Raw genomic sequence first — 113,823 nt, 5'->3', positions numbered from 1 at the left:
ATGCAGTGGTGGATGCGGCCCGGGCCGAGCCGGGCCTGGGCGATGGCGAAGCCGCCGCCCTCCTCGCCGATCAGGTTCGCCGCCGGGACCCGCACCCCGTCGAACACCACCTCGGCGTGGCCGCCGTGGTAGTGGTCCTCGTAGCCGTACACCCGCATCGCCCGGCGCACCTCGACGCCCGGGGTGTCGCGCGGGACGAGGATCATCGACTGCTGGCGGCGGGGGTCCGGCCCGTCCGGGTCGGTCTTGCCCATGACGATGAAGACGGCGCAGTCCGGGTGCAGGGCCCCGGAGATGTACCACTTGCGCCCGTCGATCACGTAGGAGTCGCCGTTCCGGCGGATCCGGGTCTCGATGTTGGTCGCGTCCGAGGAGGCCACCTCGGGCTCGGTCATCGCGAACGCGGACCGGATGTCGCCCGCGAGCAGCGGCTCCAGCCACTGCTTCCGCTGCGCCTCGTCGGCGAACTGGGCCAGCAGCTCCATGTTCCCGGTGTCCGGGGCCGCGCAGTTGAGGGCGGTCGGGGCGAGCTGCGGGCTGCGGCCGGTGATCTCGGCGAGCGGCGCGTACTGGAGGTTGGTCAGCCCCGCCCCGTACTCCTCGTCGGGAAGGAAGAGGTTCCACAGGCCCTGCCGCTTGGCCTCGGCCTTCAGCTCCGCCACCACCGGAGGCTCGTCCCAGGGGGAGGCGAGCCCGGCCCGCTGCTCGTGCGCGACGGTCTCGGCGGGGTACACATGCTCGTCCATGAAGGCGAGCAGCCGGGAGCGCAGCTCCTCGGTGCGGGCGTCGTAGGAGAAGTCCATGGCGGTTCAGCCCTCCTGAAGGGTGGTCAGGCCGTGCTCGATGAAGACGGGGACGAGGTCGCCGATGCGGTCGAAGCCGGCGCCGACGGTCTGCCCGAGGGTGTAGCGGTAGTGGATGCCCTCCAGGATCACGGCGAGCTTGAACCAGGCGAAGGCCGTGTACCAGGAGAGGGCGGCGACGTCCCGGCCGGAGCGGTCGGCGTACCGCTCGACCAGCTCGGCGGCGGCGGGGTGGCCGGCGGCGGTCGCGGTGGTCGAGATCGGCGAGCCGGGCAGGTCCAGCGGGGTGCTGTACATGACGAGGAGGCCCAGATCGGTCAGCGGGTCGCCGAGGGTGGACATCTCCCAGTCGAGGACGGCGGTGATCCGGTCGTCGGCCCCGACGAGGGCGTTGTCGAGCCGGTAGTCGCCGTGCACCACGGTCGGGGCGGGAGAGTCGGGCAGCGCGCGGCCGAGGGCGGCGTGCAGCTCCTCGATGCCGGGCAGCTCGCGTCCCCGGGAGGCGGCGAGCTGCTTGCCCCAGCGGCGCAGCTGCCGGTCGAGGAAGCCCTCCGGCCGGCCGAAGTCGCCGAGGCCGACGGCCTCCGGCTCCACCGCGTGCAGGTCGACGAGGGTGTCGACCAGGCCGAGGACGGCGGAGCGGGTGCGCTCCGGGCCCAGCGGGGCGAGCTGGGAGGCCGAGCGGTACGGGGTGCCCTCGACGAACTCCATCACGTAGAAGGGCGCGCCGAGCACCTCCTCGTCCTCGCAGAGCAGCACCGTGCCGGGCACCGGCACCGAGGTCCCGCCGAGGGCGCTGATGACCCGGTGCTCCCGCCTCATGTCGTGCGCGGTGGCCAGCACGTGCCCGAGCGGCGGGCGGCGCACCACCCAGCGGCTGGTGCCGTCGGTGACGGCGTACGTGAGGTTGGAGCGGCCGCCCTCGATCAGCCGGGCTTCGAGGGGTCCGGCGACCAGCCCCGGCCGCTCGCGGTCCAGGTGGCGGCGCAGGCGCTCGGGGTCGAGGCCGGGCGGTGGGGCGGTGTGGCTCATCGGGCGTACCTCCGGTAGGTCGGTCGGCGTTCATGATGACCGACCAGTCGGTATGTCGTCCAGAGGGCTCCCGGAAACAGCGAGGGGACCCGGGTTCCACCCCGGGTCCCCTCGCCGTTCGCCCCCGCCGCCGCCCGGGACCCGCGCGGACACCGGCCCACCGGGCCGCCCCCACACGCGCGAAGGCCCGGGTCCCGACGCACACGCGCGTACGCCGGGTCGCGATCGCACGCGTACGCCGGGTTCGCGACCGCACGCGCGCGTACGCCCGGGGGTCGGGTCGTCCTGCCGCCCCGTGCCGTCCCCCGGGCGGCCCGCTTCGCGCGGTTCAGGCGTGGCAGGCCACCGGCACCCCGCCGTTCATCGCCGCCATGTCGCCGAAGACCGCCACCGGGTCGAGCGGGTGACCCTCCGGGAGCCCGTCCAGCTCCGCGTACGCCCGGTGGAGATTGGCCACGAGCCGCTCGCTCTCCCGCCACGCGGCGAACGCGCCGAGGTCCGCCCGGCGGGCCGTCTCCAACGGGGGGTCCCCCTTCGCGTGCCCCTCGGCGGCCAGCTCCGTCACCCATCGCAGATACCGCTCGGTGGCGTCGAACGCTCCCGGGTCCGTCACCGGCCCGTGCCCGGGGACCACCCGCTCGGCGTCCAGCGACCGCAGCACGTCGAGCGCGCGCAGCGACCCGGCCAGCGAGCCCATCGGCAGGAACGGCGTCCCGCCCTCGAAGACCAGGTCCCCGGTGAAGACCACGCCCCGCTCCGGCAGGTGCACGATCGAGTCGCCGGTGGTGTGCGCGGGTCCCGGGTGCACCAACCGCACCTCCATCCCGCCCGCGTACACCGTCATCCGGTCGCGGTACGTGAGGTCGGGCGGAGTGATCTCGACCCGGCCGAAGTCGGTCTGCGGCCACAGCAGGTGCAGCTGGCGCCCGGCGCCCAGCTGCTCGGAGCGGCAGTTCTCGTGCCCGACGATCCGAGCCTCGGGACGGAAGACCCCGTTGCCGTACGTGTGGTCGCCGTGGTGATGGGTGTTCACGACCGTGCGCGGCAGCGGCAGCCCGGCGGCGAGCACCGCCTCGCGCAGCAGCAGGGCACGCCGCTCGGTGGCGGTGGTGTCGACGAGCAGGGACTCGCCCGCGTCGCCGAGGAAGCCGGCGTTGTTCAGGCACCAGCCGCCGTCGGGCTGGACATAGGCGTGGACGTGCGGCGCGAGCGTGACCACGTAGGGGTCGGTGGCAGGCACAGGGCTCCCCGGGAAGAAGATCGACGAGACAGGGGAAGCCTGCCACCGGCGGCCCCGTCGGCGAGCCGGTTCCGGAGACCGGGGGCACGCCCGTCGCCCGGCGACGGGGACACGCCCGTCGCCCGGCCTGCCCCGCCCGGCTTGCGCGGCCCCTCGCTCCCGTCGAGGGTCGGATCCATGAAGGCGATCAGCTACCGCCGGTACGGCGGCCCCGAGGTCCTGGAGTACGGCGAGCTGCCCGACCCGAAGGTGGGGCCCGACGAGGTCCTGGTCGAGGTCAGGGCGGCGGCGGTCAACCCCGTCGACTGGAAGGCGCAGGCCGGGTACCTCGACGGCATGATCGACGCCGTCTTCCCGGTCGTCCCCGGCTGGGACGTCTCCGGCGTCGTCGTGCGGCCCGGCGTCTCCGTCACCGAGTGGGCGGCGGGCGACGAGGTCATGGGGTACGTCCGCGAGGACGTCCTCTCCCACGGCACCTTCGCCGAGTACGTCGCCGCACCCGTCCGCACCCTGGGCCGCAAGCCCCGGACCTACTCCTTCGAGGAGGCCGCCGGACTGCCGCTGGCCGGCCTCACCGCCTATCAGGCCCTGCACACCGCGCTCTCGGTACGGGCGGGGGAGACGGTGCTGGTGCTGGCGGCGGCCGGCGGGGTCGGCTCCATGGCCGTGCAGATCGCCCGGCACCTGGGCTGCCGCGTCCTCGGCGCCGCCCGTGAGTCCGGCCGGGAGCGGGTGGCCGCCCTCGGTGCCGAACCGGTCCTCCTCGACGAGGGGACCTTCACCCGCCAGGTCAGGGAACTCGCCCCCGGCGGCGTGGACGCGCTCCTCGACACCCTCGGCGGCCCCTTCCTCCAGCACGCGGCCGCCCTGCTGGCTCCCGGCGGCAGGCTCGCCTCCATCGCCGACGGTGAGGCCCTCGCCCTCGGCGGGCGCTACTACTGGGTCCGCCCGGACGCCGCCGACCTGAACGCCCTCGCCGACCTCGCCGACGAAGGCGTCCTCGACGTCCGCGTCGCGAAGACCTTCCCTCTGGAACGCGCGGCCGACGCGCAACGCGCCAACGCGGCGGGCGGCCTCCAGGGAAAGGTCGTGGTCACGGTCCCTTAGCGGGGACGACGGCGCGCTCGGACCCAGGATCCAATATCCGAAATCCGACAGCCAGGATCCAAGATTCAGGATCCTGGATCCAAGATCCGGGATCTTGGCTGCCGGATCCAACATCCAACATCACCAGATCAGCGCCGCCCCGCACACCGCCAGCGCCACCGTGCACCCCGCCGCCAGCAGCGCACCCCGCACCGACAGGACTTGCGGCCTGGCGGTGTCCAGGGTGCGGATCCGGCGGTGTGCGACGGCGAGGAAGCCGATCCACAGGAGTGCGGCGAGGGCGAGGCCGGTCAGGCCGGCGGCCGTGGCGTCGTCGACGAGGGCCAGTTTGATGCCGAGCACGGCCACGACCGTCCAGGAGAGCGTCGTGCGTCGCCAGGCGAGCCGGGTCCGCTCGGGCTGGAGCCCGGGATCGCGGGCCTCGTCCCGGGGCCCGGGACCGGCGGCCACTAGCCGGCCCGGCCGAAGACGACGAGCACCACCATCGCGACCGCGACGACCGCCACGGCGAGGCTCAGGATGGCGGGGAAGCGGGAGACCGGCAGGTCCTCGCCCCGGCGCATGGCGCGTTCGCAGCGGATCCAGTGGTTCACGGCGCGCAGTGCGCACAGCACGCCGGCGGCGAGCAGCGCGAGCGCGAGTCCGACCCGGACCGCCCAGCGGAGGTCCGGCAGGAACTGGTCGACGGCGAAGCCGCCGCCGATGAGCGCGAGCGCGGTGCGGATCCAGGCGAGGAAGGTCCGCTCGTTGGCGAGGGAGAAGCGGTAGTCGGGGGTCTCGCCCTCGTCCCGGATCCGCCGGGGCGCGAACCACAGCCGCAGACTCTGCATGGATTTCCTCACCTCGGCACTCTAATCGGCGCCCCGACGGCCCCCGCCTACCAACTCCGGTCCGCCACCAGCCGCTCGTACGCGGCGAGCCCGTCCGGCACCCATTCCCACGCTCCGGCCGCACCCGGCAGCCGCTCGCGCAGCTCCTCCTCGGTCAGGAAGGCGTGCCAGGCCACCTCCTCGGCCTGCGGCCGCACCGGCAGGTCGCAGCGGACCTCGTACACGGCCGACCACCACTTCCCGGCCACGCCCCCGGAGTTGTACAGGAACTTGTGCAGGAAGTCGGGGCGGGGCAGTCCGGAGACGCCCAGCTCCTCCTCGGCCTCACGGAGCGCCGCGTCGTCGTAGGACTCCCCGGCGCCGACGACTCCGCCGACGAACAGGTCGTACATCGACGGGAAGACCAGCTTCGTCGGCGTCCTGCGGTGGACGAAGACCCGCCCCTGGGCGTCCCGCACCCGGATGAAGGTGCAGCGGTGGATCAGGCCGCGCGCGTACACCTCGCCGCGCGGAGCCTGCCCGATCACCCGGTCCTGCTCGTCGACGACGTCCAGTACTTCATCGGAAGCGCTCATGCGCCCATGAAACCAGCCGGACCGCAGGACCCGGAGCGCAGAACCCTGACCACAAGGCCCTGACCGCAAGACCTGGACGGCAAGACCCGGACGGCGGGGACCGGCGGCGGGAACGCGCGGCGGGACCCGACCGCGGGGGCCTCACTGCCCCATGACGTACTTGACCGTCGGGCCGGTGGTCCAGCCGCCGTCCACGGCGAGCTCGGCGCCGGTCACGTACGAGGCGGCGTCCGAGAGCAGGAAGACGACCGCGCCGGCGATCTCGTCGGCCTCGCCGACCCGGCCCATCGGGGTGTTCGGGTACATGCCCTCGCCGCGCTGGATGCCGACCGAGGCGGTCATCGGGGTGTAGGTCATGCCCGGGTGGACGGAGTTGACGCGGATCCGCGAGGTGCCGAGCTCCACCGCGCCGATCTTGGTGAGGCCGCGCACGCCCCACTTGGAGGCGCCGTAACCGGCGGTCAGCGCGAGGCCCATGAGGCCGGCCGCCGAGGAGATGTTGACGATGGAGCCGCCGCCCGCCTCCCGCATCGCCGGTACGGCGGCCTTCATGCCGATGAAGACGCCGGTGAGGTTGATGTCGAGGACCTTGCGGAAGTGCTCGACGCTCTCGGTCTCCAGGAGGGCGCCGGTGGAGATGCCGGCGTTGTTCACCAGGCCGTGCAGACCGCCGAACTCGGCGACGGCGTACGCGACGGCGGCCGCCCACTCCTCCTCCGAGGTGACGTCGTGGTGGAGGAAGCGGGCGCGCTCGCCGAGGCTCGCGGCGGTCGCCGCCCCGTCCTCGTCGAGGACGTCGGTGACGACCACGTTCGCCCCGGCGGCGACGGCCTGGCGGGCCGCCTCGGCGCCCAGGCCGCGCGCGCCGCCGGTGATCAGGACGGTCTTGCCGGTGAGGTCGTTCATGGGGGTTCCTTCCGGGGTGGTGCGGGGCATCGGGGTGGTGCCGCTCATCGGGGTGGTGCGGGGCATCGGGGTGGTGCCGCTCATCGGGGTGGTGCGCGGCATCGGGGTGGTGCCGCTCATCGGGTCCTCCGGGGCTGTGCGGCCCGGAGCAGCGCGGTGGTGGTCTCGACGAGGTCGGCCAGGAAGAGCGGTCGGTCCGTGAGCGGCTCCGCCCCGTCGAGGTGCTGCCGGGCCCGGTCGGCGAGCGCCGCGCCGACGACCGTGAGGGCCAGGTCGAGCCGCTCCAGGAGCAGTGGCTCGGGCAGCCCGTCGTCGGCCAGCCGCCCGGCGATCCGCTCGATCAGCGCCCAGTAGGCGGTGCCGGCGAGGGTGGGGTGCGGGGTGCGGGCGCGGACCCCGCTCTCGTGGCTGAGCTGTGCGGAGACCCGCAGGCAGCGGCGGCCCCGCTCGGTGTCCAGCTCGCTCGCCTCGGCCGTCACGAGGGCGGTGATCAGCTCACGTACGCCCGCGTCATCGGCGACCGGCGGCAGGGCGACGAGCACCCGCTCGGTACGGGCCAGCCGGCCGGCCATGACCGCGTCCAGGAGTCCGGCGCGCGAGCCGAAGTGGTACTGGACCGCGGAGGGGTTGGCCTGCCCGGCGAGCCGGGTGATGTCCCGCAGTTGCGCGCCGTCGACGCCCTGGGCGGCGAAGAGTTCCTCCGCCGCGCGGATCAGCTTCTCCCGGGTCTCGGGTCCTGACGTCCTTGCCATGCGTCCATATTAATGCTCGACATTAAAAAACGGGAGGGGGTCTTCCGGTCCTGGACGGTTGACTCGATACATCCGTGTATCCAAGATGCGGTCCATGTCCTACGACGCCGATGTGATCGTGATCGGGGCCGGCCTCGCCGGTCTCGTCGCCACCGCCGAACTGGTCGACGCCGGCCGGTCCGTGATCCTCCTCGACCAGGAGCCCGAACAGTCCCTCGGGGGCCAGGCCCACTGGTCCTTCGGCGGGCTCTTCCTGGTCGACTCGCCCGAACAGCGCCGGCTGCGCATCAAGGACAGCCACGCGCTCGCCCTCCAGGACTGGACCGGCACCGCCGGTTTCGACCGCCCCGAGGACGCGTGGGCCCGCCGCTGGGCGGAGGCGTACGTCGACTTCGCGGCCGGTGAGAAGCGTTCCTGGCTGCACGCGCGCGGGGTGCGGTTCTTCCCGGTCGTCGGCTGGGCCGAGCGCGGCGGCTACGACGCCACCGGGCACGGGAACTCCGTCCCCCGCTTCCACATCACCTGGGGTACGGGCCCGGGCCTCGTCGCCCCCTTCGAGGCGAAGGTCCGAGAAGGCGTCGCCCGGGGCCTCGTCACCTTCCGCTTCCGCCACCGGGTCACCGCCCTGGGCCGTACCGGCGGCGCCCTCGACACGGTCTCCGGCGAGGTCCTGGAGCCCTCCGACGCCGAGCGCGGCACCGCCAGCAGCAGGACCGCGACCGGCTCCTTCGAGCTGCGGGCCCAGGCGGTGATCGTCACCAGCGGCGGCATCGGCGGCAACCACGACCTGGTCCGCTCCCAGTGGCCCGCCCGTCTCGGCACCCCGCCCGCCAAGCTGCTCTCCGGCGTCCCCGCCCACGTCGACGGCCTGATGCTCGGCATCGCGGAGAAGGCGGGCGCCCACCACGTCAACCGCGACCGGATGTGGCACTACACCGAGGGCATCGAGAACTGGGACCCCATCTGGGCCCGCCACGGCATCCGCATCCTGCCCGGCCCCTCCTCCCTCTGGTTCGACGCCACCGGCAAGCGGCTCCCGGTGCCGCTCTTCCCCGGCTTCGACACGCTCGGCACCCTCGAACACATCATCAGGGCCGGCCACGACCACACCTGGTTCGTGCTCGACAAGCGGATCATCGGCAAGGAGTTCGCCCTCTCCGGCTCCGAGCAGAATCCCGACCTCACCGGCAAGTCCGTTCGTGACGTCCTCGGCCGCGCCCGCGCCGACGTCCCGGGCCCCGTCCAGGCGTTCATGGACAAGGGGGCCGACTTCGTCGTCGAGGACGACCTCGGAGCCCTGGTCCGCGGCATGAACCGGATCACCGGCCAGGACCTCGTCGACGAGACCGTGCTCCGCCGCGAGATCACCGCCCGCGACCGGGAGATCGCCAACCCCTTCACCAAGGACCTCCAGATCACCGCGATCCGCGGCGCCCGCAGCTACCTCGGCGACCGTCTGATCCGCACCGCCGCCCCGCACCGCATCCTCGACCCCAAGGCCGGTCCGCTGATCGCCGTCCGCCTCAACATCCTCACCCGGAAGTCCCTCGGAGGCCTCCAGACCGACCTCTCGTCCCGGGTGCTCACCGACACCGGCGAGCCCCTTCCCGGGCTGTACGCGGCCGGCGAGGCCGCCGGCTTCGGCGGCGGCGGCGTCCACGGCTACCGCTCGCTCGAAGGCACCTTCCTCGGCGGCTGCGTCTTTTCCGGCCGCGCGGCCGGCCGGGCCGCGGCCGAGGCCACGGCATGAGAAGGGCCCGGGCCCCGCAGCGCGCACGCGCTCCGGGGCCCGGGCCCTTCGCAGGCCGTCGCTACATCAGCAGCGACAGCAGGAGCACGAACACCAGGGCCACCACCGAGATGATGGTCTCCATCACCGACCAGGTCTTGATCGTCTGGCCGACGCTCATGCCGAAGTACTCCTTCACCAGCCAGAAACCGGCGTCGTTGACGTGGCTGAAGAAGAGCGAACCGGCACCGATCGCCAGCACCAGGAGCGCCGTCTCGCCGGTCGACATGCCCGCGGCCAGCGGGGCCACCAGACCGGCCGCCGAGATCGTCGCGACCGTGGCGGAGCCCGTCGCGAGCCGGATGGCGACCGCGATCAGCCAGGCGAGGAGCAGGGCGGGGATCGACCAGTCCCGGGAGAAGTCGAGGATCATCTGGCCGACGCCGATGTCGATCAGCGTCTGCTTGAAGCCGCCGCCCGCGCCGACGATCAGCAGCACGCCCGCGATCGGGGCGAGGGACTTCTCGACCGTGGAGGAGAGCCGCTCCTTGGTGAAGCCGGCCGCGCGGCCCAGCGTGAACAGGGCCACTATGACGGCGGCGAGCAGCGCGATCAGCGGCGAGCCGATGACGTCGGTGACCTTCTGCACCGCGTTCTCGGGGTCGTCGACCACGATGTCGACGAGCGCCTTCACCAGCATCAGGACGACCGGCAGCATGACGGTGGCGACCGTGACGCCGAAACCGGGACGCTTCTCCAGGTCCTCGGAGGGGCGGGTCGGGATCATGTGCTCGGGCGCCTGGATGTCGACCCAGCGGGCCGCGTACCGGGAGAAGACCGGACCCGCGATGATCACGGTCGGGATCGCGACGACGAGGCCGAGGGCGAGGGTGACGCCGAGGTTGGCGCCGACGGCGTCGATCGCGACGAGCGGGCCGGGGTGCGGCGGGATGAGCCCGTGCATCACGGAGAGGCCGGCGAGGGCCGGGATGCCGATCCGCATCAGGGAGTAGTTGCCCCGCTTGGCGACCATCAGGACCACCGGGATCAGCAGCACGATGCCGACCTCGAAGAAGAGCGGCAGACCGATCACCGAGGCGATCAGCACCATCGCCCACGGCATCGAGCGCCTGCTCGCCTTCGCGAGGATCGTGTCGACGATCTGGTCGGCGCCGCCGGAGTCGGCGAGCAGCTTGCCGAGGATCGCGCCGAGCGCGATGAGAACGCCGACGCCCGCCACGGTGTTGCCGAGCCCGGTGCTGAACGCCTTGATCGTGTCCGCGAGCGGTGCCCCGGCGAACGCGCCGAGCGCGAGCGAGCCGATCGTCAGCGCCAGGAACGCGTGCAGCTTGAACTTGGTGATGAGCAGGACGATGACGGCGATGCCGGCGAGCACGGCGATGCCCAGCTGTGCGTTGCCCGCCGAGGTGATCGGTTCGGCGGCGTCCGCTGCCAGCATCTCGACGCTGAGACTGGTCACGGTGGGTCCCTTGGGGGTTGAGGGGGAGGGCGGGAAGGGGCGGAGCGGAGGGGGAAAGAGGAGGGGAGGGGATCAGAAGAGCGGAACGGGCCGGCTGAAGGCGCGCAGCGCCGCCACCGCCCGGGCGGCGATCTCCTCCGGGGTGCCGGAGACGTCGACCGCGACGCCCGCCTCGTCCTCCTCCAGCGGCTGGAGGGTGGCGAACTGCGAGTCGAGCAGCGCGGTGGGCATGAAGTGCCCCTTGCGGGCCGCCATCCGGCCCTCGATCAGCTCCCGGTCGCCGGTCAGGTGGAGGAAGACGACTCCCGGGGCGGCAGCGCGCAGCCGGTCCCGGTAGATCCGCTTCAGCGCGGAGCTGCTCACCACCCCGCCGCGTCCGGCCCGGCCGTGCGCCCAGGCGCCGATGGCGTCGAGCCACGGCTCCCGGTCGGAGTCGTCCAGCGGCACGCCGGCGGACATCTTGGCCACGTTCGCCGCCGGGTGGAAGTCGTCGCCCTCCGCGTACGGAAGGCCGAGGGCCTCCGCGACCAGGGGGCCGATCGTGGTCTTGCCGGTCCCGGCGACGCCCATGACGACGACGACCGGGGGAGCGGCGGGGTGGGGGGTGGAGCGCATGGGGGTGCCTCGCTGTCTTCTTCGACATCGATCCGTCGAGCGTCATGAAACCCATTGAGTACGACGTATTCAAGAGTCTGTGACATAAAAGTCATACTTTTAATTCCTCGCCGTGCCGCGCGCCCGCCCCGCTCCCCTCCGCCACCCCGCTGCGGTGTGATCACCGGTCCGGCCCCGCATAGGCTGAGCACCATGACGACATCGGCCCGGGGGCTCCACTCGCACGTGCTCGCCACCCTGGGCCTGGCCATCACCGCGGGGGAGTACCCGCCGGGCATGGTGCTGCGCACCGACGAGCTCGCCCAGGGCTTCGACGTCTCCCGCACCGTCGTCCGCGAGGTCGTCCGCGTCCTGGAGTCCATGCACCTGGTGGAGTCCCGGCGCCGGGTCGGCGTCACGGTGCTCCCCACCGCGAGCTGGAACGTGTACGACCCCCAGGTCATCCGCTGGCGCCTCGCCGGCGCCGACCGCCCCCGCCAGCTCCGCTCGCTCACCGTGCTGCGCTCCGCCGTCGAGCCCGTCGCGGCCGGCCTCGCCGCCCTGAACGCCACACCGGCCCAGTGCCGCGAGCTCACCGAGCAGGCGCTCGGCATGGTCGCCACCTCGCGCGGCCGGCAGCTGGAGGCGTACCTCGTCCACGACATCGCCTTCCACCGGGTCGTCCTCAACGCCTCGGGCAACGAGATGTTCGCCCGGCTCGGTGACGTCGTGGCCGAGGTCCTCACCGGCCGGACCCACCACCACGTGATGTTCGAGGACCCCGATCCGGCCGCCGTCACCCTCCACGTCCAGGTCGCCGAGGCCGTACGGGAGCGGGACGCGTCCCGGGCGGAGGCGCTGACCCGCGAGATCGCCGTCGGCGCGCTCAAGGAGCTGGACGTCCTCGCCCCGTGACGCCGCCGCCCGCGCCGCCATGGCCGCGCGGCGGCCGTACCCCCGCCGGCCGCACCGCGACGGCCGCTCGGGCAGCAGTACCCCCGCCGTCCGCACCGAGGTGGCCCTTCGGCAGCCGCGCCCCCGCCCTCCGCACCACGGCAGCCGTTCGGCAGCCGTGCCCCCGGCACCCCGCCCGCCCCGCGGCGGTCGTACGCCGTACAGCGCTGCGTAAGCTCTGAACTAGCTCAAATCCGGGCGTTCAGTGAATTCGCTCACAGTCAGTGAGCGGGCCTTGCCGTGAGGATGTCGGCTGGCCGTGCCGGGGCGACCCCCACGAAGGGACCCCGGGGGCACGGCCGGGACCGCACAGCCCCCACTCCCTCACGAAGGCGAACGACTCCATGAGTGACCGCGTCACCGCGGCCGAGCCGCTGTCCGCCGCTCCGGCGGACATGCCCGCCTCCCCCCACGTCGACGCCGGCGACGCCGGATACCGCAAGGACCTCAAGTCCCGGCACATCAACATGATCGCCATCGGCGGCGCGATCGGCACGGGACTCTTCCTCGGCGCCGGCGGCCGGATGGCCAGCGCCGGCCCCTCGCTCTTCATCGCCTACGCGGTCTGCGGCGTCTTCGCCTTCTTCGTGGTCCGGGCCCTCGGCGAGCTCGTGCTCTACCGCCCGTCCTCCGGCGCGTTCGTCTCCTACGCCCGCGAGTTCATGGGCGAGAAGGGCGCCTACACGGCCGGCTGGCTCTACTTCCTCAACTGGTCGACCACCGCCGTCGCCGACATCACCGCCGCGGCCACCTACGCCCACTTCTGGTCGATGTTCAGCGACGTCCCGCAGTGGATCCTCGCCCTGATCGCCCTCGCGATCGTGCTGGCCGCCAACCTCATCTCGGTGAAGTACTTCGGCGAGATGGAGTTCTGGTTCGCCATCGTCAAGGTCGCCGCCCTCGTGGTCTTCATGCTGGTCGGCATCTTCCTCGTCGCGACCTCCCACGACGTCGGCGGCTCCACCCCGGGCCTGGCCAACATCACCGACAACGGCGGCATCTTCCCCAACGGCGTGATGCCGATGCTCCTGCTCATCCAGGGCGTCGTCTTCGCCTACGCCTCCGTCGAGCTCTGCGGCGTCGCCGCCGGCGAGACCGAGAACCCCGAGAAGATCATGCCGAGGGCGATCAACTCGATCATGTGGCGCGTCGGCCTCTTCTACGTCGGCTCCGTCGTCCTGCTCGCGCTGATCCTCCCGTACACCGCCTACTCCGGCGACCAGAGCCCCTTCGTCACCGTCTTCGACAAGCTGGGCATCCCCGGCGCCGCCGGCGTGATGAACCTCGTCGTCCTCACCGCCGCCCTCTCCAGCCTCAACTCCGGCCTGTACTCCACCGGCCGCATCCTGCGCTCCATGTCGCTGGCCGGCTCCGCGCCGAAGTTCACCGGCGTCATGAACAAGGGCGGCGTGCCCTACGGCGGCATCCTGCTCACCGCCGGCTTCGGCGTCGCCGGCGTCCTGCTCAACTTCGTGATGCCCGAGGACGCCTTCGAGCTGGTGCTGAACTTCGCCTCCATCGGCATCATCGGCACCTGGGCCATGATCATGGTCTGCTCGCTGCTCTTCGTCCGCCGCGCCGGGCAGGGCCGCCTCGTCCGCCCCGCCTACCGGCTGCCCTGGGCCCCCTACACGCAGATCGTGACCCTGGTCTTCCTCGCCTCCGTCGTCGTCCTGATGTGGATGGACGGCGGCATCGCCCGCACCACCGTGAACTGCCTGCCGCTGATCGCCGCGGCGCTCGTCGGCGGCTGGTTCCTGGTCCGCCGCCGCGTCCGCGACACCGCCGCAGGGCGAGACTGACCCGCCCCGCCCCCGCACTCCCCCCACGGGAGCGGCGGACCCCCGCAGGCACAGCCTGCGGGGGTCTCGCCTTTTATCAGGAGATAGTGGTACGCAGGAGGCTTACAAGATCCAGTCGGAGGAAGGGAAGTTCGCGATGCCGCAGCACGTCCAGGGGGTCATCGCCCCCGGCAGGAACGAACCGGTCCGTGTCGAGACCATCGTGATCCCTGATCCCGGCCCCGGCGAGGCCGTCGTCAGGATCCAGGCGTGCGGGGTCTGCCACACCGACCTGCACTACAAGCAGGGCGGGATCAACGACGACTTCCCCTTCCTCCTCGGCCACGAGGCGGCGGGAACCGTCGAGTCGGTCGGCGAGGGCGTCACCGACGTCGCCCCCGGCGACTACGTGATCCTCAACTGGCGGGCCGTCTGCGGCCAGTGCCGCGCCTGCCGCCGCGGCCGCCCCTGGTACTGCTTCGACACCCACAACGCCACGCAGAGGATGACCCTCCTCGACGGCACGGAGCTCTCCCCGGCCCTCGGCATCGGCGCCTTCGCCGAGAAGACGCTCGTCGCCTCTGGCCAGTGCACCAAGGTCGACCCCGCCGTCGCCCCCGAGATCGCAGGCCTCCTCGGCTGCGGCGTGATGGCCGGCATCGGCGCCGCGATCAACACCGGGAACGTCTCCCGCGGCGACACCGTCGCCGTCATCGGCTGCGGCGGCGTCGGCGACGCGGCGATCGCCGGCGCCCGCCTCGCCGGCGCCGCGAAGATCATCGCCGTCGACATCGACGAGCGAAAACTGGCCAAGGCGAAGGAGATGGGAGCCACCGACACCGTCGACTCCCGCGCCACCGACCCGGTCGAGGCGATCCGCGAGCTCACCGGCGGCTTCGGCGCCGACGTCGTCATCGAGGCCGTCGGCCGCCCGGAGACGTACCAGCAGGCCTTCTACGCCCGCGACCTCGCCGGCACCGTCGTCCTCGTCGGCGTCCCCACCCCGGAGATGCGGCTCGAACTGCCGCTCCTCGACGTCTTCGGCCGGGGCGGCTCCCTCAAGTCCTCCTGGTACGGGGACTGCCTGCCGTCCCGCGACTTCCCGATGCTCATCGACCTGCACCGGCAGGGCCGCATCGACCTCGGCGCCTTCGTCACCGAGACCATCGCCCTCGACGAGGTCGAGAAGGCCTTCGCCCGCATGCACGAGGGCGACGTCCTGCGCTCGGTGGTGGTGTTCCGATGACCGCCCGCATCGACCACCTGGTCACCTCCGGCACCTTCAGCCTCGACGGCGGCACCTGGGACGTCGACAACAACGTCTGGATCGTCGGCGACGACACCGAGGCGATCGTCATCGACGCCGCCCACGACGCCGACGCCATCCTCGAAGCCCTCGACGGCCGCACCCTCCGCGCCATCGTCTGCACCCACGCCCACGACGACCACGTCGGCGCCGCCCCCGCGCTCGCCGCCGCCACCGGCGCCCGCGTCCTGCTCCACCCCGCCGACCAGCCGCTGTGGAAGCTCACCCACCCCGACCACAGCCCCGACGGCGAACTCGCCGACGGCCAGGTCCTCACCATCGCCGGCACCGACCTCAAGGTGCTCCACACCCCCGGCCACGCCCCCGGGGCGGTCTGCCTGTACGCCCCCGACCTGGGCACCGTCTTCACCGGTGACACCCTCTTCCAGGGCGGCCCCGGCGCCACCGGCCGGTCCTTCTCGGACTTCCCCACGATCGTCGAATCGATCCGCGGGCAGCTCCTGACCCTCCCGCCGGACACGGTCGTCCGCACCGGCCACGGCGACTCCACCACCATCGCCGAGGAGATCCCGCACCTGGAGGAGGCGATCAGACGGGGCCACTGAGCGAGAGGCGGCTCTCGAACCGCCTCTCCTCGCCCGTGAACGGGTCGGTGAACTCCAGCGTCCGCGCCAGCAGCCGCAGCGGCCGCCGGTAGTCCTCCGGCCCGTCCTCACGCACCACCGGGTAGAGCGGATCGTCCAGGATCGGCAGCCCCAGCGCGTTCATGTGCACCCGCAGCTGATGCGTCTTCCCGGTCTCCGGCGACAGCCGGTACCGCCCGAACGCGCCCAGCCGCTCCACCAGCTCGATCCGGCTCACCGCGTTCGGCTCGCCCGGGACCTCCCGCGCGGCCGGCACCCCGTGCTCCTTCTCGATCCGGCTCCGCACCGTCACCGGCAGCTCCACCGCGGGGTCGTACGGCGCCACCGCCTCGTACTCCTTGCGCACCCGCCGCTCCTTGAACAGCAGCTGGTACGCCCCCCGGTCCTCGGCCCGCACCACGCACAGCACCAGCCCCGCCGTCAGCCGGTCGAGCCGGTGCGCCGGCTGGAGCGCCGGCAGCCCGAGCCCGGCCCGCAGCCGCACCACCGCCGTCTCCGTCACGTGCCGCCCGCGCGGCGTCGTCGCCAGGAAGTGCGGCTTGTCCACGACCAGGATCCGCTCGTCGCGGTACACCACCCCGATCTCGAACGGCACCCGCTCCTCGGCCGCCGGATCCCGGTGGAACCACAGCCACCGCCCCGGCTCGTACGGCTCCGAGGCCGCCGCCGCCCGCCCGTCGGCCCCGACGAACCGCCCCGCGTCCAGCATCGCGCCGACCCGCTCCGCGCCCACCGCGGCCCCGTACCGCCCGAGCAGGTACGCCCCCACGGTCGGCCAGAGCCCCGCCGGGTCCTGCGGCAGCCGCAGCCGCACCGGATCGATCCCGTCCCGCTGTGCCAGCGGCGCGGCCGGCACCCGCTTCCTCCGCACCGCTCCGCCTCGCCGTCGTACCGGGATCCGCCTACGCGAAAGTCCCGGCCGAGAGAACTCGACCGGGACTGCTTCTGGTGTCCGAGGGGGGACTTGAACCCCCACGCCCGATAAAGGGCACTAGCACCTCAAGCTAGCGCGTCTGCCATTCCGCCACCCGGACAGGGTGTGTGTCTCGCGGCCCTGGGCCGTTCCGACGAGGAAAACCATAGCAAACATTCGGGGTGGCCGATCACCACCCCCTCACCCGTCCCACCGGCCCCACCCGCCCCGCCGGGGCCCGGCCCGTCTCGGCATGTGACGGGGGTGTGTCGGACGGTGGACGCCCTTGCGCCGCCGGGGCGGGGGCGCGGGAGGATGGGGGCGACCACCAGCAAGCATGTGGGGCACGTCGTGGGAGGAAGCAGCGTGAGCGAGTCGAACACCGGCCGGACCGTCTCGGGTGAGGACGAGGTCGTCGACCTCTGCCGGGACCTCATCCGCATCGACACCAGCAACTACGGCGACCACTCCGGCCCCGGTGAGCGGGCGGCCGCCGAGTACGTCGCCGAGAAGCTCGCCGAGGTGGGCCTCGACCCGAAGATCATCGAGTCGCACAGGGGCCGCGCCTCCACCGTCGCCCGCATCGAGGGCGAGGACCCGTCCAAGCCCGCGCTGCTCATCCACGGGCACACCGACGTCGTCCCGGCCAACGCCGAGGACTGGACCCACCACCCCTTCTCGGGAGAGATCGCCGACGGCTGCGTCTGGGGCCGCGGCGCCGTCGACATGAAGGACATGGACGCGATGACCCTCGCGGTCGTCCGCGACCGGCTGCGCAGCGGCCGCAAGCCCCCGCGCGACATCGTCCTCGCCTTCCTCGCCGACGAGGAGGCCGGCGGCACCTACGGCGCCCGCCACCTGGTCGACAACCACCGCGACCTCTTCGACGGCGTCACGGAGGCGATCGGCGAGGTCGGCGGCTTCTCCTTCACCGTCAACGAGAACCTGCGGCTCTACCTGGTCGAGACCGCCCAGAAGGGCATGCACTGGATGCGGCTCACCGTCGAGGGCACGGCGGGCCACGGCTCGATGACCAACTCCGACAACGCCATCACGGAGCTGTGCGAGGCCGTCGGCCGGCTCGGCCGCCACCAGTGGCCGGTCCGCGTCACCAAGACCGTCCGCAGCTTCCTCGACGAACTGTCCGACGCCCTCGGCACCCCGCTCGACCCCGAGGACATGGACGCCACCCTGGCCAAGCTCGGCGGCATCGCCAAGATGGTCGGCGCCACCCTGCGCAACTCCGCCGCCCCGACCATGCTCGGCGCCGGCTACAAGGTGAACGTGATCCCCGGCCAGGCCACCGCCCACGTCGACGGCCGCTTCCTCCCCGGCCACGAGGAGGAGTTCCTGGCCGACCTCGACCGGATCCTCGGCCCCCGGGTGAAGCGCGAGGACGTCCACGGCGACAAGGCACTGGAGACCAGCTTCGACGGCGACCTCGTGGACGCCATGCAGGTCGCCCTGCGCGCCGAGGACCCGATCGCCCGCGCCGTTCCGTACATGCTCTCCGGCGGCACCGACGCCAAGTCCTTCGACGACCTCGGCATCCGCTGCTTCGGCTTCGCCCCGCTCCAGCTGCCGCCGGAGCTGGACTTCGCCGGCATGTTCCACGGCGTGGACGAGCGCGTCCCGGTCGACGGTCTGAAGTTCGGCGTGCGCGTCCTGGACCGCTTCATCGACGCCTGCTGACCGGCCGGCCGGACGCGCCGCCGGAAATTCGGCCGCGCGTTTGGTCCTGACCGGAAAGAGTGAATGACCCCGGAGGCTCGTAGCCCCCTCCATTCCCCCTCGTTACAGGTGTTGCGGTCCGCGGCTGGGGCCGCACTTGTCAACTAGGAGGAATAATGATCAAGAAGGTCGTCGCTGCTGCGGCTGCCACCGGCGGTCTCGTTCTCGCGGGCGCGGGCATGGCCGTCGCCGACGCGGGTGCCCAGGGTGCGGCCATCGGTTCCCCCGGTGTCCTCTCGGGCAACGTCGTGCAGGTCCCGGTTCACGTTCCCGTGAACGTCTGCGGCAACACGGTCTCCGTGATCGGCCTGCTGAACCCCGCCTTCGGCAACACCTGCGTCAACGCCTGACGTTGTGCCCCGCCCCTTGAGGGCGTGAGCCGTCCGGCCCCGGAGTGCGTGCCATGCACTCCGGGGCCGGTGGCGATTCCGCCCCGGGCACGGGCCCGGTGGCCCTCATCCCACGCCGATCAGGCGAATTGCCGAGAAGGCAGGTAAGCAAGCTATGCGACAGGTCACGCGCAAGAGCATCATCACCGTCGCGGCGGCCGGCGGCGTCTTCGCGCTCGGCGGCGGCATCGCGCAGGCGGATTCCGCGGCGAGCGGCACGTCCGCGAACTCACCGGGCGTCGCGTCCGGAAACACCGTGCAGGTCCCGGTCCACGCGCCGGTCAACGTCTGCGGCAACACCGTGAACGTCGTCGGGGTGCTCAACCCCGCGATGGGCAACTCCTGCGCGAACATCCCGGCGCAGGCCGGCCCGGGCTCGTCCGGCCACGCGCGGGCGAGCGACTCACCGGGCGTCGCCTCCGGCAACACCGTGGTGGTGCCGGTGGAGGTGCCCGTGAACGCGTGCGGCAACAGCGTCACCGGCATCGGCCTCCTCAACCCCGCCGCGGGCAACGACTGCGCGAACGGCGCGCACCCGGACGACGGCTACGGCGAGGAGGAGCCCGGCGGTTACGGCGAGGAGCCCGAGACACCCGGCACCCCCGGGACTCCGGGTACGCCCGGCACCCCCGGCACTCCTGGGACGCCCGGTACTCCGGGTACGCCTGGGACCCCCGGTACTCCGGGTACCCCGGGCACCCCCGGGACCCCGGGCACGCCCGGTACTCCTGGTACGCCGGGCACTCCTGGCACGCCCGGCACCCCCGGTACGCCGGGCACTCCCGGCACCCCCGGTGTGCCGCCCGGCTCGGACGGGGGCACGAACCACCCCGGCCCGCAGCTCTCGCCGCCGCCGGCCTCGCCCGACCACCTCGCCGAGACCGGGTCCTCCGCGCCGCTCGGCGTGATCGTTCCGGCCGCGGCGGGCATGCTCCTCGCGGGCTCGCTGGTCTACCGCCGCTCCCGCCGCGGCGCCTGACCGCACCGCACGCCGGACGGCCGGAACGCGAAGGGGCCCCGCACCGTGCGGGGCCCCTTCCGCGTCCTTCACCAGGTCGCGCGGATCTGACGGATGATCCGCCGCTTCAGCCGCACTCTGCGGCTGCCGTCCCGCCGCAGGGTGAGCCGGTCCAACTCCCAGTGCCCGTACTCGGCTCGGTCGGTCAGAAGCCGCGCGGTCTCCTTGCGGGAGAGGCCGCGCGGCACGTACACGTCGACAAATTCGTATTCCGGCATCGCATCTATTGTGCGGGCACCGGCCCGGTACGGATAGCGTCTGTCCCATGTCTGATGCTGCGCAGCCCACCGCTGCCGAGGTACGTGCCGCCGCAGAGGCGGTCAAGACCGCACTGGACCGCCACCTCGCGGCGGTCGAACGCCGCACGGGGGACGACGACACGGACGTGTACGAGGCGTTCAACGCCCTCGCCGCGGCCGCCGAGACCTATGACGAACTCCTCTACGACCGCTACGACGAGGTGACCCCCTTCGAGATCCCCGGGGCCGACGACGGCCTGCCCCCCTATGCCGGACCTGACGAACCGCACGCCCTCAGCGTGCTCATCCGCCGCGACTACGCCGTCGCCGAGCCGCGCCGGCTCGTGGCCCAGGCCCGGCGCGTGGCCGACCTCGACCACGACGAGGACGGCCCCCGCGGCACCGCCGCCGCGCTCGGGGTCCTCTTCGGGGAGTACGAACCCGACGAGATCGCCTCCCGCCACAAGGAGTTCGGCCTGGAGGAGGGCGACTCCACGCTCTGGGTCACCGCAGCGGGAGAACTCCCGGAGGCGGGGGAGTGGCTCGCCGCCCCCTTCGAGCAGGCCGACCCGGAGCGGATCGTCTGTCGCTTCGACATCAGCGCCGTCTTCGACGACGAGTACGACGACGAAGGTCCCCAGGAGGCCGACGGGCGCGAGGGACGCGCAGCGGCCGAGGCGGCCGGAGCGGGGAAGGGCCGGGGCGCCGAAGGCTGAGACGCGCCGGGCAGGACGCCGGAGGGCCGGGACATCCGCCATGGATGCACCGGCCCTCCGGCGGTTCCGCCCCGTGCTCCCTCACTCCTCGCCGGGGGTGGCGAGCAGACCGGCCAGGAGCGGTCGCAGCCGGGTCGTCCGCGCCGGGGCGAGGACCTCGGCCACCGCCCGGGGCAGCGCCTGGTCCACGCCGTGCACCACCGACAGATGGCGCTCCGCCCGGCCGAAGGCCGTGTAGACCCACGGCCGGCTCAGCCCCGGCGCCGCGTCGCCCGGCAGCACCGCGACCACCGCGGGCCACCGGCCGCCGGCCGCCTGGTGCGCGGTCAGCGCCCAGCCGTGCCGCAGCGCCGACTCCACCCGCTCCTTCGGCACGACGACCTCGCCGTCGGCCGTGCGCAGCCGCAGCCCCTCGGCGTCCGCCCCGAGGACGGTGCCCGCCACCGTGCGGCCGGGCACCGGCGCGTACGCCACCACGTCGCCCGGGTCGTAGCCGCCGAAGCGGCCGGGGCCCGGGTTCAGCCGCTGCTTGAGGGCCGTGTTGAGCGCTCGGGTCCCGGCCGAGCCGCCGTGGCCGACCGTGATCACCCGGGTCTGCTCGGGGGTCAGGCCGAAGGCGCGCGGCACCGAGTCGGCGACGAGCTGAACGGTGCGGTGGACGGCCTCACCGGCGTCCCGCACCGGGACGATCACGACCTCCTTGCCGGGGGCGTCGACCTGGTTCAGCTCGCCGATGCCGACGCCCGAGACCAATTCGCCCAGCGGACCCGGGTCGGGGCGGCGGGAAGCCACCCGGGGGCAGACGCGGGCCGCGAGCGCGTCCGCGAAGACCGCGCCGGGACCGGTCGCCCCGAGGACGTCGGGATCGCCGCTGAGGACGAGCCGGCAGCCGTCCGGCAGGGACTCGACGAGCATCGCGCCCGTCTCCACGTCCAGCTGCGGGGCGTCGAGCACCACCAGCAGGTCGAGGGCGAGCGCGCCCTCCTCGTCCCGGCCGGGGCCGGTCGTGCCGGAGAGCAGCGCGGCGAGCGGCACGACCGTCCCGGCGGTCCGCTCCTCCTCGCTCGGCCGCTCCGGGGCGTGCACGGTGACCAGGACGCGCAGACCGCGCTCCCGCGCGGCGGCGGCCAGCGCCAGGGGCTCCTCGCGGGCGGCCTCGCCGCCGGTGTGCAGCACCAGGCCGTGGCCGCCCGTGGCCCGCTCCAGCTCGCCGCCGTCCCACTTTGCGGGGGTGACGGTGCGGACGAGTCGGGCCAGTCCGTCCGCGAGGCTCTCCTCGGCGAGCGCGTACCGGTCGAGACCGAGCAGCGGGGGCTCCACGGGTCCGTCGGCCGCGGCGTCGTCCTCCCCGGCCCCGTCCTCCGCGGTCCCGTCCGACTCCTCCATCCCCTCGTCCTCGGGAGTCTCCTCCTCCTGGAAGACCAGGACGGCGCCCTCGGAGACCGCGGTCTCCACGGCCTTCTCCGGGTCGGGGACCTCGTGCCGGGCCAGTCCGGCGCGCACCTCGTCCAGGGTGAGCGCGGTGTGGCCCTGGAGGGCGGCCCGGTCGAGCAGCCACACGGTCAGGGCGACGGCCCGGCGCGGGTCGTCAGGACCGCAGGCCCCGCCGAGCAGCGCCCGCGCGAAGCCGTCGGCCTGTTCCGGCCGCACCCCGGCGACGGACAGCAGCCGCCACGGGTCCTCCGTCAGTGCCTCGCCCGCCCGCTCGCCGAGCGCGGCGGCGACCGGGCCGGCCAGCGACTCGGGCGCGCCGCCGCGGGCCAGCACCTCGCCGACCCCCGCCAGCGCACCGGCGGTCGGCGCGGGAGGGGCCGCAGGGGCGGGCGGCCGGACGGTGGTCTCGGGGGGCCGGGGCGCGCGGGGAGGCTCCGGCGACGGCTCGAAGAAGGCGCCGCCGGACGCGGAGCCGCCCTCCACTGCCCGCACGGCGGCGAGCAGGTCCGCGGCGGTACCGCTCAGCTTGGTGCCGCTCGCCACGGGGCCGGCCTTCTCCGCCTTCCGTGCCTCGATCCTGGCCCGCAGCTCCCGCTGGGCCGCCAGCTCCGCCTGCGCCTCGCTCAGCTCAGGCGTCCCGCCCTCGGCAGTCCCGGCGGCCTCGGCGGTCCCGGCGCCCTCAGAGCTCTCGGAGCCCTCGGCGTCCTCAGCGGTCCCGACGGCCTCAGGGCTCTCGGCGTCCTCGGCGGTCCCGGGCGTGTCGGCGGCTCCGGTGTCCTCGGTGGGGTCGGGCGCGGCGGACGGCGCCACGTCCTCGTGGGCCAGGTCCTCGGACGCCTCGGGCGCGGTCTCCCCGGAAGGCTCGGTCACAAGGTGCTCCAGTCGTGATCCGGATAGCGGTGCACGGGCGCGGACACATCGTCCAAAGCCCGGCAGATCTCGTCAGGAAGACTAAGGCCCTCCACCGACAGCGCGGCCGTGAGCTGCCGCGCGGTGCGCGCGCCGATGATCGGGGCGGTGACGCCGGGCCGGTCCCTGACCCAGGCGAGCGCGACGTGCAGCGGGCTCGTGGCGAGGCCGTCGGCCGCGGTGCTGACCGCCTCCACGATCCGGCTCGCGGCCTCGTCCAGGTACGGCTCCACGAACGGCGCCAGCGCCTCCGACGCGCCCCGGGAGTCGGACGGGGTGCCGCTCCGGTACTTGCCGGTGAGCACCCCGCGCCCGAGCGGGGAGGAGGGCAGCAGGCCTATGCCGAGGTCGATCGCGGCGGGCAGCACCTCGCGCTCGACGCCCCGCTGGAGCAGCGAGTACTCCAGCTGGGCCCCGGCGAGCCGGGTGCGGTCGCCGGTCAGCTGCCAGGTGCCCGCCTTGGCGAGTTGCCAGCCGCAGAAGTTGGCCACGCCCGCGTAGCGCGCGCGGCCGCTGCGCACCGCGATGTCGAGGGCCTGGAGCGACTCCTCCAGCGGCGTGTACGGGTCGTAGGCGTGCAGCTGCCAGAGGTCCACGTGGTCCGTGCCGAGCCGGGCCAGGGAGGCGTCGAGGGAGGCGAGGAGGTGGCCGCGCGAGCCGTCGGTGCGCCGGTCCGGGTCCGGGACGCTGCCGGCCTTGGTGGACAGGACCAGGTCGCGGCGCGGGACCAGCCGCTCCATGAGCCGCCCGAGCAGGTACTCCGCCTCGCCGCCGCCGTACACGTCCGCGGTGTCCACGAGGGTGCCGCCCGCGTCCCAGAACGCCTTCAACTGCTCGGCGGCGTCGTGCTCGTCGGTGTCCCGCCCCCAGGTGAGCGTGCCGAGCCCGACGCGCGAGACGCGCAGGCCGGTACGTCCGAGATGCCTCTGCTCCATGGGCGGGACATTACTGGCCAGGGCACCACGCGGAGAGACCCTGTGGACAGAACCTGTGGACGACGGCGTGGCGTCCGGCTCCTGACGGATGCGGGGAGGGCGCGCTAGAGTCCGGACAGAGAGACGTTACTCATGGGTAAGGGGTGTGTGGACATGCGGCTCGGCATCAACCTCGGCTACTGGGGCGCCGGCATGGACGGCGACAATCTGGCCGTGGCCCAGGAGGCCGACCGCCTCGGCTACGACGTGTGCTGGGCGGCGGAGGCGTACGGCTCGGACGCGCCGACGGTGCTCTCCTGGGTCGCCGCCAGGACCGAGCGGATCGACGTCGGCTCGGCGATCATGCAGATCCCGGCCCGCCAGCCGGCCATGACGGCGATGACCGCCGCCACCCTGGACTCGCTGTCCGGCGGCCGGTTCCGGCTCGGCCTCGGCGTCTCCGGCCCGCAGGTCTCCGAGGGCTGGTACGGCGTGAAGTTCGACAAGCCGCTCGCCCGCACCCGCGAGTACGTGGAGATCGTCCGCAAGGCGATGTCCCGCGAGCGCCTGACGCACGAGGGCGAGCACTGGACGCTGCCGCTGCCCGGCGGCCCCGGCAAGCCGATCAAGCTGACCGTCCACCCGCAGCGCGAGCACATCCCCCTCTACATCGCCGCGATCGGTCCGAAGAACCTGGAGCAGACCGGCGAGATCGCCGACGGCGCCCTGCTGATCTTCCCCTCCGCCGAGCACCTGGAGGAGACCGCCCTGCGCCCGCTGCGGGCGGGACGCGAGAAGGCGGGTCTGACGATGGACGGCTTCGACGTCTGTCCGACGCTGCCGCTCGCCCTCGGCGAGGACGTCGACGCGCTCGCCGACGTCTTCCGCCCGTACACCGCCCTCTACGTGGGCGGCATGGGCAGCCGCAAGCAGAACTTCTACAACCAGCTCGCCCAGCGCATGGGGTACGAGAAGGAGGCCGCCGAGATCCAGGACAAGTACCTGGCCGGCGACAAGACGGCCGCCGCGGCCGCCGTGCCCCGCTCCCTCATCGACCAGACCGCGCTGCTCGGCACCGTCGACCGGATCGCGGACCGCATGACCGCCTACGCGGAGGCCGGCGTCACCACGCTCACCCTCGCCCCCGCCGGCTTCACCCTCGACGAGCGCCTCACCGCCCTGCGCGCCGGCGTCGAAGCCCTGGAGCGGGCGAACCTGTCCTAGAGAAGCGGAGCACGGGGGAGCGGAGGAACGTTCCGCGGCCGTGGTGGGGGCTCGGGGGTCTTCCCCGCCACGGCCGTCATGCCGTTCAACGCGCCACCGCGCCCCCGGTTACGGCCCCGGCTCTCACTCTTTCGGCCGACACCTCGGAGCCCTCCTGTTGCCCGCCGTCCCGGACCGCATTTGACTCGGTCTCCCGGACCCGCGGAGCGCCCGGTCGTCCGCACGGAGGTGGCAGCGATGCTCACGGCCAAGAGCCTTTTCCAGGAAATCATCGACGACGACGAGGCCTTCCGGCTCTTCTGCTCGATCGCCGCCAGCGGCGAGTCGCAGGGCGGCTGGGAGAACGCCCGGATCGCCGCCCTCGTCGCGCCCGGCATGCGGGACCTCACCCCGAAGATCACCCGGCACGGCGCCGACGAGGACAAGCACGGACGGATCTTCAACGCCCTGCTGCGCAAGCGCGGCCTCGAACCCGTCCCCGTCCCGCCGGACACCGACTACACGATGCTCCTGGAGGGGCGCGGCATCGGTCTCGCCCACGACAAGCTCCGCCGCGACGAGCCGCTGACCGAGCGGGACGTCGTCGTCTACCTCGCCCACAGCCGGGTCACCGAGGAACGCGCCGCCGCCCAGATGCAGCTCCTCGTGAAGTACTTCGGCGACCACCCGGAGCTCGGCAAGGCCATCCGCATGATCTGCAACGACGAGGACAACCACCTCGCCTACTGCCACGAGGAACTGCTCCGGCTCGCCCGCGCCGGCCACGGGCGGCTCATCCAGCGCACCCTGCGCGAGTCCGCCCTCGCCGAGATCCAGGTCTACCGCGACGTCAGCCTCGCCGTCATGCGCCACATGGGCCGCATCCTGGACTGGCCGAAGGCCAAGGGCGCGGTCCTCGCCGCCGGCATCCACGGCGTGTACGCCTACGAGCGGGCCGCCGGCTGGCACAAGATGATCAGCCTGCGGATGCCCGAGCGGCTCGACGCCCTCGGCGGCCCCGCCGTCCCCGCCCCGGCCTTCTGACGGCACCACCGGCGGCGCGGCGGGCTCACAGCCAGCCGCGCCGCTTGAACAGGCGGTACAGACCCAGCTCGATCCCGGCCATCACCAGGATCACCACCGGGTACGACCACCCCCAGTGCAGCTCCGGCATGTGGTCGAAGTTCATGCCGTAGATCCCCGCCACCATCGTCGGCACCGCCGCCATCGCGGCCCAGGCCGAGATCTTCCGCATGTCGTCGTTCTGCCGCACCCCCATCTGCGCGAGGTGCGCCGACAGGACGTCGGACAGCAGCCGGTCCAATCCCTCCACCTGCTCGTTGGCCCGCAGCAGGTGGTCGTTGACGTCCCGGAAGAAGGGCTGCGACTCCTCGTTGACGAACGGCACCGCGCCCGACGTCAGCCGGGCCATCGGCGCCGCCAGCGGCCCCGACGCCCGCCGGAACTCCAGCACCTGCCGCTTCGCCGTGTAGATCCGCTCCGCCGTGTTCGTCGTCCCCGAGCCGCCGGGGGCGAAGACGTCGGCCTCCAGCTCCTCCAGGTCCACCTGGAGCTCGCCCGCCACGTCCAGGTAGTGGTCCACCACCGCGTCGCTCACCGCGTAGAGCACCGCCGTCGGCCCGTGCCGCAGCACCTCCGGATGGGTCTCCAGACGCTTGCGGACGGCCGCCAGGGGCGCCCCCTCGCCGTGCCGGACCGTCACCACGAAGGAGTCGCCGAGGAAGAGCATCAGCTCCCCGGACGAGACCCGGTCGCTCTCCGGCTCGTAGAGCACCGGCTTCAGCACCACGAAGAGGGAGTCGTCGTAGACCTCCAGCTTGGGCCGCTGGTGCGCCTTCAGGGCGTCCTCGACCGCCAGCGGATGCAGCGCGAACTCCGAGGACACGTGGTCGAACTCGGACTCCGTGGGCTCGTGCAGACCCACCCAGAGGAAGGACTGCCCGGAGGCCCGGGCCTCGGCCAGGGACCGCGAGAGGTCGCCGCCGCACTCCGTCCGGCGGCCGTCGCGGTACAGGGCAGAGTCGACGATCACGCGCCGTATTCTCCCTCCACTCGTCCGGTTCCGCACGCCCGCCTACCCGCCGCGGGCCGCCCCACACGCGCGCGTGCGCCGTGTCCTCGGAGGACCCGGCCATGATCCGCATGTCGGCCGCCCCGCACGCGCGCGTGCGCCGTAGTCCGCCCGGTGCGGCAGCAGCTTCCGCTTCCGCCCTGCCCGCACACGCGCGCGTGTGCGGGCGCCGTAGGCTGGCCGGCATGGCCACGCTGATCCTCGTCCGGCACGGACGCTCCACCGCCAACACCTCCGGGCTGCTCGCCGGGCGCACGCCGGGCGTGGCGCTCGACGAGCGCGGCGCCTCCCAGGCCGCCGCCCTTCCCGGCCGCCTCGCCGGCGTCCCGCTCGCCGCCGCCGTCTCCAGCCCCCTCCAGCGCTGTCGCGAGACCCTCCAGCCGCTCCTGGACGCCCGCCCCGACCTCCCGCTCCACGTCGAGGAGCGGATCAACGAGTGCGACTACGGCGACTGGTCGGGCCGCAAGCTCGCGGAGCTCAACGACGAACCGCTGATGGAGGTCGTCCAGGCGCACGCCTCCGCCGCCGCCTTCCCCGGCGGTGAGTCCATGCGCGCGATGCAGGCCAGGGCCGTCGAGGCGGTGCGCGACTGGAACGCGCGGATCGAGTCCGAGCACGGCGAGGACGCCGTCTACGCCATGTGCTCCCACGGCGACATCATCAAGTCCCTCGTCGCCGACGCGCTCGGCCTCCACCTCGACCTCTTCCAGCGCATCCACGTCGACCCCTGCTCGCTCACCGTGATCCGCTACACCCGCCTGCGCCCCTTCCTGGTCCGCCTCGGCGACACCGGGGACCTCGCGGCCCTGGCTCCCCGCGAGACTCCCGACACCGGTGGGACGGCCGAGGTCGGGGGTGGTGCGGGCGCACCGTGATCCCCCCGCGCAGTAGGGTGGACCCGCCGTTGCAGCACGACAGTCGACAGTCAAGGGAGCCGGAAGCGTGTCCCGTCAGGTGTTCCTCTACGACCCGCCGGAGCGTTTCGTGGCCGGCACGGTCGGGCTGCCTGGCCGCCGGACGTTCTTCCTCCAGGCGTCCGCGTCCGGCCGGATCACCAGCGTCGCCCTGGAGAAGGCCCAGGTCGCCGCGCTCGCCGAGCGCATGGACGAACTCCTCGACGAGGTGCTGCGCCGCACCGGCGGCAACGCCCCGGTGCCCGCCGTCGCCCCCGCCGACGCCGCCGACACCGCCCCCCTCGACACCCCCGTCGAGGAGGAGTTCCGGGTCGGCACCATGGCCCTGGCCTGGGACGGCGAGGAACAGCGCATGATCGTCGAGGCCCAGGCCCTCGTCGAACTGGACGCGGACTCCGAGGAGGACCTCGCGGCGGCCGAGGAGCGGCTGCTCCAGGACGAGGAGAACGGCCCGCCCATGCTCCGGGTCCGCCTCAGCGGTTCCCAGGCCCGCGCGTTCGCCAAGCGGGCCCTGGACGTCGTCAACGCGGGCCGCCCGCCGTGCCCGCTGTGCAGCCTCCCGCTGGACCCGGAGGGCCACGTCTGCCCCCGCCAGAACGGATACCGCCGCGGAGCATGAGCAGCAGCCCCGAGTTCCCGCAGGACACCGAGCTGCTCGCCCGCGGTGAGCTGACCGTGAAGGGGCAGGTCCGCGAGGCGTCCAACGCGGTGCTCTACTGCACGGTCGCGTACGAGGGCCGGGAAGCCGCCTGCGTCTACAAGCCGGTCGCCGGGGAGCGGCCCCTGTGGGACTTCCCCGATGGCACCCTCGCCGAGCGCGAGGTCGCCGCGTACGAGCTCTCCGAGGCCACCGGCTGGGGCCTGGTGCCGCCCACGGTGCTGCGGGACGGCCCGTACGGCGAGGGCATGGTCCAGCTGTGGGTCGAGGCCGACCCCGAGGCCCGGCTCCTCGCCCTCACCGAGGACGAGGAGGCCGGCGAGGGCTGGAAGGCGATCGGCCCCGCCGAGGTGGGGGAGGGCCGCACCGCGCTCCTCGTCCACGCCGACACGCCCGGCCTGCGCCGGCTCGCGGTCCTCGACGCGGTGATGAACAACGGCGACCGCAAGGGCGGCCACCTGCTGCCCGCCCCCGACGGCCGGCTGTTCGGCATCGACCACGGAGTCTCCTTCCACGTCGAGGACAAGCTGCGCACGCTGCTGTGGGGCTGGGCGGGCCAGGAGCTGCTCCCCGAGGCCACCGGGGTCCTGGGCGACCTGGACCGCGCGCTGGCCCCCGGAGCGCCCCTCGCCACCCGGCTGGGGGAACTGCTCACCACCGCCGAGGTGTCCGCCGTACGGGAGCGGGTGACGGCGCTGCTGGCGTCCGGGCGCCACCCGGAGCCGTCCGGTCAGTGGCCGGCCATCCCCTGGCCTCCGGTCTAGGAACCGCGTGGTTTCGGCCACATCCGGTTCGTGGCCGCAGGAGGCCGCTGGACCCCTGGGGGGTATGCACACACGCTTCTCACCCGCAAGAGCGCATGATCGGACAAGATTCCGGATCCGGTTCGTATCCGAAACACCTGTCCGGTTACGCTCGGGTCATGCATGCCTGGCCCGCTTCCGAGGTCCCCGCCCTTCCCGGCAAGGGCCGCGACCTCCGGATCCACGACACCGCGACCGGCGGGCGAGTGACCCTCGCCCCCGGTCCCGTCGCCCGTATCTACGTCTGCGGCATCACGCCCTACGACGCGACCCACATGGGTCACGCGGCGACCTACAACGCGTTCGACCTCGTGCAGCGCGTGTGGCTCGACACCAAGCGGCAGGTGCACTACGTCCAGAACGTCACGGACGTGGACGACCCGCTCCTGGAGCGCGCCCTCCGCGACGGCATCGACTGGGTCGGCCTCGCCGAGCGGGAGACCTCCCTCTTCCGCGAGGACATGACCGCCCTGCGGATGCTGCCCCCGCGCCACTACGTCGGCGCGGTCGAGTCGATACCCTCCATCATTCCGCTGGTGGAGCGGCTCCGGGACTCCGGCGCGGCCTACGAGCTCGACGGCGACGTCTACTTCTCCGTCGAGGCCGACCCGCACTTCGGCGAGGTCTCGCACTACGACACCGAGCTCATGCGGCACCTCTCCGCCGAGCGCGGCGGAGACCCCGACCGCCCCGGCAAGAAGAACCCGCTCGACCCGATGCTGTGGATGGCCGCCCGCGAGGGCGAGCCCAGCTGGGACGGCGGCAGCCTCGGCCCCGGCCGCCCCGGCTGGCACATCGAGTGCGTCGCCATCGCCCTCGACCACCTCGGCATGGGCTTCGACGTGCAGGGCGGCGGTTCCGACCTGATCTTCCCGCACCACGAGATGGGCGCCTCGCACGCCCAGGCCCTCACCGGCGAGTTCCCCATGGCCAAGGCGTACGTGCACGCCGGCATGGTCGCCCTGCACGGCGAGAAGATGTCCAAGTCCAAGGGCAATCTGGTCTTCGTCTCCGCGCTCCGCCGCGAGGGCGTCGACCCGGCCGCCATCCGGCTCGCCCTCCTCGCCCACCACTACCGCGCCGACTGGGAGTGGACCGATCAGGTCCTCCAGGACGCCGTCGACCGCCTGGAGCGCTGGCGCGCCGCGGTCTCCCGGCCCGACGGCCCGTCCGCCGACGCGCTGGTCGAGGAGGTCCGCGAGGCCCTCTCCGACGACCTCGACACCCCGGCCGCGCTCGCCGCGGTCGACCGCTGGGCCGCCCGCCAGGAGGCGGACGGCGGCACCGACGAGTCCGCCCCCGGCCTCGCCTCCCGCACGGTCGACGCGCTGCTCGGCGTCGCCCTGTAGCACCGACGGAAGAGGGAGGGGGACGGCCGTCGGCCGTCCCCCTCCCTCTTTCTCTCACTCCTCGTCGCCGTCCCCGCCGGACTCCTCGGGGCCCTCCGGCTCGGGTTCCGGCCGCTCCGCTTCCGGTTTGGGCGGGCGGGCCCGGCCGCTGCCGGGATCCCGCAGGTACGAGGTGTCCCCGCTCTCCGTCGCCAGCCCGGGACCCGCGCCGGCCGGGCCCGCGCCCGGGTCGCGCCGCCGCAGGTAGCGCTCGAACTCGCGGGCGATCGCCTCGCCCGACGCCTCCGGAAGCTCCGCCGTGTCCCGGGCCTCCTCCAGCGTCTGCACGTACTCGGCGACCTCGCTGTCCTCCGCCGCCAGCTGGTCCACCCCCACCTGCCAGGCGCGCGCGTCCTCGGGCAGCTCGCCCAGCGGGATCCGCAGCCCGATCAGGTCCTCCAGGCGGTTCAGCAGCGCCAGCGTCGCCTTCGGGTTCGGCGGCTGCGACACGTAGTGCGGCACCGCCGCCCACAGGCTCACCGCCGGCACGCCCGCGTGGGTGCACGCCTCCTGGAGGATCCCGACGATCCCCGTCGGGCCCTCGTACCGGGTCTCCTCCAGCTCCATCGTCCGCGCCAGGTCGGGGTCGGAGGTGACGCCGCTGACCGGCACGGGACGGGTGTGCGGGGTGTCGCCGAGCAGCGCGCCCAGGATCACCACCATCTCCACGCCCAGCTCGTGCGCGAAGCCCAGGAGCTCGTTGCAGAAGGAGCGCCAGCGCATGGAGGGCTCGATGCCCCGGACGAGGACCAGGTCACGCGGCTTCTCGCCGCCGATCCGGACCACGGAGAGCCGGGTCGTCGGCCAGGTGATCTTGCGGACGCCGTTCTCCAGGAACACCGTCGGACGGTTGACCTGGAAGTCGTAGTAGTCCTCGGCGTCGAGCGCCGCGAAGACCTCGCCCTTCCATTCCCGGTCCAGATGAGCGACCGCGGTGGAGGCGGCGTCGCCGGCGTCGTTCCAGCCCTCGAACGCGGCCACCATGACCGGGTCGATCAGCTCGGGTACCCCCTCGAGCTCGATCACCCAGCGCCTCCTTCATCGAAGTTCGTGTCGTACGGACCAACCTTACGGCTTTCCGGTCGTCCGTCCGCAGCCCCCGGACTCGCCCGGGAACCGGTGCGGCGCTGATCGACTACCCATGAACGAGGCCCCGCACACGGTCGCGTCACACCTCCCAGAGCGTGCTCGGGGCCTCCTTCCTGAGCACCGGCGCGATCTCCGCCGCGAACCGCTCCAGGGTCTCGGTCTGTTCGGCCGTCGACTGTCCGAAAGCGTCCACCGTGACCGACTGGAGGTCGTGGCCGTAGTGGGCGTGGAAGCCGAGGATCTTCTCCGCGATCTGCTCGGGGGAACCGATCAGCTGCGGGCCGTCCGCGATCGCCTCCTCGACCGTGCGGAAGGGGGTGTTGTAACCGGCCCTGCCCTCCAGGTGCGGCCGGAAGCTCTGCGCGACCTTCGCCTCGTACAGCTCCTTGTACCGGCGTACGGCCTGCTCGGGGGTGTCCGCGATGAGCAGCCCGCCCGAACCGGCCGCCACGCGCGCGTGCGCCGGGTCGTGCCCGTACGCCTCGAACCTCTCCCGGTAGTGCGCGATGAGCCGCGCGTACGCCTCGCGCGGCTGGATCGCGTTGGCGGTGAAGAGCGGGTCGCCGTGGCGGGCGGCGAGTTCGGGGGAGTGCAGGCTGGTGGCCGAGCCGTGCCAGATCCTCGGCGGACCGGCGTACGGGCGGGGGATCGTGGTGACGTCCCGCAGCGGGGGCCGGGAGGCGCCCTCCCAGTCGACGCCCTCCTCCGTCCACAGCCGGCGCAGGAGTTCGTACTTCTCCTTCTGGAGCTCCCACTGCCGCTCCTCGTCCAGGCCGAAGAGGTCGAAGTGACCGGCCTCCGCGCCCTTGCCGACGACGAGTTCGAGCCGCCCCCGGGAGAGCTGGTCGAGGGTCGCGAAGTCCTCGGCGACCCGGACCGGGTCGAGGATCGCGACCACGGTCACCCCGGTGAGGAGCCGGATCCGGGAGGTGCGGGCGGCCAGCGCCGCCAGCAGGACGGAGGGCGCCGAGGAGAGGAACGGTCCGGCGTGCCGCTCGCCGATCGCGTACGCGTCGAAGCCGAGCCGCTCGGCCGCCTCCCCGAGCGCCACGACCTGTTCCAACCGGTCGGCCGCGCTGGGGAGTTCACCGGTCAGCGGGTGCGGGGAGTGGGGGACGATGGAGAGCACCTGAAATTTCATGACCCCACTCTGCGCGCCCAGTGTTGCGGCGGTGTGGCCGGCTTGTGGCACCGCGCGGGGCGGGCGGCACGGGGGCCGGGCGGGCGCGAGGCGACCCGGCCGGCCGCGACACGGGGCACGCGAGAGGGGCGGTCCCTCCCTCCCCGGAGAAGACCGCCCCTCGGCTCGTGGCGGCTACCGCGCGCGCAGCATCGCGTCCACCCCGGCACGGATCTCGTCGGTGGCGAGGCCGCGGATGGTCAGGGTGGTGCGGCGGCGCAGCACGTCGTCGGCGGTCTCGGCCCACTCGTGGTCGCGGGCGTAGGCGACCTGGGCCCAGATCTCCGGGGCGTCCGGGTGGATCCGGCGGGCGAGCTCGGGGTTCTCGTTCGCCATCCGGGCGATGTCGAAGGAGAGCGAGCCGTAGTGGGTGGCCAGGTGCTTGGCGGTGTCGGCGGCCATCCGGGGGCCGGGGGCCGGGCCGTCGACGAGCAGCCGGTGGGCGACCGCGTTCGGGTTGGCGATGCCGGGGAGCGGCAGCCGCTTCGGGAGGGTGGAGACGGACTCGTAGTCCTCGCCCAGGGGGTGGCCGGGGAGCGCCTCCAGCTTCTTCATGATGGTGCGGCCGATGTGGCGGAAGGTGGTCCACTTGCCGCCGGCGACCGACAGCATCCCGCCGCGGCCCTCGGTGACGACCGTTTCGCGCTTGGCCTTGGAGGTGTCCCCGGGGCCGCCCGGGAGCACCCGCAGGCCGGCGAAGGCGTAGGTGATGAGGGAGCGGTCGAGCTGCTGGTCGCGGATGGAGAAGGCAGCCTCGTCCAGGATCTGGGCGGTGTCCTTCTCGGTGACCGCGACCTCGCCCGGGTCGCCCTCGTACGCCTCGTCGGTGGTGCCGAGCAGGAGCATGTCCTCCCAGGGGAGGGCGAAGGTGATCCGGTACTTGTCGATCGGGGTGGCCAGCGCGGCCTTCCACGGGGCGGTCCGCTTGAGGACCAGGTGGGCGCCCTTGGAGAGGCGGATGGAGGGGGCCGCGTTGGGGTCCTCCATCCGGCGCAGGTGGTCGACCCACGGGCCGGTGGCGTTGAGGACGAGCCGCGCGGTGACGCCGAACTCCTCGCCGGACATGCGGTCCCGGAGCTCGGCGCCGGTGACCCGGCCCCGGGTGAAGCGGAGCCCGGTGACCTCGGCGTGGTTGAGGACGACGGCTCCGGCGTCGACGGCCGCGCGGACCGTCATGAGCGCCATGCGGGCGTCGTTCATCTGGTCGTCGCCGTAGACGGCGACGGCCTTGAGGTTGTCGGTGCGCAGCTCGGGCACGTCCTGGGCCGCCTTGGCGGGGGAGAGGAGGTGGCCGACGCCGTCGCCGAAGGCGGAGAGCGCGGAGTACGCGAAGACGCCGGCGCCCAGCTTGGCGGCGCCGTGCGGGCCGCCCTTGTAGACGGGCAGGTAGAAGGTGAGCGGGTTGGACAGGTGGGGGGCGACCTGCCGGGAGACGGCGCGCCGCTCGAAGTGGTTCTCGGCGACGAGCTTCACCGCGCCGGTCTGCAGGTAGCGCAGGCCGCCGTGGAGGAGCTTGGAGGAGGCCGAGGAGGTGGCGCCGGCGAAGTCGCCGGCGTCCACCAGGGCCACCCGCAGACCGGACTGCGCGGCGTGCCAGGCGGTGGAGATGCCCAGGATGCCGCCGCCGATCACCAGGAGGTCGTACGTCGCCTTGGCAAGCTGCTCTCTGGTCTCGGCGCGGGTCGGAAGCGAGCCGGCGGCCGGGTGCGTTCCGAGGGCGGGAACGGTCTGCGGGGTGGTCATCTCGGTCTACTCCTCGTCACTTCTCTTCTTCGAGCCAGCCCATGGAGCGCTCCACGGCCTTGAGCCAGTTCTTGTACTCGCTGTCGCGCCGGTCGGCGTCCATGCGCGGGGTCCACTCCGCGGCACGGCGCCAGTTGGCGCGCAGCGCGTCGGTGTCCGGCCAGAAGCCGACGGCGAGGCCGGCGGCGTAGGCGGCACCGAGGCAGGTGGTCTCGGCGACCATGGGGCGCACCACGGGGGCGTCCAGGAAGTCCGAGAGGGTCTGCATCAGCAGGTTGTTGGAGGTCATGCCGCCGTCGACCTTGAGCGCGGTCAGCTCGACGCCGGAGTCCTTGGTCATGGCGTCGGTGATCTCGCGGGTCTGCCAGGCGGTGGCCTCCAGGACGGCACGGGCGATGTGCGCCTTGGTGACGTACCGGGTGAGGCCGGCGATCACGCCGCGGGCGTCGGAGCGCCAGTACGGGGCGAAGAGGCCGGAGAAGGCGGGCACGAAGTAGGCGCCGCCGTTGTCCTCGACGGAGGAGGCCAGGGTCTCGATCTCGGCGGCGGACTTGATCAGGCCCATCTGGTCGCGCATCCACTGGACGAGCGAGCCGGTGACGGCGATGGAGCCCTCCAGGGCGTAGACCGGCTTGGCGTCGCCGATCTGGTAGCCGACGGTGGTCAGCAGGCCGCTGTAGGAGTTGATGATCTTGTCGCCGGTGTTCATCAGCATGAAGGTGCCGGTGCCGTACGTCGACTTGGCCTCGCCCTCGGCGAAACAGGTCTGGCCGAAGAGGGCGGCCTGCTGGTCGCCGAGCGCGGAGGCCACCGGGACGCCGTCGAGGACGCCGCCCTTGACCGTGCCGTACACCTCGGCGGAGGAGCGGATCTCGGGGAGGACGGCGGCCGGGATGTCGATGGACTGGAGGATGCGCTCGTCCCAGGACATCTCGTGGAGGTTCATCAGGAGGGTGCGGGAGGCGTTGGTGACGTCGGTGACGTGGACGCCGCCCTCGGTGCCGCCGGTGAGGTTCCAGATGACCCAGGAGTCCATGGTGCCGAAGAGGATGTCGCCGCGCTCGGCGCGCTCGCGCAGGCCCTCGACGTTGTCGAGCAGCCAGCGGACCTTCGGGCCGGAGAAGTAGGAGGCGAGCGGGAGGCCGGTCTCGCGGCGGAAGCGGTCCTGGCCGACGTTGCGGCCGAGCTCCTTGCAGAGGGCGTCGGTGCGGGTGTCCTGCCAGACGAGCGCGTTGTGGACGGGCTCGCCGGTGTGCTTGTCCCACATCAGCGTGGTCTCGCGCTGGTTGGTGATGCCGATGGCCTTGACGTCGGCGGCGGTGATGCCGGCCTTGACGATGGCGCCGGCGACGACCTCCTGGACGTTGGTCCAGATCTCGGTGGCGTCGTGCTCGACCCAGCCCGGCTTCGGGAAGATCTGCTCGTGCTCCTTCTGGTCGACCGAGACGATCCGGCCGTCCTTGTCGAAGACGATGCAGCGGGACGAGGTGGTGCCCTGGTCGATGGCGGCGATGAAGGGGCCGGCGGTGTGGGCGTCGGTCACGGTGTGCTCCAAGTGAGGTCTGGGAAGGACGGCTCGTTGCTCTTCGGCGTCACGGGTGCGGGCGTACGGCTCAGGCGAACGCGATGTTGTAGATACCCGCCGCGAGGGCTCCACCGATCAGCGGACCGGCGACCGGGATCCAGGCGTAGCTCCAGTCGGAGCCGCCCTTGTTCGGCAGCGGCAGCAGGGCGTGCACGATGCGGGGGCCGAGGTCGCGCGCCGGGTTGATCGCGTAGCCGGTCGGGCCGCCGAGCGAGAGGCCGATCGAGACCACGACGAAGGCCGTGATCAGGGCGCCGAGGACGCCGAGGCCCTTGCCGCTGTCGTTGAGGCCCTGGGTGAGCACGGCGAGGACGAGCACGACCGTGCCGATGATCTCGGTGGCGAGGTTCTGCCAGGTGTTCCGGATCTCGGGGCCGGTGGAGAAGATGCCGAGCACGGGTCCCGGGCCCTCGACGGGCTTCTCGCCGAGCGTCTCCGGGTCGGTGAGGTGGGCCCGGAACTGTCCGTAGTAGGCGACCCAGACCAGGGCGGCGCCGATCATCGCGCCGAGCATCTGGCCGGCGATGTAGACGGGCACGTCGCCCCACGCGCCGTCCTTGACGGCGATGCCGACGGTGACGGCGGGGTTCAGATGGGCTCCCGAGAGGGAAGCGGTCATGTAGACCGCCGTCATGACGGCGAAGCCCCACCCGAAGGTGATCGCGAGCCAGCCCGCGCCACGGGCCTTGGAGCTCTTGAGCGTGACGGCGGCGCAGACTCCGCCGCCGAGCAGGATGAGTACGGCGGTACCGATGGTCTCGCCGAGGAAGATGTCGGAGCTGGACACCCGCGACTCCTTTGTCCTTCGTCCAGGGGATGGCGAACCCCGGTTCGCCCCGGTGGTCCGCGCCCTCGTGTGAGGGCGTCCACGGCCCTTGGCACTGCCACACTCTAACGCGTATTTCCGTTAGGTGTTCGACAATGTCGACCGATGAACGGAAGTTTTGCCCCGGGGTTAACAGCGCGTCAAGGGTCCGGGAAACGAAAAACCCGCCGATAACGCGATCGTTACCGACGGGTTCGCTCTCCGTGCGGACCAGGTCACCGGCCCCCTCGGCGCAGGCTCAGAAGCGGCCCGCCCCCAGATCCCGGGAGACCGCCCGGGCGCAGTCCCGCACCGCCGCCACCAGCTCCGGGCGCAGCTCCCCGGCCGGGCAGAGCCGCTCCACCGCCCCGGTGACCGCCACCGCGCCCACCGGCATCCGGCGCCGGTCGTGGATCGGCGCCGCCACCGACGCCACGCCCTCCCAGGTCTCCTCCACGTCCGCCGCCCAGCCGCGCGCCCGCGTCATGTCCAGCAGCGACTCGAACTCCGCCAGCTCGGTGACCGTGCGCGGGGTGAACGACTCCCGCTCCACCTCCACGACCTCGCTGTGCGCCACCGGGTCGTACGCCGACAGCACCTTGCCCAGCGCCGTGGAGTGCAGCGGCTGCATCGCCCCCACCTCCAGGACCTGCCGGCTGTCGTCCGGCCGGAAGACGTGGTGCACGATCAGCACGCCCGACTGGTGCAGCACCCCCAGGTGCACGCTCTCCCCGCTCGACCGCGCCAGGTCGTCCGTCCACACCAGCGCCCGCGCCCGCAGCTCGTGCACGTCCAGATAGCTGTTGCCGAGCCGCAGCAGCTCGGCCCCCAGCTGGTACCGGCCCGAGGGCGCGTCCTGCTCCACGAAGCCCTCGGCCTGGAGGGTGCGCAGGATCCCGTGGGCGGTGCCCTTGGCCAGCCCGAGCGAGGACGCGATGTCGGACAGTCCGAGCCGGCGCTCGCCACCCGCGAGCAGTCGCAGCATCGCCGCCGCCCGTTCAAGCGACTGGATGTTCTTCGCCATCGCCCGGCCCTTCTCCCTCACGTACGCACACATACCGACGTTCGACAATGCTGAACACTATCGGTCCATGCCGACCTTGCCTCGCACCTGACAGTGTCCTCGAAGAAGGGGCCACACCGGGAGTCCTCGCACAAAGGATGCCGTCCGCCACGTGGGACGCCGTGCCCACCCGGCCGATCCGCGGTTACGCTGACCCCGTGCGCCCTGTGCCAAGGGTGCAAAGCCGACAGCCGTCGCATCCCAGGGAGCTCCTTCATGGCCTCGTCGCCGACCCCTTCCGTCTCCGCCGACAGCCGGAGCCGCGCCGCCGCCCTCCGCGAGGCCCTCGCCACGCGCGTCGTCGTCGCCGACGGAGCCATGGGCACCATGCTGCAGGCGCAGGACCCCAGCCTGGAGGACTTCGAGAACCTCGAAGGCTGCAACGAGATCCTCAGCCTCACCCGGCCCGACATCGTCGCGAACGTCCACCGCGAGTACTTCGCCGCGGGCGTCGACTGCGTCGAGACCAACACCTTCGGCGCCAACCACGCGGCCCTCGGCGAGTACGACATCGCCCACCGCGTCCTGGAGCTCTCCGAAGCAGGCGCCCGCGTCGCCCGCGAGGTCGCGGACGAGTTCACGGCCGCCGACGGGCGCCAGCGCTGGGTCCTCGGCTCCATCGGCCCCGGCACCAAGCTGCCGACCCTCGGCCACGCCCCGTACACCGTCCTGCGCGACGCCTACCAGCAGAACGCCGAGGGCCTCCTCACCGGCGGCTCCGACGCGCTGATCGTCGAGACCACCCAGGACCTCCTCCAGACCAAGGCGTCCGTCATCGGCGCCCGCCGCGCCCTCGAAGCGCTCGGCGCCGACGTGCCGCTCATCGTCTCCGTCACCGTCGAGACCACCGGCACCATGCTCCTCGGCTCGGAGATCGGGGCCGCTCTGACGGCCCTGGAGCCGCTGGGCATCGACATGATCGGCCTGAACTGCGCCACCGGCCCCGCCGAGATGAGCGAGCACCTCCGCTACCTGGCCCGGCACTCCCGGATCCCGCTCTCGGTCATGCCCAACGCCGGCCTGCCCGTCCTCACCTCCGACGGCGCCCACTACCCGCTCTCCGCGACCGAGCTCGCCGACGCCCAGGAGTCCTTCGTCCGCGAGTACGGGCTTTCGCTGGTCGGCGGCTGTTGCGGTACGACGCCGGAGCATCTGCGTCAGGTGGTGGAGCGGGTGCGGGGTCTCACGCCTGCGGTGCGTGATCCGCGTCCGGAGCCGGGTGCGGCGTCGCTGTACCAGACGGTGCCGTTCCGGCAGGACACCTCGTACATGGCGATCGGGGAGCGGACGAACGCGAACGGGTCGAAGAAGTTCCGCGAGGCCATGCTGGAGGCCCGGTGGGACGACTGCGTGGAGATGGCGCGGGACCAGATCCGCGAGGGCGCGCACATGCTCGACCTGTGTGTCGACTACGTGGGCCGCGACGGTGTGGCGGACATGGAGGAGCTGGCGGGGCGTTTCGCGACCGCGTCCACCCTGCCGATCGTGCTGGATTCCACCGAGGTGGAGGTCCTGCGGGCGGGTCTGGAGAAGCTGGGGGGCCGGGCGGTCATCAACTCGGTCAACTACGAGGACGGCGACGGGCCGGAGTCCCGGTTCGCGAAGGTCACCCGGCTGGCGCAGGAGCATGGTGCGGCGCTGATCGCTCTGACGATCGACGAGGAGGGCCAGGCCCGCACGGTCGAGAACAAGGTGGCGATCGCGCAGCGTCTGATCGGTGATCTGACCGGCAACTGGGGGATCCACGAGTCGGACATCCTCATCGACACGCTGACGTTCACGATCTGCACGGGTCAGGAGGAGTCCCGTAAGGACGGGATCGCGACGATCGAGGCGATCCGGGAGCTGAAGCGGCGCCATCCGCAGGTGCAGACGACGCTGGGTCTGTCGAACATCTCCTTCGGTCTGAACCCGGCGGCCCGGATCCTGCTGAACTCGGTGTTCCTGGACGAGTGTGTGAAGGCGGGTCTGGACTCGGCGATCGTGCACGCGTCGAAGATCCTGCCGATCGCGCGGTTCGACGAGGAGCAGGTCACGACCGCTCTCGATCTGATCTACGACCGGCGTGCGGAGGGTTATGACCCGCTGCAGAAGCTGATGGCGCTGTTCGAGGGCGCGACGGCCAAGTCGCTGAAGGCGGGCAAGGCGGAGGAGCTGGCGGCGCTGCCGCTGGAGGAGCGGCTGAAGCGGCGGATCATCGACGGGGAGAAGAACGGCCTGGAGGCCGACCTCGACGAGGCCCTGACCACCACCCCGGCCCTGGACATCGTCAACAACATCCTCCTCGACGGGATGAAGACGGTCGGTGAGCTGTTCGGCTCGGGCCAGATGCAGCTGCCGTTCGTGCTCCAGTCCGCCGAGGTCATGAAGACGGCGGTGGCGCATCTGGAGCCGCACATGGAGAAGACGGACGCCGAGGGCAAGGGCACCATCGTCCTCGCCACGGTCCGCGGTGACGTCCACGACATCGGCAAGAACCTCGTCGACATCATCCTGTCCAACAACGGCTACAACGTCGTCAACATCGGCATCAAGCAGCCTGTCTCCGCCATCCTGGAGGCCGCCGAGGAACACGCCGCCGACGTCATCGGCATGTCCGGTCTCCTGGTCAAGTCCACCGTGATCATGAAGGAGAACCTGGAGGAGCTCAACCAGCGCGACCTGGCCGCCAAGTACCCCGTCATCCTCGGCGGCGCCGCCCTCACCCGGGCCTACGTCGAGCAGGACCTCCACGAGATCTACCAGGGCGAGGTCCGCTACGCCCGGGACGCCTTCGAGGGCCTGCGCCTGATGGACGCCCTGATTGCCGTGAAGCGCGGCGTCCCCGGAGCCGTACTGCCCGAACTGAAGCAGCGGCGGGTCGCCAAGGGATCGGCTGTCCTGCAGGTCGAGGAGCCGGAGCCCGGCGGCCGCTCCGACGTCTCCGTCGACAACCCCGTCCCCACCCCGCCGTTCTGGGACACCCGCGTCGTCAAGGGCATCCCGCTCAAGGACTACGCGTCATGGCTGGACGAGGACGCGTTGTTCAAGGGCCAGTGGGGGCTGAAGCAGAACCGGGCCGGTGACGGGCCGTCGTACGAGGAGCTGGTGGAGAGCGAGGGCCGGCCGCGACTGCGGGGCTGGCTGGAGCGCCTGCACACCGAGAACCTGCTGGAAGCGGCCGTCGTCCACGGCTACTTCCCGTGCGTGTCCAAGGGCGACGACCTGATCATCCTCGACGACTCCGGCAACGAGCGGACGCGTTTCACCTTCCCCCGCCAGCGCCGCGGCCGGCGCCTGTGCCTCGCGGACTTCTTCCGTCCCGAGGAGTCCGGCGAGACCGACGTCGTCGGACTCCAGGTGGTGACGGTCGGCTCCAGGATCGGCGAGGCCACCGCAGAGCTCTTCGCCGCCGACGCCTACCGCGACTACCTCGAACTCCACGGCCTCTCCGTGCAGCTCGCCGAGGCCCTGGCCGAGTACTGGCACGCGCGCGTGCGCGCCGAGCTGGGGTTCGCCGGTGAGGACCCGGAGGCGGTGGAGGACATGTTCGCCCTCAAGTACCGCGGCGCCCGCTTCTCCCTAGGCTACGGAGCCTGCCCGGACCTGGAGGACCGCGCCAAGATCGCCGAACTGCTCCGACCGGAGCGGATCGGGGTGCACCTCTCCGAGGAGTTCCAGCTCCACCCCGAGCAGTCCACCGACGCCATCGTCATCCACCACCCCGAGGCGAAGTACTTCAACGCCCGGTGACCCGCCGATGACCGTCCGCTGACGCCGGACGGCAAATAGCGGCGCCACGGGAGATCGAGACGTACACTGGTCGGTCCAGTGCAGGCCGGTCCTCCTCCCCGTACCGGGAGTGGGGGCCGGCCTTTCCGTCCCTCCATGGAGGTGTGCCGGATGACCAGTACGGTCCCCGCGTCCCTGTTCCGCGCCAACGGAAGCTCCGCCCTGCAGGCGGTCTTCCTCGACATGGACGGGACCCTCGTCGACACCGAGGGCTTCTGGTGGGACGCCGAGGTCGAGGTCTTCGCCGACCTCGGACACCGGCTCGACGAGTCATGGCGGGACATCGTCGTCGGCGGCCCCATGACCCGCAGCGCGGGCTACCTGATCGAGTCGACCGGTGCCGACATCACCCTCGCCGAGCTCACCGTCCTGCTCAACGACAAGTTCGAGCAGCGTATCGACCGCGGCGTCCCCCTCATGCCCGGCGCCGAGCGATTGCTCACCGAACTGGCCCGGCACGCCATCCCCACCGCCCTCGTCTCCGCCTCCCACCGGCGGATCATCGACCGGGTCCTGGAGTCCGTCGGCCGCGACCGCTTCCACCTCACCGTCGCCGGCGACGAGGTCGCCCGCACCAAGCCGCACCCGGAGCCGTACCTGACCGCCGCCCGCGGCGTCGGCGCCGACCCCGTCTTCTGCGCCGTCATCGAGGACACCGCGACCGGCGTGGCCGCCGCCGAGGCGGCCGGCTGCCGGGTCGTCGCCGTGCCCTCCGTCACGCCGATCCCCGCCCTGCCCGGCAGGGTCGTGGTCCGGTCCCTCGAAGAAGTGGACGTCCCCTTCCTGAGGACCCTCGTCTCCGGAATCTGAGCGGAATCCCAGCTGAATTTGAGCTTTCCCTGAGGATTACCCCGGGTATTCACGGAGACCGCCTTCCGTGACGCTCTCCCGCCCGTCCGCGCATACCTTCCATGCATTTGGTTCAGGCCACCCTTCGCATTGCAGCCGCGTGACCTTGGTCACCCAGCGTGCTCATCGAAGGGTGGCCTGACCCCGTTCGGTGCCCGGAATGCGGACATCCGCCGCACCCTTGTGTCCTGGTTCGCTCGTTACCGTCCGCCTCGCGCACCGCATGACTATCGAAGCGGCCGTATTCATGATCACTCTGCGATTACTGCCCACCGGCCACCGCGTCCGGCAATGCCGACGCCGCGCACTAATCTTTCGCGAGTACTTCGCCGCTATCACCGCGTGCGCCGGCGCATACCCAAGTCGCCGAGAACACAGGACCGATCGCAACTTCCCGGCCCGATCGCTCCCGCCCCGACCGGGCGGCCGTCGGCGGAGTCTCGTCATGACCGCTGTACCCCAGGCCGGCTGAGGAGAACGACCCTTGATGAACCGCAAGACCTTGGTGCTGCCGGCCGTCGCCGGACTGCTCGCCCCGCTGCTCGCCGCCTGCGGCGCGGGAGAGGACGGCAGAGCCATCGTCGTCGGAACCACCGACAAGTTCGTCGCCACCGAGGAGGCCCCCGCCCCCCTCGACCCGGCCTACGCCTACGACACCGGCGCCTGGAACGTCCTCCGCCAGACCGTCCAGACCCTCGTCCACGTCCCCCGCGGCGGCGGTCACCCCGTCCCCGAGGCCGCCGAGAGCTGCGACTTCACCGACAAGGCCAGCGAGAGCTACCGCTGCGTCCTGCGCTCCGGCCTCACCTTCGCCGACGGCACGCCGGTCACCGCCGAGGACGTCAAGTACTCCATCGACCGGGTCCGGAAGATCAAGTCCGACAACGGCGCCGCCGCTCTCCTGTCGACCGTCGACACCGTCGAGACCAAGGGCGACCGCGAGGTCGTCTTCCACCTCAACGCCCCCGACGCCACCTTCCCGTACAAGCTCTCCACCCCCGTCGCCGGCATCCTCAGCAAGGACAAGTACGCCGCCGACGCGCTGCGCGAGGGCTTCCAGGTGGACGGCTCCGGCCCGTACACCCTCAAGGCCGAGCAGGAAGGCGACCAGGCCGTCCGCTTCGTCTTCTCCCGCAACCCCCGCTACAAGGGCGACATCACCCCCCGCAACGAGCAGGTCGAGCTCCGCGCCTACGCCGACTCCGGCGCCATGGGGAAGGCCCTGGAGGGCAAGGACATCGACATGATGGCCCGCTCGCTCTCCCAGCAGCAGATCCGGGACCTCACCGAGAACCCGAGCGAGGGCATCCGCGTCTCCGAGGTCCCCGGCCTGGAGATCCGCTACCTCGGCTTCAACACCAAGGCCCCGGGCGTCGAGGAGAAGGCCGTCCGCCAGGCCATGGCCGCCGTCGTCGACCGCGGCGCCCTCGTCAACCGGGTCTACGGCCCCACCGCCGAGCCGCTCTACTCGCTGATCCCCTCCAGCATCACCGGCCACACCACCCCCTTCTACGAGGAGTACGGCGAGGGCGACCGCGACCGCGCCGCCGCCCTCCTCCGCAAGGCCGGCGTCAAGACCCCGGTCAAGCTCACCCTCAACTACACCACCGACCACTACGGCGCCGAGACCGCCCAGGAGTTCGCGACGCTGAAGAACCAGCTCGTCGCGAGCGAACTCTTCGACGTCACCGTCAAGGGCACCGCCTGGTCCGAGTTCCGCCCCGCCCAGCGCCGCGGCGACTACGCCGTCTACGGCCTCGGCTGGTTCCCCGACTACCCGGACCCCGACAACTACGTCGCGCCCTTCCTCGACAGCGACAACTTCCTCGGCACCCCCTACGTCGACAGGACCGTCCGCGACCGGCTCATCCCGAGCTCCCGCCGCGAGGCCGACCGCACCGCCGCAGGCCCCCTCTACCAGCAGATCCAGAAGATCGTCGCCCGGGACGTGCCCGTCCTGCCGCTCTGGCAGGGCAAGCAGTACGTCGCCGCCCGCGACGACCTCAACGGAGTCGAGTACGCCCTCAACACCTCCTCCGACCTGCTGCTCTGGGAACTGAGCCGCGGCACCACCGCCTGACCCCTTCGTTGTACCGGCCGCGCAGCCACGCGCGGCCGGCCTGGCAAGAGATCACGAGGCAAGTTCTGTGAAGACGCACCACAAGTGGCTGACCGCCCCGCTCGCCGCGGGCCTCTCCGCCGCCCTCCTCGGCGGCTGCGGCACCGAGCAGGGGTCGGGCTCCGACAGCGCCGACGCGATCCGCGTCGGCATGTCCGACGAGATCCTGGCGACCGACCCGGCCGCCGGCTACGACCCCGGCTCCTGGCTGCTGTTCAACAACGTCTTCCAGTCCCTCCTCGCCTTCCCCAAGGGCGGCACCCTGCCCGAGCCCGAAGCCGCCGAACAGTGCGGCTTCGACGACCGCAGCACCGTCTACACCTGCACCCTCCGCCCCGGCCTGAAGTTCTCCAACGGCAACCCGCTCACCTCCGAGGACGTCAAGTTCTCCTTCGAGCGCTCCCTGAAGATCGCCGACCCCTCCGGCCCGGCACCGCTGCTCTCCACCATCGACACCATCGAGACCCCCGACGAGCGGACCGTCATCTTCCGTCTCAAGGTCCCGGACGCCACCTTCCCCAGCAAGATCGCCTCCGGCGCCGGCTCCATCGTCGACCACCGCGAGTACCCCGCCGACGGCCTCCGCACCGACGGCAAGGCCGTCGGCTCCGGCCCGTACAAGCTGGACTCCCTCAGCGACACCGAAGCCGCCTTCTCCGCCAACACCGGCTACCAGGGCGCCGCCGAACGCCGCAACGACCGCGTCGCCCTCAAGCTCTACCAGGGCGACCGCACCGCCCTCGCCCAGGCGTTCAAGGCCGGCGACCTCGACATCGCCTACCGAGGCCTGTCCGCCGCGGACATCTCCGAGCTGGAGACCTCCACCGACGACCACGCCGTCCAGATCGTCCAGGGCAGCAGCGCCGAGGTCCAGCACCTCGTCTTCAACATGAAGGACCCCGTCGCCGGCAAGCCCGCGGTCCGCAGGGCGATAGCCCAGCTCGTCGACCGCGACGCCCTCGTCGAGGACATCTACAAGTCGACCGCCACGCCGCTCTACTCGATCGTCCCGGCCGGCATCAACGGCCACAACACCGCCTTCTTCGACACCTACGGCGCCCCCGACGCCGCCAAGGCCAAGAAGGCCCTCCGCGGCGCGGGCATCAAGGACAAGGTCACCCTCACCCTCTGGTCCACCCCCAGCCGCTACGGCCCCTCCACCGACGCCGAGCTCAAGGCCATCGCCGGCCAGCTCAACGCCAGCGGCCTCTTCGACGCCGACGTGAAGTCCGTCCCCTTCGAGCAGTACGAGAAGGACATCGCCGCCGGCAAGTACGGCGTCTACGTCAAGGGCTGGGTCCCCGACTACCCCGACGCCGACAACTTCACCGCCCCCTTCTTCGGCGAGGGCAACGTCCTCGCCAACCACTACGAGAACAAGAAGATCACCGGCACCCTCCTGCCGAAGACCGCCGCCACCGCCGACCGCTCCGCCACCGACGAGGAGTACCGCGCCATCCAGGACGCCGTCGCCGACGAGGTCCCCTTCCTCCCGCTCTGGCAGGGCAAGCAGTACGCCGTCACCCGCGACGGCATCACCGGCCTCGAATGGACCCTCGACGCGTCGACCGTCTTCCGCTTCTGGGAGATCCGCAAGAGCTGACCCCTGGCGGGTACGCGGAGGAGCCGCCCCCGCGGGTACGCCGAAGGGCCCGGTGCACGCCGAACGCACCGGGCCCTTCCCGTACCACCGCTCCGCTACTGGCCGTTGCCGCCCGGACGCACCAGACCGCTCTCGTACGCGTACACCGCGGCCTGCACCCGGTCGCGCAGCCCCAGCTTCGTCAGCACATGACCCACATGCGTCTTCACCGTCGTCTCGCTGACGAACAGATCCGCCGCGATCTCCGCGTTCGACAAGCCGCGGGCCACCAGCTTCAGCACCTCCACCTCGCGGTCGGTCAGCGTGCCCAACATGTCCGGCACCTGCTCCTCACCGGTCGGCAGATGCGCCGAGTACTTGTCGAGCAGCCGCCTCGTGATCGACGGAGCCAGCATCGCCTCGCCCGCCGCCACCACCCGGATCGCCTGCACCAGCTCGTTCGCCGGGGCGTCCTTCAGAAGAAAGCCGCTCGCCCCCGCCCGCAGCGCCTCCACCACGTACTCGTCCAGGTCGAAGGTGGTCAGCACCAGCACCTTCGCCGGCCCGTCCCGGCCGGGACCGGTGATCTGCCGGGTCGCCTCCACCCCGTCCATCCGCGGCATCCGGATGTCCATCAGCACCACGTCCGGCTGGAGCGCGCGCACCTGGTCCAGCGCCTGCAGACCGTCACCGGCCTCGCCCACCACCGTGAGGTCCTGCTCCGCCTCCAGAATCATCCGGAAGCCGGTGCGCAGCAGCGGCTGGTCGTCCACCAGGAGGACGCGAATCGTCACAGGGGCTCCTTCACGAGGCGGGCCGGTCCCCGCCCATTCTGCCCTGCGCCCCTTCGCCCGACTCCGGCGGGCGCGCGGAAACGATCTCCAGCGGGTACACCGGGGGAGTCCCCCCGAACTCGGGACACACCGCCCGGTGATCGCACCAGCCGCACAGCTTCGTCGGCCGAGGCCGCCAGTCACCCGACTCCGTCGCCGTCCGGATCGCGTCCCACAGCGCGTGCAGCTTCCGCTCCACCCGTCGCAGATCCGCCTCCACCGGGTCGTACGTCAGCACGTCCCCGCTGCCCAGATAGACCAGCTGCAGCCGCCGGGGGATCACGCCCTTCAGCCGCCACACCACCAGCGCGTAGAACGTCATCTGGAACAGCGCGCCCTCGCTGTACTCCGGCCGCGGCGCCTTCCCCGTCTTGTAGTCGACGATCCGCACCTCGCCCGTCGGCGCCACGTCCACCCGGTCGATCACCCCGCGCAGCCGCAGCCCCGACTCCAGCTCCGCCTCCACGAACAGCTCACGCTCCGCCGGCTCCAGACGCACCGGATCCTCCAGCGTGAACCACCGCTCCACCAGCGCCTCGGCCTCCGCCAGCCACTGCCCCAGCCGCTCACCCGCCGGATCGTCCGCGAACAGCTCGCCCAGCTCCGGCCGCGACTCCAGCAGCCGGTCCCACTGGCCCGGGATCATCCCCTTCGCCCGCGGCACCGTCCGCTCCGCCGCCGGATCGTCGAAGAGCCGCTCCAGCACCGCGTGCACCAGCGTCCCCCGCGTCGCCGCCGCGCTCGGCTTCTCCGGCAGCCGGTCGATCACCCGGAACCGGTACAACAGGGGACACTGCATGAAGTCGCTCGCCCGCGACGGCGACAGCGACATGGGCGCCCGGGGCCCCTCCGGGAGCCGCTCGCTCGTACTCATGACACAGACCCTACGGCCCGCCACCGACAGCGAGCCGCATACCATCGACGCATGACCCGTCGCGCTGCATGATCGATCCGTGACACACCGGCGCGGTCACCCGGCGACGAGAGGAACCCGTGAACCAGGACGAGCCCAAGCCGCAGCGGACCGAGGAACCCGGCGGCGGGATCCTCATGGGCCGACCCTTCGGCGTGCCCGTCTACGTCGCCCCCAGCTGGTTCCTCGTCGCCGCCCTCATCACCTGGGTCTTCGGCGACCAGATCGAGCGGGTCCTCCCCGAACTCGGCGCCGCCCGCTACCTCGTCTCCCTCTTCTTCGCCGTCGCCTTCTACGCCTCCGTCCTCGTCCACGAGCTCGCCCACACCATCGCCGCCCTCCGCTTCAAGCTCCCCGTGCGGCGCATCCAGCTCCAGTTCTTCGGCGGCGTCTCCGAGATCGAGAAGGAGTCCGAGACCCCCGGCCGCGAATTCGTCCTCGCCTTCGTCGGCCCCCTCCTCTCCCTCGTCCTCGCCGGCCTCTTCTACCTCGCCATGCACGCCGTCGAACCCGGCACCGTGCCCGGCGTCCTCCTCGCCGGCCTGATGATCTCCAACCTCATCGTCGCGATCTTCAACCTCCTCCCCGGCCTCCCCCTCGACGGCGGCCGGATGCTCCGCGCCGTCATCTGGAAGATCACCGGCAAGCCCATGAGCGGCACCGTCGCCGCCGCCTGGGTCGGCCGCGCCCTCGCCGTCACCGTCCTCATCGGCCTCCCCCTCCTCACCCGCACCGGCTGGCTCGGCAACTCCACCGCCGCCATCGACGGCTTCACCACCGTCACCGACGCCCTCCTCGCCGCCATCCTGGCCGCCATCATCTGGACCGGCGCCGGCAACAGCCTCCGCATGGCCCGCCTCCGCGAACACCTCCCCGACCTCCGCGCCCGCGCCCTCACCCGCCGTGCCGTCCCCGTCGAGCCCGGCACCCCCCTCTCCGAGGCCCTCCGCCGCGCCAACGAGGCCGGAGCCCGCGCGCTCGTCGTCGTCGACGGCACCGGCAGCCCCACCGGCATCGTCCGCGAGGCCGCCATCGCCGCCGTCCCCCAGCACCGACGCCCCTGGGTCGCCGTCACCACCCTCGCCCAGGACCTCAACCCCGGCATGCGGGTCCCCGCCGAACTCACCGGCCAGCCCCTCCTCGACCACCTCCGCGCCACCCCCGCCACCGAGTACCTCGTGGTCGAGGAGACCGGCGAGATCTACGGCGTCCTCGCCACCACGGACGTCGAGCGCGCCTTCGTGAAGGCCATGGCACGACCCTCCTCGTGAGCCCGGTACTCTTGTTCACATGTCCGAACCGACCGGTGCCGCCCGCCGACGCGGGCCCTTCAAGGTCGGGGACCAGGTTCAGCTGACCGACCCCAAGGGCCGCCACTACACGTTCACGCTCGAAGAGGGAAAGAACTTCCACACCCACAAGGGTTCCTTCCCGCACGACGAGCTGATCGGCGCTCCCGAGGGCAGCGTTGTCCGCACCACCGGAAACGTGGCCTACCTCGCGCTGCGCCCCCTGCTCCCCGACTACGTCCTGTCCATGCCCCGCGGCGCCGCCGTGGTCTACCCGAAGGACGCGGGACAGATCCTCGCCTTCGCCGACATCTTCCCCGGCGCGCGCGTCGTGGAGGCCGGCGTGGGTTCCGGCTCGCTCAGCAGCTTCCTGCTCCGCGCCATCGGCGACAGCGGCATGCTGCACTCCTACGAGCGCCGCGAGGACTTCGCCGAGATCGCGAAGGGCAACGTCGAGCGCTACTTCGGCGGCCCCCACCCGGCCTGGCAGCTGACCGTCGGCGACCTCCAGGACAACCTGACCGACACCGACGTCGACCGGGTCATCCTCGACATGCTCGCCCCCTGGGAGTGCCTGGAGGCCGTCTCCAAGTCGCTCGTCCCCGGCGGCATCCTCTGCTGCTACGTGGCCACCACCACCCAGCTCGCGCGCACCGTGGAGTCCATCCGCGAGATCGGCTGCTACGCCGAGCCGCAGCCCTGGGAGTCCATGATCCGCAACTGGCACGTCGAGGGCCTGGCCGTCCGGCCCGATCACCGCATGATCGGCCACACCGGCTTCCTCGTCACCGCCCGCCGCCTCGCGGACGGCGTGGAGCCCCCGATGCGCCGCCGCCGCCCCGCCAAGGGCGCCTACGGCGAGGACTACGACGGCCCCAACAAGGGCTGACACTCCGACAGCACTCCGGCCGACGCCGCCGCCCACCACCCCGCGCCGCGGGGAACCGGGCGGCGGCGTCGTCGCGTTCGGCACCCCTGTTCGAGACCCCCCGGCTGTTCCGCGGGCCTGTGACGTGTGGCACGATGCCCGCAACCCCTCGGCACGACCCTCACAGGAGACGTCTCGCGTGCAGCCCTCCGCCGCCCCGGACCCCGTGGACCTCGCACACACCCACGCCCGGCCGCTGCACTGGCTGGCCACCGCCACCGCGACCGCCGCGGTCGTCGCCCTGGCCGGCGCCCTCGCGCCCCGGACCGCCGAGGCCGGCCCCGCCACCGCGACCGCCGCACCAGCCCCGCAGGCACCGCGCCCGGCCGCCGCACCCGATCCCGAGACGGCCGCCTACCCCCTTCGGTGCGGGGGAGCGGAACACCGGGTCGTGCAGCGGGTCAGCGGCGACCTGGACGGCGACAAGAACCCCGAGACCGTTGCGGTCGTACACTGCGAAGCCGGATCCGGAACCCCGCCCGCCGGGCTGTACGTCCTCACCCTCGGGCGCGGCGGCACACCCCCCGCGCGCGTGGTGGCCACTCTCGTCGACCCGCGCGAGCAGCGCAGCGTCACCGGCCTCGCGATCCGCGACGGAGCCGTCCGCGCGACCCTGCTCGGCTACTCGTCGGTCGACGTCCCCAGCTGCTGCCCCGACGAGAAGGAGCAGGTCGGCTGGGAGTGGACCGGCGGCGCCTTCGTCCGCACCGCGGGCGCGGAGGCGCGCGGCGCCTGACGCTACTCCGCGTCGGGGCCGTACACCTCGACCCGGTCCCGGACCCGCCGCACATGGATGCAGTCGCCCGGGCACTCCTTCGCCGAGTCCACCACGTCCTGGAGCAGCGGCAGCGGCACCGGTGTCGTCGCCCCCGCGTCCTGGAGCAGCTCGTCGTCCGCGCTCTTCACATACGCGAGCCCGTCGATGTCCAGCTCGAACACCTCGGGGGCGTATTGCGCGCAGATCCCGTCCCCGGTGCACAGGTCCTGATCGATCCAGACCTCCAGGGCCTCCTCGGCCCCTTCGGCCGGCGCCTCGTGCTGCACGCTCATCTCTTCTGCCGTTTCTGCTCCGCGCGGACAATTGAGGCCGCGACCCGCGGGTGTTGACCCCTCACGACGATACAACTGCCCGCTTTCAGAGCGTGAAGGGTGGGTATTCCCCTGGCGAGAGGGGAAGCGCAAGGGTGAAGATCGGACACACCCCGGAGTCTTTTTGATCTAGGGGTTTCAATCATCACCCACGCAGGTAGGGTCAGGATGCGTCCAGCTCCCCTTGGAGGAGGTGAGGACCGTGGCAGCCCACGACGACGACATCAACCGCGGCATCCGGCCGGGGCGAGGGTCTGAAGACCCCGCCGGCCAGGTTGCCTATCTCGAGCAGGAAATCGCCGTCCTGCGCCGCAAGCTCGCCGACTCTCCGCGACACACGAGGATTCTCGAAGAGCGGATCGTCGAGCTGCAGACGAACCTGGCCGGCGTGTCCGGGCAGAACGAAAGGCTGGCGAACACGCTCCGTGAGGCACGCGACCAGATCGTGGCCCTCAAGGAGGAGGTCGACCGGCTCGCGCAGCCGCCGGCGGGTTTCGGTGTCTTCCTGCAGGCGAACGAGGACGGCACGTGCGACATCATCACCGGGGGCCGCAAGCTCCGGGTGAACGTCAGCCCGAGCGTCGAGCTCGAGGAGCTCCGGCGCGGCCAGGAAGTCATGCTCAACGAGGCGCTCAACGTGGTCGAGGCCATGGAGTTCGAGCGCGCCGGGGACATCGTCACCCTCAAGGAGATCCTCGAGGACGGCGAGCGCGCCCTGGTGGTCGGGCACACCGACGAGGAGCGGGTGGTGAGGCTCGCCGAGCCTCTGCTGGACGTCACCATCCGCCCCGGCGACGCCCTGCTCTTCGACTCCCGGTCGGGCTACGTGTACGAGGTCGTGCCCAAGAGCGAGGTCGAGGAGCTCGTCCTCGAAGAGGTCCCGGACGTCGACTACGAGAAGATCGGCGGTCTGGGCAACCAGATCGAGCTGATCCGCGACGCGGTCGAGCTCCCGTACCTCTACCCCGACCTCTTCAAGGAGCACGAACTGCGGCCGCCCAAGGGCATCCTGCTCTACGGGCCGCCCGGCTGCGGCAAGACGCTCATCGCCAAGGCCGTCGCGAACTCCCTGGCCAAGAAGGTCGCCGAGGTCACCGGCCAGCCCGCGGGGAAGTCCTACTTCCTCAACATCAAGGGCCCCGAGCTCCTCAACAAGTACGTCGGCGAGACCGAGCGGCACATCCGCCTGGTCTTCCAGCGGGCCCGTGAGAAGGCCAGCGAGGGCACTCCCGTCATCGTCTTCTTCGACGAGATGGAATCGCTCTTCCGCACCCGCGGATCCGGCGTCAGCTCCGACGTCGAGAACACCATCGTCCCCCAGCTCCTCGCCGAGATCGACGGCGTCGAGGGCCTGGAGAACGTGATCGTGATCGGCGCCTCCAACCGCGAGGACATGATCGACCCCGCGATCCTCCGCCCCGGCCGGCTCGACGTGAAGATCAAGATCGAGCGCCCGGACGCCGAGGCCGCGAAGGACATCTTCGCGAAGTACCTCACCGCCAACCTCCCGCTCCACACGGACGACGTCTCCGAGCACAGCGGCTCGAAGGCCGCCGCCGCCAACGGAATGATCCAGTCCGTCGTCGAGCAGATGTACGCCGAATCCGAGGAGAACCGCTTCCTCGAAGTCACGTACGCCAATGGTGACAAGGAAGTCCTGTACTTCAAGGACTTCAACTCCGGCGCGATGATCCAGAACATCGTCGACCGGGCCAAGAAGATGGCCATCAAGGCATTCCTCGACCACGACCAGAAGGGCATCCGCGTCTCCCACCTCCTCCAGGCCTGCGTGGACGAGTTCAAGGAGAACGAGGACCTGCCCAACACCACCAACCCCGACGACTGGGCCCGAATCTCCGGAAAGAAGGGCGAGCGGATCGTCTTCATCCGCACCCTCGTCACCGGAAAGCAGGGCGCGGACACCGGGCGCTCCATCGACACGGTGGCCAACACCGGCCAGTACCTGTAAAAGCGCACCCCGGCTGCGGATGTCCGGAAACCGGGCATCCGCAGCCGTCGCATTCGCACCGGAAAACTCCCGGCCACTCTCCGGGAAATACCGCAAGTGATCTCCCCACCAGCGCGGAGCCGCTCTAGGCTCTTCGGTACCGCCGAGTCGCGCACTGAGCGCCGCCGGGCAAGGAGGGCCGCATGACCGTACGGCGAGTAATGGGCATCGAGACGGAGTACGGGATCTCCGTCCCCGGACACCCGAACGCCAATGCCATGCTCACCTCGTCCCAGATCGTCAACGCCTACGCCGCGGCGATGCACCGGGCGCGCCGCGCCCGCTGGGACTTCGAGGAGGAGAACCCGCTGCGGGACGCCCGCGGCTTCGACCTCGCCCGCGAGGCCGCCGACTCCAGCCAGCTCACCGACGAGGACATCGGCCTCGCCAACGTCATCCTCACCAACGGCGCCCGGCTCTACGTGGACCACGCCCACCCCGAGTACAGCGCCCCCGAGGTCACCAACCCGCGCGACGCCGTCCTCTGGGACAAGGCCGGCGAGCGGATCATGGCCGAGGCGGCCGAGCGCGCCGCCCAGCTCCCCGGCGCCCAGCCGATCCACCTCTACAAGAACAACACGGACAACAAGGGCGCCTCCTACGGCACGCACGAGAACTACCTGATGAAGCGGGAGACCCCCTTCTCGGACATCGTGCGCCACCTGACGCCCTTCTTCGTCTCCCGCCAGGTCGTCACCGGCGCCGGCCGGGTCGGCATCGGGCAGGACGGGCGCGAGAACGGCTTCCAGATCAGCCAGCGCGCCGACTACTTCGAGGTCGAGGTCGGCCTGGAGACCACCCTCAAGCGGCCCATCATCAACACCCGCGACGAACCGCACGCCGACGCCGAGAAGTACCGTCGGCTGCACGTGATCATCGGGGACGCCAACCTCTCCGAGATCTCCACCTACCTCAAGCTGGGCACCACCGCCCTCGTGCTCTCCATGATCGAGGACGGCTTCATCACCGTCGACCTCGCCGTCGACCAGCCCGTCCGCACCCTCCACCACGTCTCCCACGACCCCACGCTCCAGTACCTCGTCACCCTGCGCAGCGGCCGGACACTCACCGCCGTCCAGCTCCAGATGGAGTACTTCGAGCTGGCCAGGAAGTACGTGGACGAGCGGTACGGCGCGGACGCCGACGAGCAGACCAAGGACGTCCTGGCCCGCTGGGAGGACACGCTGGGCCGGCTGGAGAACGACCCGATGAGCCTCGCCGGCGAGCTGGACTGGATCGCCAAGCGGGAGCTCATGGAGGGGTACCGGCGCCGCGACGGCGTGGACTGGGACGCGGCGCGGCTGCACCTGGTCGACCTCCAGTACGCGGACGTGCGCCCCGACAAGGGCCTGTACAACCGTCTGGTGGCCCGGGGGCGCATGAAGCGGCTCCTGGACGAGGCCGAGGTGGAGCGGGCCGAGGCGGCGCCGCCGGAGGACACCAGGGCCTATTTCCGGGGCCGGTGCCTGGATCAGTACGCCGACGACGTCGCCGCGGCCTCCTGGGACTCGGTGATCTTCGACCTGCCGGGCCGCGACTCGCTGCAGCGGGTCCCGACCCTGGAGCCGCTGCGCGGCACCAAGGCCCATGTGGGGAGCCTGCTGGACCGCTGCCGTACGGCGGAAGAGCTGGTCCGGGTCCTTTCGGGCGGATGATTCCGCGTCCGATCAGGGGCCTGAAACGGGCGGGCGCTGGGAATGATGGGATCAGCGCCCGGATACGGGAGAGAAACCAGGAAATCATGAGGCCGAAATCGGACCCGGATTGTAGGGTCTGATCTTGTAACGGACTCAACCGAGCGGGCCGATTCGAGCGGGGTGAGGGATATGGCGACCAAGGACACCGGCGGCGGACAGCAGAAGGCGACGCGTTCCACGGAGGAGGTCGAGGAGACCACCACGGAGGCGAGCTCCGACCTCCAGGAGCGCCAGGAGAAGCTGAGCGAAGACGTGGACTCCGTCCTCGACGAGATCGACGACGTCTTGGAAGAGAATGCCGAGGATTTCGTGAGGTCATTCGTGCAAAAGGGTGGACAGTAAGGTCGCCTCGCCTTCGAATCGAAGGTGAGTGGGGGGGCTCGTGGTCAATTCGGTGCCGCAAGGCATGAAGCGGTGCTCACGCTGTCGCCGGGTGCAGTCGCGCGATGCATTCGCCGGCAACCGTGCCATGCGGGATGGATTGCAGGCGTACTGCCGGGAGTGTCAGGCCGCGCACTACAAGGCGCGGCAGGAGGCGGCGGGGCGGACGGTGCGGGTCAAGGTGCCCGTGCCGTCCGGCCACAAGCGGTGTCCCCAGTGCGTGGAGGTCAAGCCCCACGCGGACTGGGAGCCGAACAAAACCAGCTCGGACGGTTGGTCCAGCTATTGCCGGGCGTGTCGGGCGCAGCGTAATCGAGCCAGCTACTTCAAGCGTAAGTACGGCATCACCGAAGCCCAACGTGATCAGATGATCGCCGACCAGGGCGGGGTCTGCGTGATCTGCCAGGAGGGTCCGGCGGAACATGTGGATCACGATCATCGGACGGGTAAGGTCCGAGGCGTACTGTGCTTCAGCTGCAACGCGGCTCTGGGGCAGCTCAAGGATCGGCCAGACGTCATCAGGCGTGCAGCCGCTTATGTGGAAGGAAACCTGTGGAACCCAACACTCGTAGCACAGGGCGTCTACCGGCAGCCTTCCTGACGCCGGGGTCCTCGTCCTTCATCGACTTCCTCGCCGACCACTCGCCGGAGATGCTGCCGGGCAACCGGAAGCTGCCGGACGGGATCGTCGAGGCGCCGCACGGCACCACCATCGTGGCGGCCACGTTCCCGGGGGGCGTGGTGCTCGCGGGTGACCGGCGGGCCACCATGGGCAACATGATCGCCCAGCGGGACATCGAGAAGGTGTTCCCGGCGGACGAGTACTCCGCGGTCGGCATCGCCGGCACCGCGGGCCTCGCCGTCGAGATGGTCAAGCTCTTCCAGCTGGAGCTGGAGCACTTCGAGAAGGTGGAGGGCGCCACGCTCTCCCTGGAGGGCAAGGCGAACCGCCTCTCCACCATGATCCGGAGCAACCTCGGCATGGCCATGCAGGGCCTCGCCGTCGTCCCGCTCTTCGCCGGCTGGGACGAGGGCCGCGAGAAGGGCCGGATCTTCTCCTACGACGTCACCGGCGGACGCTCCGAGGAGCACGGCTACGCCGCCACCGGCTCGGGTTCGATCTTCGCCCGCGGCTCCATGAAGAAGCTGTACCGCGAGGACCTCACCGAGCAGCAGGCGACCACGCTGGTCGTGCAGGCGCTGTACGACGCCGCGGACGACGACTCGGCGACCGGCGGCCCGGACCTGGCCCGCCGCATCTTCCCGATCGTCACCGTCATCACCGACGAGGGCTTCCGCAGGCTCTCCGAGGCGGAGTCCTCCGAGCTCGCCCGTTCGATCACCGAGCGGCGTCTGGAGCAGCCGGACGGACCGCGCGCCGCCCTGCTCTGATCCGCACGTCGCCCCCTCACAGCCCAGAAGAAAGGGACGAGCGCCGGTGTCCACACCGTTCTACGTCTCACCCCAGCAGGCCATGGCCGACCGCGCGGAGTACGCCCGCAAGGGCATCGCGCGCGGCCGGAGCCTCGTGGTCCTCCAGTACGCCGACGGCATCGTCTTCGTCGGCGAGAACCCGTCCCGCGCCCTGCACAAGTTCAGCGAGATCTACGACCGCATCGGCTTCGCCGCCGCGGGCAAGTACAACGAGTACGAGAACCTGCGCATCGGCGGCGTCCGCTACGCCGACCTGCGCGGCTACACCTACGACCGGGACGACGTCACCGCGCGCGGCCTGGCGAACGTCTACGCGCAGACCCTGGGCACCATCTTCTCCAGCGCCGGCGAGAAGCCGTACGAGGTGGAGCTGGTCGTCGCCGAGGTCGGCACCGAACCGACGGGCGACCAGATCTACCGGCTGCCGCACGACGGCTCCATCGTGGACGAGCACGGCTCGGTCGCGGTCGGCGGCAACGCGGAGCAGATCAGTTCCTTCCTGGACCAGCGGCACCGGGACGGCATGTCGCTCGCGGAGGCGTTGAAGCTGGCCGTGCAGGCGCTCTCCCGGGACACCAACGGCACGGAGCGGGAGATCCCCGCCGAGCGCCTCGAGGTGGCGGTCCTGGACCGGACGCGTCCGCAGCAGCGCAAGTTCAAGCGGATCGTCGGCCGCCAGCTGGTCCGTCTCCTGGAGGCGGACAACGCGGCCCTGGCGAAGACGGACGAGCCCTCGGACGAGGCGTCCGAGGAGTAGTCGAGCCCGCACGCGGAGGGGCCCGGTCCACCAGGACCGGGCCCCTCCGCGCGTTCCGGGGCTCAGGCGGCGGGTGCCGGGCCCGTGGAGCCGCGCGGGACCAGCTCGACGGGGAGGACGTCCGAGCGGGCCGGTTCGCCCGCCAGGACGGCGAGCAGCGCCTCCATGCCCCGGCGGCCGAACTCCTCGGCGGGCAGGCGGACCGTGGTCAGCTCCGGTTCGACCGCCGTGGCCAGCGCCATGTCGTCGAAGCCGGTGACCGACAGGTCCTCCGGGACGCGCAGGCCGAGCCGGAGCGCGGCCTTGCAGACGCCGGCCGCGAGGATGTCGTCGTCGCAGATCACCGCCGTGGGGCGGGTCCCGGGCCCCGCGAGGGCCGCACCGGCCGCCTCCCGCGCCGCCGCGACGGTGAGCGGCGACCGCACGGTGCGGACCTCCGCGCCCCGCAGGGCGTGCGCGAGCGCCGCGGCCCGGACGTCGAAGGTCCACGAGGGGGCCGCCGAGGCCAGGTGGAGGAAGCGGCGGTGGCCGAGGCCGAGGAGGTGGGCGGTGACCAGCCGCATGCCCTCGGCGACGTCGAGGTTGACGCGGGCCGCCGCGCCGGCGCCCGCCGGGTCGCTGTCGAGCATGACGAGCGGCAGGTCGCTGCCGCGGAAGGCGTCCAGGGCCTCGGTGGCCATGGAGGAGGCGAGCACGCCGTCCAGGGCCGCCTGGGCCGAGGCGAAGGGGTCGCGGGCGGGGCCGACGCCGTCGGGGGAGGGGTAGAGGACGACGCCGAAGCCGTGCTCGGCGGCGACGGCCGCCGCGCCGGTGTACACGTGCGCGAAGAACTCGTTGGTGAGCGCGGGCACCACGAGCAGGGCGGTGCGGGTGCGGCCGAGGCGCAGGTTGCGGGCGGCGAGGTTGGGCCGGTAGCCGAGCTCGCGGGCGGCGTCCCGGACGGTGCCCGCCGTGCGCTCCGACACACGGCCCCGCCACTTGCCGCCGAGGACGAGGGAGACGGTGGCCTGCGAGACGCCCGCCGCCCGGGCCACGTCCCTGCTGGTCGGACGGGGGGCGCCGGGGGGTTCGGTGGTCTGCACAGGGCCTCCGCGTCGGACGCTGGTCGGTGGGGCGCTGGTCGGTGGGGCGCGGGCGCGGGGTGGACCCGCGTCACGCCGCCATGGTACGTATGACGACGCAAGTTATACGTAAAACCTCGGCGTGAGCCGACGGAGGGGAGACCCGCATGGCCACCGAGGCCACGGCACACGGCGGCTACCGCGACATCCTGCGGGCGCCGCACGCGCTCCGCCTGCTCACCGGCACCCTGGTCGGCCGGCTGCCCAACGGCACCGGCCCCGTGGCCATGACCCTCTTCGTCCGCGACCAGGGCGGCGGCTACACCCTCGCGGGCGGCCTCGTCGCCGCGTACGGCGTCGCCAACGCCCTCGGGCAGCCGCTCCTGGGCCGGGCCGTCGACCTCAAGGGCCAGCCGCGCGTCCAGCTCCCGGCCGCCGTCCTCTCCGCCCTCGGCATGGCCCTCTTCGCCCTCGTCGGCATCGGGAACCTCCCCCTCGCCTACGCCGCCGTCGTCCTCGCCGGACTCTTCACCCCGCCCCTGGAGGGCGGACTGCGGGCGCTCTGGCCGAGCGTCCTCGGCCGGGAGGACCGGGTCCACCGCGCGTACGCCCTCGACGCGGTCGCGCAGGAGATCATGTTCACCGTCGGACCGCTCCTGGTGACCCTCCTGGTGGCCCTGCAGTCGCCCGCCGCCGCCCTCCTGGTCATCAACCTCCTCGGGGTCCTCGGGGCGCTCTCCGTGGTCCTCTCCGAGCCGTCCAGGACCTGGCGCTCCGCACCCCGCGAGGCCCACTGGCTGGGCGCGCTGCGCTCGCCCGGCCTGCTCGCCCTGCTCGGCTCGTTCTTCTTCGTCGGACTGGCCCTCGGCTCCATCACGGTGGCCGCCGTCGCCTACGCCGACGACCGCGGCACCCCGTCCGTCTACGGCTGGCTGATGGCCGCCCTCGGCCTCGGCGCGCTCCTCGGCGGCGTCCTCTACGGAGCGCGGCAGTGGGCCGGCGCGCCCGAGCGCCGGCTGCGCGTCCTGGTCGCCCTCCTCGCGCTCTGCTACCTGCCCCTCACGCTCACCCCGGGGCCGGTCGCCATGGCCGCCCTCTCGGCCCTCGCGGGCGTCTTCCTGGCCCCCGTCCTCGCCTGCGCGTTCATCGTGGTGGACCGGCACGCCCCGGCCGGCACCGTCACCGAGGCGTTCTCCTGGCTGGTCACCACCTTCGGCGTCGGCGCCGCCCTCGGCTCGGCCGCCGCGGGACCCGCCGTCGAACTCTCAGGGACCGTCGCCGGTTTCGCCGTGGCCGGCGCGGGCGGCCTCGCCGCCCTGCTGGTGCTGCTCGCCACCGGCCGGGTCCTGAACGACCCCGACGCGCCCGGCCGCCGGACGCGACACGCCGCGGGCGGGGGCGCCGCCGGCCCCGTGCACAGCGAAAAGAACGCCCTCTGATCGGAAAATGATCGAAACGGGAACGTCCAACCCGGTTTCAGCACACGCCGTCAGGCGTAATGTTCAGTCATGGACCGCCGCATTTTCGGGCTGGAGAACGAGTACGGCGTCACGTGCACGTTCAGGGGACAGCGCCGACTGTCTCCTGACGAAGTGGCGCGGTACCTCTTCCGCCGAGTCGTGTCATGGGGCCGCAGCAGCAACGTCTTCCTGCGGAACGGCGCCCGCCTGTACCTCGACGTGGGTTCGCATCCGGAATACGCCACACCGGAATGCGACGACCTGATCGAACTCGTCACCCACGACAAGGCCGGCGAGCGCATTCTCGAAGGTCTTCTCGTGGACGCCGAACGCCGCCTGCACGAGGAGGGAATCGCGGGCGACGTCTATCTCTTCAAGAACAACACCGACTCCGCCGGAAACTCCTACGGCTGCCACGAGAACTATCTCGTCGCCCGCCACGGAGAGTTCTCCCGCCTCGCGGACATCCTCATCCCGTTCCTGGTCACGCGTCAGCTGATCTGCGGCGCGGGCAAGGTGCTCCAGACCCCGCGCGGCGCCGTCTTCTGCGTCTCCCAGCGCGCCGAGCACATCTGGGAGGGCGTCAGCTCCGCGACCACCCGCTCCCGGCCCATCATCAACACCCGGGACGAGCCGCACGCCGACGCCGAGCGCTACCGCCGGCTCCACGTCATCGTCGGCGACTCGAACATGTCGGAGACGACCATGCTCCTCAAGGTCGGCGCCACCGACCTCGTGCTGCGCATGATCGAGGCCGGCACGGTGATGCGCGACCTGACCCTGGAGAACCCGATCCGGGCCATCCGCGAGGTCAGCCACGACATCACCGGCCAGCGCAAGGTGCGCCTGGCCAGCGGCCGCGAGGCGTCCGCGCTGGAGGTGCAGCGCGAGTACTTCGACAAGGCCTCCGACTTCGTCGACCGCCGAGGTATCCGCTCCGGCACGATCGCCCAGGTCCTCGAACTGTGGGGCCGCACGCTCGACGCCATCGAGCAGGAGGAGCTGGACCGCATCCAGACGGAGATCGACTGGGTGATGAAGTACAAGCTCATCGAGCGCTACCGCGCCAAGCACAACATGACCATGTCGAACCCGCGGGTCGCCCAGATAGACCTCGCCTACCACGACATCCACCGCCGCCGCGGGCTCTACTACCTGCTCCAGAAGAACGGGCAGGCGGCGCGGATCTGCAACGACGTGAAGATCTTCGAGGGCAAGTCCGTGCCCCCGCAGACCACCCGGGCCCGGCTCCGCGGCGACTTCATCCGCCGCGCCCAGGAGCAGCGCCGGGACTTCACGGTCGACTGGGTCCACCTCAAGCTCAACGACCAGGCGCAGCGGACGGTCCTGTGCAAGGACCCGTTCCGCTCGGTCGACGACCGGGTGGAGAAGCTGATCGCCGGTATGTAGGACGATCACAAGAGCAGGTCGGGGCCCCGTGCGTGCGACGCGCGGGGCCCTGGACGTCACAGCCGGGTCCCCTAGAGTGTCCGGACAACTACTGTGCCGTCTGAGATCTGAGGAACACGTGCGCCGACTTGCCGGCCTTCTCGTCGTCCCGCTGCTGCTGCTCTCCACAGCGGCGTGCGGCAACGAGACCAAGGGCTCCGATAACGCCTCGATGACCAACGGGCTGCCCGCCATCACCGCGGGCGAGAAATTCGGCGAGAAGCCGACCCTGTCCAAGGGCGAGGGCGACCCGCCCAAGGAGCTCAAGGTCAACGTGATCAGCGAGGGCGACGGCCCGGTCACCAAGGACGGCGACGCCCTCCAGGTCAACTACCTCGGTCAGACCTGGGACTCGACGACCCCCTTCGACAACAGCTTCGACCGCGGTGAGCCCTTCACCCTCACCCTCGGCGCCGGTCAGGTCATCAAGGGCTGGGACCAGGGTCTGAAGGGCCAGAAGGTCGGCAGCCGCGTCGAGATCGGCATCCCGCCGGAGCTCGGCTACGGCGAGCAGGGCTCCCCGCCGAGCATCAAGGGCGGCGCCACCCTCGTCTTCGTCGTGGACATCCTGAAGGCGACCACGATCCCGAAGTCCGCCGAGGGCACCGTCGTCGCCCAGGAGAACAAGGACCTCCCCAAGGTCGGCACCAACACCGACGGCAAGGCCCCCTCGCTGACCGTGCCGAAGACCGACGCGCCGAAGACGCTCGTCTCGAACTACGTCATCGAGGGCAAGGGCGAGGTCGTCAAGCCCACCGACACCCTGACCGTCCAGTACCAGGGCGTGCTCTGGAACGGCACGCCGTTCGACAGCTCCTACGAGCGCGGCGGCACCCCGGTCAGCTTCCCGCTCTCGGGCGTCATCCAGGGCTGGAGCAAGGGCCTGGCCGGCAAGAAGGTCGGCAGCCGCGTGCTCCTCGTCGTCCCGCCGGCCGACGGCTACGGCGACCAGGAGCAGGGCAAGATCCCGGCCAAGTCGACCCTGGTCTTCACGGTCGACATCCTCGCCAAGCAGTAGCGGGTTCCCGCGCGATCCGGCCCGCCGCACGGTAGGTTGTCCGGGTCGCGCGGGCCATCGTCCGCGCGGTCACACCCGTATGAGGAGCACACTGCAGTGAGCATCGAGAAGCCCGAGGTCGACTTCCCGGGCGGCGAGCCGCCGGCCGACCTGGAGATCAAGGACATCTGGCCGGGCGACGGCGAGACCGCCGAAGCCGGTGACACGGTCAACGTCCACTACGTCGGTGTCTCCTTCGACTCCGGCGAGGAGTTCGACGCCTCCTGGAACCGCGGCACCCCGCTGGAGTTCCCGCTCGGCGTCGGCATGGTCATCAAGGGCTGGGACAAGGGCGTCCAGGGCATGAAGGTCGGCGGTCGCCGCCAGCTGATCATTCCCCCGCACCTGGCCTACGGCGACCAGGGCGCCGGCGCCAAGATCGGCCCCGGCGAGACGCTGATCTTCGTCTGCGACCTCGTCGGCGTGAAGAAGGCCTGACCGGCCCCACGAGCGCGACCGAGGGCCCCCGCCTCCGCGGCGGGGGCCCTCGGCTTTTGTCCGGAGACCCCGGGGCGGTACGGTCGGACGTCCGAGAACGGAACCGGGGAAGAGGGTGCAGGGCGTCCATGGCGATTGCCAAGGCCGAGCGGCTCATGAATCTCGCGCTGTGCCTGCTCGGGACGCGTCGCGCGCTCAGCAAGCGCGAACTGCGCGGCTCCATCGAGGCGTACCTGGAGGCCAGCGGGGACGAGGCCTTCAACCGCATGTTCGAGCGGGACAAGGACGACCTCCGCGAGCTCGGCCTCGTCATCGAGACCGTCGAGAACCTCGACGGCGAGACCGGTTACCTCGCCCGCCGCGACTCCAACCGCCTCCCGCCCATCACCCTGGACGCCGAGGAGGCCGCCGCGCTCGGCCTCGCCGCCCGGGTCTGGCAGCAGGCCCGCCTCGCCGGAGCCGCCAGCGGCGCCCTCCAGAAACTGCGCGCGGCCGGCATGCCCGAGGCCGAGGACACGTACGAGATCCAGCCCAGCGCCCTGGAACCCCGCATCCCGGTGCACGAGGCCGCCTTCGAGCCGCTGATGCTCGCCTGCCGCGACCGTCGCCCCGTGGTCTTCGAGTACCGCAAGGCCAACGCCGCCCGCCCCGAGCCCCGCCAGGTCGAGCCCTGGACGCTGGAGTGCTGGCGCGGCCACTGGTACCTGGCGGGCTGGGACCGCGATCGCGGCGCCGAGCGCGTCTTCCGCCTTTCCCGCATCACCGGCAAGGTCCGCTCCCGGGCCGGCGCCTTCACCGCGCCCGTGCCCGACGCCGTCACCGTCCGCGAGACCGTGGAGAGCTGGGCGGGGGAGACCGCCACCCGCTCCGCCCGGATCCGCCTCCGGACCGGCTGCGGCTACCCGCTGCGGGCACGTGCCGTCGAGGTGCGCGAGGGCGCCGACGGCTGGGACGAGCTGGAGATCCCGTACGGGCACGGCCTCGACGCCTGGCTCGTCGAGTTCGGCCCCGACGTCGTCGTACTGGAACCGGCCGACCTGCGGGCCGACGTGGTGGAGCGGCTGCGCGCCGTCGCCAAGGGCTGAGGGGGAGACGAACCGCATGGCTGCCAACGCGATCGACCAGACGAGGCGGATGCTCTCCCTCGTCACCTACCTCCGCGAGCGTCCCGGCGCCCACGTCGCCGACGTGGCCCGCGCCTTCGGCATCACCGAGGACGAGCTCATCTCCGACCTCGACGTGCTGCCCATGTGCGGCACCAGCTTCCGGGGCGGCGACCTCCTCGACATCGACACCGACGGCGACCGGATCTGGTGGCACAACCCGGACGACGTCGCCGAACCTCTCCGGCTCGCCGCCGACGAGGCCACCGCGCTGCTCGTCGCCGCCCGCGCCGTCGCCACCCTGCCCGGACTGCGCGAGGGCGACCGGGACGCGCTGCTCCGGGCCACCGCCAAGCTGGAGGCCGCCGCCGGCGAGGCCGCCGGCGCCAGCGCCCGTCTCTCGGTCACCTTCGAGTCCGAGGGCGGCGTCTTCGCCGAGGTCGACCGGGCCATCTCCGAGCGCAAGCGGCTCTGGGTGCGCTACTACTCGCCCGCCCGCGACGAGCTCACCGAGCGCGAGGTCGACCCCATCCGCCTCTTCGCCGTGGGCCACACCTACATGGAGGCGTGGTGCCGCCTCTCCGAGGCGCGCCGCACCTTCCGCCTCGACCGGGTGGCCGAGATCCGGATCCTGGAGGAGGCCGCCGCGCCTCCGGAGCTGGAGCTGCGGGACCTGTCCGAGGGGCTGGTCCAGCCCTCGGCCGACGACCCCGAGGTGGTGGTCGAGGTCGGACCCGGCGGGCGTTGGGTCGCCGAGTACTACCCGCACGACCGGGCCGAGGAACTGCCCGACGGCTGTATGCGGATCACCCTGCGCACCCCCGACCCGGCCTCGCTGAAGCGGCTCGCGCTGCGGCTCGGCAGCGACGGGCGGATCGTCTCGCCGGCCGGTCTCGCCGAGAGCGCCCGAGCGGCGGCGACCGCCGCGCTCGCGGCGTACGAGGGTGTGTGAGGCGTCCTCGTAGGACGCCGGGGGGCGTGGGCGTGGGCTCGGGGGAGGCCCGGGGAGTTCGAGACAGGGAGAGTCAAGGGAAATGTCCGTGATGTCTGGTCTGTCGGTGACCCCGGTCCTCTTCAAAGCCGCCTGCCCCGACTGCCGCTGCCGCTTCGAACTCGCCGCCGGCGCCCTGCGCCTGGCCATCGGAGCCAGCCGCCGCACCACCTTCTACTCCTTCACCTGCCCCGAGTGCGGCAGCGCCGTCCGCAAGCCGGCCGGCGAACGCATCGTCGAACTGCTCACCGGAGGCGGCGTCCGCACCCTCCGCCTCCACACCACCGGCTGAACCGCGCCGCCCTCGGCCCCCGGAGCCGCGCCCTCCGTCTCCGTGATCCACCGGGGCCGCGACCTCGGTCCCCGTGTCCCGCCGGGGCCACGCCCTCCGCCTCCGGTCAAGGCCGGAGCCGCGCCCTCCACTCCTGCGTCCCGCCGGGGCCGCGCCCTCCGTCTCCGGTCAAGCTCGGGGCCGCGCCCTCCACCCCCGCGTCCCGCCGGAGCCGCGCCCTCCACTCCCGGTTCGGCGCCCGTACCCCGCACCTCGTCCCTCGCCCCACGGACTAGGCTCGGCACATGTTCTGGCCCATGCTCGCGATCGCCCTCGGTTTCCTCGGCCTCGCCGTCCTCGGCGTCCTCGCCGTCAAGGTCTTCCTGGAGGTCCGGCGCCTCGGCCGTCAAGTGGCCGTCACCACACAGCGCATCCAGCGCGCCGCCGACGACCTGGAGAACGCCGCCGCCGGGCTGGCCCGAACCGGCCGTTCCCTGCCCTGAGTCCGCTGCCCTACGCTGCCCTGATCACCCCAGATCAGAGGTCCACGGACGCAATCGGGAGTATGCACGGGCATTGCCCGACGTTTACTCCTGCGGGTTACGATCGCAGACAGCGCGGTGGCCGGACGCATGTCCGACCGGCCGGGCACGCACCCCAAGCCGCCTCGGTGAGAAGAGAGACCAGCCATGTTCCGTCAGATCGGTCCCCTTGAGATCAGCCTCATCCTGTTGGTCGTCGTGCTCCTCTTCGGCGCCAAGAAGCTCCCGGAGATGGCCCGCTCCCTCGGCAAGTCGGCCCGCATCCTGAAGAGCGAGGCCAAGGCCATGAAGTCGGAGAACCAGGACGCGGCCACGCCCGCCGAGGCCCCGGCCGCCCCCGCCGACCCGGCCGCGCCCGTCGCGCCGCGCACCATCAAGGCCGCCCCCGGCGACGTCACCGGCGGCCGTCCCGTGACCGAGGCGTCGGACACCACCCAGCGCTGACCCGGTCCGCCCAGCGCCGCACCGTTCGCCCCGCACGTACGCCGCCCAGCGGCCTGCCCGCACGAGATGAGGACGTGGGTTGCCGAAGTCTGCCCGCATGAACAAGGAGAAGGATCCCGAGGGGCGCATGCCGCTCGCCGATCACCTCCGCGAGCTGCGCAATCGCCTGGCCAAGGCGATGCTGGCGATCGTCGTCGCCTCCGTGGTGGCGGTGTTCTTCAGCCAGCAGCTGATGGATTTCCTTTCGTCCCCCGTGCCGAAGTGCGCCCCGAACAGCTCCGTCGCCGACAACACCGGCGGACGCTGCGTCGTCCTCGCCTACCAGACCATGCTCTCCCCCTTCACCTCCACGGTGAAGGTCGTCATGCTGGCCGGCCTCATCGCGTCCAGCCCGGTCTGGCTCTACCAGCTCTGGGCCTTCATCGCGCCCGGTCTCCACAAGAGCGAGAAGAAGTACACCTACTGGTTCGCCGCCATCGCCGTGCCCCTCTTCGCGGCCGGCGCCTACACGGCGTACCTGATCATGCCGGTGAGCATCCGGGTCCTCATCAGCATCACCCCCGAGGTCGCCTCCAACTTCCTCTCCCTCGACGACCTCCTGGACTTCACCACCAGGATGGTGCTCGTCTTCGGCCTCGCCTTCGAGCTGCCCCTGCTGCTGATCATGCTCAATCTCACCGGCGTGGTCACCGGCAAGCGCATGGCCGGCTGGTGGCGAGCCATGGTGATGGGCACCTTCGTCTTCGGAGCCGTCGCCACCCCCTCCACGGACCCGCTCGGCATGATCGCCCTAGCCGGACCGATCATCGTCCTGTACTTCATCGCCGTCGGCTTCTCCCTGCTGAACGACCGGCGACGGGCCCGCCGCGACCCCGACGCCGAGCTCTCCGACGACGAGGCCTCGGTGCTCCACCACACGCCCGAGCCCGTCGGCGCCCTCGACCCCGTCCCCTCCCCCCGTGCCCTGCCCGAGCAGGCCACCGGTGACACCGACGGGGCCCGGGCCCACCGCACCGGCGGTTACGACGACATCACCTGACGCAGGCGGCGACGAGGCCCCCGGACCGGAGTCCGGGGACCTTCGTCATGCCCGGCGCCCTCACTCTCCGCGTCCGTCCCGCCGCCATCCGTCCACCGGCCCCGCCACCGCCTGTCCACCGGGCCCCGCCGTCAGCTGTCCACCGCCCCGCCACCACCCGTCCACCGGGCCCCGCCGTCACCTGTCCACCGTCCCGCCGTCACCCGCTCACCGGGCCCCGCCACCGCCTGTCCACCGGGCCCCGCCGCCACCCGCTGCGCGGACCCCGATAAAGATCGCGTCACTGTCGGAGGGGGCGGGTAGGCTCGATGACAAGATGACAGAGGACCTCACCCCAGCCGAGGCGTACGCCGCCGCCCTCGCGCGCAACGCAGAGCAGGCCACCGCGCTGGCCCCCTTCCGAGAGATGTACGAATTCGGACTGGACCCGTTCCAGATCGAGGCGTGCCAGGCTCTCGAAGCGGGCAAGGGCGTGCTCGTCGCCGCGCCCACGGGCTCCGGCAAGACCATCGTCGGCGAGTTCGCCGTCCACCTCGCCCTCAGCCAGGGCCGCAAGTGCTTCTACACGACCCCCATCAAGGCGCTGTCGAACCAGAAGTACGCCGACCTCGTCAAGCGGTACGGCAACGACAAGGTCGGCCTGCTCACCGGGGACAACAGCGTCAACGGCGACGCGCCCGTCGTCGTCATGACCACCGAGGTCCTCCGCAACATGCTCTACGCGGGGTCCCAGGCGCTGTCCGGCCTCGGCTACGTCGTCATGGACGAGGTCCACTACCTCTCCGACCGCTTCCGCGGCGCCGTCTGGGAGGAAGTGATCATCCACCTCCCCGAGTCGGTCACCCTCGTCTCCCTCTCCGCCACCGTCTCCAACGCCGAGGAGTTCGGCGACTGGCTCGACACCGTGCGCGGCGACACCGAGGTCATCGTCTCCGAGAGCCGCCCCGTCCCCCTCTGGCAGCACGTCCTCGCCGGCCGGCGGATGTACGACCTCTTCGAGGAGGAGACCGACCACGGCGGCCGCGGCGCCTCCCGCCGCGAGGTCAACCCCGACCTCCTCCGTCTCGCCCGCACCGAGAACTCGCGCACGTACAACCCCCGCGACCGCCGCCGCGGCAAGATGATCCGCGAGGCCGACCGCGAGCGCGAGCGCCGCCAGCGCTCCCGCATCTGGACCCCCGGCCGCCCCGAGGTCATCGAGCGGCTCGACGCCGAGGGCCTCCTCCCCGCCATCACCTTCATCTTCAGCCGCGCCGGGTGCGAGGCCGCCGTCCAGCAGTGCCTCTACGCCGGCCTCAGGCTCAACGACGACGCCGGCCGCCTCCGCGTCCGCGAGATCGTCGAGGCCCGCACCGCCTCCATCCCCGACGAGGACCTGCACGTCCTCGGCTACTACGAATGGCTGGAGGCGCTGGAGCGCGGCATCGCCGCCCACCACGCCGGCATGCTCCCGACCTTCAAGGAGGTCGTGGAGGAGCTCTTCGTCCGCGGCCTCGTCAAGGCCGTCTTCGCCACCGAGACGCTCGCCCTCGGCATCAACATGCCCGCCCGGTCGGTCGTCCTGGAGAAGCTCGTCAAGTGGAACGGCGAGCAGCACGCCGACATCACCCCGGGCGAGTACACCCAGCTCACCGGCCGCGCCGGCCGCCGGGGCATCGACGTCGAGGGCCACGCCGTCGTCCTCTGGCAGCGCGGACTCGACCCCGACCACCTCGCCGGCCTCGCCGGCACCCGCACCTACCCGCTGCGCTCCAGCTTCCGGCCCTCCTACAACATGGCGGTCAACCTGGTCGACCAGTTCGGCCGGCACCGCTCCCGGGAGCTCCTGGAAACCTCCTTCGCACAGTTCCAGGCGGACCGCTCCGTCGTCGGCATCTCCCGCCAGGTCCAGCGCAACGAGGAGGGTCTGGACGGCTACCGCGAGGGCATGACCTGTCACCTCGGCGACTTCGAGGAGTACGCGCGGCTCCGCCGCGACCTCAAGGACCGGGAGACCGAACTCGCCAAGCAGGGCGCCGCCCAGCGCCGCGCCCAGGCCGCCGCCTCCCTGGAGAAGCTGAAGCCCGGCGACGTCATCCACGTCCCCACCGGCAAGTTCGCCGGCCTCGCGCTCGTCCTCGACCCCGGCATCCCCGCCGGCCGCACCAACGGCCACCGCGGCTTCGAGTACCACGACGGGCCCCGGCCCCTCGTCCTCACCGCCGAGCGACAGGTCAAGCGCCTCGCCTCCATCGACTTCCCCGTCCCGGTGGAAGCCCTGGAGCGGATGCGCATCCCCAAGACCTTCAACCCCCGCTCCCCGCAGTCCCGCCGCGACCTCGCCTCCGCCCTGCGCTCCAAGGCCGGGCACATCAACCCCGACCGGCACCGCAAGCAGCGCTCCGGCGCCGCCGACGACCGCGAGATCGCCCGCCTGCGCACGGCCATCCGCGCCCACCCCTGCCACGGCTGCGACGAGCGCGAGGACCACGCCCGCTGGGCCGAGCGCTACCACCGCCTCCAGCGCGACACCAAGCAGCTGGAGCGGCGCATCGAGGGCCGGACCAACACCATCGCCCGCACCTTCGACCGGATCGTCGCCCTCCTCACCGAGCTCGACTACCTCCGGGCCGACGAGGTCACCGACAACGGCAAGCGGCTCGCCCGCCTCTACGGCGAACTCGACCTGCTCGCCAGCGAATGCCTCCGCGAAGGCGTCTGGGAGGGGCTCGCCCCCGCCGAACTCGCCGCCTGCGTCTCGGCCCTCGTCTTCGAGGCCCGGCAGGCCGACGACGCCGTGGCCCCGAAGGTGCCCGGCGGGCAGGCCAAGGCCGCGCTCGGCGAGATGGTCCGCATCTGGGGCCGCCTCGACGCCCTGGAGGAGGAGTTCAAGATCAACCAGGCGGAGGGTGTCGGCCAGCGCGAACCCGACCTCGGCTTCGCCTGGGCCGCCTACCAGTGGGCCTCCGACAAGAGCCTCGACGAGGTGCTGCGCGAGGCCGAGATGCCCGCCGGCGACTTCGTCCGCTGGTGCAAGCAGGTCATCGACGTCCTCGGACAGATCGCCGCCGCGGCGCCCAAGGAGAACAGCACGGTCGCCAAGAACGCGCGGAAGGCCGTGGAGTCGCTCCTGCGCGGAGTGGTCGCGTACAGCTCGGTCGGCTGACGCACCCTCACATCGCTGTGGAAGGGCCCGTGGTGGGGACACCACGGGCCCTTTCGTCTGAAGCGCGGCGGTTGTCCACAGGTGGTTGTCCACAGGGGTGGCGCGCCGCCGCGGCCTCCGCTTGCATGGACTCGTACACAGGGAGAGCGAGTGGGGGAGGGGACGTACGTGACCACGCACGCCGGCGCCGACGCGGGGATCACCATCACCGAGGGACCACGCGGAGTGCCGCTCCTCGGCAACCTCCCCGCCTTCGGGAAGGACCCCCTCGCCTTCTTCGAACAGCTGCGGGACCGGGGCGACTTCGTCCGCTGGCGCTTCGGCCCCAGCCCCGCCCTGTTCATCGCCCACCCGGACGCCATCGGCGAACTCCTCACCGAGGTCGAGAGCACCTTCGACCAGCCCGACCTGGGCATCGCCATCCGCACCCTCCTCGGCAACGGCGTGGTCGTCGCCAAGGGCCGTGACTGGCGCCGCAAGCGCTCCCTCGTCCAGCCGTCCGTCCGCCCCAAGCAGGTCCGCTCCTACGCGGCCACCATGGCGGAGTGCGCCGTCGCCCTCGCCGACCGCTGGACCGACGGACAGCGGATCGACATCAAGAAGGAGATGGCCGCCCTCACCCAGCTCATCGCCGTCCGCACCATCTTCGGCGCGGACACCGCCGCGGACGCCGAGGCCATCGGCCGGGCCATGGACATCGCCCAGCAGGAGATCGGGGCCGAACTCAGCGGCATCGGAGCCCTCCTGCCCGACTGGATCCCGACCCCCGGCCGCGCCCGCGTCAAGCGGGCCACCGCCGTCATCGACGCCGAGGTGGCCCGCGTCGTCTCCCGCCACCGCGACGGCGGAGAGGACCGCCCCGACCTCCTCAGCCGGCTCCTCACCGCCCGGGACGAGACCGGCGCCCACCTCTCCGACCGCGAGATCCGCGACGAGACGGTCACCCTCTACATCGGCGGCCACGAGACCACCAGCTCCACCCTCGTCTGGGCCTGGTATCTCCTCTCCCGAAACGAGAAGGCCCGGCGGGCCCTCACCGACGAGCTCGACCGCGTCCTCGCCGACCGCGAGCCCGGTCACGACGACTACGCCTCCCTCACCTACGCCCAGGCCGTGGTCAAGGAGACCCTCCGCCTCTACCCCACGATCTGGCTCCTCACCGGCATCGCGAAGGAGGGCGCCACCCTGGGCGGCACCCCGATCCCGCCCGGCACCCGCGTCTGGTCGAGCCAGTGGTCCACCCACCGCGACCCCCGCTGGTACGCGGACGCCGACACCTTCCGCCCCGAGCGCTGGCTCGCCGGCGACGAGGGCCGGCCGGCGGAGGAGATTCCCGAGTACGCCTGGTACCCCTTCGGCGGCGGCCCCCGCGTCTGCCTGGGCACCCGTTTCGCCCTGGTGGAGGCCGTGCTCGTCCTCGCGGTCCTCGCCCGCCGCTACGACCTGGACGTGGACCCCGAGGAGATACGCCCGGTCCCGAGCCTCACGCTCCAGCCGGACCGCGAGGTGCGGGCCACGGTCCGCGCGCGGGGGCGGGGGTGAACGCCCGGCGGGTCGGGGGTGCTTGAGGCCCGGGTGGGCGGGGTCGAGGAGTGCGGCCGCGACGGGTCACGCCGAGGGCCCCGGGGCGACGAGTGCGGCGGAGACGGGTCAGGTCCGGGAGTCGGGGGCGCCGTGTGTGGCCGGGGCCGGTCACGCCGAGGGCCCTGGGTCGCCGAGTGCGACGGAGGCCGGGTCACGTCCGGGAGGGAGCTCCGCGGAGTGTGAGGAGCGTGGCGGTGACGGTGAGGGCGGCGATCGTGGCGGCCGCGACGAGGGTGGTGGCGTCGGGGGCGAGGAGCGGCTGGCCGCGCAGGGCCTGCCAGGCGAGGAGGGCGAAGACGGCGGCGTAGGCGGCGGAGGCGGTGAGGACCAGGCGGAGGCGGAGCCGGGGGTCGGCGAGGCGGGGGGAGCGGGGGGCCAGGGCGGCCACGACGAGGAGGACGAGGGGGAGCAGCTGGAGGGCGTGCATGCCGAAGAAGTGGGCGACGCGGAGGTCGCCGCCGGTGCTGGCCCAGCCGGTGACCGGGAGGGAGGGGCCGCCGTCCGGGACGCCGACGCTGTGGGCGCCGAGGATCGGCGGGTCGGTGGCGGTGAGTTGGTCGGGGGTGGGCCGGACCATCAGGAAGCCGACGGCGGCGCCCGCGAGGGCGATCAGTGAGGAGAGGCGGACCGCCCAGGCGGTGGCGCGGTCGAGGATGCGGGCGCGCAGCAGGAGGACGGCGATGGTGAGGGCGGCCAGCCAGAGGACGACCACGGTGAGGCCCATGATCTGGAAGACGGCGCCGTCGAACGGGGTCTCCTGGTTGAAGTGGCTCTGCCGGCCGCGGACGACCTGAAGGGTGATCAGGACCATTTCCAGGACGCCGGCGGCCGTGACGACGGTCCCGGCCCACCAGCCCGTCCGGCGCCCGCGCGGCAGCAGGCTCAGCATCCAGGCGAGCGACAGCGAGTAGGCGACGAACGACACGGCGAACTTGAAGGGCTTGGCCCAGATCGGGGCGCCGACCAGGGTCCGGTCGTCGAGCAGGATCCCGCCCGCGCTGACGAGGGTGAAGAGACCCATCGACGCGGCGAACCAGAGGAGCGGCCGGTGCAGGCGGCCGTCCGGGGGCGGGGAGGTGGAGGTGGACGCGGGCATGGGTGTGCGCGTGGACATACGGATCCCCCCGTAGTCGATATGGATAGTGGCGCTTGCCGCTATCTGATAGTGCCACTATCTATGATGGAGGGGAGCCCGGCAAGGCCGGAAAGGCAGGGGAAAGGTGAACGCGCGGTGCGCATCGGTGAGTTGAGCCGCAGGACCGGGGTCTCGGTGCCCACGATCAAGTTCTACGTGCGGGAGGGGCTGCTCCCGGCCGGCCGGCTGACGAGCCCGAACCAGGCCGCGTACGAGGAGACGCACGTGCGGCGGCTCCGCCTGATCCGCGCCCTCATCGACGTGGGCGGGCTGTCCGTGGCGGCCGTGCGCGAGGTGATCGCCGCCGTGGACGACACCGGCCGGCCCGTGCACCGCCTGCTGGGTGAAGCGGCCGAGCGCATGGTGCCGCGGTACGGCGGCGAGACCGCCGCGGGGGAGGAGGAGGTTCTCGCCGAGGCGCGCGAGCGGGTCGCCGGGTTCATCGAGGAGCGCGACTGGCGCTGCCACGCGGACAGTCCGGCGGCCGAGGCGCTGGCCGTGGCGCTCGCCGCGCTGGAGTCGGTCGGGCACGAGCGGTTCGGCGAGGTCCTCGGCGCCTACGCGGACGCGGCCGAGCGGGTCGCCCGGGCCGACCTCGAGTACGTCGCCCGCCATGTCGCCCGCGAGGAGCTGGTGGAGAGCGTCGCCGTCGGCACGGTCCTCGGCGACGCGCTCTTCGGCGCGCTCCGCCGGCTCGCCCAGATCGACGCCTCGTCCCGCCTCTTCGGCGGCAAGGGGCGGCTGGAGTGAGACGCGGGAGGGGGCGGGAGCCGTGTCGGCTCCCGCCCCCTCCCGGGTGTGCGCGGACGGTCAGACGGTCTGCGAGGGCTCCTGCTCCCGCTCCACCTGCTCGTTCCACTCGCGCTTGATCGCCCGCCACGCCTCGTCGGTCTTGCCCAGGCGCCAGTAGCCGGAGATGGACAGCCGCTCACGATCGACCTGGCGCTCCACCCGCAGGTGGCGGCGGAGCTCCTTCACGAAGCCGGCCTCGCCGTGCACGAAGGCGTGCACGTCGCCCGCCGGGAAGTCCAGCTCCCGCACGGCCGCGACGAGCGCCTCGCCGACCGGGCGGCCGGCACGGCGCAGCCAGGTCACCTCGATGCCGGCCTCGGTCGCGAACTTCTGCTCGTCGGCCTCGTCCTCGATCTCGACGAAGGCGTGCACCGTCGCCCCGGCGGGCAGCCGCTCCAGCGCCACCGCGATCGCCGGCAGCGCGCTCTCGTCGCCGACGAGGAGGTGCCAGTCGGCCGCCGGGTCCGGCGCGTAGCCACCGCCGGGGCCGAGGAACCTGACCGTCTCGCCGACCTGTGCACGGGCCGCCCAGGGGCCCGCCAGGCCCTCGTCGCCGTGGACGACGAAGTCCAGGGTCAGCTCACGGTGGACCGGGTCCCAGGCGCGCACGGTGTACGTACGCGTGGTCGGCCACTCCTCGCGGGGCCGCTCGGCCCGGATCCGCTCCATGTCGAACGGCTCCGGGTAGCTCACCCCCTCGGGGGCGAAGAGCAGCTTGACGTAGTGGTCGGTGTAGGTGTCGGCGTCGAAGCCGTCCAGGCCGGGGCCGCCGAGGACGACCCTGACCATGTGCGGGGTGATCCGCTCGGTGCGCACCACCTGCGCTTCGGTGGCCCTGGGGGCCTTGCGGGCCGGCTGCTCTGCCACGGCGGGACTCTCCTGACTGCGCGGGGCCTGTCGGTGTGCGGTCGTGCCGCGTGGCCCACCCGGAACTTAGGTATGCCTAAGCTAGCACCCCTCGGTCGGTCACGTCCCGGTACGGCCGCCCGCGAGCACCGGCAGCAGCCGGGCCACCGCCCCGCCGAGGTTCCAGCGGACCGCCAGCTCCTCCAGCGCCGCCGGGTCCCGGGGAGCGGCGGGCAGCGCCGGGTCGAACTCCGGCAGCCGCACGTCCCGCGCGACCCGGACCACGGTCGGCGCCACGTCCAGGTAGGCCGACGCCTCCACGATCCCGCGCCGCTTGGCCGGGGTGAGCTTCGAGGTGCGGTCCTCGGCGGCGGCCCGGACGCCCGCCAGGTCGCCGTACTCCGTGATCAGCTGCGCGGCCGTCTTCTCGCCGATGCCCTTCACGCCGGGCAGGCCGTCGCTGGCGTCGCCGCGCAGGGCGGCGAAGTCGGCGTACTGGTCCGGCCGGACCCCGTACCTGGTACGGATCAGCTCGTCGTCCACGAGATCGCAGTCGCCGACGCCCTTGCGCGGGTACAGCACCCGGACGGCCCGCTCGTCGTCGACGAGCTGGAAGAGGTCGCGGTCGCCGGTGACGATGTCCACCGGGCCCTTCGCCCGCTCCGACAGCGTGCCGATCACGTCGTCCGCCTCGTAGCCCGCCGCGCCGATCCGGGCGATGCCGAGCGCCGCGAGCACGGACTCGATCACCGGGACCTGCGGGGAGAGGGTGTCGGGGATCTCCTCCTCGTCCGGCCCGGTCTCCGTCTCCTCGGCCACCCGGTGCGCCTTGTACGAGGGGATCAGGTCCACCCGCCACTGCGGCCGCCAGTCGTCGTCCCAGCAGGCCACCAGATCGTCCGGCCGGTGGTCCTGGACCAGCCGGCCGATGAAGTCGAGCAGCCCCCGCACGGCGTTCACGGGCGTCCCGTCCGGGGCCCGGACGGAGTCCGGCACGCCGAAGTACGCGCGGAAGTAGAGGCTGGCGGTGTCCAGAAGCATCAGGCGTCGCGTCACCCCCCGATCATGCCCCACCCCACCGACAGCCGGGCGGAACCGCCGTCTCCGACGGTGCCCGTGACCCCCGTCACCTTTGCGTTTGTATCCGGAGGGCCGGGGCAGGGGCGTGCCCGGAGCGAACCCGGTAAGGGGCCCTGAAGCAGGGGCCCCGTACGCGACGGGTGTGCGGGCAGATCCCGCCGCGCTCCACGGCCCGGTCGCGGGGGTGGCGGGCCGTTCCTCCCTGCTACCCGTGAGGTGAATGTGTCCAGGCTTCAGGCCGACCACCTGTTCAAGGTGTTCGGAAGACGCCCCGCCGAGGAATCCGACGCCGTCCGCGCCCTGGTCGCGGGCGCCGACCGCGACGCGCTCCGCGAGGACGGCGTCACCGCCGCCGTGGTCGACGCGTCCTTCGTCGTCGAACCGGGGCAGATCTTCGTGGTCATGGGCCTCTCCGGATCCGGCAAGTCGACCCTCCTGCGCATGCTCAACGGCCTGCTCGAACCGACCGCGGGCCGCGTCCTGTACGACGGCGAGGACCTCACCGCGCTCTCCCCCCGCGCCCTGCGCGAGGTCCGCTCCCGCCGCATCAGCATGGTCTTCCAGCACTTCGCGCTCTTCCCGCACCGCACCGTCCTGGAGAACGCCGGCTACGGCCTGGAGGTCCAGGGCGTCCCGCGCGCCGAGCGCGAGAAGCGCGCCGCCGAGGCCCTGGAGCTGTGCGGCCTGGCCGGCTGGGAGAAGTCCTGGCCCGACGAGCTCTCCGGCGGCATGCAGCAGCGCGTGGGCCTGGCCCGGGCGCTCGCCACCGACGCCGACCTGCTCCTCATGGACGAGTCCTTCAGCGCCCTCGACCCGCTGATCCGCCGCGACATGCAGGATCAGCTCCTCGTGCTCCAGAAGAAGCTGAAGAAGACCATCGTCTTCATCACCCACGACCTCAACGAGGCCATGCGCCTCGGCGACCGCATCGCCGTCATGCGCGGCGGCCGGATCGTGCAGCTCGGCTCCGCCGAGGACATCCTCGTCCGGCCCGCCGACGACTACGTGGCCTCCTTCATCCAGGACGTCGACCGCTCCCGGGTGCTCACCGCCTCCGCCGTCATGACCGACACCGAGGGCCCGGCCGACCCGGACGCGCCGGTCGTCGGCCCGGACACGCTCCTCGCCGACCTCTGCGCCCTCGCCGCCGCGGGCCCGCACCCGGTGACCGTCCAGGACGACGGCGGCTCCACCCTCGGAGTCGTACAGAAGGAAAAGCTTCTCGCCGTGCTCGGCGGGCTCACGGCCGAGGAGGTGACCGTCAGTGCCTAGGCTTCCCCTCGGCTCCTGGGTCGACAGCTCCGTCGACTGGCTCCAGGCGCAGTTCTCCTGGCTGTTCGACGCCATCAGCTCCGGCATCACCGGCCTGTACGACGGCATCGACGCCGTTCTGTCGGCACCGCAGCCGCTGCTGCTCGCCGGCATCCTCGCCGTCGTCGCCTGGTGGCTGCGCGGCCTCGCCGCCGGTCTCCTCGCCTTCGCCGGGTTCGCGCTCGTCGACTCCGTCCAGCTGTGGGACGAGGCGATGGCGACGCTGTCGCTGGTCCTCGTCGCCACCCTCGTCACCCTGGTGATCGCGGTGCCCCTCGGCATCTGGGCGGCCCGGTCCAAGACGGTCAGCGCGGTGCTGCGGCCCGTCCTCGACTTCATGCAGACCATGCCGGCGATGGTCTACCTGATCCCCGGCATCATCTTCTTCGGCGTCGGCGTCGTCCCCGGCATCATCGCCACCATCGTCTTCGCACTGCCGCCCGGCGTCCGCATGACCGAGCTCGGCATCCGCCAGGTCGACGCCGAACTCGTCGAGGCCGCCGAGGCGTTCGGCACCACCCCGCGCGACACCCTGATGCGGGTGCAGCTGCCGCTCGCCGTCCCGACGATCATGGCCGGCGTCAACCAGGTCATCATGCTGGGCCTGTCCATGGTCGTCATCGCCGGCATGGTCGGCGGCGGCGGACTCGGCGGCGCCGTCTACCGGGCCATCGGCAATGTCGACATCGGCCTCGGCTTCGAGGCCGGCGTCTCCATCGTCGTCCTCGCCATGTACCTCGACCGCATGACCGGCGCCCTGGGCCGCCAGGTCTCCCCGCTCGGCCGCCGCGCGATCGCCAAGGCCCGCGCGGTCACCGCCCGCCGTCGCACCGCGCAGCTGTGGGCGCACCGCCCGCAGCCCGTCACCGCGCTCGTCGGCATCGTCGTCCTCGCGCTCGTCGCGGGCGGCTCCGGCTTCCTCGGCGGCTCCGGCACCACGTCGACCACGGCCGCCGGCGCGGGCTCCGGCCACGGCAAGAAGATCAGCATCGGCTACATCCCGTGGGACGAGGGCATCGCTTCCACCTACCTGTGGAAGGAGCTCCTGGAGCGCCGCGGCTACGAGGTCGAGACCAAGCAGCTGGAGGCCGGCGCGCTCTACACCGGCCTGGCCGGCGGGCAGCTCGACTTCCAGACCGACGCCTGGCTGCCCGTCACCCACGCCCAGTACCTGGAGAAGTACGGGAACAAGCTGGAGGACCTCGGTTCCTGGTACGGCCCGACCTCCCTGGAGCTGTCCGTCCCCTCGTACATGAAGGACGTGAAGTCCCTCGCCGACCTCAAGGGCAAGGGCGACCGCTTCAAGGGCCGCATCGTCGGCATCGAGCCCAGCGCCGGGATGATGGGCATCCTGAAGGACAAGGTCCTGAAGGAGTACGGCCTGGAGGGCGAGTACGAGGTCGTGGACGGTTCCACGCCCGGCATGCTCGCCGAGCTCAAGCGCGCGTACGAGCGCCAGGAGCCGGTCGTCGTCACCCTCTGGTCGCCGCACTGGGCCTACTCCGCCCACGACCTGACCAAGCTCGCCGACCCGAAGGGCGTCTGGGGCAAGGGCGACGGTGTGCACACCCTGGCCCGCAAGGGCTTCAGCGAGGACAACCCCGAGGTGGGCGCCTGGCTGAAGGACTTCAAGCTCACGGAGAAGCAGCTCACCGGTCTGGAGCAGCAGATCCAGGAGACCGGCAAGGGCAAGGAGCAGCAGGCCGTCCGCACCTGGCTGGACGCCCAGCCGGGCCTCGCGGAGCAGCTGGCCCCGCAGTGACGCCGCAGTGACGCCGCAGTGACGCCGCACACGCGGGCCGCGGGCCCCGCGGGTGCCGGCGCGTGGTGCCGGCGCGTGGTGCGGTGAACGCCGGCGCGTGGTGCCGCGGCACCCGCGTGCGGTGACGTGACGGCGTCGAGGGGCGCGGCTCGCCCGCGCTGACGCCGGACCGCACCCGCGCTGACGCCGGACCGCACCCGACGGACCGGATCTCACCCGACGGAGAGGGGTGGTCGCCGAAAGTGTTCGGCGACCACCCCTCTCCGTCGTCCTCTCCGCCGCCCTTTCCGGCACCCTTTCCGTCACGACGCGAAACCTCGGCCCAAAGCTGCGTAAGGTGCAGGTAACCGGCCGGTACGTGATGAGGCGGCCGGCAGCGGGAGGGAGCCGCCGTGGACGAGAAGGAAGCACCCCGGGTGGGCGCGGCCGTGAAGAGACGCCGCCGGGCCCTGCAGCTCACCCTGGCCGTCGTCGCGTCCCGCAGCGGTCTCTCCGTCCCCTTCCTCAGCCAGATCGAGAACGAGCGGGCCCGCCCCAGCCGCCGCTCCCTGGAGCTGGTCGCCGAGGCCCTCCAGACCACCGCCGCCGAGCTCCTCGCCGTCGCCGAGGCCGCCCGCACCGTCGACGTCGTCCGCGCCGACGAGGGCACCGCCGCGATGCCGGACGGCGTGCGCCGCCTGGTGCGCGGCCGGCACCAGCTGCACGCCCTGGAGTTCTCCGGCGAGCAGGACGCGGGGCGCGAGTTCCAGCACCGCAACGACGAGTTGCTGTACGTCGCCGACGGCGCCGCCGAGGTCGAGGCCGAGGGCCGCGCCCACCGGCTCGTCCGCGGCGACTCCCTGTACCTCTCCGGCGGCGTCCGGCACCGCTGGCGCGCCACCGAGCCGGGTACCCGCCTCCTCGTCGTCGCCGTCGCCGACCACGTCGAGGTCGAGGAGGAATGACCCCGACCGGAATCCGGGGGCGGTCCCCTCGGGTCGTCTCGCTGGTGCCCTCGCTCACCGAGGCGGTCGCCGTCACCGCGCCGGGGCTCCTCGTCGGCGTCACCGACTGGTGCACCCACCCCGCCGGGCTCGACGTCGCCCGGATCGGCGGCACCAAGAACCCGGACGTGCCCGCCGTCCTCGCCCTCCGCCCCGACCTCGTCCTCGCCAACGAGGAGGAGAACCGCGCCGCCGACCTCGACGCGCTGCGGGCCGCCGGCGCGGAGGTCCTCGTCACCGAGATCCGCACCCTCGACCAGGGGCTCACCGCCCTCGGCGAGGTCCTCGCCGCCTGCGGCGCGCCCCGCCGCCCGCGCTGGCTGGCCGAGGCGGAGGAGGCGTGGGCGGCCGTGGAGCCGGTGGCGGACGGGGTCACCGCCGTCGTGCCGATCTGGTGGCGGCCCTGGATGGTGCTCGGCCGGGACACCTTCGCCGGCGACCTGCTCGCGCGCCTCGGCGTCCGCAACCTGTACGCCGACCACCCCGAGCGCTACCCGAAGGTCCCGCTCGCCGAGCTGACCGCGGCCCGGCCGCGCCTGGTGGTCCTCCCCGACGAGCCGTACCGCTTCACCGCGGACGACGGCCCCGAGGCGTTCCCCGGGGCCGCCGCCGCGCTCGTCGACGGGCGGATGCTCACCTGGTACGGGCCGTCGCTGGCGACTGCGCCGCGGCTGCTGGCGCGGGACCTGCGAGCAGCGCTCCGCTGACCAGACCGCGCAGGGTGTGGGCGCCGGCCACCAGCCAGGCCGCGGCGAGGAGCACGTACAGCCCGACCGCGAGCCAGCGGAAGGCGTCCAGACCGGTGTGACGGGCCAGCCCCTCGGCGCCGGTGACGCAGGTGCCGACCGGGAAGGTGAAGGCCCACCAGGTCATCGCGAAGCCCATGCCGGCGCGCCGGGCCCGCACCACCATCGCCCCGGCCAGCGCCAGCCACAGCAGCGCGAACCCCATGACCGGCACGCCGTAGAGGACGGCGAAGGCGGCGAAGCCGTGCGCGTACGTCTCGGGGAGCACGCCGGCGGCGGAGTCGGCGAAGGTGTTGGCGGCGGTGGTCGACTGCCCGAGCGGGCCGAGGACGAGGAAGAGCGTCGGGGTGAGCGCGAGGGGCAGCGGGCCGTCGAGGACGAGCCGGCCGAAGACCAGCGGCAGCATCACCAGGGTGGCGAGCAGGCTGATGCCGAACATCGCGTAGCAGGCGATCAGGAGGGTCTGCCGGGGCTGCCCCTCGGGCAGGTGGGGGAGGAGCAGCGGGCCGAGCGCGGCGGAGACCATGGGCGCGACGACGGGCAGCAGCCAGACGGGGGAGGCCTGTTCGATCCGGTGCCGGACCACCATCAGGTACGGCACGGCGACGGCGGCGGCGAGCCCCACGGCCGTGCCGGCGGTGAAGAGCACGGCGTCGAGGGCGACGGCCGCGGGGAGGCCTATCCAGTCCCTGCCGAGCGTCAGCGTGCCGCCGCCGACGGCGAGCAGCGCCATCGAGAGACAGCCGTAGAAGGGCGCCACCGCCGGGTCGAGCAGGTGGGCGCGGGCCTGGTCGCGGTGGCGGCGCCAGTGCGCGGCCCGGGCGGCGAGCAGGGTCAGCAGCATCGCGAGGGAGAGCGCCCAGACGGCGGTGCAGACGGTACGGAGACCGGGCACGGTGATGGGCAGCGCGGCGCCCGCGGTGCCGACGACGGAGGTGCCCATCACGGAGGCGTACCAGTTGGGTCCGAGGTGACGGACCGACCGGGTCACGCGGGCGCGCGCGGTGGTGGCGCCGAGGAGGGGGCGGGAGGTTGCGAGGCTTGCCATGCCTCCACCGTCTCCGCAGGCCGCGGCCCCCACCAGGGATCATGAGGCTATGACGTCATAAGCTGGCTTTATGAGCAGGGAGCGGGACGGCGGCGGCACGGAGGCGGGACGACGCACGGGCGGGGGCGCTGGGGGCGCGGGGGGTGCCGGAGGTGCGGGGGGTGCTGGGAGTGCTGAGGGTGCCAGAGGTGCGGGGAGTGCCGGAGGCGCGGGGAGTGCCGGAGGTGCAGGGAGCGCATGGAGTGCCGGGGGTGACGGGAGGGCCGTGGGAGGCGGGGGTGAGGGGCGTGCGGGTGGTACTGGTCGGGCGGGCGGCACTGGTCGGGTCGGCGGCTCCGGGCGGGTCGGCGGCTCCGGTCGCGCCGGGGGAGTGACGGCCGCGGCGGCGATCGTGGCCGCCGGCGGGGGTCTCGGCGGTACAGGCGGAGGCGGCGCGGGGCCGGGTGGTGGTTCCGGCGGGGGCACGTCATCCGGCGGCGGCGGCGGCGGCGGTGCGGGTGCGGGTTCCGGTACGGGTACGGGTACGGGTTCCGGTACGGGCGAGGCGGCGGCGCGCGGGCCCGTGACCGCGCACCTCTCGCACCGGGTGCCCGATCTCGGCGCCCTTGAACTGCTCCTCGCCGTCGCCCGGCACGGCAGCCTCGGGGCCGCCGCCCGCGAGGTCGGCATCACGCAGCCGGCGGCGAGCAGCCGGATCCGCTCCATGGAGCGGCAGCTCGGCGTGGCGCTCGTGGACCGCTCCCCGCGCGGCTCGCGGCTCACCGACGCGGGCGTGCTCGTCACCGACTGGGCGCGGCGGATCGTGGAGTCGGCGGAGGCGTTCGACGCGGGGGTGCAGGCGCTGCGGGGGCGCCGGGACTCGCGGCTGCGGGTCGTGGCGTCGATGACGATCGCCGAGTACCTGCTGCCGGGTTGGCTCATCGCACTGCGCGCCGAGCGGCCAGACACCGCGGTGTCGCTCCAGGCGGGGAACTCCGCCGTGGTCGCGGAGCGGCTGCTCGCGGGGGAGGCGGACCTCGGCTTCGTGGAGGGTCTCGCGGTGCCCGACGGTCTCGACGGCACCGTCGTCGCCCACGACCGGCTCGCGGTCGTGACCGCGCCCTCCCACCCGTGGGCCCGCCGCCGTGCCCCGATCGAACCCGCCGAGCTGGCCGCGACCCCGCTGGTGCTGCGGGAGCACGGCTCGGGCACTCGGCAGGTGCTCGACGCGGCCCTCGCCGCGCACGGAGGGCTCGCCCGCCCGCTCCTCGAACTCGCCTCCACCACCGCCGTGAAGGCGGCGGCGGTCAGCGGAGCGGGCCCGGCGGTCCTCAGCGAGCTCGCGATCGCCGAGGAGCTGTCCTCGCGCCGCCTGGTCGCCGTGCCGGTCGCGGGCGCGCGGCTCGCCCGCGACCTGCGGGCCGTCTGGCCGACCGGCCACCGTCCCACCGGCCCGGCCCGCGACCTCCTCTCCCTGACGAGGGCGCGGCCGGGCGGCTGAGTCCTTCCGGGCCGGGGGCTTCCCCGGCCCGGTCTCCCCGGCCCGGTCTCGCCGCCTGGGCTCGTCGGCCGGGGCCTCCTCGGACGCGGACTCCCCGAGGCCGGGGCTCGATGGCCTCCGGCTTCCCTGGGCGTGGGCCTTGTGGCCTGGGCCTTCCCTAGGAGGGTGCTCCGTGGCCCGGGACTTCCCAGGCGTGGCCCCTGGCCTGTGGCTGCCTTGGGCGTGGGCTCCGTGGCCCGGGGCTTCCCGGGCGTGGCCCCTGGCCTGGGGCTTCCCCGGGCGGTGGCGCCCCGGGTAGGGGACCTTCCCGGGAGATGGCCTCCCCGGACCAGGACCTTCCCAGGCGGTGGTGTCCCGGTCCGGGGCCTCCCGTGGCGGTGGCGTCCCCGGCCCGGGACCCCCACCGGGCGGTGGCGTCTCGGACCGGGACCTCCTCCGGTGGCGGCCTCTACAGCTGCGGGGCCCGGTGGGTGACGCGGCCGTCGACCGCCGTCAGGAGGACCGGGACGTCCGGGAGTTCCGCGGCGGGCGTGCCGAGAGGGTCGGCCGCGAGGACCGTCAGGTCGGCGCGGTGCCCCGCCGCGAGCCGGCCCGAGCTCCGCTCCTCACCGGCGGCGTAGGCCGCGCCGGTCGTCAGGCCGCGCAGCGCCTCCAGCACGGTCAGCGCCTGCTCGGGGCCGTGCGGCGGCTGCGCCAGGTCGCGGGAGGGGCGGCGGTGCACGGCGCCGGCGAGCACGCCCAGCGGAGGGAACGGCGCGATCGGCCAGTCCGAGCCGAGCACCACGGTCGCCCCCGAGTCGACCAGGTCGCGGCAGCGCCAGGCGCGTCCGGCGCGCTCCTCGCCGAGCCGGCGGGACCAGTTGTCGGTGTGGTCGGCGCGGGTGAAGTCGCAGCAATGGGTGGGCTGCATGGAGGCGATGACGCCCAGCTCCGCGAAGCGGCCGAGGGTGTCGTCCGGGACGGTCTCGATGTGCTCGACCCGGTGACGTACGCCCGGGTCGCCGCCGGTCGCCCGCGCCTTCTCCACGGCGTCGAGGACGTGCCGGACGGCGGCGTCGCCGATGGCGTGGGTCGCCGTCGGCACCCCGGCGCGGTGGAGCGCGCCGATGACCTCCGTGTACGCCTCCGGGTCCGGCCAGAAGGCGTGGGTGGACTCGCCGTGGCAGTCCGGCTTCTCCAGCCACGCGGTGCCGTTGTCGATCGTGCCGTCCATGAAGAGCTTCACGCCGGCGACCTGCCAGAGCGCACCGCCGCGGCCCTGGAGGGAGACCAGTTCCCGGACGCCGAGCGCGTCGGTGCCGGGCTGGCACCAGGGGGCCACCCGGAGCCGCAGCGGCAGCCGGCCGGCGGCGTCCAGCTCGGCGAAGAGGTCGAGGCTGTCGCCGTTGGCGTCCATGACGTGCCCGCCGGTCAGGCCGGACGCGGCCATCGCGTCCAGCGCCTCGGCCAGCCGCTCCAGGCGCTCGGCGCGGGTCGGCTGCGGGGCGACGCGCTCGACCAGCTGGCAGGCGGCGTCCTCCTGGAGCAGCCCGGTGGGCCGCCCGTCGGCGTCGCAGACGATCTCGGCGGACGCCTGGGCGAAGGTGCGGGGGCCGTCGACGCCGGCGAGTTCGAGGGCGCGGCGGGAGGCGAGCGCCGAGTGCGCGTCGAAGAGCAGCAGGAAGGCGGGGATGTCGTCGAGGACGGTGTCGAAGGGCGCGATGCCGACCGGCTCGTCGCCGAAGACGTTCGGGTCGAGGCCCCAGGCGAACAGCCAGTCGCCCCGGCCGAGCCCGCGCGCCTCGCGCGCCAGCGCCTCCCGCACGTCGGCGAGGTCGGCGCAGCGGGAGAGGTCGAGGCCGCCGGTGAGCTCGGCGCCGGTCACGGGGTGGACGTGTCCGTCGACGAGGCCCGGTGTGACGACGGCGCCCTTCAGGTCGACGACGGTGGTCGCCGCTCCGGCGAGCTCCCGCATCGCGCGGTCGTCGCCGAGCGCGGCGATCCGCCCGTCGTCGCCCACGGCGAGCGCGCTCTCGGTGAGGAAGCCGCCGGTGGCGGGGTCGAGCAGTCGGGCGGAGTGGAGGACGAGTCGGGTGGACACGGGGCTGCTCCTAGCGGTGGTGGTACGAGAAGGGTGATCACGGCACGGGCGGTACGGGCGCGCGCCACGCCCGGACGTGCGGGACGACGGGTACGCGGGACGACGGGTACGCGCCCGCCTTGGCCTGGGCCCCGACGCGCGACGGACGCCGGGGTCTTGCCGGTGCGCCTGATGCGTGGGCATGGGCCCGCGCCTGACACGTACGCCCGCGTGCGACACGAACGCCTGCGCCTGACCCGTACGCCTGCGCCTGACGCGTACGCCCGAGCCCGACGTCCGTGCCCGAGGCGTACGCCCCCGTGGCACCCGCGCGTTCGCCGCGGCCGGATGTCGGGCCGGATGTCGGGCCGGATGTCGGGCCGGATGTCGGGCCGGATGTGCAGCCGGTACGCCCCGGGTGCGCCCGGCGTGCCCGCGCTCGCGGGGTGTGCGGCGGCCCGTCGTCAGGCTCCGGCGGTCGCCACGTCGTCGGGGGTCGCCGCATCGGCGTCGGTCGCGGCCGCCGCGGCCGCCGCCAGGCGCGGCACCGCCGCCTCGGCCGCCTCCGTGGGGGAGAAGGTGAGCGGGAGGGTGCCCGTCGCGCCGGGCGCGTCGAGCGTGCCGTGCGGGAGGTCGAGGGCGCGCTCTGCGGTGCTGAGGGCCAGGCGGGTCACGGCGGCGGGCCGGTCGGTGCGGTCGGAGTTGGCGTGGGCGCCGAGGCCGTCCAGGACGACCAGCACCTGGATCGCCGCGGACCTGGGGTCGTCCGTGCGGAAGTCGCCGCGGGCGACGCCGTCGCGGATCAGCTCCTCCAGCCGGTCGTCGGAGGCCAGCTCCATCCGGGTGACCACGTCCCGCAGCACCGGCCGGTAGCGGCTCAGGTGCCGGGCGTTGATCCAGAGGCGGCTGATGTCGTCGTAGGCCTCGCCGGACGACAGCGCGAAGTAGCGGGCCAGGTACTGCGCCGGGGTGCCGTCCGGGCGCTCGGCCGGCAGCAGCGAGTCGAGCTCGCCGAGGGCCGCGACCGAGAAGGCCTCGGCCACCAGGTCCTCGGCGGAGGGGAAGTAGTGGCTGATCAGACCGGGCCGGACGGCGAGCTCCTCGGCGACGCGCCGCAGGGTGACGCACTCGAGACCTTCGGTCAGGGCGATCCGCGCGGCGGTCGCCACGATCTCCGCCCGCCGGGCCTCGGGTGATTTCCGGATTCGCTTGCGCTGGACGCTTGACGACATACCGACGATGCTATTGAGTGTGCGACCAATAAGCAACCAGGTGGGCAATCACGCACCGGAGGGCCGCATGGCTTCCACGATCCCCGACCCGCGCTCCGGGACAGAGCACGGGCCGGCACCCCTGCCGGCCGGTGACCGTCCCGGCCGCATCGAGGCCCACGGCATCGACCACATCCCGGACGGCGAGCGCCACGGCCACCCCCGTGAGCTGTTCTCCGTCTGGGCCGCGGCGAACGTCAACTACCTCAGCCTCGTCATCGGCGGAGCCCTGGTCCTCATGGGACTCACCCTCGGGCAGGCGATCGGTGTGATCGTCGTCGGCAACCTCTTCTGGGTCCTCACCGGCGTCCTCGCCACCTCGGGACCGGCGGCGGGCGCGCCCAGCGAGGTCATCACCCGCGCCCTCTACGGCATCCGCGGCAACCGCGTGAACAACGCCGTCGGCGGCTGGCTCGTCTCCGTCTGCTACTTCGCGCTCAACCTCGCCGCCGCCGCGACCGCCGCCTTCGCGCTCGTCGAGAAGGCCGGACTCCCGGCCGGCACCCCGACGCAGGTGGCGGTCATCGTGGTCATCGCCGCCCTCACGCTGGTGATCAGCGTCTACGGGCACGCGGTGATCATCAAGCTCTACCTGCCGATCACGCTGCTCCTGAGCGCCGCGTTCGCCGTCGTCGCCCTCGCCGTCGTGCGGAACGCCGACTTCTCGTACACCCCGGCGGAGTCGCACTCCGGCGTCGCCCTGTGGGCGCTGCTGCTCGCGGGCACCACGATGATCGCCTCGGGTCCGCTCTCGTACACCACGAGCGCCGACTTCTCCCGCTACCTGCCCCGCGACAGCTCCCCGCGCGCCATCGTGCTGTGGAACGCGCTCGGCGCGTTCGTGCCCAGCGTCGTCGTCTGTTCGCTCGGCGCCCTGGCCGCCACCGTCGTCGACATGTCCGACCCGCAGACGGCGCTCCAGGCCATCCTGCCGGGCTGGTTCGTGCCGGTCTTCCTGCTCGCCCTGGTCCTCGGCACCATCGCCATCAACGCCCTCACCGCCTACAGCGCCGGACTCGCCCTCCAGGCCGTCGGCCTGCGCGTCCGCCGGACGGTCAGCGTCCTCCTCGACGGCGCCGTCGCCGTCGCCCTCACCCTCTACGGCCTGCTGGTCTCCAACTTCCTGGACACCGTCAGCAACGCCCTCCAGGTCATCACGGTCCTCACCGGTCCGATGATGTGCGTCTACGTCACCGACATCCTGCTCCGCCGCAACCGCTACGACGTGGCCGCGCTCTCCGACGAGACCCCCGGCAGCCCCTTCTGGTACACCGGCGGCGTCAACATCGCGGGCGTGACCGCCCTGCTCGGCGGCGTCGCGGCCGGCGCGCTGTGCGTCGACAGCGTCTACACGGGGCCGGTCGCCGCCGCCGTCGGCATGGACCTCTCGCTGCCCGTGGGCATGGCCGTCGCCACCGCCCTCCATCTGCTCCTCGGCCGCCGTACGGTCGCGGCCACCCTCCCCGCCGCCTGACCGCGCGGCCCCACGAACCGCGGGGCGGCCGGACCGCCCACCCCGGCCGCCCCGCGCACCCGCCTCAGCGTCGTCGTGCGGCCGCCTCCACGAGGCCCCGCACGACCCTCGGGTCCTCGCCCATCTCCGGGTGCCACTGCACCCCGAGGGCCCAGGCCGGCTCCGCCGACTCCACCGCCTCGACCGTGCCGTCCTCCGCGTACGCCGAGGCCACCAGGCCCGCGCCCAGCCGGTCCACCGCCTGGTGGTGATAGGTCGGCACGTCGGCGAGCTCCGGGACCAGCGAGGCGTACAGCGTCCCCGGCACCGGCTTCACCGCGTGCCGCCCCATCACCCCCTCCGCCTCCACATGCCCGTCCAGGTGCTGCGTCAGCGTGCCGCCCAGCGCCACGTTGAGCAGCTGCATCCCCCGGCAGATCCCGAGCAGCGGGGTGCCTGAGGCGAGCGCCGCGTCGATCAGCGCCAGCTCCCAGGAGTCCCGCTCCCGCGCCGGCGGGCCGGTCCGCGGATCGGGCTCGGCGCCGTACCGTACGGGCTCCACGTCCGCCCCGCCCGCCACCACCAGGCCGTCGAGGCGGGCCAGCACCGCGGCCGCCGCGGCGGGCTCGTCCGGCGGCAGCATCACCACGAGACCGCCCCCCTCCCGCACGTACCGCGGGTACTGGGCGGGCAGCAGCGCCGCCGGCATGTCCCAGGCCCTCCAGCGCGCCCGGTCGAGATAGGTCGTCACACCGATGAGCGGCTGGGTCACGGGGGCTGCCTCCTGGTCGGGCGGTACGGGCGGTGCGGCAGTGTCGGCGGTGCATAGAGTGCATGCGGTGCCGGCGGTACGCGGGGGACCTGCCGCCGACTCTAGGCCGCGCCGCACCCCAATGGACCGCTGACATACCTTTCAGGCCAGGAAGCCGCGCAGCAGCGCCGCCGTCCCCGCGCAGTGCTCCCGCATCACCTCGCGGGCCGCGTCCGCGTCCCCGTCCAGGACCGCGTCCACCAGGGCCGCGTGCTGGTGCTGGGAGTGCTCCAGGTTGCGCACCAGGAGCGGTATGCAGTCCAGCAGGTCGTTGACGGTCGCGCGGACCGCCGCGTACCGGGCCGTCAGGCTCGGCGAGCCGGCGAGCTCGGCCAGCGTGAGGTGGAGCAGCGTGTCCTGGCGGCGATAGTCGGACGGCGAGGCGTCACGGGTCGCCGCGAGGGCCGCCCGCAGCCGCTCCGCGCCCGCCGCGTCCAGGCCCTGCGCCGCGCACAGCCCGGCCGCCCCCACCTCCAGGACCTCCCGGAAGCGCAGCGCGTCCTCCATGTCGACCGCGGCGACCCGGCGGCGCAGCTCGGCCTCGTCCGGGTCCCGCCGGCGCGGCAGCACGAACGTCCCGCCGTACCGGCCGCGCCGGCTCTCCACCAGGCCCTGCTCCTGGAGCACCTTCAGGACCTCGCGGAGCGTCACCCGGCTGATCCCCATCCGCTCGGCCAGCTCCCGCTCGGCGGGCAGCCGCTCTCCGGCCGGGACCAGGCCGAGGCGGACCACCTGGAGGACCTGCTCCAGCGCCTCCTCGAAACCGTTGCCCGCGCGGACCGGGCGCAGCACCGGCGTCAACCGGTCGGCGGGACCGCCGGGTTCACTCGTACGGATCACTTCTCGTCGCCCCTTCCCCTGGCACTTCCCAAGCAATGGTCTCGCCCCATACCTTATGACTCCCGGCAGGCCGAACGAGGAGAAGCGTCCCGTGGCAGACCGCACACCCCCGCTGACCGTCGAGGAACTGCGCTCCCTCGTGGCCGGCGGCGAGATCGACACCGTAGTCCTGGCCTTCCCGGACATGCAGGGCCGGCTCCAGGGAAAGCGGTTCGCCGCGCCCTTCTTCCTCGACGAGGTCCTCGCCCACGGCACCGAGGGGTGCAACTACCTCCTCGCCGTCGACACCGAGATGAACACCGTCGACGGCTACGCGATGTCCTCCTGGGAGAGCGGCTACGGCGACTTCGCCATGCGCCCGGACCTCGCCACCCTCCGCCGCGTCCCCTGGAACGAGGCCACCGCCCTGGTCACCGCGGACCTGGCCTGGGCCGACGGCTCGCCCGTCGCCGCCGCCCCCCGCCAGATCCTCCGCCGGCAGCTCGACCGGCTCGCCGCGCACGGCCTCACCGCTCACGTCGGCACGGAGCTGGAGTTCATCGTCTTCCGGGACACCTACGAGCAGGCGTGGGACTCCGGCTATCGCGACCTCACCCCGGCCAACCAGTACAACATCGACTACTCCGTCCTCGGCACCGGCCGCATCGAGCCCCTGCTGCGCCGCATCCGCAACGAGATGGCCGCCGCCGGCCTGACCGTCGAGTCCGCCAAGGGCGAGTGCAATCCCGGCCAGCACGAGATCGCCTTCCGCTACGACGAGGCCCTCGTCACCTGCGACCAGCACGCCGTCTACAAGACCGGGGCCAAGGAGATCGCCTCCCAGGAGGGGGTCTCGCTCACCTTCATGGCCAAGTACAACGAGCGCGAGGGCAACTCCTGCCACATCCACCTCTCCCTCCAGGACGAGGCGGGCGGCAACGTGATGGCCGGGGACGACCCGCACGGGATGTCGGAGGTCATGCGGCGCTTCCTCGCCGGGCAGCTGGCCGCGATGCGGGACCTCTCCCTCCTCTACGCCCCCAACATCAACTCCTACAAGCGCTTCCAGCCCGGCTCGTTCGCGCCGACCGCCGTCGCCTGGGGCCCCGACAACCGCACCTGCGCGCTGCGGATCGTCGGCCACGGGCGCTCCACCCGCTTCGAGAACCGGCTGCCCGGCGGCGACGTCAACCCCTACCTCGCCGTCGCGGCGATGGTCGCGGCCGGCCTCCACGGCATCGAGCGGGGACTCGAACTCCCCCCGCCCTGCACCGGGAACGCCTACGCCGCCGACCACGCGCACGTCCCCACCACCCTCCGCGAGGCCGCCGAACTCTGGGAGACCAGCGAGATCGCCAAGGAGGCCTTCGGCCCCGAGGTCGTCGCCCACTACCGCAACATGGCCCGCGTCGAACTCGCCGCCTTCGACGCGGCGGTCACGGACTGGGAACTCCGCCGCTCCTTCGAACGCCTCTGAGCAACCACCGAGGGAACTCCGCCGCTCCTTCGAACGCCGGAAACACCGAGGGAAGCCTCCGGGAACCCGGGCTCCCCCGACGGAACACCGAGAGAAGCCGCCGAGAACTCGGGACCGCTCCGACGGAACACCGAGGGAAGCCGCCGAGAACCCCCGACTCCTCCGAACACCCCCGAGAGGACCGTGTCTTGCCCACCGAGCTTCACGTACTGAACCCGGCGACGGAGGAACACGTCGCCACCGTCCCCGCCGCGGGTCCCGCCGACGTCGACGCCGCCGTCACCCGGGCCGCCGCCGCGCAGACCGCGTGGGCCGCCGCCGCCCCCGCCGACCGCGCCCGGCTGCTGCGCCGCTTCGCCTCGGTCGTCGACGCGCACACCGAGGAACTCGCCCTCCTGGAGGTCCGCGAGGCCGGCCACACCCTCGGCAACGCCCGCTGGGAGGCCGGGAACGTCCGCGACCTCCTCGACTACGCGGCCGGGGGAGTCGAGCGCCTGAACGGACGCCAGATCCCCGTCCCCGGCGGCATCGACCTCACGATCCTCGAACCCCTCGGCGTCGTCGGTGTCATCGCACCCTGGAACTTCCCCATGCCGATCGCCGCCTGGGCCACCGCCCCCGCCCTCGCCGCGGGCAACGCCGTGATCCTCAAACCGGCCGAGACCACCCCCCTCACCGCGCTCCGCCTCGCCGAACTCGCCCTGGAGGCCGGTCTCCCCGAGCACCTCTTCCAGGTCCTCCCCGGCGAGGGGCCCGTCGCCGGGGAAGCCCTCGTCGCCCACCCCGGCGTCGCCAAGATCGTCTTCACCGGCTCCACCCGCACCGGCAAGCGGATCATGGCCAGGGCCGCCGACCAGGTGAAGCGGCTCACCCTCGAACTCGGCGGCAAGAGCCCCAACATCGTCTTCGCCGACGCGGACATCGAGGCGGCGGCCGCGGCCGCCCCCATGGCCTTCCTCGACAACAGCGGGCAGGACTGCTGCGCCCGCACCCGCATCCTCGTCCAGCGGAGCGTCCTCGACCGCTTCCTGGAGCTCCTCACTCCGGCGATCGAGGAGATCGTCGTCGGCGACCCGCTCGACCCGCGCACCCAGATGGGACCGCTGATCTCCCGGGCCCAGCTCGACCGGGTCCGCGCGCACGTCCCCGAGGACGCCGAGGCCATCCGCGGAAAGGCACCCGAAGGGCCCGGCTTCTGGTTCCCGCCGACCGTCCTGACCGGCGTCGCCGAGGACGCCCCCTGCGCCGTCGAGGAGATCTTCGGGCCCGTCGCCGTCGTCCTCCCCTTCGAGGACGAGGCCGACGCCCTCCGGCTCGCCGACGCCACCCCGTACGGCCTCGCCGGGTCCATCTGGACCCGGGACGTCGGCCGCGCCCTGCGCGCCGCCCGCAGCGTCCGGGCCGGCAACCTCTCCGTCAACTCCCACTCCAGCGTCCGCTACTGGACCCCGTTCGGCGGCTTCCGCCAGTCCGGACTCGGCCGGGAACTCGGACCCGACGCCCTGACCGCCTTCACCGAGACCAAGAACGTCTTCATCAGCACGGAGGGTCCCGCACTGTGAGCAACCACGCGACCAGCGAAGAGATCGTCTGCCGCCGCCTCGTCGGCCGCACCGCCGTCATCACCGGCGCCGGCAGCGGCATCGGCCTCGCGACCGCCCGCCGGCTCGCCTCCGAGGGCGCGCGCGTCGTCTGCGGCGACATCGACGAGGAGGCCGGGAAGGCCGCCGCCGAGGCGGTCGGAGGCACCTTCGTCAAGGTGGACGTCACCGACCCGGAGGAGGTCGAGGCGCTCTTCCGCGTCGCCTTCGAGACCTACGGTTCCGTCGACATCGCCTTCAACAACGCCGGCATCTCCCCGCCCGACGACGACTCCATCCTGGAGACCGGCCTGGAGGCGTGGAAGCGCGTCCAGGACGTCAACCTCACCTCCGTCTACCTGTGCTGCAAGGCCGCCCTGCCGTACATGCGGCGCCAGGGCAGGGGCTCCATCATCAACACCGCCTCGTTCGTCGCGATCATGGGCGCGGCGACCAGCCAGATCTCGTACACCGCCTCCAAGGGCGGCGTCCTCGCCATGTCCCGCGAGCTCGGCGTCCAGTTCGCCCGCGAGGGCATCAGGGTCAACGCGCTCTGCCCCGGACCGGTCAACACCCCGCTGCTCCGGGAGCTGTTCGCCAAGGACCCGGAGCGGGCCGCCCGCCGGCTCGTCCACATCCCGGTCGGCCGGTTCGCCGAGGCGGAGGAGATCGCGGCGGCCGTCGCCTTCCTCGCCAGCGACGACTCCTCGTTCGTCAACGCCGCCGACTTCCTCGTCGACGGCGGCATCTCCGGCGCCTACGTGACCCCCCTCTAGGGAGGCACCGGGAGCCTCGGGGGTCAGCGGGAGCCATCGAGAGTCAGAGGAAGGTGCGGCCCTCGCCCCGGTAGGTCGGGACCGTGTCCACCACACGGTCCCCCTCCACCAGGTGCAGCGCCTCGAACCGCTCGCACAGCTCGCCGGCCTTCGCGTGCCGGAACCACACGGTGTCGCCGATCCGCAGATCGTCGGCCGGCGAGCCCAGCAGCGGCGTCTGCACCTCGCCCGGCCCCTCCTGAGGGTCGTACCGCAGCCCCTCCGGCAGGTACGGGACGGGCAGCCGGTCCCGCCCCGCCGCACCGGACGCCGGATAGCCGCCGCCGAGCACGGTGACGACCCCGACCCCCGGCCGCCGCACCACGGGCAGCGCGAAGAGCGCGGCCGGCCTGCCGCTGAAGGAGGAGTAGCCGTCGAAGAGCCGCGGCACGTAGAGACCGGACCCGGCGGCGATCTCGGTCACGGCCGCCTCCGCGGCGGTGTGCTGCACGCTGCCGGTGCCCCCGCCGTTCACGAACTCCAGCTCCGGAGCCACCGACCGTACGGCCCCGACCACCGCCGCCCGCCGCTCGGCCAGCTCCCGGCGGGCCACCGCCTGCATCGCCCTGACCGCCCGCGACCGCAGCGGCCGGCCGGCCACCGCGTCCCCGACACCCGCCACATGCCCCTCGTACGCCATCAGGCCGACCAGCCGGAAGCCCGGCCGGCGTGCCACCGAGCGGGCCAGCTCCGCCAGCTGCCCGGGCGTCCGCAGCGGGGACCGCCGGGCACCGACCCGGACCCGGCCGCCCAGCAGCCGCAGCGAGGTGTCCATCTCCAGGCAGACCCGCACCTCCTCGGTGCCGCCGGCCCGCGCCGCGTCGATCAGCTCCAGCTGGGCCACGTCGTCGACCATCACCGTCACGGCGGCGGCGAGCTTCGGATCGCGCGCCAGCTCCGCGTACCCCGCCCGGTCCACGGACGGATAGGCGAGCAGCACGTCCTCGAACCCGGCCCGCGCCAGCCACAGCGACTCGTCGAGCGTGAACGACATCACCCCGGCGAAGCCGTCCCGCGCCAGGACCCGCTCCAGGAGCGCCCGGCACCGCACCGACTTGCTCGCCACCCGGATCGGCTTGCCGCCCGCCCGGCGCACCAGATCGTCCGCGTTCGCGTCGAACGCCTCCAGATCGACGATCGCCAGCGGCGCGTCCAGAGCGGCGGTGGCCCGGTCGTACCGGGCCCTGTCGGCGGCACGGGGAGTCATGGCCCGAGCTTGCCAGACCGTCAGGGGGGTGGGTACCCCTGGGTTCCCGCGCGGCGGGGAACAGCCCGTAGAGTGGCGGGCATTGTCGGCGGGAGCAGGGGGCGGGATGACCAGCGAGCAGAACCCGCGCGCCCCCCGCGTCACGGAGACCCTCCCCCCTCCCACCAGCGCCCTCTCCTCCCTCACCACCCACCTCGCCCCTCCCGCCCGCCAGACGCCCGAGACGCCCGCGCCGAGCCCCCCGTCGGACCCCGCCCCGCCCCGGAGCCCCGCCTCCGACACCACCCCCCACCCGGCCGCCGGTACGACCCCGACCTCCCGCCCGGCCGCCGGTACGGCCCCGCGCACGGATTCCGGTACGGCTCCGCCCCCGCGCCCCGCGACCGCCCCGCCCTCGCGCCCCGCCCCCGGTACGGCTCCGGCCGCGCCCCCCGCGGCAGACGCGCCCCCGCGCCCCGCGACCGCCCCGGCCCCGCTGCCCCCGGCCCGCGCCCCGCACCGCCCGCCGACCGCACCGCCCGCGCCGACCGCAACGCCGATGCCGACGCCGACCGCACCGCCCGTATCTGCCCCGCCGGTGCCGGTCCCGCGCGCCACGGCCGACCGGAACACGCCACCCCCGGTCCGCCCCACGCAGCCGCCGGCGGCCACCGCGCCAGCCCGCCCGGCCAGCGCGGCCACGCCGCCCCGCCCGTCCGGCGCGGTGACGCCGCCCCCGGCGACCACCCCCCGCCCGGCCACGGCCCCGCCCGCCCGTCCGGCGGCTCCGCCCGTCCGCCCGCCGGTCCCGCCCGCCCGTCCCGGGGCGACGCCGCCGCGCCCGGCCGAGGCCCCCGCGACACGTACCGCCGCACCGGCACCCGCCCCGCGTACCGCCGCACCGGCACCCGCCCCCCGGAGCCCGGCCGGTTCCGGCCCCGCCACCACAGCCGCAGCCGGCGCCTCGAACACCTCCACCTCCGCCCCCGCCCCCACCTCCCCCCGGCCTCCCGCCCGCACCTCCGCCCCGCTGCCCCCGGCCCGCGCCCCGCGCCGCCCGGCCGCCCCGGCTCCCGCCGCCGCGCCGGTCGAAACCACCACGCGGCTGCGGCCCGTGCGGGTGCCGGCGTACGGGACGGACGAGACGCCGGTCGAGACGACCACCCGGCTGCGGCCCATACGGGAGCGGCGGCGGGGCAGGACCCTGGCCGTCGGCGCCTGTGTCGTGCTCGGGATCGGTCTCGTCGGCGGGGCGCTCGCCGGGGTCTGGCTCGCCGCCTCCGGCGGCGGGGAGCCCGCCGAACCCGCCGGGTACGCCGTCGCCAAGGAGCTCTGGCACAACGCTCCCGTCGACACCCTCTTCCCCCGCACCCTCACCGCCCCCCAGGCGGGCCCCGGCCCCTCCGCCCGCACCTGGACCCGGGTCGTCGTCGCCCCCGACGCCCCCTGCGCCCCGGCTTCCCTCGCCCCCGGGCTGCTCACCGCCCTGCGCCCGCTCGGCTGCGAGCGCGTGCTGCGCGCCACGTACACCGACGCCACCGCCAGCAGCGTCCTCACCGTCGGACTCGTCTTCACCCGCGCCGACGTCACCGCCCAGCGCGCCCTGGACGGGCGGAAGCTGACCGCGCGCCTCGGCCAGGACGTGCCCCCGGCGCTCGCCGGACCCGGCACCGTCGCCGCCGGCTTCGGCCCGGCCCAGCGCGCCGGCTGGTGGGCGACCGCCCCCGCCGACCTGCCCGTCGTCGTCACCGCCGTCTCCGGCTTCGCCGACGGCCGCGCCGTCGGCCGCGCGGTCCCGGCCGACCAGGCCATGAAGAAGGGCCGCACGGACGCCGTGGCCCAGTCCGGTCTCGGCCACGAGGCCCTCGGCATCGCCGAACGCCTGGAGCAGCAGCTCCGCGCCACCGCCCTGAACGCGGCGAAGGAAGAGGACCGGCGGTGACCCCGCAGCCCCGTGACCGCACGCGCGCGCGTGCCCGCGCCGCCACCGGCGTGGCCGCCGCCCTGCTCGCCGCCGCGTTCGCCGTGCTCCCCGCCGCCGCGCCCGCGCACGCCGACGCCATCCGCGACCGCCAATGGGGCCACGACACCCTCCGTACCTCCGAGGCGTGGCGCACCACCAAGGGCGAGGGGGTCACCGTCGCCGTGCTCGACACCGGCGTCGACGCCGACCACCCCGACCTCGCCGGCTCCGTCCTGCCCGGCCACGACCTCATCGGCTTCGGCGCCTCGAAGGGCGACGCCACCTGGGCCCGGCACGGCACCGCGATGGCCGGCATCATCGCCGGCCACGGCCACGGCTGGGCCGACGGCAGCGGCGTCCTCGGCATCGCCCCCGGCGTCCGCATCCTGCCCGTCCGGGTCATCCTCGAAGGGAAGGACAAGGCCCGCGACAAGGCCCGGAAGACCCGCGGCACCGCCCTCGCCCAGGGCATCCGCTGGGCCGCCGACCACGGTGCCGACGTCATCAACCTCTCCCTCGGGGACGACTCCAAGTCCGCCCACCCCGACCCCGGCGAGGACGCCGCCGTCCAGTACGCCCTCGCCAAGGGCGTCTCCGTCGTCGCCTCCGCCGGCAACGGCGGCGAGAAGGGCGACCACATCTCCTACCCGGCCGCCTACCCCGGCGTCATCGCGGTCACCGCCGTCGACCGCCACGGCACCCGCGCCTCCTTCTCCACCCGCCGGTGGTACGCCACGGTCAGCGCCCCCGGCGTCGACATCGTCATCGCCGACCCGGACCGGAAGTACTACGAGGGCTGGGGCACCAGCGCCGCCGCCGCGTTCGTCTCCGGGGCCGTCGCCCTCGTCCGCTCCGCCCACCCCGACCTGACCCCCGCCCAGGTCAAGAAGCTCCTCGTGGACACCGCCCGCGACCGGCCCGAGGGCGGCCGCAGCGACGACAAGGGGTACGGCACCGTCGACCCGGCCGCCGCCATCGAGGCCGGCGCCGCGCTGAAGGGCGGCGACCCGAAGAGCACCACCGCCGGGCATCGCGGGCAGTACTTCGGCCCCGGTCCCCTCCCCGCCGCCGAGGAGAAGACCGCCCCCGGCCTCCTCGCCCCCCTCGCCGGCGGACTCGGCGCCCTCCTCCTGCTGACCGCCCTCGTCCTCCACCGGGCCGGCCGCACCCGCTGACCGCCCGCCCGGACGGCGGGGCCGCGGGCCCGGCCGGTTAGGCTCGGGGCGTGGAGCTCAAGAACATCCCGGACCCCGGTTTCTCCGACGACGACGGCACCGCCGACCCGGCGCTCGCCTCGGCCCTCGCCGCCTGGGCGGAGGACAGAACCGCCCACGGCCCCGTCCTGGACGCGCTGCGCGGCGCCCGGCTCCTCGTCCCCGTAGTCGCCGTCCTCGGCGAGGTGGAGACCGACCCGGAGACCGGGCTGAAGCGGGAGAAGACCAGCGACATGGCGGTGCCGACGCTGACCGCCGGCGACCGCCGCGGCCTGCCCGCCTTCACCTCGACCGCCGCGCTCGCCCTGTGGGACCCGGCCGCCCGGCCCGTCGCCGTCCCGCTCCGGCAGGCGCTCGCCGCCCTCGTCCACGAGAAGGCCGACACCCTCGTCCTCGACATGGCTGGCCCGGTGCCGTACCAGGTCAGCGGCTCCGCCCTGCTCGCCCTCGCCGAGGGCCGCACCAGCGCCGACCCCCTCGACGACCCGGCGGTACGGGACGCGGTCCGCGCCGCGGTCGCCGCCGAGCCCGCCGTGCTCCGCGCCCACCTCGGCCCGGGCAGCGCCGACGGCACCCTCGCCCTGGTCCTCGCCGAGGACGCCGCGCCCGCCGAGACCGCCCAGCGGGTGGCCCGTGCCCTCGCCGCCGACGAAACACTGAGGGCCCGCCTGGTGCGGGGCCTCGACCTGGCACTCCTGCCGGCCGCGGCCACGCCTCCGGGCGAGCCCTTCTACGTACGGGACTGAGCGCGGCTCCCTAGCCGTACACCGCGCCCGTGTACTTCTCGCCCGGGCCCTTGCCCGGCTCGTCCGGGACGATCGACGCCTCGCGGAAGGCGAGCTGGAGGGACTTCAGGCCGTCCCGCAGCGGAGCCGCGTGGAAGGACGAGATCTCGGTGGTGCTCGCGTCGAGGAGGCCCGCGAGCGCGTGGATCAGCTTGCGCGCCTCGTCGAGGTCCTTGTGCGCCTCGCCCTCCTCGGTGAGGCCGAGCTTGACGGCGGCGGCGCTCATCAGATTGACGGCGACGGTCACGATCACCTCGACCGCCGGGACCTCCGCGATGTCGCGGGTCATGGCATCGAAGTCGGGGCTGTCGGCGGAGGCGCCGGGGGCGGTCGTGGACTCGTTCTGGGGGGTCTCGCTCATGCCCCACACGATATGCGGGCCGACGGTTCGCGCCGACCGCCGGGTCCTGCTAACCTTGTGTAACGACCGGCCGGACACCTGTGTGCCCGGCCCACAAGTGGAGGCTCCGATCTCCCACCTGACCGCCCTCACGGGCGGCGGGTCACCGGTCAGGCGGCGCCCATCGTTCCGTACGGACGATGGAAGCCGCCCGATGTGCGCCCCGCGGTGGTTCGCGACGGTGCTCCGGTTTCTTTGGAGCCCCGTTTGTGTCCCGTCCGGGGCATTTTTTGTGTGCCGGCCCGGTTGGTCACATCGATTTGGATTGACGTGTCCGTCCGCCAAGGCGGTCGCGTGGTGCTACCGAGGAGGATCCATCAGCGCCGAGCCCCGCATCAACGAGCGGATTCGCGTTCCCGAGGTGCGTCTTGTCGGCCCCAGCGGCGAGCAGGTGGGCATCGTCCCCCTTGCCAAGGCCCTGGAGCTCGCGCAGGAGTACGACCTCGATCTTGTCGAGGTCGCGGCGAACGCCCGTCCGCCCGTGTGCAAGCTCATGGACTACGGGAAGTTCAAGTACGAATCGGCCATGAAGGCCCGTGAGGCGCGCAAGAACCAGGCGCACACGGTCATCAAGGAGATGAAGCTCCGGCCGAAGATCGACCCGCACGACTACGACACCAAGAAGGGCCACGTCGTCCGCTTCCTCAAGCAGGGCGACAAGGTCAAGATCACGATCATGTTCCGTGGTCGTGAGCAGTCCCGGCCCGAGCTCGGTTACCGCCTGCTGCAGCGCCTCGCCGAGGACGTCCAGGAGCTTGGCTTCATCGAGTCCAACCCGAAGCAGGACGGCCGGAACATGATCATGGTTCTGGGCCCGCACAAGAAGAAGACCGAGGCCATGGCCGAGGCGCGCGAGGCTCAGGCCGCGCGCAAGGCGGAGCGCCAGGGCATCGCGCCCGAGGCCGCTCCGGAGGCCGGTGCCGAGGAGGCTTCGGCCGACACGTCGGCCGAGAACGCCGAGGCGTGATCCGACGGGGCTGCCCCTGGGGCGGCCCCCCGGTCCCGTCCGGTACCACCCAACGAAGGATTGACGCTCCCGGTTCGCCGGTGCCCGCACCGGGGGAGCGCCACTGACGAGGAGATAACGGCGCTATGCCGAAGAACAAGACGCACTCCGGTGCCAAGAAGCGCTTCAAGGTCACCGGCTCCGGCAAGATCCTGCGCGAGCGCGCCGGCAAGCGCCACCTGCTCGAGCACAAGTCGTCCAAGCTGACGCGTCGCCTCACCGGCAACGCCGAGATGGCCCCGGGTGACGCCGCCAAGATCAAGAAGATGCTGGGCATCTGAGCTTGATCTCCCGCCCTCGGACACCGAGGGCATCCGGCCAAGACCGGGACCCATCCGTTTTCCGGGTCGTGTGAAGTCACCACGGCCCCGCTACAAGGAGTAAGAAGTGGCACGCGTCAAGCGGGCAGTCAACGCCCACAAGAAGCGCCGGGCGATCCTCGAGCAGGCCTCCGGCTACCGCGGTCAGCGTTCGCGCCTGTACCGCAAGGCCAAGGAGCAGGTCACCCACTCGCTGGTCTACAACTACAACGACCGGAAGAAGCGCAAGGGCGACTTCCGTCAGCTGTGGATCCAGCGCATCAACGCCGCTGCCCGTCAGAACGGCATGACGTACAACCGCCTCATCCAGGGTCTGAAGGCCGCCAACATCGAGGTGGACCGCAAGATCCTCGCCGAGCTGGCCGTCAACGACATCAACGCGTTCGCCGCGCTGGTCGAGGTCGCGCAGAAGGCCCTCCCGGCCGACGTCAACGCCCCGAAGGCCGCCGCCTGATCTTCCAGGCCGCAGTGCTTCCGACCGGACCCGCAGGCCCCGCGCCTGCGGGTCCGGCGCGTTGACCGCCCTCCGCGGAAACCCCCGACGAGACCGAGACAGAGAGCCCCAGGCACATGTCCACCCCCGAGCTGATCTCCCCGCGTTCCCCGCGCGTCGTCGCCGCCCGGCGGCTCGCCAAGCGCAACTTCCGGGGCAAGGACCGCCTCTTCCTCGCCGAGGGCCCCCAGGCCGTCCGTGAGGCCGTCGCGCACCGGGGCCCCGACGGCGCCCCCACCCTCGTCGAGCTCTTCACCACCGTCGAGGCCGCCGAGCGGTACGCGCCCATCGTCGAGGCCGCCCGAGCCGCCGGCGCCCGCGTCCACCACGCCTCCGACGCCGTCCTCGCCGAGGTCTCCCAGACCGTCACCCCGCAGGGACTCGTCGGCGTCTGCCGGTTCCTCGACTCGCCGTTCGACGCGGTCCTCGCCTCCCGGCCGAAGCTGGTCGCCGTCCTCGCGCACGTCCGCGACCCCGGGAACGCCGGCACCGTGCTCCGCTGCGCCGACGCCGCCGGAGCCGACGCGGTGATCCTCACCGACGCCTCCGTCGACCTCTACAACCCGAAGTCGGTCCGTGCCTCCGTCGGCTCCCTCTTCCACCTCCCCGTCGCCGTCGGCGTCCCCGTCGAACAGGCCGTCGCCGGCCTCAAGGGCGCCGGGGTCCGGATCCTCGCCGCCGACGGCGCCGGGCAGGACGACCTCGACGACGAGCTCGACGCCGGCACCATGGGCGGCCCCACCGCCTGGATCTTCGGCAACGAGGCGTGGGGACTCCCCGAGGAGACCCGGGCCCTCGCCGACGCAGTCGTCCGCGTCCCCATCCACGGCAAGGCCGAGAGCCTCAATCTGGCCACCGCCGCCGCCGTCTGCCTCTACGCCTCGGCCCGCGCCCAGCGCCCCCGCCGCACCGCCTGACGGCACCCCGCCGCCGTACCTCACCGTCGCCTTTCGGACACCCGGTGTGGTCTTCCGGCTCCCGCCGGTCACCCTCGCCCAGTAGAGTGACGCACTCGGTGAGCCCACTGCGGTACACGGAGGGGTGGGAGACGGGGATGACGGCCGGCACGGACAGTCCCGCGCGGACCGCGCAGCGACGCGGCGACGGGGCGCGCCCGCCCGAGCCGTGGCCCGGGATCGACCCCGACGACCTGCCCGACGGGCTCGTCGTCGCCGACGAGCGCGGCCGCGTCGTCTGCTTCAACGCCGCCGCCAGCCGCATCACCGCCGTCCCGGCCCCCGAAGCGCTCGGCCGCCCCCTCGACCAGGCCCTCCCCCTGGAGGACCTCAAGGGCCGCCGCTGGTGGAGCCTCACCGACCCGTACGGCGGCCTCGCGACCCGGCGCGGCCAGCCCGAGCGGAACCTGCTCCTGCCCGGCGGCCGCGAGGTCCTCGTCTCCGCCCGCTACGTCCGCGAGCACCCCAAGGGCCCCGTCCGCCGGGTCGTCGTCTCGCTCCGGGGCACCGAGGCCCGCCGCCGCTCCGAGCGCAGCCACGCCGAGCTCATCGCCACCGTCGCCCACGAACTACGCTCCCCGCTCACCTCCGTGAAGGGCTTCACCGCCACCCTCCTCAGCAAGTGGGAGCGGTTCACCGACGAGCAGAAGCGGCTCATGCTGGAGACCGTCGACGCCGACGCCGGCCGCATCAAGCGGCTCATCGCCGAACTCCTCGACATCTCCCGGATCGACGCCGGCCGCCTCGAGGTGCGCCGCCAGCCCGTCGACATCGCCGCGGCCATCGGCCGGCACGTCCAGGCGCACACCACCGGTGGCCAGGCCCCCGACCGCTTCTTCGTCCGCACCAGGCCCGGACTGCCCGCGCTCTGGGCCGATCCCGACAAGATCGACCAGATCCTCGGCAACCTCCTGGAAAACGCGGTGCGCCACGGCGCCGGAACCGTCACCATCGAGGTGGCGCCCCGCACCGCGGGCGACGACGGCACCGGCGAGGAGGGGACGGAGGTCACCGTGAGCGACGAGGGCCCGGGCATCCCCGAGGAGTCCATGAACCGCGTCTTCACCCGCTTCTGGCGCGGCAGCAAGCGCGGCGGCACCGGACTCGGCCTCTACATCGTCAAGGGCCTCGTCGAGGCCCACGGCGGCACCATCACCGTCGGACGCGGCCCGCGCGGCGGCGCCGAGTTCCGATTTACCCTGCCCGTCGGCACCCCGGCCCATCTCGTCTGACGTCTCACCCACCGAGACCCGACAGGATCGAGAGCGACCGGGGCCCCCACGGGCTCATCAGCGTGTCCCCACCCCGTTAGACTCGACCTTTGGCACGTTTGCGCCCTTGTCGTCTGTCGTCGAACCGGGGTCGCCCCAGCCAGCCCAACGGAAGCACGGGAAGAGATGTCGGCACCCAATAAGTCGTACGACCCGGTCGAGGTCGAAGCCTTGAAACCGGAAGAGATCGAGCGCATGCGGGACGAGGCGGTCGCCGCCTTCGCCGCCGCCGGCGACCTCGACGCGCTCGCGCACGCCAAGACGGCGCACACCGGCGGCACCTCGCCGCTCGCCCTCGCCAACCGCGAGATCGGCGCCCTGCCCCCGCAGGCCAAGGCCGCGGCCGGCAAGCTCGTCGGCCAGGCCCGCGGTGTCGTCTCCAAGGCGCTCGCCGCCCGCCAGGCCGAGCTGGAGGCCGAGCGCGACGCGCGCGTCCTCGTCGAGGAGGCCGTCGACGTCACCCTGCCGTACGACCGGATCCCGGCCGGCGCCCGCCACCCGCTGACCACCCTCATGGAGCGCGTCGCCGACGTCTTCGTGTCGATGGGGTACGAGGTCGCCGAGGGCCCCGAGGTCGAGGCCGAGTGGTTCAACTTCGACGCCCTGAACTTCGTGCCGGACCACCCGGCGCGGCAGATGCAGGACACCTTCTTCGTCCAGGGGCCGGAGGGGACGACCGGCGACGAGTCGGGCGTCGTGCTCCGCACCCACACCTCGCCGGTCCAGGCCCGCACCCTCATCGACCGGGAACCCCCGGTCTACGTGGTGTGCCCCGGCCGCGTCTACCGCACCGACGAGCTCGACGCCACGCACACCCCGGTCTTCCACCAGATCGAGCTGCTCGCCGTCGACGAGGGCCTCACCATGGCCGACCTCAAGGGCACCCTCGACCACATGGTCCAGGCGCTCTTCGGCGCGGACATGAAGACCCGGCTCCGCCCGAACTTCTTCCCCTTCACCGAGCCGTCCGCCGAGATGGACATGCTCTGCTACGTCTGCCGCGGCGAGTCCGTCGGCGACCCCGACCGTCCCTGCCGCACCTGCGGCAGCGAGGGCTGGATCGAGCTGGGCGGCTGCGGCATGGTCAACCCGAAGGTGCTCGTCGCCTGCGGCGTGGACCCGGAGAAGTACAGCGGCTTCGCCTTCGGCTTCGGCATCGAGCGGATGCTGATGTTCCGGCACAACGTGGAAGACATGCGAGACATGGTCGAGGGTGACGTCCGGTTCACCCGGCCGTTCGGGATGGAGATCTGATGCGGGTCCCGCTTTCTTGGCTGCGGGAGTACGTCGACCTGCCGGCGACGGAGACCGGCCGCGACGTCCAGGCCAAGCTCATCACCGCCGGCCTCGAGGTCGAGACCGTCGAGCGGCTCGGCGCCGGCCTCACCGGCCCGCTGGTGGTCGGCAAGGTCCTCACCATCGAGGAGCTGACGGAGTTCAAGAAGCCCATCCGCTTCTGCACCGTCGACGTCGGCCGGGCCAACGGCACCGGCGAGCCCCAGGAGATCATCTGCGGCGCCCGGAACTTCGCCGTCGGCGACAAGGTCGTCGTGGCCCTGCCCGGCGCCGTCCTCCCCGGTGACTTCCGGATCGCCGAGCGCAAGACGTACGGCAAGGTCTCGCGCGGCATGATCTGCTCCAGCGAGGAGCTGGACATGGGCGAGGACCCGAACCACGGGATCATCATCCTGCCGCCGGAGCACGAGGTCGGCATCGACGCCACCGCCCTCCTGGAGCTGTACGACGAGGTCCTCGACATCGCCGTCACCCCGGACCGCGGCTACTGCCTCTCGATGCGCGGCGTCGCCCGCGAGGCCGCCATCGCGTACGGACTGCCGCTGCGCGACCCGGCGCTCCTCGACGTGCCCGCGCCGAACTCGTACGGCTACCCGGTCCAGGTCACCGACCCGATCGGCTGCGACCGCTTCACGGCCCGCACCGTCGTCGGCCTCGACCCCGAGGCCCGGTCGCCGATCTGGCTCCAGCGCCGCCTCCAGAAGGCCGGCATGCGCCCGATCTCGCTCGCCGTCGACATCACCAACTACGTGATGCTGGAGCTCGGCCAGCCGCTGCACGCCTACGACCGCACCCGGCTCGACGGCCCCATCGGGGTCCGCCGCGCCGAGGCCGGCGAGAAGATCACCACGCTCGACGGCACCGCGCGGGTCCTCGACGCCGCCGACCTGGTCATCACCGACAACCGCGGCCCCATCGGCATCGCGGGCGTCATGGGCGGCGCCCACACCGAGATCGCCGACCCGGTGACCGACCCCGAGACCGGCGCCGTCATCGGCTCCACCGAGGTCGTCATCGAGGCCGCGCACTTCGACGCCATCTCGATCGCCCGGACGGCCCGTCGCCACAAGCTGTCCTCCGAGGCGTCCAAGCGCTTCGAGCGAGGCGTGGACCCGCAGGCCGCCGCCGCTGCCGCGCAGCGCACGGTCGACCTGCTGGTGCTGCTCGCGGGCGGCACCGCCGAGGCCGGCGTCACCGAGATCGCCGCCCCGTCCGCGCCCCGCACGATCGCCATGCCGGCGAACCACCCCGACAAGGTCGCGGGCGTGGCGTACGGCCGCGAGACCGTCGTCCGCCGCCTCCAGGAGGTCGGCTGCGACGTCTACGGCCAGGACGAGCTCGTCGTCACGGTGCCCTCGTGGCGCCCCGACCTGAACGAGCCGAACGACCTCGCCGAGGAGGTCATCCGGCTGGAGGGCTACGAGAACCTGCCCTCCACGCTGCCGAAGCCCCCGGCCGGCCGCGGCCTCACCGAGCGCCAGCGCGTCCACCGCCGGGTCGGCCGCGTCCTCGCCGGCGCCGGCTACGTCGAGGCGCTGAACTACCCCTTCATGGGGCAGCAGGCACTCGACCAGCTCGGCCTCGACGCGGACGACGCCCGCCGCGAGGTCGTCACCCTCGTCAACCCGCTCTCCGACGAGGAGCCCGCGCTCCGCACCACGCTGCTCCCCGGCCTGCTCGCCGCGCTGCGCCGGAACGACAGCCGCGGGAGCCACGACCTGGCCCTCTTCGAGACCGGCCTGGTCTTCCGCCCGAAGGGCGAGGCCAAGGTCGCGGTCCGCCTGCCGGTGGACCGCCGCCCCACCGACGAGGAGATCGCCGGCGTCGACGCCGCGCTGCCCGCGCAGCCGCGCCGCGCCGCCGTCGTCCTCGCCGGCGCCCGCGAGCAGTCCGGCTGGTGGGGCAAGGGCCGCCCGGCCGACTGGGCCGACGCCATCGAGGCCGCCCGCCTCGTGGCCGTCGAGGCCGGCGCGGAGCTGCTGATCGACGCCGACCAGCACGCCCCGTGGCATCCGGGCCGCTGCGCCGCCTTCCACGTGGTGATCGACGGGGTCAAGACCCTCGCCGGCCACGGCGGCGAGCTCCACCCGCGCGTCGTCAAGGCGCTGGGCCTGCCGGCCCGCTCCTGCGCGATGGAGCTGGACCTGGACGTGCTGGAGAAGGCCGGCGAGGGTCCGGTCAGGGCCCCGCGGATCTCCGCCTTCCCGGTCGCCACCCAGGACGTCGCCCTGGTCGTCGACCAGGACGTGCCGTCCGCCGCGGTCGAGCACCACCTGGCCGCCGGCGCGGGTGAACTCCTGGAGTCCATCCGCCTGTTCGACGTCTACACCGGCGACCAGGTCGGCGAGGGCAAGAAGTCCCTGGCGTACGCGCTGAAGTTCCGCGCCGAGGACCGCACCCTCACCGTCGAGGAGGCCACCGCCGCCCGCGACGCCGCGGTCGCCCAGGCCGCCGAGCACACCGGCGCGGTGCTGCGCGGCGCCTGACGCCGAAGCGGCACACGACGGAGGGCCGCCCCGGGACCAGCTCCCGCGGCGGCCCTCCGCCGTGCCCGGCCCCGTCGTCATTGATCGCACGAGGCGGCGAACGTCGGCAGTCTGTACGGGCGAGGTGGGGTCGGCCCGGGGCGGCGCGCCGGGGTTGCTCACTCCTTCGGGTGAGATCGCCGGGGGGTGTTCCCCCCGGTCCGCACGGTCGGCAGAATCGACGCGGCCACAGGGGCGGGCTTGTGTGCCGCAGGGCCTCAGGGTGCTGCCGGGGGCTCGGGGAGGGCCGTACATGATCCGTACCAGCCGTGCACACCGCCTCCGCTCCTCCGCCCTCGGCTCCCGGCTCCGCCGGTCGGCGCCGCTCGCGCTCCCCGTCGGCTGGGGCGCGCTCGCCGTGGCCTGGAAGTTCGGGTGCCCGCTGGCCCGGCAGCCGGGGCTCCCGATGCGGATCGCCACCAGCATCGTCTTCCTCACCGTCGGCACGGGACTGGTCCTCGGGGTGCGCCGGCGGCTGCGGCGCGAGTTGGCGCGGGTGCGGGCCGTCGCCGAGGCGACGCAGCAGGTGCTGCTCCGCCCGCCGCCCGCCCGGCTCGACGGACTCGCCCTGGCCGCGGGCCAGTTGTCGGCCACCCGGGGCGCCTCGGTGGGCGGCGACCTGTACGAGGCGGTGGCGACGCCGTACGGGGTGCGGATCGTCGTCGGGGACGTGCGCGGCCACGGGCTCGCCGCCCTGGGCGCGGTCGTCGCGGTGCTCGGGAGCTTCCGCGAGGCCGCCCATGACGAGCCCGAGCTCGGCGGGGTGCTGCGGCGCCTGGAGCGGGCGCTCCAGCGGCACCTGCGGGAGCGGGCCAGGGACGAGCACCCGGCCCGCGGCGGGGGCGAGCCGGAGCATCCGGTGGCCGAGGAGTTCGTGACCCTGCTGCTCCTGGAGGTCCGCGCCGACGGGCGGCTCGCCGTCCTCGACTGCGGTCACCCCGCCCCGTACCGGCTCGGTGCCCGGGTGGAGCGGCTGCCGGTGGGCGAACCGCTGCCGCCGCTCGGCGTGCTGCCGCTGCCGGCCGTGCTCGTCCCGTACACCGCCGCCCGGCTGCTCCCCGGCGAGACGCTGGTGCTGCACACCGACGGGGCGGAGGAGGCCCGGGACCACCGGGGCCGCTTCTTCGGCCTGGAGGCGGCGCTCGCCCGGAGCGCCGGACGGTCGCCCGGGACCGTCGTCCGGCAGACGCACGAAGCGCTGCTGCGGCACACCGGCGGCCGGCTCGACGACGACGCGGCCCTGCTCGTCGTCCGCAGCGACCGGGTCCGGGTGCCGGCGCAGCCCGCCGAACCCGGGCTGCGCCGTCCCCGGCCCGCTCCCTCCACCCACTGCTGAGCGGAGGGACCGGGGATACGGGCGCCGCCCGGCCCGCCACGGAGTGTCGGGCAGATCAGCGGGACGGGCGGCGCGGACCGGGCGGCCGCACTGTACGAGGGGGAGCCGGCGGCCCGGTCTCTCGCCTTGGCGGCGAGGAGCTCAGTCAAGCGGTACGGCTCCCCGGGCGGCAGCGCGCGCGGACCGGGAGAACGGGTACTTCATTCACACCCCGTGCGAAATCGCACCGGACGAATTCGGCCACCGCTACGCTGAGTTCACCGAGCGACCGGAGGGGCCATGCAGCCCAACACCCTGCTCGACGCCCTCCTGGACGAGGCGGGCGTCTCCCACGCAGGTCTCGCCGACCGTGTGAACCGGGCGGGACGGGCCAGGGGTCTTGCCCTGCGTTACGAACACACCGCCGTGGCGCGGTGGTTGAAGGGTCAGCGACCGCGCGGCCAGGTGCCCGACCTGATCTGCGAGGTGCTGGCGGCCCGGCTCGCCAGGCCCGTCACCCTCGACGACATCGGACTCGGCGTGCCCGGCGGCGGGCCGCCCGCGTCGCCCGGCACCCCGCTCTCCGGCTTCGTCGACCGGGCCACCGCGCTGTGGCGCTCGGACGAGCAGCAGCGTCCGTATGTCGTCGCCGCGCCGGCGGTGACCGGAACGCCCGCGGTGATCCCGGTGTGGGAGTGGGAGAACCCGCCGGAGGACACCGACGTCTCCCGGACCGGTCTGACGCGGGTGGAGCCGGCCGACATCGCCCTGCTCCGGGCCGCCCGCGCGCACTACGAGCAGATGTACCGCAAGGCCGGCGGCATCGCGACCCGGGCCCGGATCGTCGGCTTCCTCACCACCGAGGCCGCGCCGCGGCTGCGCGGCTCCTACAGCGACGCCCTCGGACGCTCGCTGCACCGCGCCACCGGGGGGCTGGTGGCGGTGGCCGGGATCTGCGCCTACGACGCCGACGCGCACGGCCTCGCGCAGCGCTACTTCCAGCAGGCGCTGCGGCTGGCGAAGGCGAGCGGGGACCGGGCGTTCGGGGCCTATGTGATCGCGCTGATGGTCAACCAGTCCTTGCTGCTGGGGGAGTTCCGGCAGGCGGTGGCGTTCGCCGAGGCGGCGCTGCGGGCCTCCGACGGGACCATCACCCCGGCGCTGGCGGCCGATCTGACGGCTATGCAGGCGAAGGCGTACGCCCGGCTCGGGGACGGGGCCGCGGCGCTCGACTGCATCCGGCGGGCCGAGGCGGCGGCGGACCGGATCGCGCCGGCGGCGGAACCGGCCGAGACGGGGTACGTGCAACCGGGCCTCGTCAACGTACAGGTGGCGGAGGCCCTCCTCAGTCTGGGTGATCTCCCGGGGGCGTACGAGCACGCGGCGCGCGCGGTGGGGACGCCCTCGCACGACCGGGGCCGGGTGCACCGCCTCGCGCTGCTCTGCCAGGTCGAACTGCGGCAGGGCGAGGCGGACTCGGCGGCGCGGACGGCGGTCGAGATGACCGAGCGGGCGCGCGGGATGGAGTCGCGCCGGCTGCGGGACCGGCTCCTGGAGGCCCGGGAGCACCTGCTGGCCAGTGACGCGGGGGACGCCCGGGAAGCGGCGGAGTTGATCGACGGGGCGTTGCGCGTTCCGCTCTGACGCTCGAACTGATGCGATGTTGCCACCGAACACGCACCTACCAGTCGGAAGGTGGCAAGAACGTGCAGTGGACGAAACTGAGTGAACACTCCGTCTATGAAAACCGTTGGTTCCGAGTGAACCTCGCGGACGTCGAACTCCCGGACGGCCGCCACCTCGACCACTATCTGATCCGACTCCGCCCCGTCGCCGTCGCGACCGTCCTCAACGACGCCGACGAGGTCCTGATGCTCTGGCGCCACCGCTTCATCACCGACAGCTGGGGGTGGGAGCTGGCCGCCGGCGTCGTCGAGGACGGCGAGGCCCCCGAGGCCGCGGCGGCCCGCGAGATGGAGGAGGAGACCGGCTGGCGTCCCGGGCCGCTGCGGCACCTCCTCACCGTCGAGCCCTCGAACGGGCTCAGTGACGCCCGGCACCACCTCTACTGGGCCGACCGTGCCACCTGGACCGGGCCGCCGGTGGACGGCTTCGAGTCCTCGCGGCGCGCCTGGGTACCGCTCAAGGAGGTCCCCGAGCTGATCGCCCGGGGCGAGGTCCCGGCCGCGAACATGGCGGCCGGCCTGCTGATGCTGCACCACCTGCGGCTCGGCTGACCTCCGGGCCGGCGTACCCGGGGAAAGGTGAACGGCCCGTACCTGTGCGGGGGTACGGGCCGTTCGGGTCGCGGAGAGCGACAATCGTGGGGCGCCGGGAGCGCCAGGGACGCCGGTGGCGTCAGGGACGCCAGGGGCGTCAGGGGGGGCGACGGGCGTCAGGGGTAGACGTAGAAGCCGGAGCCGCTCTTGCGGCCGAGCCGGCCGGCGTCGACCATCCGCTGGAGCAGCGGGGGAGCGGCGTACAGCGGCTCCTTGAACTCGGAGTACATGGAGTCGGCGATCGAGGCGATCGTGTCGAGGCCGATCAGGTCCGAGAGCTTCAGCGGACCCATGGGGTGGGCGCAGCCGTACTCCATGCCGTTGTCGATGTCCTCGCGGCTCGCGATGCCGGACTCGAACATCCGGATCGCCGAGAGCAGGTACGGGACGAGCAGCGCGTTGACGACGAAGCCGGAGCGGTCCTGGGCGCGGATCGCGTGCTTGCCGAGCAGCTTCTCGGCGAAGGCCTGCGCCCGGCTGATGGTGCCCTCGGAGGTGGTGAGGGCGGGGATCAGCTCGACCAGCTTCTGGACCGGCGCCGGGTTGAAGAAGTGGATGCCGATGACGTGGTCGGGGCGGGAGGTCGCCACGGCCAGCTTCACCAGCGGGATGGAGGAGGTGTTCGAGGCCAGGATGGCGTCGGGCCGGGTCAGGACCTGGTCGAGGACCTGGAAGATCTCGGTCTTGACCTGCTCGTTCTCGACGACCGCCTCGATCACGAGGTCGCGGTCGGCGAACTCGCCCAGATCGGTCGTGAAGGAGAGCTTCGCGAGCGTCGCGTCCCGCTCCTCCTCGCTGATCTTGCCGCGTTCGGCGGCCTTGGTCAGCGAGTTCAGCAGCCGGGTGCGGCCGATCTCCAGCGCCTCGCCGGTGGTCTCGGCGACCATCACCTCGAGACCGCTCCGGGCACACACCTCTGCGATGCCCGCGCCCATCTGGCCGCAGCCCACCACTCCGACGCGCTCAATGTCGGCCATGGAGTCCGTCACCTCGTGCCTTTCGCTCTTCTCTGGCGGCGGGCCCCCGTGTGATTCCGGTACGCACGCCTCGACCCCATGACGTTACTCCGATTCACGCGATGATCGATCGGTCGGGGCGGGCATGCTGTCCGCGAGCGTGTGACGTATCCGACAGCGGAGAGGTACAAGTGCGGCCTATCGGGAGAAGAGGGTTTGTGACGACCGCCACGGGAGCGGTATTCGCCGCACTAGGGGCGGGTGATTCCGGAGCCGCCTCCGGAGCCGCCTTCCACGCCCGGCCGATACGGGAGCGGGAGCGGGGGCGGGCGGCGAGTCCGTACGCCTTCCGGGGCATGTGGGTCGCGACCGTCTTCAACCGGGACTGGCCCTCGCGCACCGGTCTCTCCGCCGCCGCGCAGCGTTCCGAGCTGCTGCGGCACCTGGACCGGGCGGTGGAGCGCCGGCTCAACGCGGTCGTGCTCCAGGTGCGGCCCACCGCCGACGCGCTGTGGCCCTCGCCGCACGAGCCCTGGGCCGAGTGCCTCACCGGCACCCAGGGCAAGGACCCCGGCTGGGACCCGCTCGGCACGGCCGTCGCGGAGGCCCACGAGCGGGGTCTCGAACTGCACGCCTGGTTCAACCCGTACCGAGTGGCGAATCACACGGACCCGGGGCGGCTCGCCGCCTCCCATCCGGCCCGCGTCCATCCCGACTGGACCGTGCCCTACGGCGGGCGGCTGTACTACGACCCCGGCCTGCCCGAGGTCCGGCGCTTCGTCCAGGACGCCATGCTCGACGCGGTGCGCCGCTACGACATCGACGCCGTCCACTGGGACGACTACTTCTACCCGTACCCGGTGGCGGGGGAGCGCTTCAAGGACGACGCCTCGTACGCCCGCCACGGCGCCGGCTTCCCCGACCGCGCGGACTGGCGGAGGCACAACACCGACCTGCTGGTCTCGGAGATGTCCGCCCGCGTGAAGGAGGTCAATCCGCACGTGCGCTTCGGGGTCAGCCCCTTCGGGGTGTGGCGGGACGTCGCCGACGACCCCGAGGGCTCCGACACCGGCGCGGGCCTGGCCACCTACGACGACCTGTACGCGGACACCCGCAAGTGGGTCAGGGAGGGCTGGATCGACCACGTCGTGCCACAGCTCTACTGGCACATCGGCCACCCCACCACCGACTACGCCAGGCTCCTCGCCTGGTGGGACGCGACGGTACGGGGGACGGGCGTCCGGCTGCGCATCGGCGAGGCGCTGTACAAGGCGGGCGACACGGCCCAGCCCGCGGCGTGGCAGGACCCGGAGGAGCTGTCACGGCACCTCGCGCTGGCCGCCGGGCGACCGGGCGTGGACGGGCACTGCTTCTTCGCGGCGAAGGAGGTCGCCGAGGACCGCATCGGCGCCCTCGCCGCGGCCGTGACCGACCACTACCCGCCGGCGGCGCGGTCCGCCCGGGGGCCCGGCCGGGCCGCTTCGCCTCCCGAACCGGGCCGGAACACGGCGCCGCCGGGCCGGCGGGACCCGGAGGAGACGGCCTAGCTGTATTGATCACGAGCGTTGTTGACACCGGCTCGGTCTTGAACATGGCGAAGACCTCCGGTGTGGTGGGAGCTGTCTAGGAACTCACCGCACGGAGGTCTTCGTGTCCCACCGTAATGCCCGGCTGAC

Annotated in this window: 101 protein-coding genes and 1 tRNA gene (1 of these 102 only partly in view); 65 read left to right on the top strand and 37 right to left on the bottom strand. The window is 72.8% G+C overall.

Annotated features, from left to right (window positions below):
- The 3 genes from ACF1BN_RS31190 to ACF1BN_RS31180 all read right to left on the bottom strand — a co-directional run.
- Positions 1-803, bottom strand: partial view of an acyl-CoA dehydrogenase family protein gene (locus ACF1BN_RS31190; protein ID WP_392334934.1) — the 5' portion only. The gene continues 412 nt to the left of window position 1, outside the view; the window shows 803 of its 1,215 coding nt (coding positions 1-803); it begins with the start codon at positions 801-803; its stop codon lies off the left edge, out of view.
- Between the two features lie 6 nt (positions 804-809).
- Positions 810-1,835, bottom strand: a complete 1,026-nt coding sequence (locus ACF1BN_RS31185; RefSeq protein ID WP_392334933.1) for a phosphotransferase family protein — start codon at positions 1,833-1,835, stop codon at positions 810-812.
- Positions 1,836-2,163: 328 nt separating this feature from the next.
- Entirely contained in the window at positions 2,164-3,075 is a 912-nt protein-coding gene (locus ACF1BN_RS31180) for an MBL fold metallo-hydrolase (RefSeq protein WP_392334932.1), read from the bottom strand.
- A 177-nt stretch (positions 3,076-3,252) separates the two neighbouring features.
- On the opposite strand from ACF1BN_RS31180, the gene ACF1BN_RS31175 reads away from it, so the two are divergent.
- Complete coding sequence (locus ACF1BN_RS31175; protein WP_392334931.1) at positions 3,253-4,182, top strand: NADP-dependent oxidoreductase; 930 nt, start codon at positions 3,253-3,255, stop codon at positions 4,180-4,182.
- A gap of 120 nt (positions 4,183-4,302) precedes the next feature.
- On the opposite strand, the gene ACF1BN_RS31170 is transcribed toward ACF1BN_RS31175, so the two are convergent.
- From ACF1BN_RS31170 to ACF1BN_RS31150, 5 genes are all read right to left on the bottom strand, one after another.
- Entirely contained in the window at positions 4,303-4,632 is a 330-nt protein-coding gene (locus ACF1BN_RS31170; RefSeq protein WP_392334930.1) for a DUF202 domain-containing protein, read from the bottom strand.
- Positions 4,632-5,012, bottom strand: a complete 381-nt coding sequence (locus tag ACF1BN_RS31165) for a YidH family protein (protein ID WP_392334929.1) — start codon at positions 5,010-5,012, stop codon at positions 4,632-4,634. The genes ACF1BN_RS31170 and ACF1BN_RS31165 overlap by 1 nt, the downstream gene beginning before the upstream one ends.
- Before the next feature lie 47 nt (positions 5,013-5,059).
- The gene (locus ACF1BN_RS31160; RefSeq protein ID WP_392334928.1) at positions 5,060-5,587 is read right to left on the bottom strand and encodes an NUDIX hydrolase; all 528 of its coding nucleotides are present in this window, start codon (positions 5,585-5,587) and stop codon (positions 5,060-5,062) included.
- Between the two features lie 141 nt (positions 5,588-5,728).
- Positions 5,729-6,493 (bottom strand): glucose 1-dehydrogenase, encoded by a 765-nt coding sequence (locus ACF1BN_RS31155; RefSeq protein ID WP_392334947.1) that lies wholly within the window; start codon positions 6,491-6,493, stop codon positions 5,729-5,731.
- 116 nt (positions 6,494-6,609) lie between these two features.
- Positions 6,610-7,245, bottom strand: a complete 636-nt coding sequence (locus ACF1BN_RS31150) for a TetR/AcrR family transcriptional regulator (protein WP_392334927.1) — start codon at positions 7,243-7,245, stop codon at positions 6,610-6,612.
- A gap of 94 nt (positions 7,246-7,339) precedes the next feature.
- On the opposite strand from ACF1BN_RS31150, the gene ACF1BN_RS31145 reads away from it, so the two are divergent.
- Positions 7,340-8,995 (top strand): FAD-binding dehydrogenase, encoded by a 1,656-nt coding sequence (locus ACF1BN_RS31145; RefSeq protein ID WP_392334926.1) that lies wholly within the window; start codon positions 7,340-7,342, stop codon positions 8,993-8,995.
- Positions 8,996-9,056: 61 nt separating this feature from the next.
- On the opposite strand, the gene ACF1BN_RS31140 is transcribed toward ACF1BN_RS31145, so the two are convergent.
- Positions 9,057-10,454: a GntP family permease gene (locus ACF1BN_RS31140; protein ID WP_392334925.1), complete on the bottom strand. Its 1,398-nt coding sequence runs from the start codon at positions 10,452-10,454 to the stop codon at positions 9,057-9,059.
- Between the two features lie 72 nt (positions 10,455-10,526).
- Entirely contained in the window at positions 10,527-11,069 is a 543-nt protein-coding gene (locus ACF1BN_RS31135) for a gluconokinase (protein WP_392334924.1), read from the bottom strand.
- A gap of 192 nt (positions 11,070-11,261) precedes the next feature.
- Here ACF1BN_RS31135 and ACF1BN_RS31130 point away from each other — a divergent pair, with 192 nt between their 5' ends.
- The 4 genes from ACF1BN_RS31130 to ACF1BN_RS31115 all read left to right on the top strand — a co-directional run bounded on the left by ACF1BN_RS31130 (position 11,262) and on the right by ACF1BN_RS31115 (position 15,655).
- Positions 11,262-11,963 carry a FadR/GntR family transcriptional regulator gene (locus ACF1BN_RS31130; protein WP_392334923.1) on the top strand — a complete coding sequence of 234 codons (702 nt, stop codon included), beginning with the start codon at positions 11,262-11,264 and terminating at the stop codon, positions 11,961-11,963.
- Positions 11,964-12,346: 383 nt separating this feature from the next.
- A complete protein-coding gene (locus ACF1BN_RS31125; RefSeq protein ID WP_392334922.1) occupies positions 12,347-13,804 on the top strand; it encodes an amino acid permease in 1,458 nt (485 codons plus the stop codon).
- Between the two features lie 136 nt (positions 13,805-13,940).
- The gene (locus tag ACF1BN_RS31120) at positions 13,941-15,029 is read left to right on the top strand and encodes an S-(hydroxymethyl)mycothiol dehydrogenase (RefSeq protein WP_392334921.1); all 1,089 of its coding nucleotides are present in this window, start codon (positions 13,941-13,943) and stop codon (positions 15,027-15,029) included.
- A complete protein-coding gene (locus ACF1BN_RS31115; RefSeq protein WP_392334920.1) occupies positions 15,026-15,655 on the top strand; it encodes an MBL fold metallo-hydrolase in 630 nt (209 codons plus the stop codon). The genes ACF1BN_RS31120 and ACF1BN_RS31115 overlap by 4 nt, the downstream gene beginning before the upstream one ends.
- Here the strand turns inward: ACF1BN_RS31115 and ACF1BN_RS31110 are convergent.
- Positions 15,639-16,550: an RluA family pseudouridine synthase gene (locus tag ACF1BN_RS31110; protein ID WP_392334919.1), complete on the bottom strand. Its 912-nt coding sequence runs from the start codon at positions 16,548-16,550 to the stop codon at positions 15,639-15,641. The genes ACF1BN_RS31115 and ACF1BN_RS31110 overlap by 17 nt on opposite strands.
- Positions 16,551-16,640: 90 nt before the next feature.
- Positions 16,641-16,728, bottom strand: a tRNA-Leu gene (locus ACF1BN_RS31105).
- A gap of 245 nt (positions 16,729-16,973) precedes the next feature.
- Between ACF1BN_RS31105 and ACF1BN_RS31100 the strand changes: the two genes are divergently transcribed.
- From ACF1BN_RS31100 to ACF1BN_RS31090, 3 genes are all read left to right on the top strand, one after another.
- Positions 16,974-18,299, top strand: a complete 1,326-nt coding sequence (locus ACF1BN_RS31100; protein ID WP_392334918.1) for a M20/M25/M40 family metallo-hydrolase — start codon at positions 16,974-16,976, stop codon at positions 18,297-18,299.
- Positions 18,300-18,454: 155 nt separating this feature from the next.
- Positions 18,455-18,688 carry a chaplin ChpH gene (chpH, locus tag ACF1BN_RS31095; protein WP_015032475.1) on the top strand — a complete coding sequence of 78 codons (234 nt, stop codon included), beginning with the start codon at positions 18,455-18,457 and terminating at the stop codon, positions 18,686-18,688.
- A gap of 154 nt (positions 18,689-18,842) precedes the next feature.
- Positions 18,843-19,706: a chaplin gene (locus ACF1BN_RS31090; RefSeq protein ID WP_392334917.1), complete on the top strand. Its 864-nt coding sequence runs from the start codon at positions 18,843-18,845 to the stop codon at positions 19,704-19,706.
- A gap of 68 nt (positions 19,707-19,774) precedes the next feature.
- Here the strand turns inward: ACF1BN_RS31090 and ACF1BN_RS31085 are convergent, their stop codons facing one another.
- Entirely contained in the window at positions 19,775-19,963 is a 189-nt protein-coding gene (locus ACF1BN_RS31085) for a DUF5703 family protein (protein ID WP_376605950.1), read from the bottom strand.
- Positions 19,964-20,010: 47 nt separating this feature from the next.
- Between ACF1BN_RS31085 and ACF1BN_RS31080 the strand changes: the two genes are divergently transcribed.
- On the top strand, positions 20,011-20,700 hold the full coding sequence (locus ACF1BN_RS31080) for a hypothetical protein (protein ID WP_392334916.1): 690 nt from the start codon (positions 20,011-20,013) through the stop codon (positions 20,698-20,700).
- 81 nt (positions 20,701-20,781) lie between these two features.
- On the opposite strand, the gene ACF1BN_RS31075 is transcribed toward ACF1BN_RS31080, so the two are convergent.
- Both ACF1BN_RS31075 and ACF1BN_RS31070 read right to left on the bottom strand, forming a co-directional pair.
- Entirely contained in the window at positions 20,782-23,004 is a 2,223-nt protein-coding gene (locus tag ACF1BN_RS31075) for a helix-hairpin-helix domain-containing protein (protein ID WP_392334915.1), read from the bottom strand.
- Positions 23,001-23,978: an aldo/keto reductase gene (locus ACF1BN_RS31070; RefSeq protein WP_392334914.1), complete on the bottom strand. Its 978-nt coding sequence runs from the start codon at positions 23,976-23,978 to the stop codon at positions 23,001-23,003. Before ACF1BN_RS31070 ends, ACF1BN_RS31075 begins: the two co-directional genes overlap by 4 nt.
- 153 nt (positions 23,979-24,131) lie before the next feature.
- On the opposite strand from ACF1BN_RS31070, the gene ACF1BN_RS31065 reads away from it, so the two are divergent.
- The gene (locus ACF1BN_RS31065) at positions 24,132-25,181 is read left to right on the top strand and encodes an LLM class F420-dependent oxidoreductase (RefSeq protein ID WP_392334913.1); all 1,050 of its coding nucleotides are present in this window, start codon (positions 24,132-24,134) and stop codon (positions 25,179-25,181) included.
- A 237-nt stretch (positions 25,182-25,418) separates the two neighbouring features.
- Entirely contained in the window at positions 25,419-26,204 is a 786-nt protein-coding gene (locus tag ACF1BN_RS31060) for a ferritin-like domain-containing protein (RefSeq protein WP_392334912.1), read from the top strand.
- A 25-nt stretch (positions 26,205-26,229) separates the two neighbouring features.
- On the opposite strand, the gene corA is transcribed toward ACF1BN_RS31060, so the two are convergent.
- Positions 26,230-27,222 (bottom strand): magnesium/cobalt transporter CorA, encoded by a 993-nt coding sequence (corA, locus tag ACF1BN_RS31055; RefSeq protein WP_392334946.1) that lies wholly within the window; start codon positions 27,220-27,222, stop codon positions 26,230-26,232.
- A 215-nt stretch (positions 27,223-27,437) separates the two neighbouring features.
- On the opposite strand from corA, the gene ACF1BN_RS31050 reads away from it, so the two are divergent.
- The 4 genes from ACF1BN_RS31050 (at position 27,438) to mshC (ending at position 30,976) form a co-directional block, all read left to right on the top strand.
- Complete coding sequence (locus ACF1BN_RS31050; protein WP_392334911.1) at positions 27,438-28,127, top strand: histidine phosphatase family protein; 690 nt, start codon at positions 27,438-27,440, stop codon at positions 28,125-28,127.
- Positions 28,128-28,194: 67 nt separating this feature from the next.
- Complete coding sequence (locus ACF1BN_RS31045; protein ID WP_392334910.1) at positions 28,195-28,785, top strand: DUF3090 domain-containing protein; 591 nt, start codon at positions 28,195-28,197, stop codon at positions 28,783-28,785.
- Entirely contained in the window at positions 28,782-29,588 is an 807-nt protein-coding gene (locus tag ACF1BN_RS31040) for an SCO1664 family protein (protein ID WP_392334909.1), read from the top strand. The genes ACF1BN_RS31045 and ACF1BN_RS31040 overlap by 4 nt, the downstream gene beginning before the upstream one ends.
- 158 nt (positions 29,589-29,746) lie before the next feature.
- Positions 29,747-30,976: a cysteine--1-D-myo-inosityl 2-amino-2-deoxy-alpha-D-glucopyranoside ligase gene (gene mshC / locus ACF1BN_RS31035; RefSeq protein ID WP_392334908.1), complete on the top strand. Its 1,230-nt coding sequence runs from the start codon at positions 29,747-29,749 to the stop codon at positions 30,974-30,976.
- A gap of 54 nt (positions 30,977-31,030) precedes the next feature.
- Here the strand turns inward: mshC and ACF1BN_RS31030 are convergent, their stop codons facing one another.
- From ACF1BN_RS31030 to ACF1BN_RS31005, 6 genes are all read right to left on the bottom strand, one after another.
- Positions 31,031-32,041 (bottom strand): PAC2 family protein, encoded by a 1,011-nt coding sequence (locus ACF1BN_RS31030; protein ID WP_392334907.1) that lies wholly within the window; start codon positions 32,039-32,041, stop codon positions 31,031-31,033.
- Positions 32,042-32,183: 142 nt separating this feature from the next.
- Positions 32,184-33,245 (bottom strand): LLM class flavin-dependent oxidoreductase, encoded by a 1,062-nt coding sequence (locus tag ACF1BN_RS31025; protein ID WP_392334906.1) that lies wholly within the window; start codon positions 33,243-33,245, stop codon positions 32,184-32,186.
- A 174-nt stretch (positions 33,246-33,419) separates the two neighbouring features.
- Positions 33,420-35,027, bottom strand: a complete 1,608-nt coding sequence (locus ACF1BN_RS31020) for an FAD-dependent oxidoreductase (protein WP_392334905.1) — start codon at positions 35,025-35,027, stop codon at positions 33,420-33,422.
- Between the two features lie 16 nt (positions 35,028-35,043).
- Entirely contained in the window at positions 35,044-36,570 is a 1,527-nt protein-coding gene (gene glpK, locus ACF1BN_RS31015; protein WP_392334904.1) for a glycerol kinase GlpK, read from the bottom strand.
- A 70-nt stretch (positions 36,571-36,640) separates the two neighbouring features.
- On the bottom strand, positions 36,641-37,399 hold the full coding sequence (locus tag ACF1BN_RS31010) for an MIP/aquaporin family protein (RefSeq protein WP_392334903.1): 759 nt from the start codon (positions 37,397-37,399) through the stop codon (positions 36,641-36,643).
- Positions 37,400-37,676: 277 nt separating this feature from the next.
- Positions 37,677-38,441 (bottom strand): IclR family transcriptional regulator, encoded by a 765-nt coding sequence (locus tag ACF1BN_RS31005; protein WP_392334902.1) that lies wholly within the window; start codon positions 38,439-38,441, stop codon positions 37,677-37,679.
- Positions 38,442-38,696: 255 nt separating this feature from the next.
- Between ACF1BN_RS31005 and metH the strand changes: the two genes are divergently transcribed.
- From metH to ACF1BN_RS30985, 4 genes are all read left to right on the top strand, one after another.
- Positions 38,697-42,212, top strand: a complete 3,516-nt coding sequence (gene metH, locus ACF1BN_RS31000) for a methionine synthase (RefSeq protein WP_392334901.1) — start codon at positions 38,697-38,699, stop codon at positions 42,210-42,212.
- A 150-nt stretch (positions 42,213-42,362) separates the two neighbouring features.
- Positions 42,363-43,061: an HAD family hydrolase gene (locus ACF1BN_RS30995; RefSeq protein WP_392334900.1), complete on the top strand. Its 699-nt coding sequence runs from the start codon at positions 42,363-42,365 to the stop codon at positions 43,059-43,061.
- 526 nt (positions 43,062-43,587) lie between these two features.
- On the top strand, positions 43,588-45,180 hold the full coding sequence (locus tag ACF1BN_RS30990) for an ABC transporter substrate-binding protein (protein WP_392334899.1): 1,593 nt from the start codon (positions 43,588-43,590) through the stop codon (positions 45,178-45,180).
- Positions 45,181-45,247: 67 nt separating this feature from the next.
- Positions 45,248-46,822, top strand: coding sequence for an ABC transporter substrate-binding protein (locus ACF1BN_RS30985; RefSeq protein WP_392334898.1), 1,575 nt, complete (start codon positions 45,248-45,250; stop codon positions 46,820-46,822).
- A gap of 95 nt (positions 46,823-46,917) precedes the next feature.
- Here the strand turns inward: ACF1BN_RS30985 and ACF1BN_RS30980 are convergent, their stop codons facing one another.
- Together ACF1BN_RS30980 and ACF1BN_RS30975 are read right to left on the bottom strand one after the other, a co-directional pair.
- Positions 46,918-47,595, bottom strand: coding sequence for a response regulator (locus ACF1BN_RS30980; RefSeq protein ID WP_392334897.1), 678 nt, complete (start codon positions 47,593-47,595; stop codon positions 46,918-46,920).
- A gap of 10 nt (positions 47,596-47,605) precedes the next feature.
- A complete protein-coding gene (locus ACF1BN_RS30975; RefSeq protein WP_392334896.1) occupies positions 47,606-48,508 on the bottom strand; it encodes a RecB family exonuclease in 903 nt (300 codons plus the stop codon).
- A 176-nt stretch (positions 48,509-48,684) separates the two neighbouring features.
- Here ACF1BN_RS30975 and ACF1BN_RS30970 point away from each other — a divergent pair, with 176 nt between their 5' ends.
- From ACF1BN_RS30970 to ACF1BN_RS30960, 3 genes are all read left to right on the top strand, one after another.
- Positions 48,685-49,818 (top strand): site-2 protease family protein, encoded by a 1,134-nt coding sequence (locus tag ACF1BN_RS30970; protein ID WP_392334945.1) that lies wholly within the window; start codon positions 48,685-48,687, stop codon positions 49,816-49,818.
- A 19-nt stretch (positions 49,819-49,837) separates the two neighbouring features.
- Complete coding sequence (locus ACF1BN_RS30965) at positions 49,838-50,725, top strand: tRNA (adenine-N1)-methyltransferase (RefSeq protein WP_031013975.1); 888 nt, start codon at positions 49,838-49,840, stop codon at positions 50,723-50,725.
- A 178-nt stretch (positions 50,726-50,903) separates the two neighbouring features.
- Positions 50,904-51,500, top strand: coding sequence for a hypothetical protein (locus ACF1BN_RS30960; protein ID WP_392334895.1), 597 nt, complete (start codon positions 50,904-50,906; stop codon positions 51,498-51,500).
- Positions 51,501-51,502: 2 nt separating this feature from the next.
- Here the strand turns inward: ACF1BN_RS30960 and ACF1BN_RS30955 are convergent, their stop codons facing one another.
- Positions 51,503-51,814 carry a ferredoxin gene (locus ACF1BN_RS30955; protein WP_384670181.1) on the bottom strand — a complete coding sequence of 104 codons (312 nt, stop codon included), beginning with the start codon at positions 51,812-51,814 and terminating at the stop codon, positions 51,503-51,505.
- A gap of 241 nt (positions 51,815-52,055) precedes the next feature.
- Between ACF1BN_RS30955 and arc the strand changes: the two genes are divergently transcribed.
- The 6 genes from arc to prcA all read left to right on the top strand — a co-directional run bounded on the left by arc (position 52,056) and on the right by prcA (position 58,130).
- Positions 52,056-53,822, top strand: coding sequence for a proteasome ATPase (gene arc / locus ACF1BN_RS30950; protein ID WP_392334894.1), 1,767 nt, complete (start codon positions 52,056-52,058; stop codon positions 53,820-53,822).
- A gap of 182 nt (positions 53,823-54,004) precedes the next feature.
- Positions 54,005-55,516, top strand: a complete 1,512-nt coding sequence (dop, locus tag ACF1BN_RS30945) for a depupylase/deamidase Dop (protein WP_392334893.1) — start codon at positions 54,005-54,007, stop codon at positions 55,514-55,516.
- 171 nt (positions 55,517-55,687) lie between these two features.
- Positions 55,688-55,900 (top strand): ubiquitin-like protein Pup, encoded by a 213-nt coding sequence (locus tag ACF1BN_RS30940; protein WP_053194491.1) that lies wholly within the window; start codon positions 55,688-55,690, stop codon positions 55,898-55,900.
- Positions 55,901-55,964: 64 nt separating this feature from the next.
- The gene (locus ACF1BN_RS30935) at positions 55,965-56,540 is read left to right on the top strand and encodes an endonuclease VII domain-containing protein (RefSeq protein ID WP_392334944.1); all 576 of its coding nucleotides are present in this window, start codon (positions 55,965-55,967) and stop codon (positions 56,538-56,540) included.
- On the top strand, positions 56,492-57,331 hold the full coding sequence (prcB, locus tag ACF1BN_RS30930) for a proteasome subunit beta (RefSeq protein ID WP_392334892.1): 840 nt from the start codon (positions 56,492-56,494) through the stop codon (positions 57,329-57,331). The genes ACF1BN_RS30935 and prcB overlap by 49 nt, the downstream gene beginning before the upstream one ends.
- A 46-nt stretch (positions 57,332-57,377) precedes the next feature.
- Entirely contained in the window at positions 57,378-58,130 is a 753-nt protein-coding gene (prcA, locus tag ACF1BN_RS30925) for a proteasome subunit alpha (RefSeq protein ID WP_392334891.1), read from the top strand.
- Between the two features lie 62 nt (positions 58,131-58,192).
- Here prcA and ACF1BN_RS30920 read toward each other — a convergent pair whose 3' ends face one another.
- The gene (locus ACF1BN_RS30920) at positions 58,193-59,212 is read right to left on the bottom strand and encodes a LacI family DNA-binding transcriptional regulator (RefSeq protein WP_392334890.1); all 1,020 of its coding nucleotides are present in this window, start codon (positions 59,210-59,212) and stop codon (positions 58,193-58,195) included.
- A 146-nt stretch (positions 59,213-59,358) separates the two neighbouring features.
- On the opposite strand from ACF1BN_RS30920, the gene ACF1BN_RS30915 reads away from it, so the two are divergent.
- The 12 genes from ACF1BN_RS30915 to ACF1BN_RS30860 all read left to right on the top strand — a co-directional run bounded on the left by ACF1BN_RS30915 (position 59,359) and on the right by ACF1BN_RS30860 (position 72,672).
- Entirely contained in the window at positions 59,359-60,630 is a 1,272-nt protein-coding gene (locus ACF1BN_RS30915; RefSeq protein ID WP_392334889.1) for an MFS transporter, read from the top strand.
- 69 nt (positions 60,631-60,699) lie between these two features.
- Positions 60,700-62,061, top strand: a complete 1,362-nt coding sequence (pafA, locus tag ACF1BN_RS30910) for a Pup--protein ligase (protein WP_392334888.1) — start codon at positions 60,700-60,702, stop codon at positions 62,059-62,061.
- A 118-nt stretch (positions 62,062-62,179) separates the two neighbouring features.
- The gene (locus tag ACF1BN_RS30905) at positions 62,180-63,118 is read left to right on the top strand and encodes an FKBP-type peptidyl-prolyl cis-trans isomerase (protein ID WP_392334887.1); all 939 of its coding nucleotides are present in this window, start codon (positions 62,180-62,182) and stop codon (positions 63,116-63,118) included.
- 96 nt (positions 63,119-63,214) lie between these two features.
- Positions 63,215-63,595, top strand: coding sequence for an FKBP-type peptidyl-prolyl cis-trans isomerase (locus tag ACF1BN_RS30900; RefSeq protein ID WP_392334886.1), 381 nt, complete (start codon positions 63,215-63,217; stop codon positions 63,593-63,595).
- 128 nt (positions 63,596-63,723) lie between these two features.
- The gene (locus tag ACF1BN_RS30895) at positions 63,724-64,680 is read left to right on the top strand and encodes a helix-turn-helix transcriptional regulator (protein WP_392334885.1); all 957 of its coding nucleotides are present in this window, start codon (positions 63,724-63,726) and stop codon (positions 64,678-64,680) included.
- A gap of 16 nt (positions 64,681-64,696) precedes the next feature.
- The gene (locus ACF1BN_RS30890) at positions 64,697-65,650 is read left to right on the top strand and encodes a helix-turn-helix transcriptional regulator (RefSeq protein ID WP_392334884.1); all 954 of its coding nucleotides are present in this window, start codon (positions 64,697-64,699) and stop codon (positions 65,648-65,650) included.
- An 82-nt stretch (positions 65,651-65,732) separates the two neighbouring features.
- Complete coding sequence (locus ACF1BN_RS30885; protein ID WP_392334883.1) at positions 65,733-65,981, top strand: hypothetical protein; 249 nt, start codon at positions 65,733-65,735, stop codon at positions 65,979-65,981.
- A 284-nt stretch (positions 65,982-66,265) separates the two neighbouring features.
- Entirely contained in the window at positions 66,266-66,463 is a 198-nt protein-coding gene (locus tag ACF1BN_RS30880) for a hypothetical protein (RefSeq protein WP_392334882.1), read from the top strand.
- A 186-nt stretch (positions 66,464-66,649) separates the two neighbouring features.
- Positions 66,650-66,946 carry a Sec-independent protein translocase subunit TatA gene (gene tatA / locus ACF1BN_RS30875; protein ID WP_392334881.1) on the top strand — a complete coding sequence of 99 codons (297 nt, stop codon included), beginning with the start codon at positions 66,650-66,652 and terminating at the stop codon, positions 66,944-66,946.
- Positions 66,947-67,073: 127 nt separating this feature from the next.
- Positions 67,074-67,985, top strand: coding sequence for a twin-arginine translocase subunit TatC (gene tatC / locus ACF1BN_RS30870; RefSeq protein WP_392334943.1), 912 nt, complete (start codon positions 67,074-67,076; stop codon positions 67,983-67,985).
- Positions 67,986-68,301: 316 nt separating this feature from the next.
- A complete protein-coding gene (locus tag ACF1BN_RS30865) occupies positions 68,302-71,130 on the top strand; it encodes a DEAD/DEAH box helicase (protein ID WP_392334880.1) in 2,829 nt (942 codons plus the stop codon).
- Positions 71,131-71,298: 168 nt separating this feature from the next.
- Positions 71,299-72,672: a cytochrome P450 gene (locus ACF1BN_RS30860; RefSeq protein WP_392334879.1), complete on the top strand. Its 1,374-nt coding sequence runs from the start codon at positions 71,299-71,301 to the stop codon at positions 72,670-72,672.
- Positions 72,673-72,865: 193 nt separating this feature from the next.
- Here ACF1BN_RS30860 and ACF1BN_RS30855 read toward each other — a convergent pair whose 3' ends face one another.
- The gene (locus ACF1BN_RS30855; RefSeq protein WP_392334942.1) at positions 72,866-73,735 is read right to left on the bottom strand and encodes a hypothetical protein; all 870 of its coding nucleotides are present in this window, start codon (positions 73,733-73,735) and stop codon (positions 72,866-72,868) included.
- Between the two features lie 210 nt (positions 73,736-73,945).
- Here ACF1BN_RS30855 and ACF1BN_RS30850 point away from each other — a divergent pair, with 210 nt between their 5' ends.
- Positions 73,946-74,599 carry a MerR family transcriptional regulator gene (locus tag ACF1BN_RS30850; RefSeq protein ID WP_392334878.1) on the top strand — a complete coding sequence of 218 codons (654 nt, stop codon included), beginning with the start codon at positions 73,946-73,948 and terminating at the stop codon, positions 74,597-74,599.
- A gap of 60 nt (positions 74,600-74,659) precedes the next feature.
- Here the strand turns inward: ACF1BN_RS30850 and ACF1BN_RS30845 are convergent, their stop codons facing one another.
- Together ACF1BN_RS30845 and ACF1BN_RS30840 are read right to left on the bottom strand one after the other, a co-directional pair.
- Complete coding sequence (locus ACF1BN_RS30845) at positions 74,660-75,508, bottom strand: siderophore-interacting protein (protein WP_392334877.1); 849 nt, start codon at positions 75,506-75,508, stop codon at positions 74,660-74,662.
- Positions 75,509-75,607: 99 nt separating this feature from the next.
- Positions 75,608-76,528: a 5'-3' exonuclease H3TH domain-containing protein gene (locus tag ACF1BN_RS30840; RefSeq protein WP_392334941.1), complete on the bottom strand. Its 921-nt coding sequence runs from the start codon at positions 76,526-76,528 to the stop codon at positions 75,608-75,610.
- Positions 76,529-76,789: 261 nt separating this feature from the next.
- On the opposite strand from ACF1BN_RS30840, the gene ACF1BN_RS30835 reads away from it, so the two are divergent.
- From ACF1BN_RS30835 to ACF1BN_RS30820, 4 genes are all read left to right on the top strand, one after another.
- Complete coding sequence (locus tag ACF1BN_RS30835) at positions 76,790-77,839, top strand: glycine betaine/L-proline ABC transporter ATP-binding protein (protein WP_392334876.1); 1,050 nt, start codon at positions 76,790-76,792, stop codon at positions 77,837-77,839.
- On the top strand, positions 77,832-79,640 hold the full coding sequence (locus ACF1BN_RS30830; RefSeq protein WP_392334875.1) for an ABC transporter permease/substrate binding protein: 1,809 nt from the start codon (positions 77,832-77,834) through the stop codon (positions 79,638-79,640). Before ACF1BN_RS30835 ends, ACF1BN_RS30830 begins: the two co-directional genes overlap by 8 nt.
- A gap of 392 nt (positions 79,641-80,032) precedes the next feature.
- Positions 80,033-80,584 carry a helix-turn-helix domain-containing protein gene (locus ACF1BN_RS30825; RefSeq protein ID WP_392334874.1) on the top strand — a complete coding sequence of 184 codons (552 nt, stop codon included), beginning with the start codon at positions 80,033-80,035 and terminating at the stop codon, positions 80,582-80,584.
- Positions 80,581-81,330 carry a helical backbone metal receptor gene (locus ACF1BN_RS30820; RefSeq protein WP_392334873.1) on the top strand — a complete coding sequence of 250 codons (750 nt, stop codon included), beginning with the start codon at positions 80,581-80,583 and terminating at the stop codon, positions 81,328-81,330. Before ACF1BN_RS30825 ends, ACF1BN_RS30820 begins: the two co-directional genes overlap by 4 nt.
- Here the strand turns inward: ACF1BN_RS30820 and ACF1BN_RS30815 are convergent.
- Positions 81,257-82,417: a TDT family transporter gene (locus ACF1BN_RS30815; RefSeq protein ID WP_392334872.1), complete on the bottom strand. Its 1,161-nt coding sequence runs from the start codon at positions 82,415-82,417 to the stop codon at positions 81,257-81,259. The genes ACF1BN_RS30820 and ACF1BN_RS30815 overlap by 74 nt on opposite strands.
- Positions 82,418-82,979: 562 nt before the next feature.
- Here ACF1BN_RS30815 and ACF1BN_RS30810 point away from each other — a divergent pair.
- Positions 82,980-83,897, top strand: coding sequence for a LysR family transcriptional regulator (locus ACF1BN_RS30810; RefSeq protein ID WP_392334871.1), 918 nt, complete (start codon positions 82,980-82,982; stop codon positions 83,895-83,897).
- A gap of 448 nt (positions 83,898-84,345) precedes the next feature.
- Here the strand turns inward: ACF1BN_RS30810 and ACF1BN_RS30805 are convergent, their stop codons facing one another.
- Both ACF1BN_RS30805 and ACF1BN_RS30800 read right to left on the bottom strand, forming a co-directional pair.
- Positions 84,346-85,977, bottom strand: a complete 1,632-nt coding sequence (locus tag ACF1BN_RS30805) for an amidohydrolase (protein WP_392334870.1) — start codon at positions 85,975-85,977, stop codon at positions 84,346-84,348.
- A 443-nt stretch (positions 85,978-86,420) separates the two neighbouring features.
- Positions 86,421-87,188: a TetR/AcrR family transcriptional regulator gene (locus ACF1BN_RS30800; protein WP_392334869.1), complete on the bottom strand. Its 768-nt coding sequence runs from the start codon at positions 87,186-87,188 to the stop codon at positions 86,421-86,423.
- Between the two features lie 67 nt (positions 87,189-87,255).
- On the opposite strand from ACF1BN_RS30800, the gene ACF1BN_RS30795 reads away from it, so the two are divergent.
- Positions 87,256-88,701: a purine-cytosine permease family protein gene (locus ACF1BN_RS30795; RefSeq protein WP_392334868.1), complete on the top strand. Its 1,446-nt coding sequence runs from the start codon at positions 87,256-87,258 to the stop codon at positions 88,699-88,701.
- A gap of 64 nt (positions 88,702-88,765) precedes the next feature.
- Here ACF1BN_RS30795 and ACF1BN_RS30790 read toward each other — a convergent pair whose 3' ends face one another.
- Positions 88,766-89,452 carry a gamma-glutamyl-gamma-aminobutyrate hydrolase family protein gene (locus ACF1BN_RS30790; protein ID WP_392334867.1) on the bottom strand — a complete coding sequence of 229 codons (687 nt, stop codon included), beginning with the start codon at positions 89,450-89,452 and terminating at the stop codon, positions 88,766-88,768.
- A gap of 141 nt (positions 89,453-89,593) precedes the next feature.
- Positions 89,594-90,328 (bottom strand): FadR/GntR family transcriptional regulator, encoded by a 735-nt coding sequence (locus ACF1BN_RS30785; protein WP_392334940.1) that lies wholly within the window; start codon positions 90,326-90,328, stop codon positions 89,594-89,596.
- A 94-nt stretch (positions 90,329-90,422) separates the two neighbouring features.
- Between ACF1BN_RS30785 and ACF1BN_RS30780 the strand changes: the two genes are divergently transcribed.
- From ACF1BN_RS30780 to ACF1BN_RS30770, 3 genes are all read left to right on the top strand, one after another.
- Positions 90,423-91,787 (top strand): glutamine synthetase family protein, encoded by a 1,365-nt coding sequence (locus ACF1BN_RS30780; RefSeq protein ID WP_392334866.1) that lies wholly within the window; start codon positions 90,423-90,425, stop codon positions 91,785-91,787.
- Positions 91,788-91,975: 188 nt separating this feature from the next.
- The gene (locus tag ACF1BN_RS30775; protein WP_392334865.1) at positions 91,976-93,349 is read left to right on the top strand and encodes an aldehyde dehydrogenase family protein; all 1,374 of its coding nucleotides are present in this window, start codon (positions 91,976-91,978) and stop codon (positions 93,347-93,349) included.
- On the top strand, positions 93,346-94,143 hold the full coding sequence (locus ACF1BN_RS30770) for a 3-oxoacyl-ACP reductase (RefSeq protein ID WP_392334864.1): 798 nt from the start codon (positions 93,346-93,348) through the stop codon (positions 94,141-94,143). Before ACF1BN_RS30775 ends, ACF1BN_RS30770 begins: the two co-directional genes overlap by 4 nt.
- A 43-nt stretch (positions 94,144-94,186) precedes the next feature.
- Here ACF1BN_RS30770 and ACF1BN_RS30765 read toward each other — a convergent pair whose 3' ends face one another.
- Positions 94,187-95,389, bottom strand: a complete 1,203-nt coding sequence (locus ACF1BN_RS30765; RefSeq protein ID WP_392334863.1) for an amino acid deaminase/aldolase — start codon at positions 95,387-95,389, stop codon at positions 94,187-94,189.
- 106 nt (positions 95,390-95,495) lie between these two features.
- On the opposite strand from ACF1BN_RS30765, the gene ACF1BN_RS30760 reads away from it, so the two are divergent.
- The 3 genes from ACF1BN_RS30760 to ACF1BN_RS30750 are packed head-to-tail and all read left to right on the top strand — an operon-like array spanning position 95,496 to position 99,291.
- The gene (locus tag ACF1BN_RS30760; RefSeq protein ID WP_392334862.1) at positions 95,496-97,310 is read left to right on the top strand and encodes a hypothetical protein; all 1,815 of its coding nucleotides are present in this window, start codon (positions 95,496-95,498) and stop codon (positions 97,308-97,310) included.
- Entirely contained in the window at positions 97,307-98,506 is a 1,200-nt protein-coding gene (mycP, locus tag ACF1BN_RS30755) for a type VII secretion-associated serine protease mycosin (RefSeq protein WP_392334861.1), read from the top strand. Before ACF1BN_RS30760 ends, mycP begins: the two co-directional genes overlap by 4 nt.
- A 50-nt stretch (positions 98,507-98,556) precedes the next feature.
- A complete protein-coding gene (locus tag ACF1BN_RS30750) occupies positions 98,557-99,291 on the top strand; it encodes an SseB family protein (RefSeq protein ID WP_392334860.1) in 735 nt (244 codons plus the stop codon).
- Between the two features lie 10 nt (positions 99,292-99,301).
- Here the strand turns inward: ACF1BN_RS30750 and ACF1BN_RS30745 are convergent, their stop codons facing one another.
- Positions 99,302-99,691 carry a DUF1844 domain-containing protein gene (locus tag ACF1BN_RS30745; protein ID WP_392334859.1) on the bottom strand — a complete coding sequence of 130 codons (390 nt, stop codon included), beginning with the start codon at positions 99,689-99,691 and terminating at the stop codon, positions 99,302-99,304.
- Positions 99,692-99,995: 304 nt separating this feature from the next.
- On the opposite strand from ACF1BN_RS30745, the gene infC reads away from it, so the two are divergent.
- The 10 genes from infC (at position 99,996) to ACF1BN_RS30695 (ending at position 111,149) form a co-directional block, all read left to right on the top strand.
- Positions 99,996-100,697 (top strand): translation initiation factor IF-3, encoded by a 702-nt coding sequence (gene infC / locus ACF1BN_RS30740; protein ID WP_390067268.1) that lies wholly within the window; start codon positions 99,996-99,998, stop codon positions 100,695-100,697.
- Between the two features lie 125 nt (positions 100,698-100,822).
- Positions 100,823-101,017, top strand: coding sequence for a 50S ribosomal protein L35 (rpmI, locus tag ACF1BN_RS30735; RefSeq protein ID WP_015032399.1), 195 nt, complete (start codon positions 100,823-100,825; stop codon positions 101,015-101,017).
- Between the two features lie 106 nt (positions 101,018-101,123).
- A complete protein-coding gene (gene rplT / locus ACF1BN_RS30730; RefSeq protein WP_030493496.1) occupies positions 101,124-101,510 on the top strand; it encodes a 50S ribosomal protein L20 in 387 nt (128 codons plus the stop codon).
- A gap of 116 nt (positions 101,511-101,626) precedes the next feature.
- A complete protein-coding gene (locus ACF1BN_RS30725) occupies positions 101,627-102,466 on the top strand; it encodes a TrmH family RNA methyltransferase (RefSeq protein ID WP_392334858.1) in 840 nt (279 codons plus the stop codon).
- 137 nt (positions 102,467-102,603) lie between these two features.
- On the top strand, positions 102,604-103,737 hold the full coding sequence (locus ACF1BN_RS30720; RefSeq protein ID WP_392334857.1) for an ATP-binding protein: 1,134 nt from the start codon (positions 102,604-102,606) through the stop codon (positions 103,735-103,737).
- Positions 103,738-103,902: 165 nt separating this feature from the next.
- A complete protein-coding gene (gene pheS / locus ACF1BN_RS30715) occupies positions 103,903-105,030 on the top strand; it encodes a phenylalanine--tRNA ligase subunit alpha (protein ID WP_392334856.1) in 1,128 nt (375 codons plus the stop codon).
- The gene (gene pheT, locus ACF1BN_RS30710) at positions 105,030-107,558 is read left to right on the top strand and encodes a phenylalanine--tRNA ligase subunit beta (protein ID WP_392334855.1); all 2,529 of its coding nucleotides are present in this window, start codon (positions 105,030-105,032) and stop codon (positions 107,556-107,558) included. Before pheS ends, pheT begins: the two co-directional genes overlap by 1 nt.
- A 292-nt stretch (positions 107,559-107,850) precedes the next feature.
- Positions 107,851-108,933, top strand: coding sequence for a PP2C family protein-serine/threonine phosphatase (locus tag ACF1BN_RS30705; RefSeq protein ID WP_392334854.1), 1,083 nt, complete (start codon positions 107,851-107,853; stop codon positions 108,931-108,933).
- 279 nt (positions 108,934-109,212) lie between these two features.
- Entirely contained in the window at positions 109,213-110,556 is a 1,344-nt protein-coding gene (locus tag ACF1BN_RS30700) for a transcriptional regulator (RefSeq protein WP_392334853.1), read from the top strand.
- 62 nt (positions 110,557-110,618) lie between these two features.
- On the top strand, positions 110,619-111,149 hold the full coding sequence (locus tag ACF1BN_RS30695; RefSeq protein ID WP_392334852.1) for an NUDIX domain-containing protein: 531 nt from the start codon (positions 110,619-110,621) through the stop codon (positions 111,147-111,149).
- Between the two features lie 158 nt (positions 111,150-111,307).
- Here ACF1BN_RS30695 and ACF1BN_RS30690 read toward each other — a convergent pair whose 3' ends face one another.
- A complete protein-coding gene (locus tag ACF1BN_RS30690; RefSeq protein WP_392334851.1) occupies positions 111,308-112,168 on the bottom strand; it encodes a 3-hydroxybutyryl-CoA dehydrogenase in 861 nt (286 codons plus the stop codon).
- 197 nt (positions 112,169-112,365) lie between these two features.
- Here ACF1BN_RS30690 and ACF1BN_RS30685 point away from each other — a divergent pair, with 197 nt between their 5' ends.
- A complete protein-coding gene (locus ACF1BN_RS30685) occupies positions 112,366-113,694 on the top strand; it encodes a glycoside hydrolase family 10 protein (protein WP_392334850.1) in 1,329 nt (442 codons plus the stop codon).
- The last annotated feature ends 129 nt before the right edge of the window (positions 113,695-113,823 follow it).

Source organism: Streptomyces sp. NPDC014861 (assembly GCF_043081625.1).
Classification (GTDB): domain Bacteria; phylum Actinomycetota; class Actinomycetes; order Streptomycetales; family Streptomycetaceae; genus Streptomyces.
The sequence above is the reverse complement of the archived record's forward strand: the minus strand, read 5'-3'. Positions and strand labels throughout refer to the sequence as shown.

Bases quoted from the DNA above. Each gene is read 5' to 3' on its own strand.
- ACF1BN_RS31185 (WP_392334933.1), bottom strand. From the start codon at position 1,835: ATGAGCCACACCGCCCCACCGCCCGGCCTCGACCCCGAGCGCCTGCGC.
- ACF1BN_RS30890 (WP_392334884.1), top strand. From the start codon at position 64,697: ATGGCTGCCAACGCGATCGACCAGACGAGGCGGATGCTCTCCCTCGTC.
- ACF1BN_RS31175 (WP_392334931.1), top strand. From the start codon at position 3,253: ATGAAGGCGATCAGCTACCGCCGGTACGGCGGCCCCGAGGTCCTGGAG.
- ACF1BN_RS30760 (WP_392334862.1), top strand. From the start codon at position 95,496: ATGACCAGCGAGCAGAACCCGCGCGCCCCCCGCGTCACGGAGACCCTC.
- ACF1BN_RS30940 (WP_053194491.1), top strand. From the start codon at position 55,688: ATGGCGACCAAGGACACCGGCGGCGGACAGCAGAAGGCGACGCGTTCC.
- ACF1BN_RS30725 (WP_392334858.1), top strand. From the start codon at position 101,627: ATGTCCACCCCCGAGCTGATCTCCCCGCGTTCCCCGCGCGTCGTCGCC.
- ACF1BN_RS31080 (WP_392334916.1), top strand. From the start codon at position 20,011: ATGTCTGATGCTGCGCAGCCCACCGCTGCCGAGGTACGTGCCGCCGCA.
- ACF1BN_RS31005 (WP_392334902.1), bottom strand. From the start codon at position 38,441: ATGGCGAAGAACATCCAGTCGCTTGAACGGGCGGCGGCGATGCTGCGA.
- dop (WP_392334893.1), top strand. From the start codon at position 54,005: ATGACCGTACGGCGAGTAATGGGCATCGAGACGGAGTACGGGATCTCC.
- ACF1BN_RS31160 (WP_392334928.1), bottom strand. From the start codon at position 5,587: ATGAGCGCTTCCGATGAAGTACTGGACGTCGTCGACGAGCAGGACCGG.
- chpH (WP_015032475.1), top strand. From the start codon at position 18,455: ATGATCAAGAAGGTCGTCGCTGCTGCGGCTGCCACCGGCGGTCTCGTT.
- ACF1BN_RS30705 (WP_392334854.1), top strand. From the start codon at position 107,851: ATGATCCGTACCAGCCGTGCACACCGCCTCCGCTCCTCCGCCCTCGGC.
- ACF1BN_RS31060 (WP_392334912.1), top strand. From the start codon at position 25,419: ATGCTCACGGCCAAGAGCCTTTTCCAGGAAATCATCGACGACGACGAG.
- tatC (WP_392334943.1), top strand. From the start codon at position 67,074: ATGCCGCTCGCCGATCACCTCCGCGAGCTGCGCAATCGCCTGGCCAAG.
- pheT (WP_392334855.1), top strand. From the start codon at position 105,030: ATGCGGGTCCCGCTTTCTTGGCTGCGGGAGTACGTCGACCTGCCGGCG.
- ACF1BN_RS30885 (WP_392334883.1), top strand. From the start codon at position 65,733: ATGTCCGTGATGTCTGGTCTGTCGGTGACCCCGGTCCTCTTCAAAGCC.
- ACF1BN_RS30815 (WP_392334872.1), bottom strand. From the start codon at position 82,417: ATGGCAAGCCTCGCAACCTCCCGCCCCCTCCTCGGCGCCACCACCGCG.
- ACF1BN_RS30965 (WP_031013975.1), top strand. From the start codon at position 49,838: ATGTCCGAACCGACCGGTGCCGCCCGCCGACGCGGGCCCTTCAAGGTC.
- ACF1BN_RS30800 (WP_392334869.1), bottom strand. From the start codon at position 87,188: ATGTCGTCAAGCGTCCAGCGCAAGCGAATCCGGAAATCACCCGAGGCC.
- ACF1BN_RS31135 (WP_392334924.1), bottom strand. From the start codon at position 11,069: ATGCGCTCCACCCCCCACCCCGCCGCTCCCCCGGTCGTCGTCGTCATG.
- ACF1BN_RS30865 (WP_392334880.1), top strand. From the start codon at position 68,302: ATGACAGAGGACCTCACCCCAGCCGAGGCGTACGCCGCCGCCCTCGCG.
- tatA (WP_392334881.1), top strand. From the start codon at position 66,650: ATGTTCCGTCAGATCGGTCCCCTTGAGATCAGCCTCATCCTGTTGGTC.
- ACF1BN_RS31065 (WP_392334913.1), top strand. From the start codon at position 24,132: ATGCGGCTCGGCATCAACCTCGGCTACTGGGGCGCCGGCATGGACGGC.
- ACF1BN_RS31025 (WP_392334906.1), bottom strand. From the start codon at position 33,245: ATGAAATTTCAGGTGCTCTCCATCGTCCCCCACTCCCCGCACCCGCTG.
- ACF1BN_RS30765 (WP_392334863.1), bottom strand. From the start codon at position 95,389: ATGACTCCCCGTGCCGCCGACAGGGCCCGGTACGACCGGGCCACCGCC.
- ACF1BN_RS30855 (WP_392334942.1), bottom strand. From the start codon at position 73,735: ATGGGTCTCTTCACCCTCGTCAGCGCGGGCGGGATCCTGCTCGACGAC.
- ACF1BN_RS31050 (WP_392334911.1), top strand. From the start codon at position 27,438: ATGGCCACGCTGATCCTCGTCCGGCACGGACGCTCCACCGCCAACACC.
- ACF1BN_RS30970 (WP_392334945.1), top strand. From the start codon at position 48,685: ATGGGCCGACCCTTCGGCGTGCCCGTCTACGTCGCCCCCAGCTGGTTC.
- ACF1BN_RS30895 (WP_392334885.1), top strand. From the start codon at position 63,724: ATGGCGATTGCCAAGGCCGAGCGGCTCATGAATCTCGCGCTGTGCCTG.
- ACF1BN_RS31070 (WP_392334914.1), bottom strand. From the start codon at position 23,978: ATGGAGCAGAGGCATCTCGGACGTACCGGCCTGCGCGTCTCGCGCGTC.
- ACF1BN_RS30700 (WP_392334853.1), top strand. From the start codon at position 109,213: ATGCAGCCCAACACCCTGCTCGACGCCCTCCTGGACGAGGCGGGCGTC.
- ACF1BN_RS30840 (WP_392334941.1), bottom strand. From the start codon at position 76,528: ATGCTTCTGGACACCGCCAGCCTCTACTTCCGCGCGTACTTCGGCGTG.
- ACF1BN_RS31040 (WP_392334909.1), top strand. From the start codon at position 28,782: ATGAGCAGCAGCCCCGAGTTCCCGCAGGACACCGAGCTGCTCGCCCGC.
- ACF1BN_RS31090 (WP_392334917.1), top strand. From the start codon at position 18,843: ATGCGACAGGTCACGCGCAAGAGCATCATCACCGTCGCGGCGGCCGGC.
- rpmI (WP_015032399.1), top strand. From the start codon at position 100,823: ATGCCGAAGAACAAGACGCACTCCGGTGCCAAGAAGCGCTTCAAGGTC.
- mshC (WP_392334908.1), top strand. From the start codon at position 29,747: ATGCATGCCTGGCCCGCTTCCGAGGTCCCCGCCCTTCCCGGCAAGGGC.
- ACF1BN_RS31145 (WP_392334926.1), top strand. From the start codon at position 7,340: ATGTCCTACGACGCCGATGTGATCGTGATCGGGGCCGGCCTCGCCGGT.
- metH (WP_392334901.1), top strand. From the start codon at position 38,697: ATGGCCTCGTCGCCGACCCCTTCCGTCTCCGCCGACAGCCGGAGCCGC.
- ACF1BN_RS30915 (WP_392334889.1), top strand. From the start codon at position 59,359: ATGGCCACCGAGGCCACGGCACACGGCGGCTACCGCGACATCCTGCGG.
- ACF1BN_RS30720 (WP_392334857.1), top strand. From the start codon at position 102,604: ATGACGGCCGGCACGGACAGTCCCGCGCGGACCGCGCAGCGACGCGGC.
- ACF1BN_RS30995 (WP_392334900.1), top strand. From the start codon at position 42,363: ATGACCAGTACGGTCCCCGCGTCCCTGTTCCGCGCCAACGGAAGCTCC.
- ACF1BN_RS31085 (WP_376605950.1), bottom strand. From the start codon at position 19,963: ATGCCGGAATACGAATTTGTCGACGTGTACGTGCCGCGCGGCCTCTCC.
- ACF1BN_RS30795 (WP_392334868.1), top strand. From the start codon at position 87,256: ATGGCTTCCACGATCCCCGACCCGCGCTCCGGGACAGAGCACGGGCCG.
- ACF1BN_RS30745 (WP_392334859.1), bottom strand. From the start codon at position 99,691: ATGAGCGAGACCCCCCAGAACGAGTCCACGACCGCCCCCGGCGCCTCC.
- ACF1BN_RS31125 (WP_392334922.1), top strand. From the start codon at position 12,347: ATGAGTGACCGCGTCACCGCGGCCGAGCCGCTGTCCGCCGCTCCGGCG.
- ACF1BN_RS31020 (WP_392334905.1), bottom strand. From the start codon at position 35,027: ATGACCACCCCGCAGACCGTTCCCGCCCTCGGAACGCACCCGGCCGCC.
- ACF1BN_RS30990 (WP_392334899.1), top strand. From the start codon at position 43,588: ATGAACCGCAAGACCTTGGTGCTGCCGGCCGTCGCCGGACTGCTCGCC.
- ACF1BN_RS30975 (WP_392334896.1), bottom strand. From the start codon at position 48,508: ATGAGTACGAGCGAGCGGCTCCCGGAGGGGCCCCGGGCGCCCATGTCG.
- pheS (WP_392334856.1), top strand. From the start codon at position 103,903: ATGTCGGCACCCAATAAGTCGTACGACCCGGTCGAGGTCGAAGCCTTG.
- pafA (WP_392334888.1), top strand. From the start codon at position 60,700: ATGGACCGCCGCATTTTCGGGCTGGAGAACGAGTACGGCGTCACGTGC.
- ACF1BN_RS31165 (WP_392334929.1), bottom strand. From the start codon at position 5,012: ATGCAGAGTCTGCGGCTGTGGTTCGCGCCCCGGCGGATCCGGGACGAG.
- ACF1BN_RS31130 (WP_392334923.1), top strand. From the start codon at position 11,262: ATGACGACATCGGCCCGGGGGCTCCACTCGCACGTGCTCGCCACCCTG.
- ACF1BN_RS30820 (WP_392334873.1), top strand. From the start codon at position 80,581: ATGACCCCGACCGGAATCCGGGGGCGGTCCCCTCGGGTCGTCTCGCTG.
- ACF1BN_RS31155 (WP_392334947.1), bottom strand. From the start codon at position 6,493: ATGAACGACCTCACCGGCAAGACCGTCCTGATCACCGGCGGCGCGCGC.
- ACF1BN_RS30690 (WP_392334851.1), bottom strand. From the start codon at position 112,168: ATGGCCGACATTGAGCGCGTCGGAGTGGTGGGCTGCGGCCAGATGGGC.
- ACF1BN_RS31120 (WP_392334921.1), top strand. From the start codon at position 13,941: ATGCCGCAGCACGTCCAGGGGGTCATCGCCCCCGGCAGGAACGAACCG.
- ACF1BN_RS31150 (WP_392334927.1), bottom strand. From the start codon at position 7,245: ATGGCAAGGACGTCAGGACCCGAGACCCGGGAGAAGCTGATCCGCGCG.
- ACF1BN_RS30935 (WP_392334944.1), top strand. From the start codon at position 55,965: ATGAAGCGGTGCTCACGCTGTCGCCGGGTGCAGTCGCGCGATGCATTC.
- ACF1BN_RS31115 (WP_392334920.1), top strand. From the start codon at position 15,026: ATGACCGCCCGCATCGACCACCTGGTCACCTCCGGCACCTTCAGCCTC.
- ACF1BN_RS30880 (WP_392334882.1), top strand. From the start codon at position 66,266: ATGTTCTGGCCCATGCTCGCGATCGCCCTCGGTTTCCTCGGCCTCGCC.
- ACF1BN_RS30955 (WP_384670181.1), bottom strand. From the start codon at position 51,814: ATGAGCGTGCAGCACGAGGCGCCGGCCGAAGGGGCCGAGGAGGCCCTG.